At 39.1% G+C, this 115343-nt stretch carries 104 protein-coding genes and 3 pseudogenes; 49 read left to right on the forward strand and 58 right to left on the reverse strand.

The window, feature by feature from the left end; translation table 11 throughout:
- The first annotated feature begins 772 nt into the window (after positions 1–772).
- A pseudogene (locus tag C0V77_RS23355) lies at positions 773–1330 on the forward strand (S41 family peptidase).
- 61 nt (positions 1331–1391) lie between these two features.
- On the opposite strand, the gene C0V77_RS23550 reads toward C0V77_RS23355, so the two are convergent.
- From C0V77_RS23550 to C0V77_RS06390, 10 genes and pseudogenes are all read right to left on the reverse strand, one after another.
- The gene (locus C0V77_RS23550; protein WP_143706037.1) at positions 1392–1538 is read right to left on the reverse strand and encodes a GrpB family protein; all 147 of its coding nucleotides are present in this window, start codon (positions 1536–1538) and stop codon (positions 1392–1394) included.
- Between the two features lie 255 nt (positions 1539–1793).
- Positions 1794–2711 (reverse strand): annotated as a pseudogene (locus tag C0V77_RS06350) (bestrophin family protein).
- Positions 2712–3026: 315 nt separating this feature from the next.
- Complete coding sequence (locus C0V77_RS06355; RefSeq protein WP_101725518.1) at positions 3027–4583, reverse strand: Fic family protein; 1557 nt, start codon at positions 4581–4583, stop codon at positions 3027–3029.
- A gap of 440 nt (positions 4584–5023) precedes the next feature.
- On the reverse strand, positions 5024–5830 hold the full coding sequence (locus C0V77_RS06360; RefSeq protein ID WP_101725519.1) for a PRTRC system ThiF family protein: 807 nt from the start codon (positions 5828–5830) through the stop codon (positions 5024–5026).
- Positions 5827–6552 (reverse strand): PRTRC system protein B, encoded by a 726-nt coding sequence (locus C0V77_RS06365; protein WP_101725520.1) that lies wholly within the window; start codon positions 6550–6552, stop codon positions 5827–5829. Before C0V77_RS06365 ends, C0V77_RS06360 begins: the two co-directional genes overlap by 4 nt.
- Positions 6549–7715 carry a hypothetical protein gene (locus C0V77_RS06370; protein ID WP_101725521.1) on the reverse strand — a complete coding sequence of 389 codons (1167 nt, stop codon included), beginning with the start codon at positions 7713–7715 and terminating at the stop codon, positions 6549–6551. Before C0V77_RS06370 ends, C0V77_RS06365 begins: the two co-directional genes overlap by 4 nt.
- Positions 7716–7726: 11 nt before the next feature.
- The gene (locus C0V77_RS06375) at positions 7727–7945 is read right to left on the reverse strand and encodes a PRTRC system protein C (RefSeq protein ID WP_101725522.1); all 219 of its coding nucleotides are present in this window, start codon (positions 7943–7945) and stop codon (positions 7727–7729) included.
- A gap of 25 nt (positions 7946–7970) precedes the next feature.
- Positions 7971–8594, reverse strand: a complete 624-nt coding sequence (locus C0V77_RS06380; protein ID WP_101725523.1) for a PRTRC system protein E — start codon at positions 8592–8594, stop codon at positions 7971–7973.
- Between the two features lie 121 nt (positions 8595–8715).
- Positions 8716–9162: a hypothetical protein gene (locus C0V77_RS06385; protein WP_101725524.1), complete on the reverse strand. Its 447-nt coding sequence runs from the start codon at positions 9160–9162 to the stop codon at positions 8716–8718.
- Positions 9163–9197: 35 nt separating this feature from the next.
- Positions 9198–9584, reverse strand: a complete 387-nt coding sequence (locus C0V77_RS06390; RefSeq protein ID WP_101725525.1) for a single-stranded DNA-binding protein — start codon at positions 9582–9584, stop codon at positions 9198–9200.
- A 947-nt stretch (positions 9585–10531) separates the two neighbouring features.
- Between C0V77_RS06390 and C0V77_RS06400 the strand changes: the two genes are divergently transcribed.
- Together C0V77_RS06400 and C0V77_RS06405 are read left to right on the forward strand one after the other, a co-directional pair.
- Positions 10532–11800 carry an aminotransferase class I/II-fold pyridoxal phosphate-dependent enzyme gene (locus C0V77_RS06400; protein WP_101725527.1) on the forward strand — a complete coding sequence of 423 codons (1269 nt, stop codon included), beginning with the start codon at positions 10532–10534 and terminating at the stop codon, positions 11798–11800.
- A 5-nt stretch (positions 11801–11805) separates the two neighbouring features.
- Positions 11806–12495 carry a TetR/AcrR family transcriptional regulator gene (locus C0V77_RS06405; protein WP_101725528.1) on the forward strand — a complete coding sequence of 230 codons (690 nt, stop codon included), beginning with the start codon at positions 11806–11808 and terminating at the stop codon, positions 12493–12495.
- Between the two features lie 353 nt (positions 12496–12848).
- Here C0V77_RS06405 and C0V77_RS06410 read toward each other — a convergent pair whose 3' ends face one another.
- Genes C0V77_RS06410 through C0V77_RS06420 form a run of 3 tightly spaced genes read right to left on the reverse strand, consistent with a single transcriptional unit; the run spans position 12849 to position 15719 of the window.
- Positions 12849–14072 carry a hypothetical protein gene (locus C0V77_RS06410; RefSeq protein ID WP_101725529.1) on the reverse strand — a complete coding sequence of 408 codons (1224 nt, stop codon included), beginning with the start codon at positions 14070–14072 and terminating at the stop codon, positions 12849–12851.
- Between the two features lie 7 nt (positions 14073–14079).
- Positions 14080–14523 (reverse strand): ubiquinol-cytochrome c reductase iron-sulfur subunit, encoded by a 444-nt coding sequence (locus tag C0V77_RS06415; RefSeq protein ID WP_101725530.1) that lies wholly within the window; start codon positions 14521–14523, stop codon positions 14080–14082.
- Positions 14524–14525: 2 nt separating this feature from the next.
- On the reverse strand, positions 14526–15719 hold the full coding sequence (locus C0V77_RS06420) for a di-heme oxidoredictase family protein (protein WP_101725531.1): 1194 nt from the start codon (positions 15717–15719) through the stop codon (positions 14526–14528).
- Positions 15720–15913: 194 nt separating this feature from the next.
- Between C0V77_RS06420 and C0V77_RS23555 the strand changes: the two genes are divergently transcribed.
- From C0V77_RS23555 to C0V77_RS06435, 3 genes are all read left to right on the forward strand, one after another.
- Positions 15914–16228 carry a DUF6660 family protein gene (locus C0V77_RS23555; RefSeq protein WP_409012782.1) on the forward strand — a complete coding sequence of 105 codons (315 nt, stop codon included), beginning with the start codon at positions 15914–15916 and terminating at the stop codon, positions 16226–16228.
- A gap of 75 nt (positions 16229–16303) precedes the next feature.
- The gene (locus C0V77_RS06430; protein ID WP_101725533.1) at positions 16304–18475 is read left to right on the forward strand and encodes a TonB-dependent receptor domain-containing protein; all 2172 of its coding nucleotides are present in this window, start codon (positions 16304–16306) and stop codon (positions 18473–18475) included.
- A 120-nt stretch (positions 18476–18595) separates the two neighbouring features.
- Entirely contained in the window at positions 18596–20221 is a 1626-nt protein-coding gene (locus C0V77_RS06435; RefSeq protein ID WP_216824404.1) for an IS1182 family transposase, read from the forward strand.
- Positions 20222–20310: 89 nt separating this feature from the next.
- On the opposite strand, the gene C0V77_RS06440 is transcribed toward C0V77_RS06435, so the two are convergent.
- From C0V77_RS06440 to C0V77_RS23560, 9 genes and pseudogenes are all read right to left on the reverse strand, one after another.
- A complete protein-coding gene (locus C0V77_RS06440; protein ID WP_216824405.1) occupies positions 20311–21015 on the reverse strand; it encodes a DUF1345 domain-containing protein in 705 nt (234 codons plus the stop codon).
- Positions 21016–21129: 114 nt separating this feature from the next.
- A complete protein-coding gene (locus C0V77_RS06445; RefSeq protein WP_101725534.1) occupies positions 21130–21579 on the reverse strand; it encodes an MgtC/SapB family protein in 450 nt (149 codons plus the stop codon).
- A gap of 25 nt (positions 21580–21604) precedes the next feature.
- A pseudogene (locus tag C0V77_RS06450) lies at positions 21605–22489 on the reverse strand (bestrophin family protein); the annotation flags it as partial.
- 140 nt (positions 22490–22629) lie between these two features.
- Positions 22630–22938, reverse strand: a complete 309-nt coding sequence (locus tag C0V77_RS06455; RefSeq protein WP_101725536.1) for a hypothetical protein — start codon at positions 22936–22938, stop codon at positions 22630–22632.
- Positions 22939–22971: 33 nt separating this feature from the next.
- Positions 22972–23523, reverse strand: coding sequence for a hypothetical protein (locus C0V77_RS06460; protein ID WP_101725537.1), 552 nt, complete (start codon positions 23521–23523; stop codon positions 22972–22974).
- A 30-nt stretch (positions 23524–23553) separates the two neighbouring features.
- Entirely contained in the window at positions 23554–25599 is a 2046-nt protein-coding gene (locus C0V77_RS06465) for a heavy metal translocating P-type ATPase (RefSeq protein WP_101725538.1), read from the reverse strand.
- Between the two features lie 10 nt (positions 25600–25609).
- A complete protein-coding gene (locus tag C0V77_RS06470; protein WP_101725539.1) occupies positions 25610–26224 on the reverse strand; it encodes a hypothetical protein in 615 nt (204 codons plus the stop codon).
- Positions 26224–26448 carry a hypothetical protein gene (locus C0V77_RS06475; protein WP_101725540.1) on the reverse strand — a complete coding sequence of 75 codons (225 nt, stop codon included), beginning with the start codon at positions 26446–26448 and terminating at the stop codon, positions 26224–26226. The genes C0V77_RS06470 and C0V77_RS06475 overlap by 1 nt, the downstream gene beginning before the upstream one ends.
- 380 nt (positions 26449–26828) lie before the next feature.
- On the reverse strand, positions 26829–27161 hold the full coding sequence (locus C0V77_RS23560; RefSeq protein WP_409012783.1) for a DUF6660 family protein: 333 nt from the start codon (positions 27159–27161) through the stop codon (positions 26829–26831).
- A 262-nt stretch (positions 27162–27423) separates the two neighbouring features.
- Between C0V77_RS23560 and C0V77_RS23565 the strand changes: the two genes are divergently transcribed.
- From C0V77_RS23565 to C0V77_RS06500, 4 genes are all read left to right on the forward strand, one after another.
- On the forward strand, positions 27424–27756 hold the full coding sequence (locus C0V77_RS23565; RefSeq protein WP_409012784.1) for a DUF6660 family protein: 333 nt from the start codon (positions 27424–27426) through the stop codon (positions 27754–27756).
- A 141-nt stretch (positions 27757–27897) separates the two neighbouring features.
- Complete coding sequence (locus tag C0V77_RS06490; protein WP_101725543.1) at positions 27898–32262, forward strand: CusA/CzcA family heavy metal efflux RND transporter; 4365 nt, start codon at positions 27898–27900, stop codon at positions 32260–32262.
- Positions 32263–32274: 12 nt separating this feature from the next.
- Positions 32275–33549: an efflux RND transporter periplasmic adaptor subunit gene (locus C0V77_RS06495; RefSeq protein ID WP_101725544.1), complete on the forward strand. Its 1275-nt coding sequence runs from the start codon at positions 32275–32277 to the stop codon at positions 33547–33549.
- Between the two features lie 151 nt (positions 33550–33700).
- Entirely contained in the window at positions 33701–34603 is a 903-nt protein-coding gene (locus C0V77_RS06500; RefSeq protein ID WP_101725545.1) for a hypothetical protein, read from the forward strand.
- 14 nt (positions 34604–34617) lie between these two features.
- Here the strand turns inward: C0V77_RS06500 and C0V77_RS06505 are convergent, their stop codons facing one another.
- Both C0V77_RS06505 and C0V77_RS06510 read right to left on the reverse strand, forming a co-directional pair.
- Positions 34618–36126 carry a cytochrome c peroxidase gene (locus C0V77_RS06505; protein ID WP_101725546.1) on the reverse strand — a complete coding sequence of 503 codons (1509 nt, stop codon included), beginning with the start codon at positions 36124–36126 and terminating at the stop codon, positions 34618–34620.
- Positions 36127–36143: 17 nt separating this feature from the next.
- The gene (locus C0V77_RS06510; RefSeq protein WP_143706021.1) at positions 36144–36908 is read right to left on the reverse strand and encodes an MbnP family protein; all 765 of its coding nucleotides are present in this window, start codon (positions 36906–36908) and stop codon (positions 36144–36146) included.
- 234 nt (positions 36909–37142) lie between these two features.
- On the opposite strand from C0V77_RS06510, the gene C0V77_RS06515 reads away from it, so the two are divergent.
- Entirely contained in the window at positions 37143–38177 is a 1035-nt protein-coding gene (locus C0V77_RS06515; RefSeq protein ID WP_101725548.1) for a beta-propeller fold lactonase family protein, read from the forward strand.
- A gap of 320 nt (positions 38178–38497) precedes the next feature.
- On the opposite strand, the gene C0V77_RS06520 is transcribed toward C0V77_RS06515, so the two are convergent.
- The 5 genes from C0V77_RS06520 to C0V77_RS06540 are packed head-to-tail and all read right to left on the reverse strand — an operon-like array spanning position 38498 to position 41933.
- Positions 38498–39274 (reverse strand): metallophosphoesterase, encoded by a 777-nt coding sequence (locus C0V77_RS06520; protein ID WP_101725549.1) that lies wholly within the window; start codon positions 39272–39274, stop codon positions 38498–38500.
- A gap of 11 nt (positions 39275–39285) precedes the next feature.
- On the reverse strand, positions 39286–40356 hold the full coding sequence (gene arsB / locus C0V77_RS06525) for an ACR3 family arsenite efflux transporter (RefSeq protein WP_101725550.1): 1071 nt from the start codon (positions 40354–40356) through the stop codon (positions 39286–39288).
- Positions 40357–40370: 14 nt separating this feature from the next.
- Positions 40371–40844, reverse strand: a complete 474-nt coding sequence (locus C0V77_RS06530; RefSeq protein WP_101725551.1) for a DUF6428 family protein — start codon at positions 40842–40844, stop codon at positions 40371–40373.
- A gap of 18 nt (positions 40845–40862) precedes the next feature.
- Positions 40863–41195 (reverse strand): helix-turn-helix transcriptional regulator, encoded by a 333-nt coding sequence (locus C0V77_RS06535; RefSeq protein ID WP_101725552.1) that lies wholly within the window; start codon positions 41193–41195, stop codon positions 40863–40865.
- Positions 41196–41225: 30 nt separating this feature from the next.
- A complete protein-coding gene (locus tag C0V77_RS06540; RefSeq protein WP_229236217.1) occupies positions 41226–41933 on the reverse strand; it encodes a protein-tyrosine-phosphatase in 708 nt (235 codons plus the stop codon).
- Positions 41934–42073: 140 nt separating this feature from the next.
- On the opposite strand from C0V77_RS06540, the gene C0V77_RS06545 reads away from it, so the two are divergent.
- The 8 genes from C0V77_RS06545 to C0V77_RS23360 all read left to right on the forward strand — a co-directional run bounded on the left by C0V77_RS06545 (position 42074) and on the right by C0V77_RS23360 (position 46460).
- Positions 42074–42652 (forward strand): sigma-70 family RNA polymerase sigma factor, encoded by a 579-nt coding sequence (locus tag C0V77_RS06545; protein WP_158237894.1) that lies wholly within the window; start codon positions 42074–42076, stop codon positions 42650–42652.
- A gap of 66 nt (positions 42653–42718) precedes the next feature.
- On the forward strand, positions 42719–43609 hold the full coding sequence (locus C0V77_RS06550) for a phosphatase PAP2 family protein (protein WP_101725554.1): 891 nt from the start codon (positions 42719–42721) through the stop codon (positions 43607–43609).
- Between the two features lie 223 nt (positions 43610–43832).
- On the forward strand, positions 43833–44207 hold the full coding sequence (locus C0V77_RS06555; RefSeq protein WP_101725555.1) for a hypothetical protein: 375 nt from the start codon (positions 43833–43835) through the stop codon (positions 44205–44207).
- Between the two features lie 148 nt (positions 44208–44355).
- Entirely contained in the window at positions 44356–44580 is a 225-nt protein-coding gene (locus C0V77_RS06560; RefSeq protein WP_143706022.1) for a hypothetical protein, read from the forward strand.
- A 151-nt stretch (positions 44581–44731) separates the two neighbouring features.
- On the forward strand, positions 44732–45142 hold the full coding sequence (locus tag C0V77_RS06565) for a VOC family protein (protein WP_101725557.1): 411 nt from the start codon (positions 44732–44734) through the stop codon (positions 45140–45142).
- A gap of 123 nt (positions 45143–45265) precedes the next feature.
- On the forward strand, positions 45266–45625 hold the full coding sequence (locus C0V77_RS06570; RefSeq protein WP_101725558.1) for a glyoxalase superfamily protein: 360 nt from the start codon (positions 45266–45268) through the stop codon (positions 45623–45625).
- Between the two features lie 5 nt (positions 45626–45630).
- Positions 45631–46248, forward strand: coding sequence for a mercuric transport protein MerTP (merTP, locus tag C0V77_RS06575; protein ID WP_101725559.1), 618 nt, complete (start codon positions 45631–45633; stop codon positions 46246–46248).
- Positions 46248–46460 carry a GDCCVxC domain-containing (seleno)protein gene (locus C0V77_RS23360; protein ID WP_101725560.1) on the forward strand — a complete coding sequence of 71 codons (213 nt, stop codon included), beginning with the start codon at positions 46248–46250 and terminating at the stop codon, positions 46458–46460. The genes merTP and C0V77_RS23360 overlap by 1 nt, the downstream gene beginning before the upstream one ends.
- A 60-nt stretch (positions 46461–46520) precedes the next feature.
- On the opposite strand, the gene C0V77_RS06585 is transcribed toward C0V77_RS23360, so the two are convergent.
- Positions 46521–46931 (reverse strand): MerR family transcriptional regulator, encoded by a 411-nt coding sequence (locus C0V77_RS06585; RefSeq protein ID WP_101725561.1) that lies wholly within the window; start codon positions 46929–46931, stop codon positions 46521–46523.
- Positions 46932–47097: 166 nt separating this feature from the next.
- Here C0V77_RS06585 and C0V77_RS06590 point away from each other — a divergent pair, with 166 nt between their 5' ends.
- The 3 genes from C0V77_RS06590 to C0V77_RS06600 are packed head-to-tail and all read left to right on the forward strand — an operon-like array spanning position 47098 to position 48453.
- Positions 47098–47424 carry a YnfA family protein gene (locus C0V77_RS06590; protein WP_101725562.1) on the forward strand — a complete coding sequence of 109 codons (327 nt, stop codon included), beginning with the start codon at positions 47098–47100 and terminating at the stop codon, positions 47422–47424.
- A 21-nt stretch (positions 47425–47445) separates the two neighbouring features.
- Entirely contained in the window at positions 47446–47847 is a 402-nt protein-coding gene (locus tag C0V77_RS06595) for a hypothetical protein (RefSeq protein WP_101725563.1), read from the forward strand.
- 30 nt (positions 47848–47877) lie between these two features.
- Positions 47878–48453, forward strand: a complete 576-nt coding sequence (locus tag C0V77_RS06600; protein ID WP_101725564.1) for a redoxin domain-containing protein — start codon at positions 47878–47880, stop codon at positions 48451–48453.
- On the opposite strand, the gene mobC is transcribed toward C0V77_RS06600, so the two are convergent.
- The 4 genes from mobC to C0V77_RS06620 all read right to left on the reverse strand — a co-directional run bounded on the left by mobC (position 48454) and on the right by C0V77_RS06620 (position 53253).
- On the reverse strand, positions 48454–50451 hold the full coding sequence (gene mobC / locus C0V77_RS06605) for a conjugal transfer protein MobC (RefSeq protein ID WP_101725565.1): 1998 nt from the start codon (positions 50449–50451) through the stop codon (positions 48454–48456).
- 12 nt (positions 50452–50463) lie between these two features.
- Complete coding sequence (locus tag C0V77_RS06610; RefSeq protein WP_101725566.1) at positions 50464–51771, reverse strand: relaxase/mobilization nuclease domain-containing protein; 1308 nt, start codon at positions 51769–51771, stop codon at positions 50464–50466.
- The gene (locus tag C0V77_RS06615) at positions 51759–52139 is read right to left on the reverse strand and encodes a plasmid mobilization protein (protein WP_229236218.1); all 381 of its coding nucleotides are present in this window, start codon (positions 52137–52139) and stop codon (positions 51759–51761) included. The genes C0V77_RS06610 and C0V77_RS06615 overlap by 13 nt, the downstream gene beginning before the upstream one ends.
- A gap of 214 nt (positions 52140–52353) precedes the next feature.
- Positions 52354–53253 carry a toprim domain-containing protein gene (locus C0V77_RS06620; RefSeq protein ID WP_101725568.1) on the reverse strand — a complete coding sequence of 300 codons (900 nt, stop codon included), beginning with the start codon at positions 53251–53253 and terminating at the stop codon, positions 52354–52356.
- A 155-nt stretch (positions 53254–53408) separates the two neighbouring features.
- On the opposite strand from C0V77_RS06620, the gene C0V77_RS06625 reads away from it, so the two are divergent.
- The 3 genes from C0V77_RS06625 to C0V77_RS06635 all read left to right on the forward strand — a co-directional run bounded on the left by C0V77_RS06625 (position 53409) and on the right by C0V77_RS06635 (position 56654).
- On the forward strand, positions 53409–53699 hold the full coding sequence (locus tag C0V77_RS06625) for a hypothetical protein (protein ID WP_101725569.1): 291 nt from the start codon (positions 53409–53411) through the stop codon (positions 53697–53699).
- Positions 53700–54068: 369 nt separating this feature from the next.
- Complete coding sequence (locus tag C0V77_RS06630) at positions 54069–55031, forward strand: DUF4932 domain-containing protein (RefSeq protein ID WP_101725570.1); 963 nt, start codon at positions 54069–54071, stop codon at positions 55029–55031.
- A 582-nt stretch (positions 55032–55613) separates the two neighbouring features.
- The gene (locus C0V77_RS06635) at positions 55614–56654 is read left to right on the forward strand and encodes a serine hydrolase (RefSeq protein WP_101725571.1); all 1041 of its coding nucleotides are present in this window, start codon (positions 55614–55616) and stop codon (positions 56652–56654) included.
- 151 nt (positions 56655–56805) lie between these two features.
- Here the strand turns inward: C0V77_RS06635 and C0V77_RS06640 are convergent, their stop codons facing one another.
- The 3 genes from C0V77_RS06640 to C0V77_RS06650 are packed head-to-tail and all read right to left on the reverse strand — an operon-like array spanning position 56806 to position 59076.
- Positions 56806–57345 (reverse strand): DapH/DapD/GlmU-related protein, encoded by a 540-nt coding sequence (locus tag C0V77_RS06640; protein WP_229236219.1) that lies wholly within the window; start codon positions 57343–57345, stop codon positions 56806–56808.
- A 48-nt stretch (positions 57346–57393) separates the two neighbouring features.
- Complete coding sequence (locus C0V77_RS06645; protein WP_101725573.1) at positions 57394–57897, reverse strand: cyclophilin-like fold protein; 504 nt, start codon at positions 57895–57897, stop codon at positions 57394–57396.
- Between the two features lie 9 nt (positions 57898–57906).
- Positions 57907–59076: an alpha/beta hydrolase gene (locus C0V77_RS06650; RefSeq protein ID WP_229236220.1), complete on the reverse strand. Its 1170-nt coding sequence runs from the start codon at positions 59074–59076 to the stop codon at positions 57907–57909.
- Positions 59077–59203: 127 nt separating this feature from the next.
- On the opposite strand from C0V77_RS06650, the gene C0V77_RS06655 reads away from it, so the two are divergent.
- A complete protein-coding gene (locus tag C0V77_RS06655) occupies positions 59204–60088 on the forward strand; it encodes an AraC family transcriptional regulator (RefSeq protein ID WP_173830527.1) in 885 nt (294 codons plus the stop codon).
- Between the two features lie 136 nt (positions 60089–60224).
- On the opposite strand, the gene C0V77_RS06660 is transcribed toward C0V77_RS06655, so the two are convergent.
- The 3 genes from C0V77_RS06660 to C0V77_RS06670 all read right to left on the reverse strand — a co-directional run bounded on the left by C0V77_RS06660 (position 60225) and on the right by C0V77_RS06670 (position 66091).
- Positions 60225–62762: a TonB-dependent siderophore receptor gene (locus C0V77_RS06660; protein ID WP_101725574.1), complete on the reverse strand. Its 2538-nt coding sequence runs from the start codon at positions 62760–62762 to the stop codon at positions 60225–60227.
- A gap of 294 nt (positions 62763–63056) precedes the next feature.
- The gene (locus C0V77_RS06665; RefSeq protein ID WP_158237895.1) at positions 63057–65006 is read right to left on the reverse strand and encodes a PQQ-dependent sugar dehydrogenase; all 1950 of its coding nucleotides are present in this window, start codon (positions 65004–65006) and stop codon (positions 63057–63059) included.
- Positions 65007–65185: 179 nt separating this feature from the next.
- Entirely contained in the window at positions 65186–66091 is a 906-nt protein-coding gene (locus C0V77_RS06670; protein ID WP_101725576.1) for an AraC family transcriptional regulator, read from the reverse strand.
- A gap of 237 nt (positions 66092–66328) precedes the next feature.
- Between C0V77_RS06670 and C0V77_RS06675 the strand changes: the two genes are divergently transcribed.
- The 5 genes from C0V77_RS06675 to C0V77_RS06695 all read left to right on the forward strand — a co-directional run bounded on the left by C0V77_RS06675 (position 66329) and on the right by C0V77_RS06695 (position 71235).
- The gene (locus tag C0V77_RS06675; RefSeq protein WP_101725577.1) at positions 66329–67951 is read left to right on the forward strand and encodes a carboxylesterase/lipase family protein; all 1623 of its coding nucleotides are present in this window, start codon (positions 66329–66331) and stop codon (positions 67949–67951) included.
- Between the two features lie 128 nt (positions 67952–68079).
- On the forward strand, positions 68080–68931 hold the full coding sequence (locus C0V77_RS06680; RefSeq protein ID WP_101725578.1) for an aldo/keto reductase: 852 nt from the start codon (positions 68080–68082) through the stop codon (positions 68929–68931).
- Positions 68932–68970: 39 nt separating this feature from the next.
- Positions 68971–69951 (forward strand): aldo/keto reductase, encoded by a 981-nt coding sequence (locus tag C0V77_RS06685; protein ID WP_101725579.1) that lies wholly within the window; start codon positions 68971–68973, stop codon positions 69949–69951.
- A 58-nt stretch (positions 69952–70009) separates the two neighbouring features.
- Positions 70010–70630: a flavodoxin gene (locus C0V77_RS06690; RefSeq protein ID WP_101725580.1), complete on the forward strand. Its 621-nt coding sequence runs from the start codon at positions 70010–70012 to the stop codon at positions 70628–70630.
- A 119-nt stretch (positions 70631–70749) separates the two neighbouring features.
- Complete coding sequence (locus C0V77_RS06695; protein ID WP_101725581.1) at positions 70750–71235, forward strand: cupin domain-containing protein; 486 nt, start codon at positions 70750–70752, stop codon at positions 71233–71235.
- Between the two features lie 160 nt (positions 71236–71395).
- On the opposite strand, the gene C0V77_RS06700 is transcribed toward C0V77_RS06695, so the two are convergent.
- The 4 genes from C0V77_RS06700 to C0V77_RS06715 form a co-directional block, all read right to left on the reverse strand.
- The gene (locus C0V77_RS06700) at positions 71396–73645 is read right to left on the reverse strand and encodes a xanthine dehydrogenase family protein molybdopterin-binding subunit (RefSeq protein ID WP_101725928.1); all 2250 of its coding nucleotides are present in this window, start codon (positions 73643–73645) and stop codon (positions 71396–71398) included.
- Between the two features lie 156 nt (positions 73646–73801).
- The gene (locus tag C0V77_RS06705) at positions 73802–74431 is read right to left on the reverse strand and encodes a hypothetical protein (protein ID WP_101725582.1); all 630 of its coding nucleotides are present in this window, start codon (positions 74429–74431) and stop codon (positions 73802–73804) included.
- Between the two features lie 58 nt (positions 74432–74489).
- Positions 74490–74963: a (2Fe-2S)-binding protein gene (locus tag C0V77_RS06710; RefSeq protein WP_101725583.1), complete on the reverse strand. Its 474-nt coding sequence runs from the start codon at positions 74961–74963 to the stop codon at positions 74490–74492.
- A gap of 121 nt (positions 74964–75084) precedes the next feature.
- Complete coding sequence (locus C0V77_RS06715) at positions 75085–76185, reverse strand: alpha/beta fold hydrolase (RefSeq protein ID WP_229236221.1); 1101 nt, start codon at positions 76183–76185, stop codon at positions 75085–75087.
- Between the two features lie 305 nt (positions 76186–76490).
- Here C0V77_RS06715 and C0V77_RS06720 point away from each other — a divergent pair, with 305 nt between their 5' ends.
- Entirely contained in the window at positions 76491–77390 is a 900-nt protein-coding gene (locus tag C0V77_RS06720; protein ID WP_101725584.1) for an AraC family transcriptional regulator, read from the forward strand.
- A 109-nt stretch (positions 77391–77499) separates the two neighbouring features.
- Here the strand turns inward: C0V77_RS06720 and C0V77_RS06725 are convergent, their stop codons facing one another.
- The 9 genes from C0V77_RS06725 to C0V77_RS06765 all read right to left on the reverse strand — a co-directional run bounded on the left by C0V77_RS06725 (position 77500) and on the right by C0V77_RS06765 (position 87135).
- Positions 77500–79746, reverse strand: coding sequence for a xanthine dehydrogenase family protein molybdopterin-binding subunit (locus C0V77_RS06725; RefSeq protein ID WP_101725585.1), 2247 nt, complete (start codon positions 79744–79746; stop codon positions 77500–77502).
- A complete protein-coding gene (locus C0V77_RS06730; RefSeq protein WP_101725586.1) occupies positions 79743–80213 on the reverse strand; it encodes a (2Fe-2S)-binding protein in 471 nt (156 codons plus the stop codon). The genes C0V77_RS06725 and C0V77_RS06730 overlap by 4 nt, the downstream gene beginning before the upstream one ends.
- Positions 80214–80436: 223 nt before the next feature.
- Entirely contained in the window at positions 80437–80865 is a 429-nt protein-coding gene (locus C0V77_RS06735) for a nuclear transport factor 2 family protein (protein ID WP_409012785.1), read from the reverse strand.
- A 471-nt stretch (positions 80866–81336) separates the two neighbouring features.
- Entirely contained in the window at positions 81337–82371 is a 1035-nt protein-coding gene (locus tag C0V77_RS06740; RefSeq protein ID WP_101725587.1) for a sulfite exporter TauE/SafE family protein, read from the reverse strand.
- Between the two features lie 158 nt (positions 82372–82529).
- Entirely contained in the window at positions 82530–83951 is a 1422-nt protein-coding gene (locus tag C0V77_RS06745; RefSeq protein ID WP_101725588.1) for a hypothetical protein, read from the reverse strand.
- On the reverse strand, positions 83941–84567 hold the full coding sequence (locus tag C0V77_RS06750; protein WP_101725589.1) for an RNA polymerase sigma factor: 627 nt from the start codon (positions 84565–84567) through the stop codon (positions 83941–83943). The genes C0V77_RS06745 and C0V77_RS06750 overlap by 11 nt, the downstream gene beginning before the upstream one ends.
- Before the next feature lie 111 nt (positions 84568–84678).
- Positions 84679–85086 carry a PepSY-like domain-containing protein gene (locus C0V77_RS06755; protein ID WP_101725590.1) on the reverse strand — a complete coding sequence of 136 codons (408 nt, stop codon included), beginning with the start codon at positions 85084–85086 and terminating at the stop codon, positions 84679–84681.
- A gap of 121 nt (positions 85087–85207) precedes the next feature.
- Positions 85208–86461, reverse strand: a complete 1254-nt coding sequence (locus tag C0V77_RS06760; RefSeq protein WP_101725591.1) for a HAMP domain-containing sensor histidine kinase — start codon at positions 86459–86461, stop codon at positions 85208–85210.
- Positions 86458–87135 (reverse strand): response regulator transcription factor, encoded by a 678-nt coding sequence (locus C0V77_RS06765; RefSeq protein WP_101725592.1) that lies wholly within the window; start codon positions 87133–87135, stop codon positions 86458–86460. Before C0V77_RS06765 ends, C0V77_RS06760 begins: the two co-directional genes overlap by 4 nt.
- Positions 87136–87310: 175 nt before the next feature.
- Between C0V77_RS06765 and C0V77_RS06770 the strand changes: the two genes are divergently transcribed.
- The 8 genes from C0V77_RS06770 (at position 87311) to C0V77_RS06805 (ending at position 96081) form a co-directional block, all read left to right on the forward strand.
- A complete protein-coding gene (locus C0V77_RS06770) occupies positions 87311–89818 on the forward strand; it encodes a DUF5686 and carboxypeptidase-like regulatory domain-containing protein (RefSeq protein WP_101725593.1) in 2508 nt (835 codons plus the stop codon).
- An 85-nt stretch (positions 89819–89903) separates the two neighbouring features.
- On the forward strand, positions 89904–90671 hold the full coding sequence (locus C0V77_RS06775) for a hypothetical protein (protein WP_143706023.1): 768 nt from the start codon (positions 89904–89906) through the stop codon (positions 90669–90671).
- Between the two features lie 50 nt (positions 90672–90721).
- Positions 90722–90988, forward strand: coding sequence for a hypothetical protein (locus C0V77_RS06780; RefSeq protein WP_143706024.1), 267 nt, complete (start codon positions 90722–90724; stop codon positions 90986–90988).
- Positions 90966–91415, forward strand: a complete 450-nt coding sequence (locus C0V77_RS06785; protein ID WP_101725596.1) for a DUF2147 domain-containing protein — start codon at positions 90966–90968, stop codon at positions 91413–91415. Before C0V77_RS06780 ends, C0V77_RS06785 begins: the two co-directional genes overlap by 23 nt.
- Positions 91416–91456: 41 nt before the next feature.
- A complete protein-coding gene (locus C0V77_RS06790; RefSeq protein WP_216824406.1) occupies positions 91457–91699 on the forward strand; it encodes an acyl carrier protein in 243 nt (80 codons plus the stop codon).
- Positions 91700–91940: 241 nt separating this feature from the next.
- Positions 91941–92840 (forward strand): sterol desaturase family protein, encoded by a 900-nt coding sequence (locus C0V77_RS06795; RefSeq protein ID WP_158237896.1) that lies wholly within the window; start codon positions 91941–91943, stop codon positions 92838–92840.
- A 4-nt stretch (positions 92841–92844) separates the two neighbouring features.
- Complete coding sequence (locus C0V77_RS06800) at positions 92845–93489, forward strand: START domain-containing protein (RefSeq protein ID WP_158237897.1); 645 nt, start codon at positions 92845–92847, stop codon at positions 93487–93489.
- Positions 93490–93618: 129 nt separating this feature from the next.
- Positions 93619–96081, forward strand: coding sequence for a TonB-dependent receptor domain-containing protein (locus C0V77_RS06805; protein ID WP_158237898.1), 2463 nt, complete (start codon positions 93619–93621; stop codon positions 96079–96081).
- A 94-nt stretch (positions 96082–96175) separates the two neighbouring features.
- Here the strand turns inward: C0V77_RS06805 and C0V77_RS06810 are convergent, their stop codons facing one another.
- Both C0V77_RS06810 and C0V77_RS06815 read right to left on the reverse strand, forming a co-directional pair.
- On the reverse strand, positions 96176–96826 hold the full coding sequence (locus C0V77_RS06810) for a phosphatase PAP2 family protein (protein WP_101725600.1): 651 nt from the start codon (positions 96824–96826) through the stop codon (positions 96176–96178).
- A gap of 135 nt (positions 96827–96961) precedes the next feature.
- Complete coding sequence (locus C0V77_RS06815) at positions 96962–97378, reverse strand: EamA family transporter (protein WP_101725601.1); 417 nt, start codon at positions 97376–97378, stop codon at positions 96962–96964.
- A gap of 342 nt (positions 97379–97720) precedes the next feature.
- Between C0V77_RS06815 and C0V77_RS06820 the strand changes: the two genes are divergently transcribed.
- The 4 genes from C0V77_RS06820 to C0V77_RS06835 all read left to right on the forward strand — a co-directional run bounded on the left by C0V77_RS06820 (position 97721) and on the right by C0V77_RS06835 (position 103972).
- The gene (locus C0V77_RS06820; protein ID WP_101725602.1) at positions 97721–98881 is read left to right on the forward strand and encodes a DUF4856 domain-containing protein; all 1161 of its coding nucleotides are present in this window, start codon (positions 97721–97723) and stop codon (positions 98879–98881) included.
- A gap of 72 nt (positions 98882–98953) precedes the next feature.
- The gene (locus C0V77_RS06825; RefSeq protein ID WP_101725603.1) at positions 98954–100096 is read left to right on the forward strand and encodes an imelysin family protein; all 1143 of its coding nucleotides are present in this window, start codon (positions 98954–98956) and stop codon (positions 100094–100096) included.
- A gap of 125 nt (positions 100097–100221) precedes the next feature.
- Positions 100222–101571, forward strand: a complete 1350-nt coding sequence (locus C0V77_RS06830) for an HTTM domain-containing protein (protein WP_101725932.1) — start codon at positions 100222–100224, stop codon at positions 101569–101571.
- Entirely contained in the window at positions 101549–103972 is a 2424-nt protein-coding gene (locus C0V77_RS06835) for a TonB-dependent receptor domain-containing protein (RefSeq protein ID WP_101725604.1), read from the forward strand. The genes C0V77_RS06830 and C0V77_RS06835 overlap by 23 nt, the downstream gene beginning before the upstream one ends.
- Before the next feature lie 87 nt (positions 103973–104059).
- Here the strand turns inward: C0V77_RS06835 and omp85 are convergent, their stop codons facing one another.
- Entirely contained in the window at positions 104060–105481 is a 1422-nt protein-coding gene (gene omp85, locus C0V77_RS06840) for an Omp85 family outer membrane protein (RefSeq protein WP_101725605.1), read from the reverse strand.
- A gap of 216 nt (positions 105482–105697) precedes the next feature.
- Between omp85 and C0V77_RS06845 the strand changes: the two genes are divergently transcribed.
- The 5 genes from C0V77_RS06845 (at position 105698) to C0V77_RS06865 (ending at position 112745) form a co-directional block, all read left to right on the forward strand.
- Positions 105698–106372: a response regulator transcription factor gene (locus C0V77_RS06845; RefSeq protein WP_101725606.1), complete on the forward strand. Its 675-nt coding sequence runs from the start codon at positions 105698–105700 to the stop codon at positions 106370–106372.
- Positions 106369–107655, forward strand: a complete 1287-nt coding sequence (locus C0V77_RS06850) for a HAMP domain-containing sensor histidine kinase (RefSeq protein ID WP_158237899.1) — start codon at positions 106369–106371, stop codon at positions 107653–107655. The genes C0V77_RS06845 and C0V77_RS06850 overlap by 4 nt, the downstream gene beginning before the upstream one ends.
- Positions 107656–107743: 88 nt before the next feature.
- Positions 107744–110137 (forward strand): TonB-dependent receptor domain-containing protein, encoded by a 2394-nt coding sequence (locus C0V77_RS06855; protein WP_101725608.1) that lies wholly within the window; start codon positions 107744–107746, stop codon positions 110135–110137.
- 647 nt (positions 110138–110784) lie between these two features.
- The gene (locus C0V77_RS06860; RefSeq protein WP_101725609.1) at positions 110785–112050 is read left to right on the forward strand and encodes an aminotransferase class I/II-fold pyridoxal phosphate-dependent enzyme; all 1266 of its coding nucleotides are present in this window, start codon (positions 110785–110787) and stop codon (positions 112048–112050) included.
- Positions 112051–112058: 8 nt separating this feature from the next.
- Entirely contained in the window at positions 112059–112745 is a 687-nt protein-coding gene (locus C0V77_RS06865) for a TetR/AcrR family transcriptional regulator (RefSeq protein ID WP_101725610.1), read from the forward strand.
- Between the two features lie 286 nt (positions 112746–113031).
- Here the strand turns inward: C0V77_RS06865 and C0V77_RS06870 are convergent, their stop codons facing one another.
- The gene (locus tag C0V77_RS06870; protein WP_101725611.1) at positions 113032–114240 is read right to left on the reverse strand and encodes a hypothetical protein; all 1209 of its coding nucleotides are present in this window, start codon (positions 114238–114240) and stop codon (positions 113032–113034) included.
- Between the two features lie 96 nt (positions 114241–114336).
- On the reverse strand, positions 114337–114981 hold the full coding sequence (locus C0V77_RS06875; RefSeq protein WP_101725612.1) for a TetR/AcrR family transcriptional regulator: 645 nt from the start codon (positions 114979–114981) through the stop codon (positions 114337–114339).
- Positions 114982–115343 lie beyond the last annotated feature (362 nt).

A 115343-nucleotide genomic window follows, 5' to 3' on the forward strand; every position in this document is an offset into this window, starting at 1 on the left:
TATGCAGAAATTATGAATTGCTTATGGAAACGGCAGAAGAAATAGTTAAAGTTTCTGCTATAAAACATTTATTGAATAAAATTTAAACAGGCTCTTAGTTGTTTTAGTTATTTATTTTTTTCCTTTTCGATTACAAACAGCCTCTCATAGAGTTAGACAATTTTATCAATTGGATTACAATTAAGTGGCGAATTACATGCTGATGCTATTGCAGTTGAATAATCGTGGCTATTATAAAGTACTTAAAACAACATGTACAGCCGCTTCATTTGAAAATTTTCTATTGCTGCTCTCGAACTTCTTCAAAATACGATGCCGATAATGCCGGAGAAGTGATTAATATTATCACAAAGAAAATGTTGATTGGCTACCACTGCTATTTGAGTGCTAGTACAAGCTCCAATGGCATGTTAAGGAGCAGCACCTCGCTCAAACTTAAATCCTGTAAATTGGGCTTCGCGGGCTTTGTCGCGCTCAAAGGTCCGATCATACCATTGCGGGCAGTAGCTTGATCGAATCGAGACAATCGGAGCTGCCGCATTTAGCAGATGTGAGTGTATAGTGCGCTCGTTTTAACCGAAATATATCGACCTTTGGCAACCTAGAGCTGAGATACTCACCGGACAGCCTGATAACCGGGCAAAAAGAATTCATCTGCAAACTCAATAAGCGCCTGTATGAGCTAACGCGTGACAAGCACTTGTCGATCGAATACAATCCGGGCTATTCCCGATCGCTGGAGAGCGGCAAGGAGGACAGGACGAGTCAGGAGTTGAAAGAAAAGACAGAAAAATACGGCTTTACAAAAACGGAAGTCCTTACAGGAAATATCGGGTATCTCGATCTTGACTATTTCGCCGATACGATGCACGCAAAAAAAACAGCGTTCGAGGCAGTGGAGAAAGTCCGTAACACAAAAGCGCTGATCATCGATCTAAGAGGCAACTCCGGTGGCAGTGGTTCGATGTTACAGTTATTATTATTATGCAGTATGTTTTTCCCTGAGATCAATACTCCGATCCTCAGAATAGCTTAACGGTCTGAAAATACCGTGAACATAGGGACACAACCAGTAACTAACCACTACCGGGATAAAGCGCTCTTCCTGTTAACTGATCAAAAAACTTTTAGCACAGTCGAAGCAATGGCATTTGTCTTGAAAAACAGGAAGCTCGCAAACATCTTTAGCAACAAAACGGCTGGGGCGGGCAATATTTCAGGTCAGTATATGCTCGCAGATAGTTACCTGATAACCATCCCGGTAGGTGTGATTATCTCTCCCGTAACAAAAACGGGCTGGGAAAAAATCGGCGCAAATCCGGATGTGTAAGCCAATCCAGATAAGGCATTGAGCTTGGGCATTACACTGGCAAATAAAATAAAATGATGACTCAGCAACGGCCGTCTTCCTCTTTTGCAATTTCGGTGATGCGATTCACCAACTCACTTTTTGCATTTGTATAGGGTTCTCTGTCAAATTGATGTTTGCTAGCAAGCGAGATTTTCAGTAATTCATATTCCTTTGCGAAAGTCGGAATATTATTTTGACTTTTTCAAATAGTGTTTTTGAATGTCATTAATGCAGATTTGCTTAAACTCTGAATAAATAAATTTGTAATATTTGACAACCGTTTGAATTGCTTTTTTAATTGTTTATCAATAAATTTAGGGATAGATTTTGTTAAAACTCTCCTTTTTTCAGTTAATTCTTAAAATTCTTTCTAAGCCTCTATAATGGTTCAACGCAATAAACTGCACGCAATTACAATTTTATTGCAGCCATTTTTAAACTATTAATCAATAATTTGCTGATTGGGTTCTTGCCGGGTATTTCTGCGAATACCAACCATATCGAACAATGCCGATTCAATCATTTGACTGATACTATTTAAGGCGAGGTCATTGGCCTCTATCCCAAATGGTTCTTCAATCTCATCCGCAATCGCCTCAAAAGCAACAAAAGTATACGCAATAAATACGACAATAAAGGGAGTAATCCATGAAAGACTGTCCACAAAGCCAAAGGATAATAAGAAACAGTAAATCTAAATTGTGCGATGCAGCAAAACCCAATAACTAAAGGGAATAGGTGTAGATACAATTCTTTCACATCCACCTACCACCTCAGCCAGTTTATTAAGGTTGTCCTCAAAGTAACCTTGCTGAATGGCATCAATTCTATTGTCATCTCTCATTTTTTGCACCCATTCCGCAATGAGCCTCAAAAGTATAATGGGTTTAAATTGGGCTTCTAAAACTAGGTTCATCTGCCCTTGGTTCAGCCGTTTCCTTAAATCCTCCTGAGCATCTGTGCCCCGCAGCTGATGTTTCAATGCATAGGCAAAAGAGCTAAGTAAATGAGCCAAATCAATGATGTAAGGGTGACTAGTACTTAAATCAGCTAAAGTGAGGGCTTGTCGGAGTAATGACCGGGTGTGATTCAACAAAGCTCCCCATAGCTTACGCCCTTCCCAAAAACGCTCATAGCTCGAGTTGTTACGAAAGCCAAGAAACAATGCTAATACAAAGCCAAATAAAGCAAGTGGAGTGGGATTAAGAGGTACTTTGAACGAAAAAATGGTTCCATGCAGATAGACAATAAACATGGATAAAATAAATAGTAAACTCAAGCGAAGCAATAATTGAGGCAATACCGAGCCATGCCAGACAAAAAGCATCTTGAACCAGTGCTCTTTCTTACGAATAATCATGAGTCCTATGAATTTACATTATTACCCTGCAAATTTAAGCGTTCATTGCAAAAATAGGAAAACCTACGTAATGTATTTATAGGCAGTCTGCTTAAAGATGGAATTCGCATATTTTATTAAAACTCAACTGGCTTTTAGAAGAATAAAAATTAATATAAACAGCTTTTAATAATTGAAGCATTTCGCTGCCATATTTAATCGGATGTCATAAGCAAAACAATCATCTATAAGCTATTTGATTTAGTCTCGGGAAAATCGTTCGGATAGTATATCATATTGCACCGCGACAAACAGATGTCCAAACCATTATCTATCTTAATTTTGTGGTATGCTAACGACTATCCCCTGCATTCTTTCCTTAACCAGACCGGCAATCATTGAAGAAAAAGCTGATATGTCTTGTTCAGTACTCGCCCTTTCCAATGACTGCATGTACTCATTTCTTTTTTCTACGGGTATGACTGTCCACGGATAACCACCTGAGGCAAGCATCGCATTCATCAGGAATCTGCCCATTCTCCCATTCCCGTCCATATATGGGTGAATAAACACAAAAATAAAATGTCCCAGCACTGCCCGGACAGCCGGTTCCGGTTCCTGTTCCAGCAGCTCAAATAATACAGGCATCGCGTCTCTCATGGCTTCAACGCTCAAGGGAACATGCTTTGAATTACCTATATACACCTGGTGACTCCGGTAACCTGCCAGATCCGATGTTTTCAATATACCGACAGCTATACTGGGGTCAAATAGTTCCCTGTACCATTTTGAGTGGTCCTTATCAACCCGGGCACCTGCATTAGTGTCTTTTAGTATAGCTCTAATTGTTTCTTTTACACTTTGAAATGCCTGATAGTACCCCCTTGCGGCCATGGCATCCTTTTGTTTGCGGTCCTCCGCATTTTCCTGACTATTCCATTCTCCGCTGCTCACTTTGGCTATCAATTCAGGTGTTACCTTATACCGCTCAATGGAGAGTGAATGATAGGCATCCGTTATATACATATCATCTACTTCTTTCATATAAGTCTCATGATTATCCGGGATTCCAGGCGACTGAGGGAAATCTCCGATAATCTTATCACGCATTTGAATCCACATCAATCGAATCCGGTTGATATAAGGAGACCGTTCACGCCCGGAAAGATTGAGTATTAATTTGTCTGAAAAAGGATCCTCCTCCCGTATATCATATCCCGCCTGTTTGATGGTATCGATGATTTGGTCTGCTATTTTCTCACGACCCATATTTCTGAAAGCCCCGGCTAACCTGCCTGCAATCGTGCTGTGTCCGTTCTCTAATAAAATAGGCAGCACTTCTGATGCATCGCGTATCAGCGAAAGGGCAGTCCGGGTATCTATTGCATTGCCGGTATAAATTCCCGGTGAACTATAAATTAATGCTGAGGGCAGATTATACATCCTGATACCATCAGCCGTTAGAATATATTCGGCAGATGGCAAGCTGGTTCGCAAATTAAAAAGAGAGGTCTTATGAGGTAATGGTGTCGGCAGGTTATTACCTTGAGGGGAGCGGACAACCAGTTGTTGCGGTACAGCCCGGTTTCCGGCATGAATCATTAGTGACTGGTCAGCCGTCAGACACCAGTCCTCTCCGAACTTATGGGTAAGGAATTTTGTGCAAAATTCCCAAAAAGCCATATACCATGAGGTACTTTCCCCCTCCCTTTCTGCGGGGTCTGAAGGTATATACCAGCCTTTGGTCACCTCTTTCAGAAAACCGTTCTTGATTAGAATTTCCCTATATGCCCTGCTGGGAATCTCATCCGTATAAATACCAGTGATGCCTTTGTCCTGTAATGTTTTCAGGAATTTCAGGGCTTCAATAAATTTTTCCTGCGGTGTTGCCATAATCCATCATTTTTGACTGGTCTCTCCTATTTAACTGCACACATACTTCCATTTTCCGGGGAGTCCTTATTAAATACCTACGTACTCATCTTATTAAACAATGACGTAACAAAGTTATTAAATATTGTCGTGATAATCTTATTATATTTTGCAGAAAATAAATACTGCACTGAATGAAATACAATTATAGGTCTATTGGTTTTAACATTTGAAATGAACGAGCTGCTTTGTTACTCTCTTTATTTTCCTGATACCCACATGAAATCTTACATTAAAGTCAGTCAGCTGCAACCCTACCAATGCCCACAGCCTTTTGCACCGAAGCGATGAAAAGGAATTGTGTCAGGGTAGGTTCGATGCAAGTGGCTGAACCGCTTTCAGGCAAAAAGACTGCCCCGACCACCGGGAGGGGTTGTCTTTTTGCCGCCCGATTCAGGCTGTCAGGCTACCGGAAGCGGTTGCGACCTGAAATCCTTCAGATTGAGAAAGAAGCCTCTGTACAGGGTTAATCCATTGCGAAACAAGTTCCACAAAAGGCTGCAGCCCATTTGTACCAAAGCAGCATTGATATATAAATCCTGTTTTTCCAATGCTTCAGCCAGAGAACAGCTGGGGGTATTGTCCGTTGTTTCAGACGCTTGCAGCAAATCGCCGAATTCGTCCGTTACGAATGGCAGATTTTCCACCGTTTCGTATTGCTCGGATTCAGGCTGCCTGATATTTCCAATAGTTGACAATATCACCTGTCCGGTATACCTGCTGTTGCCAAAGTCTAACCAGTATTTAGGTTCATTTCTATAGGCGCTGCCCTTGCTCAATGTCCGGAGTATGGCTGCGATTTCAAATCTTGCGGTTACATTATCCACGCATGAAATATAGATACTTGCCCGGGCGTATGCAGGTAAGCGTCCTGAACTATCCTTTCCAAATTTTACAGTTTCGGCTTTCCAGTTGGTACCCGACCAGCGGTTAACCCGATTGATGAGGGCAACGGATTTATACAATCCTGTTTCACAAGCGGCAAACCGCTGTCTGCCTAAATTGGCTTCGGTAACCCTATCATCATCCCATAAGCGAATGGACAAACCTGCATGTCCTAATTCAATTAAACTGTGGTTCATCTCCAGTAAAGCGGTCAATACTTTTGAACCTGTTCCACCTGCGCCAATCAGATTTACTTCAATGGGGTTAGTCGGGGTTAACAGATAGTTATCTGTAAAATGTACTTTGGTTTTTTCAGCATTCATCGAAGTAAGCTTTTAAGTGTTTTTCCATTCTTGAGTAATACCTCTTTTGGAAAGTTTTCACTTGTATGGACCAGTTTTTTCCAAAGATTAACACAATTGCCTTTTACGGGCTGATGGTCAGGCATCAGGTGACTGAAATAGCTGTTGAAGAAACAGCTTTCCCATGCGGCTGTAAACTCCTCCAGTGAAGCTGATTTTCTACTATTGACATTTACCGTTCCCATGCATACATTCCCGTTAGCATAGACGTTCAGGAAAGGTGCATGGTATAAAGGGGTGTGCTCATCGGGTCTTCTGTTGCTGGCCAAGGCATATACAGATAAGCTCCGCTTATCAGCCAGCCAAAGCAAGGCAGGGATAGATACTTTCGCCTCCGGAATCCCCAGACTTTCAACGAAGTACAAATTTTGTTTTCTTGCTTTCGTGTACCACAGTACGCTGCCTTTTTCATTAGGATTGATATGGAGGATATTCACAGAAAATACGCCATGAGGTTTTAAAAATTGAAGAGGCTCTTCTTGCTGTATATTTAATGCTTTCGCCAAAACCCGTGCTTCCCTGATAGTCAGCGGATGCGCATTCATCGGGTTTCCATGGCCGTCCATGTCGAAATGCTCCACGTAGGTATCTACATCAGGTTCTTCTGTCTGGTAAAACACCAATGCTGATGTAGGAAAGTAGAGCGTTCCAAAATCTGCTGTTATGTCTGTTGCCTTGTTCATCTTTCTGCTCTTTTATAGTGATTCAGTAAATAACACAAGTGTTCAATCAGCGTAAAAACCCTGCTTTCAAAATCAAGGTCATGCTCAGTTGTACCATTCCCATCGAAACACTTTTCAATCATCGGTTCCTCTATGGCTCCATATTCGCTCAACTCGTTGTTAATGCTATCGGAAAGGCTTTCATACAAGCAGCCTGTACAATCAGCAAAAAAGGAGATATACTTATCCATCGTTATGGTTTCATTTTCGTCATCGTCATGTGCTTCCCTTCGACTGGCATTCCTGAACAGGGTTTCGTTAGGATACTCCCTGTACAATAAAAAAGCGTCTTTTGCTAACTGATAATAAGCATTATCCGATTCGTTTCGGCAACGAAAACTATTTAAACGCTGTTCAAATACGACCAGATTACTATGGTTAAAGATTTTTTGCTCCATATAGTCGCCAATCCATTCTGCCTGCTGCCATTCCCTTTTGAACAATGCTGTATCTTCGGTTTCTTCCTCCTGTTCTACCCAATCGTGAAGCATTTCATACATCCAGTACAGGTAACTGTTTTCCTGCCTGTAATAAGGCACATCAGCCACTTGATACAGATAGGCACAGACCGATAAAAGCAGCTGGCCTTTCCGTTTGTGTAAGGGGTCTTTCAATAGCTGAAAGAGGGGTACAACCGGAATGTAGTACAGGGTATCCCCTGTGATATATCGCTCCTCGCTGACTAAAAATGTTTTATCTGTTTCCTGCACTAAACGGAGTGTATGCCAATTCCTGCATTTTTGCTTCAGCTTTCTTTGCGTATCCCACAGAGATAAGGCAATGTTATACGGATAAGCAAAATCAATAGTTGCTAAAGGTTCAATACCATAATGCACGCCCAACTCGGCAAGGGAAGTATAAAAATCACTTTCTATCTGCCGGGTTTCTCTCCAGTCTTCTTCTGACGGCAATCCTTTCAGTTTAGGCAGGAAGGATGTTTTCAGAAAACCATGGGCAGCATCGCCATGGGTACGGATTTTTGTTGGTCTTTCCGGATTTCGCCCGCGTCCTTGGGGCGTGCTATCCAGTTGGCGAATCCGCCTAACTGTCGGTGCAGCTGTCTTTGCTGTTGGTTGGCGGGTAAGGAAATCCTCCCCGATATGATTCTTTGCGGCATTGTTCATTGCTTTAATGTTTAACCCTTCGTTCCCATAACCGTTTCAAAACAGTATTGTACCCTATCCTCTCTGATAACAGGACCTGAGATTTTTGCCGTGGTGAGCATCGGATAAGTATTCGCATAAAAGTTTCTTACACTTTCCACTGACCATTTCGGTTCGGGGTCAGTCAATCTGATTTCCTGCCCCTTGTCTTTTAAAAAGAACACCCGTTCTAATTGCGTTGCTACTAACATGATTGTCGTTTTTTAATTTGATGACTTATTCCTCTTCGTTATCATACTCCCCGTTGTCTTCGGAAACATCCTCCTCCTTATCAGGGTTGAAAAGGCTGTTTTCTGTCCTTGTTTCGACAGAGGCTGTTTGGGATGTTCCAAACAAATCAGGAGCGAATTTTGCCGACAAGGATGCTTTTCGCTTGCGGATTACTTCTCCCTGCTCAGGAAATTGCAGGGGATTAGGCACTCTCATCCATGCCTCCCTGTACTTACCCTCTTTTTCCAGTTCCTCTACTTTTTGCATGGACTCTTTATATTTTTTATCCGCTTCTTCCCTTGCCTTTTTCTCTTTATCGGTTTTATCTTTCTCCATCGCCGAATGCTTTTTGGCTTCTTCCAATTGTTTCATAAAGACTTCCATGTTGACTAACAGGCCTGAAGCGGTTTGCATAGGCAAAGTTATTTTTTCGAAAAAACCATTGTCCAGTTCATCTGCTGTTCCTCTTAAATTGAGGGGTGGTATCAGCCTTCCGGCTTCGTCTCCACATGGCTCAGGCTGCAATAGCATGGAAACAACAAGCGTACTATCCGCTCCTTTGGCTATCGTCAGTTGTAAATTTCCAGTGATGTCCAGCCTTGCCAACTGATTGAAAAAATTTGCGTTCATGGTTCTAAAAATTTAAAGTATTATTTATTTGCGTATGGATTGCCTTGTATGTAAACCTCCTCTTGGCTTTTTAAAGGCAGTGAAAATCCGAATAACTTTGGTCTACATACGCTATATTTTCTCATGCGATTTGAATCAGCAATTGTTGCAATGCAAACTCTTCCGTCCAAAATTCTTCATGCGTATGTCTGCCATGGGCTTTATACATTGCATTCCCACCCTTATAGAGTACCAATTCAAACCCTTCCAAACGGCTTTCAGGGGCAATTAAGTCCTCCTGTTCATCCGCCTCCATTTCCACAAATACCCATTCTTTCCCTGTAAGCAGTTCCTCTATGCTGTATACATGTATTTCATTCGTCTGATAAAAATCTGCTGCCGAATCTATAAAGCTGACGGATTGGAAATGACAATCCTCTTCCAGATACTTCAAAGCCTTCAGCCTTTTTGCCTGTGCCTTTTTCCATTCTTCTGAGATAAGAAGGATGGCAAATGCACAGTTATCCCATTCGCTATCGGTTCCTGCTTTGAGCAGTAAACGGGTTGTCGGATGATTTGTCGCTTTCATTGTTCGGCATTTTTAAGGTTTGAAAATGGATTGGATTAAAAAGGCAGGTCTTCCTGACTGTTTATATCTGCCGTCGCTGGGTGTCGGGCTGTATCTAAGGCAGCCTGCTGTTTTTTGCCTCCCTGATGAAGTTTAATGCGTGAGGTATGAAACTTCAATCCTGCCACTGCTTCTCCATCTTTTCTGACCCAGGCTCTGGCACTGACAAATCCTGTAAGTTCTACCAGCGCCCCTTTGGTGAGAATAGCTGCTACGCCCGGTGAAATCCAGTAGGCACAGTCAAAATATTCAGTGCGCTGAATTGACTGCCCCTCTTTGCCGTGATACTGCTCGCTAACTGCAATAGAAAAATTGACAACCTGTCTGCCATTTCCAAGTGTATGGAGCGAAGCATCTTTTGTAAGCCTTCCGATGATGTTCATAAGCATATCATTTAATTGGTTTCATTCAATCTTTTATCGTCTGTCATGCTTCACATATTTTTTTCCCCAAAGAAAAAACGGAAAAAAAGAAAGCAGGTAAACAGGACGGGCAGGGTGTGCCCAGCCAAAAGGAAACGGAATAAGTCCCGACAGGGTGGCTGGGTGAGCCCAGCCATTATGCCGTAGTCTTTTGGCAGGCCCTGTGCTTTGTGCCTGTCCTAACTTAGCTGCCTTTTTGTCCGTTTCATTGGGGAAAGGCCATTATCATTTTACCTAAGCATTCAGGCAAATCGGACTATGAAAATGTGTAGAGTATTTTAGCCAACTAAGAATTAAAACTTCTAAGCTCTGCCGGAGTGTAGCAGAATTGGGGGGGCACTTAATGAATAGATAAGCATTTAATTATAAAAGGAATCCATTCTAATTGTAATGATCCGGCAGCATGGGTCTGTTCATGACCTTTTATGGAACAATTGTACTTGATCCGAAATGTATTTTCGCCCCCTATTTTATCTGCCTATGCGTCAGAAACTATTTGCCTTAAAGGCCAAAAATGCGCCATTGTTTCTCAATCAGGCTATTTTATTTCTCTTATTGATGATATATAAATATATTATATACTGCATATTATATGTTCTGCACTAATTAAATTAGGCAATAATTGCGATAAAATACAGAAAATAGTTGAAATATTGATTTTTAAATAAAATTTCAGAGAAAAATTTGGAAACGGAATTTAATTTTATTTCCTTTGACAGAGAATTATTTACAACAACTTTTATAATCTGTGAGACAGCTGATAATTTTAAATTATCCCGGCGGTGAAAATTTCTACTTCTGTATCTGCCCAAAAACACGTATAAACCAGTGCTTGAATAAAGGTTATTAAAAATCCCTGCAGGTAAAAAAGACGAGTTTTTTTTCTTAATTCTTCAATATTAAAGGGTATGTCAAACTATTTATCCAACAAGAGCTTCAAAGATTTTGAAGACATCCCTCACATGGATATATTCCAGAGGGCTAAATCGCACGCTGAGTACCTGGATTTTCTCAAATCCAGCGGGTACATGAACTATCGCTTACTGGTCACTTCAGGCTGCGGACCTGAAGTAACATTAGCTGCCGACGGACCTATCAAAAAAGGGCAGTATGTCAGCTTTGTATGCAATGATTATCTGGGCTTCACACAGCATCCGGAAATTAAAAGGGCGGCTATGGCAGGGATTGAAAAATACGGTACCGGTGCCGGGGCATCTCCGCTGATTGGCGGCTATCTGGATTATCATCAGGAACTGGAAGATAAACTCTCTGACTTTTTCAAAAGACCCAGGGGTTCTTCCATCGCCTATACTACCGGATACACCTCAAACAGTGCCTCTCTTCAATGTCTGTTAAAAAAGGACGACATAGCCATTGTAGACATGGCCGTGCATGCCAGTGTTTACGAAGGCATACAGGGAACGACCATCAAACGCTTCCTGCATAATAATCTGGATGCCCTTGAACGTATACTGACTAACGTTAAGGATAAATACAGAACTAAAATGGTCATAGTAGACGGGGTTTATTCTCAGGACGGGGATATCGCTCCTTTAAAGGACATCCTGACGCTTACCCATCAGCATGGCGGAATTTTGCTGGTTGATGATGCTCATGGCATCGGTGTAATTGGTGATACAGGACGCGGGGCATTGGAATATTTTGAGGTAATGGATCAGGTAGATATCATTACAGGAACATTTAGCAAGACATTCAGTAATGTGGGAGGATATGTAATAGCTGACCCCGTACTGATTTCATATTTACAGTTCCAATCCAGACAGTATGCTTTTTCAGCCGCCGCCACACCAGCGATTGCGGGGGTAAGCAGGGCCATTGATTTACTGGATGAAGAACCGCATTGGCAGAAAAAATTATGGGAAAATATAGCCTATTACAGAAAGGGATTAAAAGACCTGGGTTTGGATATCGGTACAAGTGCATCAGCTATCATTCCTGTCAAAATCGGAGATGTACAGAAAAACTGTGAGGCAGGAAAACTATTGCTGGAGTGCGGCATTTACACGAATCCCATCATGTATCCGGCTGTATCACTCAAGGATTCACGGATAAGAATGAGTCTGATGGCCACACACACCCAGGAACATCTAGATAAAGCACTCAATGCATTTGATTATGTCAATAAAAAGTTGAACATTGCGAAATCTATGGAATAAAAGCAATGGTCAGAAAAAAAAACGCGGATGTCGAACAAAACGGCGAAAAGCCAAGAAAAATAACGGCCGGCCCCATCCGGGAGAAGGCCAGATCTATGACCAGATTAATCGCAGCGGTGGGAGCGGTTATTCAAAAGAAAGGATATACCGCTCTGACCGGGCCTAATATAGCCAAAGAGGCAGGCTTAGACAAAAAGCTGATCTGGACGTATTTCGGCAGTATCGATAATCTGGTCGAAACTTATATCCTGCAAAGGGACTTCTGGAATATGGCAGACCAGAAAATTATTTCGGAATTATTAAAGCATCCGGAAGCCATCGGTAAAAAAGACATCACCACTTTGCTTCACGGCCAGTTAGACCGGATGATGAAAGACAAAGTGCTTCAAAGGATTATTCATTGGGAAATCGGAGAAAAAAACAAAATGCTTCGTAAAATATCTGACAAAAGAGAAAGAATAGGAGAACAATTATTTGAAATCATTGAACCTGACTTCTCACACACGAGTGTAGATATCAGAACTAAACTGGCCATCCAGATTGCCGGCATTTATTACCTGGTACTGCACGCCAGATACAACGGCAGTTTATTCTGCGGCATAGATATCAATCAACCAGGGGATTTGCAACGTCTGCGACAAGCCATACAGGATAATATAAATGCCATGTATACCGAGGCTAAAGTAGATAAATAAATAACTTACTTAACAATTACCGCTGATTGGTTTGGTAAGTATATTCCTATTTATTAAGTTTTTCGAATAATTGGGGTGTAAATTACTTAGCCTTTCTGGTAAGTCCCTGCTGCTACACCTACAATCCTTATGAACATTTGAGCAGAAACCGGTTTGTATTTATTTCCTTGATCAATATGAACAAGAGTAATCAGCTGCATATGAAACTTTTAGTTATTGCTGAAACAACTCAATTTTCTTGGGAATTTACAAAGTTAGGGTTTGCAGCAAGAATTGGACTTATAATCACTTTCACAACAAAATCAGATTACAGTAATTCAAATGGGCAAAAACCTAATTGCATAAAGAGACCCTCAAAAATAACTCGAAATACCCAGTTGAAGCACTCCTGTGCGTGACGGGGGATTTCCCAATAAATCAAATTGCTTTTGAAAACGATAATTGAACCGAATGACGGTCGAGGCTATAGGTCGCCAACTGATGGCTGGCATTACTGAAAAAACCTCATCATAGATTTTATCTCCTGTTTCTGAAAATACACCTGCATTGAAATCAACATACTCAACACGGCAGGCTAAACTGAAAGTAGAATTAGGAAACCCTAGCAGTGGCTTTTTATAGATAGGTTGTACAATGTCTATAAATCCACCATTTTGCTTACTCCCATATTGTACAGCATAATTTCTGGGCAAATCAACTTTGACCCATGCCCATTCCGTCGTGATAAAAGTCTTTGTTTTTTTTATGGTTGTATTAAAATCCAGGGCGAAAACTTTAACTGCTCTTTTTTCTGCGAGAACAAGTCCGTCATCCTGAAACTTATTATAAATTCCACCCATATAGGAAAGCCCTATCTCTCCTATTTTCCTATTTCTGACAGCTACCTTACCTGTCAAAAGAACTTGTCCATTGCTGCTTTCCTCAAAACGATCTCTATTACGCTTGGCAAAGGGCAGGGAAGTTCGGCTTTGTTCATTATCAATAATACTTTCATCAAAGCCATTGGTCAGATACCCTTCATAAGCAAGCACCCATTGCTTGGAATATTTCTTACCGTAAATGCCCATACCGACATTGCTAAAAGTGGCAGGCAGCATTTCAGTGGCTGAAATGGGTCTGTCGTTAAATTCCCATTTAGGCCCATCATGATTTTGATTAAACGCTCCGATGGGATTCATGATAATTCCACCTCGCAGATTAAATAAATTGGCAAACTGAAAATCAATTGCTGCAAATTCAATATTGATTTCCTTTGTTCCATCTTCAAATTCAATTTCTGAAATAAACTTTATTTTCCGATGCAAACTCCCTCCTAAAAAGAGGGTCATTCTCCGCATTTGAAAAGAGAAACCTTCACTTATCCCATCTGTTTGTGCATAGTTCGTATTTACTTCTGCATATCCCCCAACACCTAAAGGTGTACGTCCTACCTGAAGAAATGGGCGGTTATAAACGGCATCCATATTCAGCTTCGTAGAATCCTGAATTGGCTTTCTTCTAAAGAGTGTTGTATCAATCTGCGCAAAAGAGCTGAATGATAACAAAAAATAAAAAAGTAAAGGAAGTTGTATTTTCATAGTGGATTTAAGCTAGGCTTATATAAATATGATCACCATCCGTTTTTAGGGGGAATACTCTTAACGGTTTTTCCGCCGGGCCTTGGAGCACGTTTCCCTTATTGTCAAACTCACTCCCATGACCTTCACAGACCAGATAATCGCCATGTGGTTGCACTTCATTTCCCTGATGCGTACATTCCAGATAAATGGCCGAATACTGATTATCAGCCAGTCGAAAAACAGCTATTGGAAATCCTAATTTTTCATGCTTGATCACAATGACATTGCGTTCACTTTTCACCTCCTTTTTTATCTCAATGAATTCAGCTTTATTCACTACTAGATTATTCTCATTGAGTGTAACTTGCTTAGCGTAATATGCTGAACTACACCCTTGTAAGGCGATTGCCAAGGCACTGCCACCCATGCAGGCTAAACAGCTTGTGCGGATAAAATCACATCTTTTCATGGTTAAAGGCTTTCTAAAAATGTTATGAGTTTTTCTTTTTCTACTTTATTTAAAGCTGCATAATTTAAGCGGCTTTGCCGGGCTTCTCCGTCGTGTAGCAGGATAGCACCTTCAATGCTTTTTGCCCTACCATCATGCATTAAATGGACTTTGCCGCCTTGTGATTGTTTTGCTAAGCCCAAGCCCCAAAGTGGTGTTGTACGCCATTCATAGGTTTTGGCAGTACCTTCGGTATAATTATCATCTAAGGCTTTGCCCATATCATGCATCAGTAAGTCTGTATAAGCAGAGAAGGTTTTATAGTTTAGTCCTGAAATAGTTGAATAATCGGTTCGCATAGAAGGAACATGACAATTGCCACATTGAATGCTCATAAAAAAATCTTTGCCTGCCTTAACAGCTGCCGCATCTGAATTTCGTTGAATCGGAGCTTTTAAGGTTTGCAGATAATGTACTAAATCGACCACTTCAACATTACTGACTTCCGGGTCTAACTCTTCATTATTATAAGTATCATAGGGTGAATAGGAACTGACAATGCCCATATCCTGAGAGTAGGCATTAATGGTCTGGTTCAGTAAATTATAGGCTCCTGCTTTTCGGCCAAACCGTCCAAGATATTTGCCATTCTTACTGATTGCATTGGCTTTCGGCTTAATAAAGTCCGGCAAGTCTATCCAGTTAGGAACGCCCGAAATCCCATCCTTATCCTTATCGTCAGGGTCAGCTAAGGCTAAAATATCAGCATCTGAAACCGCTTCCAGAAAGCCTAATCCTGTATTGGCAGGAGCAACAAATGTCGATTGAGAAGCACCGGATGGAATACTTTCCGGTATAAAGCCTGCGATGGCTCTATGTTGGAGTTGAGGCCCCCCTTGCGCCAAAAAGAGATTCCCGGTTTCGTCACTTTGTCCAAATCGGGTAAGGCTTGTGCTTGGATGCCCTTTACCATCACCTGCATGACAACTGATACAAGAATTAGAAACGAATAAAGGGCCTAAGCCTGTACTAGCCGTAAAGACCCTTGCAAACGCTGCATCTCCTCTTAAAAACTGTGCAGTCTCTGTGGGCGTAAGGGATTCAATAGGACCATCTAAAACAGTATTTTCTACAGGTGCAACAGGCAGTATCTTTTCACAGGATATACTGAAAAAAGTACTCGTTGAAATTATAAGTAATAGGTATCGTATACTCATTTTAATAGGAATTTACTGTTGTATGAAACAAAAGTAATATTTTTAGATTAATCTAAAAATTAAATTAGATTATTTTATTATTTATTTTTAAAATACGCTAAAATTCAGATTTTAGATTTTTGAAAAATAGTGGCTTACGTTCAATTGAACTGATTTTAATTGTATTTCTTTGAGAGAAGTCATAGTTTTGCGCTATGAAAGTCTTTTGTTTTATATTGTCACTTTACGTTCTTCTGCTAACAGCCGTTCCGTGTTGTTCAGACGATGATTGTAGTAACGATAGTATAACGGAACAATCAGATACGCACCATGACGATCATGAATGTAGCAATTGCTCTCCCTTTATGACCTGTGGTAGCTGTATTGGATTTACCTTTCATGCTTTTGAGTCTATTCTTTTCACTCGCATTGTCAGCATAATCAAGGATTCTGCCATTGTTTTTTTTGTAGTTCCTGATGCTCTCTCTGACTTCTTTTCTAAAATCTGGCAACCTCCACGATTAGCGTGATGATCCTCCGCTTTATGCAGTTTTAAATAACTGTATAGCTAACATGTTATATTCCTTATTCTAATATTATTTACAATGCAAAAGATTATTTTGCCTTTTGTGGCATTGCTATATACCTCTGTGTGTTGGGGCCAAAACACATTTAAAGCCATTCTTAAAGACGCTAGTAGTAAAGAGGTTTTAATCGGAGCCAATGCCAAACTATCCGGCACCTCTATCGGCGCAAGTTCAAATACAGAAGGATTTCTTGAAATAAGAAACATACCTGATGGCAAACAAGTCATTGTGTTTACTTCCATAGGTTATCAGGAACGAACTGATACGCTAGTATTTCCATTTCAACAAACCGAGCCAATGGAAATTCTTCTGACTGCGGCAGAAGAAGAAATGGAAGAAGTGGTGGTTACCGCAACCCGTTCAAGCCGGACAATAGAAGATACTCCGACACGGATTGAGGCTATTTCAGGGGAAGAGCTGGAAGAAAAGGGCAATATGAAGCCCGGCGACATAAGGATGATGCTCAATGAAAGTACAGGGATTCAAACGCAGCAAACTTCTGCAACGTCCTATAATTCAAGCATAAGGATACAAGGATTAGACGGTAAATATACCCAAATCCTAAGAGATGGCTTGCCGCTCTATTCCGGTTTTTCAGGTGGCTTAAGTTTACTACAAATCGTTCCACTTGATCTTAAGCAGGTCGAAGTAGTCAAAGGGGCATCTTCTACCCTCTATGGTGGAGGAGCCATCGCAGGCTTAGTTAATCTGGTTTCTAAAGTCCCTACCGAAAACAGAGAGTTGAATTTAATGGTCAATGGAACATCTGCTTTAGGGCTTGATGTTAGCGGATTTTATGCTCAGAAATTCAATAAAGTTGGTACAACTGTTTTTGCATCTTATAACTTAGGAACGCCTTACGATCCAGCTAAGTTAGGGCTGACAGCTATTCCGAAATTCAACAGAGTCACTATTAATCCAAGGCTGTTTGTGTACATTAGTGATAAAACTACTTTCAATATTGGTTTTAACAGCACCATTGAAAATCGTATTGGTGGAGATATTAAATATATCAAAGGTGAGGGAGATGCAACACATTCCTATTTTGAAGAAAACAATACGAATCGCTTTAGTACACAAATTGGTTTTGAACATAAAATAAATGAGCAATCTAAACTGACATTCAAGAATAGCTTGAGCCATTACAACCGAACAATTAAAATTCCATCGTTTGAATTTTCAGGAGTACAGTTTTCTTCTTTTAGCGAGCTTAGTTATAGTAACAAAAGCTCAAAATCGGAATGGGTTACAGGATTAAATCTTTGGACAGATCAATTTACACAGAAAAAAATAGGCATCATTGAGGTGGTAGACTATTCACATACGACTGTTGGCGGATTTATTCAAAATACGTGGAATGCCAGTGAACAGTTTATTCTTGAAACAGGTTTACGAGGCGATTACCAAAATAAATATGGTTTCTTTGCTTTACCAAGGTTGTCAGCCCTTTATAAAATAAGTCCAAAATTCAGTACACGCCTGGGTGGAGGCTTAGGCTATAAAACACCGACTGTTTTTACTGAGGATGCAGAAAGAATACAATTCAGGAATGTATTGCCAATTGACGTATCTAAAACCAAAGCAGAAGAATCGATAGGCGCAAATTTTGATATTAACTATAAAACGCCTATTTCCGAGGAAGTTTTTCTCACGATCAACGCCCTCCTGTTTTATACAAAGGTCAATAATCCTTTAGTTCTTAGTAGCACAGGGAATGGTTTATACTCCTTTCAACAGCCAAAAGGTAATATTGACACCAAAGGTATTGAAACCAACGTGAAACTGGCATTTGGTGACTTTAAGCTCTTCGTCGGTTATACCTTAGCCGATGTCAATCAACATTATAATGCTACGAAAACAGTTTTTCCACTGGTTGCTAAACATCGATTGAATAACGTTTTGATGTATGAGATTGAAGAGAAGCTAAAAATTGGCTTGGAAGCTTATTATTTCAGCCCACAAAAGTTAAATGATGGACAAACTGGTAAACAATACTGGATATGTGGCCTAATGGCTGAAAAACTGTGGGAGAAATTCTCAATCTTTATCAATTTCGAGAATTTTCTAAACACCAGACAGACAAGATTCGATACGATTTATACAGGCTCTATCTCAAACCCAACCTTCCGGGATATTTATGCTCCGGTAGATGGGTTTGTTACTAATGGCGGTATAAAAATAAAACTTTAGAATTTTGAAGGATGAGGTTGTCTAAAAAGCTCTAATAGAGAATCCCCGGTCAAAAAGACACGGGGATTTTTTTCTTTGTTCCTAAAAGTTTGTAACTTGTAGGTGCAACACAAAGAGAACATGAAGATACATTTTAAATCCTTACCTGCCAACAATCTTAGTTTATTTCCTGAAGATATTTTTTCAAAGATACCTCTTAATCATCCGGTTCGCCTTGTTAATGAGGTAGTTGAAGGGCTGGATATTGATATACTTGTTTCTCAATATAAAGGAGGAGGGACGAGCAGTTATCATCCGCGGATGCTGTTAAAGGTGATATTTTACAGTTACCTTTCTAATATTTATTCATGTCGTAAAATAGAGAAAGCCTTGCATGAGAATATTCATTTGATGTGGTTATCGGGGAATAGTACCCCTGATTACCGGACGATTAACTATTTTCGTGGTAAACGCTTAAAAGGCCATATACACAATTTATTTGCAGCAGTAGTACGAATGCTGCATGATTTACAGTATGTAAGCTTGGATTTACAGTATATTGATGGGACAAAAATAGAGTCCGCATCAGGACGCTACAGTTTTGTGTGGAAAGGTTCAGTAGAGAAGAACAAAGCGAAGCTGGAAGGCAAAATACAATCTGTATTGTCAGCGATAGAATCACAGATTAAGCAAGACCAGCGTGAGTTAAATAAAACAGAGACACCTAAACCCATAGACAGCACCGAACTTAAAAACAAGCTTTCAGAGTTGAATAGCAGGCAAAAGAGTAGTAATAAACAGACTCAAAAGCAATTAAAGCAACTTCAGGACGAGCATCTACCCCGCCTTGAGAAGTATGAACGGCAATTAGAAACCCTGGGAGCCCGAAATAGTTACAGTAAGACCGATGAAGATGCCACCTTCATGCGCCTGAAAGATGACCATATGCAAAACGGTCAGTTGAAACCTGCCTACAATAGTCAGATTAGTACTGAGAATCAGTTTATCACACATTATAGTATTCATCAAACCGCAGGTGATACAACTACACTCACCCAACATCTTGAGGGCTTTCAGGAGCAATATGGCAAACAAAGTGCAGAAGTAGTAGCCGACGCAGGTTATGGTAGTGAAGAAAACTATGAGTTACTTGAAAACAAAGCAATAGAGGCCTATGTAAAGTACAATTACTTCCACAAAGAGCATAAAAGATTACAGAAGAATAATCCATTTCTGGTCCAGAATCTTTATTATAACAAAGAATTGGATTTCTATATATGTCCTATGGGTCAAAGGATGGAGTGTGTGGGACAAGCTAAAAGGGTAAGTGCTAATGGCTACGAATCCCAAGTGAGCTACTATCAAGCCAGGCGATGTGAGGATTGTCCGCTAAGAGGCATGTGTCATAAGAGCAAAGTTAACCGGAGAATAGAAGTTAATCACCGATTGAATGAGCTTAAAGCTCAGGCCAGGTCTTTATTAACTTCTGAAAAAGGAATCAAACACCGAAGTAAAAGGCCAATTGAAGTGGAAGCTGTTTTCGGGCAAATGAAAAGTAACAACAAATTCTCAAGGTTTACTTTAAGAACGCTTGAGAAGGTCAATATTGAGTTTGGGCTCATGGCTATTGGGCATAATCTGAGAAAGTTGGCTGTAAAACGCTATTCTACACAGAAAAATCAACCGAATTCGGCTCTAAAAAGCCAAAATAGTCCACATATATTATTTGTAAAGCCTTACCAACCAAAATATTGTCTCGCAGCTTAAGCTATGGCAAAATCCCCCTTAAGAACTAAGAAAAAAAGACTGCCCTTTTTGGACAGCCTCTTTTTCAATATCTCCATCCGTAATATCTTTTATTTTTGAAAAAGACTTGCAATGATATTAATCGTGAAGGCAACTATGAATGTATTAAAAGCAAAAGATAGCACACCATGCATCCATGCTAGTCTTCGGATTCTTTTTGAAGTAATCTCTACATCTGAAACCTGAAAGGTCATGCCGATAACGAAGGAAAAATAAGTGAAATCCATATAGTCAGGTTCGCTGTCTTCGGGAAAATTCAGACCTTCGGGTTTTACATGTTTAGTACCGTCATGGTCCATATCACAATAAAAAAAATGAGCATACCTCAATGTAAAAACGGTATGTAAAAGCCACCAGGAACCAGCTACGCAGGATAGTGGTACAAGAACATTTACAAAAACCCCTTCATCTGATTTTCCGGCTGTTCCCTTTAAGAGGATAATAATTGCCAGCAGGCTTGCAAAAACCGCTGCCACGACAAAACAAAATACTAAGGTACGGCTCGAATCCTGTGCATGGGCTTCATATTTTACATCTGATGGGTGAGAAGTCAGTATGGTTATCCAAGAAAGTAGAAGGCTGATACTTACAAAGGTTATCCAGGCAATCATTAGCGCCAGCGATGTTCCTACATCAAGTCTAAGTAATACCAAAAACGTTAGTATTAATGCTGCCAGTGAAATATATAGTTTGTGGTGTGCATCCATATGATTGATGCGCTTGGCCAATACCCCCAATGTTTTTCTTATGCTCATATCAGGTATAAAAATTCGCCGTCATGAAGTACTTATAGTGCAGAAAAATAAAATTCTGGATATCTACTAAAAACCGTTTTTAGCTTAGACCGCTATAATTGTTTTACTGTATTCTTATTTTGATTTGTCTTTGAAGAGCTTTTCTACGAATCTTCTATAATGTGCAGACTTATTGATACTAAAAATAAACAGAATGATGGCCGTCGATGAGACTGCAATGACGAACATATTCAGGGCTATGGCTACTCCAACCGCAGAGGTAGCCCATAAGCCCGCAGCGGTTGTAAGTCCTTTAGGCATATTTGTTTCGTCCCTGAAAATAATACCGGCACCTATGAATCCCAGTCCTGTAGCAATGGCAGCCAACATTCGGGCAATGGCAGACTTGTCTTCAGTTAAGTGAGCTGATATGGATACAAAAAGACAGGCGGCTACAGAAATGCAAGCAAATGTACGGATGCCGGTATTCTGTTGCTCACGTTCCCGCTCCATGCCAATAATAGCCCCTAATAACATGGCAAATAATAATTTTGCCGAAAGTAAAAGCTCAAATTCTATGTCCATTTTTTTAACTTAAAGTGCCGAAATATTACATTTCAAAATATAGGTCATTTTTTTTCTTTACCGGAATATCTTCCGCACCTGTCATTTCCAAAAGGTTAATCTCTATAGTCCGCGACAAAGAAGTCATTGGGGTATCTACAGGTGTATTCTCAAAAGGATCCTGCATGATAATGGCCGTTTTTTCAATGGCTATAAAAAGCGTTGGTATAAGTATAGTTATTACAATCTCAACGATAATTTGTGAATCTTCCAGACCAAATGGAAGAATTGTTGCAAAAACATAAATCAACATGTGAATCAGAAGGCTATAAGATTTGGGAAAAACGGTATTCTTGATACGCTCACATTTACCCATACTATCACATAATCTGGCAAGTGTTTCATTCAATTGTACCTGTTTGATATCCGAAATAATTCCCTCAGAGGCTAACCGCTTAATAGTTTCAGAATGTTTATCCAGCAAGGCATTTGGTATATTGACTGCCTTTATCTGATGAGTGCTTAGGTATGTCTGAACTATTGGAGAAAATTCTTGCCTTCGCAGAGACTCACTCAATGCGTAATTCCAGACAATCTGTCTATCCACAAATTCCTTAACCCAATCTCTATCAGATTCCGGCACAAACTGCATAAGCTGCCTTATGAGGGTTCGTGAATCATTGACTATACCGCCCCAAACTGTTCTTGCTTCCCACCATCGCTCATAAGATTGCGCTGTTCTAAAGGCCAATAATAAAGAAACTACTGTCCCAACCATAGCGGTAATGCCTAGCGGCAGAGAAATTGTTTTGAATGTGGGATGCAAATCCAATAATCCTACAGCTATGGCAAAAATGGAGATTAAAAAGACCTGCGTTTTGATTTCTCGAACAAAGTACCAAATTGATATTTTTCGGTTCAATAACATAGATAAATATTTAGGTTTATCAGAATACTACAGTCATTTTGTCTAGCATTTGTAGTTGTAAGTTAATATACCAACAGTAGCTATCAAAGCTTTAATTGGTATATTATCCCGTTCAAATTCAGAAAGAGTGGGAAGAATAATAACTATTCTTCCCACTTCCAACCCCTCAACTGATAGTATCTTTTTCGGGGGGTAGCTTTCCAGGGATTTATCTTATTCTTCTTACACCAATTAAAATGAACAATTATTCCTGGAATCAGTCCTGCAATCGGAAAGATTACTGCCCAATGCCCGATCACGTAATAAAGACCAATCGTGACAGCATCTATTATAAACCATTTGACCAGTTTTTTTAGCAAAGGCGTTTCTATCTCAAACTTGGCAAAAGCAGAGATAAAGACTGTCTGAATAATCAGCAGTACCAATAATTCTAGTTCTATTCCGATTTCCATACCATTACTTGTTTTATTGAAAGCTCATAGTCGTCATAAATAGATACTCTTACCCGAAAGTTTATACATTCCCCACCAAGCCACCGGAGCCAATAAAGTAACACTCACCATTCCAGGAAAGTATCCATACGGTTCTGGTGTGAAGAACGGGAACAAAAAGTGGGCAAGTTCGATTACTCCCATAGAGGTAAAAAACGTCCATGATAGATAATAACCAAAAATATAATGCCGCTTTACCAAATAAGGTATAAGTAACCATGCCCCTGCAAAGGAGTATAACAAATAGACTTGAAGGGAATTTGTTTCAGGAACCGGGACACCTGTAATCTCTGATAACCGAGAAAAAAAATCCATGTATTTTTCTTCAAATTTATGAAGTAAGAAAAAGGTTAACGTCAAATAGAATGGAATTTTAATCGTATCAAAAGACACATTTGTCGGTACAATAATCCAGAGAATAAATCCACCTAAAAACCCAAATGCAAACAGAATCATAGGTAATAATCCGAGCATTACGTAGCCTAATACAAGAACCGCTACGGTAAAGAGCAAGGCAAAAATGATGGTCAGTTTTGGTTTCTTCATCGAGATTGTATTATGGTTTCTGCTAAAGACCTAAAACTTAATCTTCTGAATTCTCACGGCGTTTAATATTGCCAGCAATGCAACGCCTACATCGGCAATAACCGCTTCCCAAAGCGTGGCAAGCCCCCCGGCTCCTAATACAAGGACAATAGCTTTGACACCCATTGAGAGTATGATATTTTGCCATACAATGCGTCTGGTAATTTTACCAATCTTCACAGCAGCGACAATACGGGAAGGTTGGTCATTCTGAATAACCACGTCTGCGGTTTCTATAGTAGCATCGCTACCCAGCCCACCCATCGCAATTCCTGCGTCTGCCAAAGCTACTACAGGTGCATCATTCACTCCATCGCCAACGAAGGCTATATGCATGCCTTTGTCTTTGAGTGCCTGTACTTTTTCAACTTTCCCCTCCGGTAATAAATCGCCATAGGCATCATCTATGCCAATTTGCTTGGCAACATTATCCACTACACTTTGCTTATCCCCCGACAACATGACCGTTTTAATATTGAGGCTATGCATATCTTTGATCGCACTTGCAGCGTCCTCTTTAATTTCATCGGCAATGGTAATATAGCCTGCATATTTATTACCAATAGCCACTGTCACAATTGTATCGACTATTTTCTCAATATCAGCCGGATAAGTGATATTGAATTTCTTTAGCAGCTTTAGGTTTCCTGCCAGGACTTCTTTACCCTCTATTTTGCCTTTTAAACCATGTCCCGGTATTTCCTCCACATGGGCAGCTTTCACCAATTCACCTTTTTCTTTGGCGTAGTCTGTGACAGCTTTTGCAATAGGGTGTGTAGAATTTGCTTCAATAGCAGCCGTGAATTTCAGCAATTCTTCTTCTGAAATATTGTCAGGCTGTACTTTTTGTACTTTGAAAACCCCCTTTGTTAGCGTTCCCGTTTTATCCATCACCACTACATTTATTTTTGTCATGACATCCAGGAAGTTACCGCCTTTAAAGAGAATACCATTTTTTGAAGCAAGTCCTATCCCTCCAAAATAGCCTAACGGAATAGAGACCACCAAGGCACAGGGACAGCTAATGACAAGAAAGACTAAGGCTCTGTAAAACCATGTCTGAAACTCATAATTATCAACAACAAAATAAGGAACAAAACACAATGCAATCGCCAAGAAAAAGACGATTGGTGTATACACCTTGGCAAATTGTGAAATGAATAATTGTGTCTGCGACTTACGGGCAGTCGCATCCTGCACCATCTCCAGAATACGGCTCAACTTGCTATCTTTAAACAAGGCCGTAACTTTTACTTCTGCAATGGTGTTCAGGTTTATCATTCCGGCCAGAATAGTTTCACCTTTGTATTTGGTATCTGGTTTGCTTTCCCCTGTCAGTGCAGCTGTATTAAAAGAAGCGTTTTCAGAAAGCAATTCTCCGTCTAAGGCTACTTTTTCGCCCGGTTTGATTTGAATGGATTCTCCTATTTGTACATCTGACGGTGAAACTTCCTGTGATTTGCCATTCCTTAAAACAGATACTTTATCAGGTCTTACATCCAACAAAGCCTTGATGCTCTTCTTGGCATTGCTGACAGCAGTATCCTGAAACCATTCACCAATGCAATAAAATACCATCACTGCCACGCCTTCGCTGTAGGAGCCAATTACAAAAGCTCCTATCGTGGCAACACTCATAAGAAAGAATTCATTGAAAATATCGCCTCTTTTTAGCTTACGGAAGGCCATATCCAACACACGCCAACCTGCCAATAAATAAGCTACTAAATGAATGGCAAAATCCACCCATTTCGGAGGAACATAATCAAAACCAAAATTAAGTACCATCATCACAGCTAGTATGAACAGCGACAAAAGTAAATCCCAACGGGATTTCCAGCCGACTTCTTCTTCCTCGCCATGATTGTGTCCATCATCCTCGGAATGTTCTTCCTCATCATGATTATGACCGTCATTATCTTTATGAGCTTGTGCCTTCATAATCGTTCTATTAGCCTCCTTGCTATTTATATGGTTTGATTTAGATGATTTTTTCGGGTCTTTTTCATCATCTGTACTGCAACATTCTTTTGCCATAGTTTTACATTTAAAAGATAAAAAAAGATATGATTCCTGTGACCACTAATGTGACACCTGTGATAATTCCGGCATTGTGTTCCAGAGAATGCCAGTTGAGTTTTAATAAGCCTTTATAAACCAACGATACCAGCAATACCATGCCTGTTGTAGTGATGATTATATACATGAGCGCAATTCCTGCAACCAGCCAATTTGACTGTGTTCCTGCCAATAAAAAATAAGCTTCTATTTCCATACAAGGGGAAAAGAACATCGCCATGACTAAAGCCACAATTATATTTCTTTTCGACTGGTTCTTAGGAGGCACCCCTGACAAATGAAAATGTTTGTGTCGATGATGCCTGTAAATGAAAAATAATCCTAAGAGTATAAAAATGACAGGTGCAATCAGATGGGTGAAATGGCTGATTTTATCTGCCATTGTCTTACCCAATATACCTAATAATAACCCAATAAGAATGGTACTGAAACCATGAGCCAACGCTGCAATAATTGTTACATTAAAGACCTCCGCTAACGTCCATTGTTCCTTTTTACCAATAGCTATGATTGGCAACCAATGATTAGGAATAGCTGCATGCAGAATACTCAATAACAAACTACCTATAACAATGCTATACATTACGGTTTCGACTGGTTAAAAGCGTCAATTAATGCGTCCTCAATTTGCTTGGGCAAAGTCTGATGTTCAGAAAGACTGAGTATCAGTAATTCTGCATCTTCACTTATTCTTAAAGTATAATAATCCTCTAGCTTGCCATCAACAAAAAACGCATCGAAAGCAATCTGAATATGAGGTAATTCACGGTTGAAATTTTCTTGCCATTTTTCTGTATACGATTGCATAGGTATCTTGTTTTATGGTTCTGCTTACCGTCTTTAACAAGGGAAAGCGAGGACAGTCAATCATGCTGCCATAACTTTTACTATTTATAAAAACTTATGCGGCAGCCAGTCCTATTTTTTATGCTGAATTTCGTATTTATTATAATGATAAAGCCGTGCCATGATACCCATAGCTAAAACAATTCCCAGAAGTATAACCAGAAATATTTTTAGTATTCTTGTAGCAATTGATTGTCTGGGTTGCTTTTTAGGCTTCAATGGCTTAGTAATAGGCTTTCCAGACTTTTTACTATTGCTCATTTTTGTAAGAAAGAAAATAAATAATAAAAGTGCAACATGCTCCTGATAGGTGAGCTGTTATCTAATCTATTGGAAAATCGCTAAACTAACCTGGGTGGCTGCCAGATATTGGCGTAGAAGTTTGAAAAAGAGAAGTCATTTCTATAAGCAATTTTTGAATTTTGCTCATAAAAGAATATGGGGTTTTCAGTTTCCAAAAAGGGAATGTAAAAATTGAAACTGATATTCGTTCCACAACAAGCACAGATACAAAAAGGAGAACAATATTCTGCATCTTCCTGATGCGATGAATGATCTGTCTGTGAAAATAAAATCTTGTCAATACCTGTTTCTGTACAGTCTTCAATATCTCCACAAGGAAGAAATGAAAGCGTAAGTACATACAAGGCTAATATGACTGAAAATATTTTCATGAAGTAAATGTATGAGAAAAACAAGTGCAACAGGTTTACAAAAAGAAAATATTTATTTTAAAGGCTCTTTTTGCAACAGTTTCAAGTTTGATTCGCTCAATCTTTTTTGGAGAAAACTAATTTTTTGGTGTGAATGTTTTAAATATAAATGATCTTTGTAAAACTAATTTATAAAAAACGTTGTTTGTAGTTGCAAGAACAAAGAAGCAACTCTACAAGACTGCTTCTACTTTTTTCTACTAGAAAATCACTTTAACATCAATTGAGATTATTTGCATTCATATTCTGTTTTTACCTTCTGGCGATTTCACTCATGCCCTGTGGTGATGAATATAATGTATGCAATAATGAAAGACCTGGCAATGAACTTGCTCAAAACCAGAATCACAATCATAAAACTGATCATAATGATATTTGTGGTCCACTCTGTGCCTGTTGTTGTTGTAGCACGCCAGTAAATATTAAAGTAGCAGTCATTAAAATCAAAGTTCCGAGGTTACTCCCGGCTTCAAAAGAAGAATTTCCTAATCGCTCTATCGTTTACGTTTCCGATTTCTTCGGCAACATCTGGCAACCGCCAAAATCTAATGCTTAATACATTTTTGTAATCTTAAGTTGATGTGAATGCTACGCTTTGCACAAGCAATGCTGTACGTTTCTATCACTTCTAACAGCTATCTTTTTCTCTCTGACAAAAGAAGCTTATTCATTAATATTCAGTATTAAGCAAATCATAATGTTAGATAATATCATAAAATTCAGTATCAAAAATAAGCTCATTATAGGAATAATGACATTGATACTTACCATCTGGGGGTTATGGAGTGCCAGCAAACTACCGATTGATGCCGTACCAGACATCACCAACAATCAAGTACAAATCATTACTGTATGTCCGACTTTGGCAGGTCAGGAAGTAGAACAGTTGGTTACATTTCCCATTGAGCAGAGTATTGCCAATATTCCCAATCTGGAAGAGACCAGAAGTATCTCACGCTTTGGGCTATCAGTTATTACCGTTGTTTTTAAGGACGAAGTAGATATTTATTTCGCACGGCAATTAATTAATGAGAAACTCAAACAGGCCGAAGAAAATATACCCAAGGGCATAGGCACACCTGAGCTTGCTCCTGTTAGTACAGGGCTGGGTGAAGTATACCAATATATCATTCACCCTAAAAAAGGAAGTGAACAAAAGTACAATGCAAAAGACTTACGCTCCATGCAAGACTGGATTGTTGCGAGACAATTGAACGGTACGCCCGGAATAGCGGAGGTCAATAGTTTTGGGGGTGAACTTAAGCAATATGAAGTAGCTGTCAATCCTAGCCGTTTAAAAGCAATGGGCATTAGTATACCCGATATTTTTGATGCTTTAGCTCAAAACAACCAGAATACCGGAGGCGCTTATATTGATAAAAAACCTAATGCTTATTTTATCAGAGGGTTGGGTCTGGTTACCTCTTTAGAGGATATCCGAAACATTGCTGTTAAAAATACAGGGGTCGTACCCATTTTTATCAAAGATGTAGCCGAAGTCAGGTTTGGTAGTGCCGTCCGCTATGGAGCTTTAACCTATAATGGTGAAGTAGATGCCGTTGGTGGAGTGGTGATGATGCTTAAAGGGGAAAATAGTAACGAGGTTGTCAAGCGCATCAAACAGAAATTACCGACTATTCAAAAGTCTTTACCGGACGATGTGGTAATAGAACCCTATCTGGATCGTACAGATTTAGTCGGGAGAGCTATTAAAACCGTTGAAAAAAACCTGATAGAAGGTGCTTTGATTGTCATTTTTGTACTGGTTATCTTCTTGGGTAATCTGAGAGCAGGGCTGATTGTTGCTTCGGCTATACCGTTATCATTGTTATTCGCCTTGGGATTGATGAATGTATTTGGTGTCAGTGCAAACCTGATGAGTCTGGGAGCTATTGACTTTGGCTTAATTGTAGATGGTGCTGTGATTATAGTCGAAGCCACTTTGCACCATCTGGGTTTGCGAAAAACCATACAGAAACTGACCCAGCAGGAAATGGATGAAGAGGTTTTTCAGTCAGCATCCAAAATACGGAGCAGCGCTGCCTTTGGTGAAATTATCATTCTGATTGTGTACATTCCTATCCTTACTCTGATTGGCATTGAAGGAAAAATGTTTGGTCCAATGGCCCAAACAGTAGGGTTTGCCATTCTTGGTGCCTTAATCTTATCGCTTACATATATCCCGATGATGTGTGCCTTATTCTTACCTAAAAAGATTAGCCATAAGAAAACATTCAGCGATAAGATGATGGACAAGTTGTACCAACTCTATCATCCCCTGTTACAAAAAGCGATTCAATGGAAATACATGATTGTCGGTTTTACAATTACTTTGTTTGCTGTAAGTCTTTTTTTCTTTTCCAGAATGGGAGGAGAATTTATTCCGAATTTAGCTGAAGGTGATTTTGCTTTTCATTGTATCCTGCCACAAGGTAGTTCGTTAAGCCAGAGTATTGAAACTTCCATGCAGGCTTCACGCATCATCAGGCAGTTTGATGAAGTAAAAATGGTCGTAGGAAAAACAGGGGCAGCAGAAGTTCCCACTGACCCTATGCCCCCGGAGGCGACCGACTTGATTATATTACTTAAGCCACAAAAAGACTGGAAAACTGAAAGAAGCTACGACGCATTAGCCAATGAAATCAGTGAGAAACTGGAAGCCATTCCGGGTGTATTTTTTGAAAAAAACCAACCGATACAAATGCGCTTTAATGAACTCATGACAGGGATTAGACAGGATGTAGCCGTAAAAATCTTCGGAGAAAATATGGATAGCCTTTCGGTGTATGCGAATAGAGTGAGTAGAGTGATACAAAGTGTTGAAGGAGCTACCTCTCCGCAAGTAGAAAGGGTCAGTGGGCTACCACAAATCAATGTAGTTTATGACCGGACTCGCATTTCAAACTATGGTTTATCTATCGAAAATGTAAATGATATTGTAAGTGCCGCTTTTGCAGGTAAAAGTGCAGGGGTTGTATTTGAGAATGAAAGACGCTTTGATTTAGTGGTTCGTTTGGATACAACCTATCGAAACAGTATTGAGGATGTCAACAATCTAATGATTCCGACCAATACAGGTAATCAGATTCCGTTATCGCAAGTAGCTCAGATTAGTTATAAATTAGGCCCCGCTCAGATAAGCCGTGAAGCGAGTAAGAGAAGAATTGTGATTGGGTTTAATGTGGCAGGCAGAGACGTTCAGAGTGTAGTTACGGATATTCAGCAAAAACTAGGTGAGCAAATAAAATTACCATCAGGTTATTATTTCACTTATGGTGGGCAATTTGAGAATTTACAAAAAGCCAGTGAACGCTTACTGATTGCTGTTCCAATTTCGCTCTTGCTAATCTTTGTCTTGCTGTATTTTACTTTTCACTCCTTTAAACAGGCAGGTTTGATATTTACCGCCATCCCTATGAGTGCTATCGGCGGGGTTTTTGCCTTAATGCTGAGAGGAATGCCATTCAGCATTAGTGCAGGAATCGGTTTTATTGCCTTATTTGGGGTAGCCGTACTCAATGGAATTGTCCTGATAGGCACTTTCAATCAACTGGAAAAAGAAGGTTGGAAGAACATAATTAAACGGGTTTATGAAGGCACTCAAATAAGATTACGTCCTGTATTAATGACTGCTACAGTAGCAAGTTTAGGCTTTTTGCCGATGGCTTTAAGCACAAGTGCAGGGGCAGAAGTTCAAAAGCCATTGGCAACAGTCGTGATTGGTGGGTTAGTGACAGCTACCTTTCTGACATTATTTGTATTGCCTTTATTGTATATCATTGTCAATTCAAAGTTTTTGTGGAAACGGAAACCTCGCCTAAAAAATGCGGCAACAATCCTTATTATTTCCTTGCTATTAGGCAGCCAGTATGTGAATGCTCAAACACCAAAGCCACTTACCATAAACGAAGCTATTTCGATTGCTTTGCAGAATAACAACGGGGTAAAGGCCAGAAACCTGAATATATTTTCTACGCAAGCGCTAAAACCTACTGCCAAAGAATTGCCGAAGTTGGGTTTCAACACTCAATTGGGGCAATATAACAGTGTCAATTTTGATCAGGCTTTTCAACTTTCTCAGAATATCCCTTTTCCTACTTTATTCGGAGCAAGGAAGAATCTTATTGATGCTGAATTAAAAAGAAAAGAATGGGACAGAGAAATAACAGTGAATGAACTGAAAGCGCAGGTGCGAAGCTATTACTATCAGACAGAGTATTTTTTATACAATAAATCTAAATTACAGTATTTAGATAGCCTATATAATGAATTCATCAGAATAGCCACTTTGAGGTTTCAAACGGGAGAATCCAAGAAAATAGAAATTAATACCGCAGAAACGAAAAAAGGTGAAATCCGGCTCTTGTTACAACAAAATGAGGTGTTGCTTGATAATGCACATAGAAGTCTTCAAACTTTGCTCAATACAACGGATAGTCTGGCTATTCCTTTGCCGGAACAATATGATCCATTACAAGCCAATACCCTTATCGACCGCAGTGCTATTAACTATCATCCGCTTGTCCAGGCATTGTATCAGGACATGAGTATAGCAGAGCAGAATAAAAAAGTTGAAAAAGCCCAAGGCTTGCCAGACTTTACGCTTGGTTACGTCAATCAATCGTTAATCGGCTATCAGAATATTAATGATACCGAACGATTTTATGGTGCCGGGAAGCGGTTTAATGTCGTGAATATCGGTATTGCTATACCGCTTACTTTTGGTGCGACAAAGGCTAGAATCAGATCATTAGACTATCAAAAACAGGCAGCAGAGGCACAAGCGCAGCAGCAGCAGCAGTTACTTTCAACACAGTTACAGAATGCGATTAACCAGTATTGGCAGGATGTACAGCAATACAATTATTATAAGCAACAGGCTCTGCCTAATGCGACTGAAATCGTGAAGGCCGCCCAATTAGGTTATAGAACAGGTGATATCGTCTACATTGAATATTTATTTGCCCTGCAAACAGCTACGGATGTAGAGTTGAAATACTTGCAATCTATTCAGCAAATCAACCAGACCGTTACCAATATTAATTCATTAATCAATCGATAAATACTTCAGACAATGAAATTCATCATAAAAAATATGCTTTTCTTATTGCTTCCTTTTGCTTTAATCATCAGCAGCTGCAGCAATAAAGAAGAGAAAAGTACCAATCAGGCAAATGCTTCAACTCAAAAAGAAGAGAGTAAAGAAGTACATGAGGAAGAAGCCGCTCCAACAATCGCTTCATTGACACAAGAGCAAATCAAAGCGGTTAGTATTACGTATGGAAGCATAGAAATGAAAGAATTAACGGCTACGATTAAGGCAAATGGCAATTTGAGTGTTCCGAATAATAACAAAGCAAATGCGACTTCATTGTATGGTGGGGTTATTAAAACACTGGGCGTCGAGATAGGAAGTAATGTTCGTAAAGGGCAGGAAATCGCTTCAATTGCCAATCCGCAGTTTATTCAACTTCAAGAAGAATACTTATCTACAAACAGTAAAATAGTTTTTGCAGAACAGGAAGTACAACGACAAAAAGAACTCAATGAGGGCAATGCCGGAGCAAGAAAGAACCTTCAAAATTCAACTGCTGAATTAAATACTTTGACCATAAGAAGAGCTTCTTTATATCAACAGTTAAAATTAATGGGGATTGACCCTGATAAGGTAAATAACAGTAACCTACAATCAGCGTTGATTGTAAGAAGCCCCTTAAATGGAACAATCAGTAATGTTTTTGCCAAAATAGGTAGCTATGTAGATGTATCTTCCCCTGTGGCCGAGATAGTAGATAATGGCTCTTTGCACTTAGACTTAAATGTGTTTGAGAAAGACCTTCCTTTATTGAAGGTAGGGCAGATTATACATTTTACTCTAACCAATAATCCTACAGGAGAATATGATGCTATTGTTTATAGCATTGGTTCCGCTTTTGAAAACAATAGCAAAACAATCCCTGTCCATTGTAAAGTAAAAGGGAATAAAACAGGGTTGATTGATGGGATGAATATCACAGGTATTGTCAGTCTGAATAATGTACTTACACCTGCTGTACCCAATGATGCGATTGTTAATGCCGATGGCAAGGATTATATCTTCATAATCACCGATAAAAAGCCGGAAGAGCACCATGAAGAAGGGGAAGAAACTAAAGAAGAGGGGAATCACAAAGAAGACACGGGCAATCATACCAATTTTGAAAAAATCGAAGTGGTAAAAGGAGTCTCTAACATGGGATATACAGCCATTACACCAATTAATAGTTTCCCCCAAGGCTCAAAGATTGTCACAAAGGGGGCCTTCTTTATCAATGCTAAATTATCAAATACTGGTGACCATGAACATTAATCACCATTCTTAAATTGTGAGATGAGCTGCATCTATTAGTATACAGGGAGTATCGACAGATATTCCCTGTAGCTTTCTGTTCCTTTCAGATTTTCCTGAAGCTTCGAGTAATCTTTTAAAGTCTTAAACCACTCCATAGACTTATTCAATCATGAAATTTATTTTATATATCCTTGTGGGCTACTCATTTTTGAGTTGCCGTCAGGTACAAATTAATAATCAGGCAGAAACTGATTTTGAGGGTGGTATAACCATTGGGAAAGCAAATAACCCCATCCTGAATGAAATTTCAGGCATGGTCGTCAGTAAGCGAAACAAAGGGATGTTCTGGGTACACAATGATAGTGGCGACATTAATAGAATATTTTTAATTGATAGTCTGGCACAGATAAGGACTACCTTTTACCTAAAGGATATAGAGAACAGGGATTGGGAAGATATTGCCATTACTTCAATCAATGGGGAAACGTGGCTCTATCTTGCAGATATAGGCGATAATCAGGCCATTTACGACACTAAATATATTTATCGCTTTAAAGAGCCAAGTATAAACGATATTCCTTTAATAGAAAATATTGAAAAAGTAAGTTTTCAATATCCCGATGGTAACCGGGATGCTGAAGCATTATTAATTGATCATAGTTTACAAAAATTATACATCGTTTCAAAAAGAGAGGAGAAAAAAAGGTTATATGAAATAAGCTTTATTCCAAAAACAATGCAAACAGCCAATTTCCTTGGAGAGTTAGACTTTTCAGTCTCAAATAGTAATATGCCATCTCAATTTATACAGGGTCTCTATATAGTTGCTGGAGATATTTCTCTGGATAATAAAGAAATACTAATTAAAAACTATATGCAGATTTTTTACTGGAAAAGAAGAGAAAATGAAACACTCTTAGAAACTCTGAATCGAACCCCCAAACAAGTTCCTTATATCATAGAGCCGCAAGGTGAGGCTATCGCTTTTCATACGGAAGGTAAGGGGTATTACACAATCAGTGAAGCGAATTCAGATGGTCTAACCAATATTATATATTACAAGAAGAAGTAATGATGTATGAGGGTTCACTCCTTAGATATTGTTGATTTCTGTAGTGCACTTGTACAATTAGTAGTCCAAAAAGAATCTGATGGGGTATAGCTAATCCATTTAGCATCCGACTTAAGGCATTCATTAAAGTATAAGGTCTTTTCGCTTACCTTAAAGGAAGCAAGAATAACGTATAAGTGTTCAGACAGTTCGTCAAAATGGTCAAGTTGCTGTTCAAAAGATTTTTCACCTTCTATGATACGCTTGGCATCTAAAAAGACTTTTTCCTGATAATTTTCAAAGAAGCTTTTAGGTTCAGTCTCTACTATTTGAACCCTGTTAAGTGTTTTTATAAGATTTCTGGCTCCCTCAGCAGCGAGAAGTGTATCCTTATTTTCAATGGCCGTTTTAATTTTAAAATAAACATCAATGCTCTGTATAAGCAGAATTCTTGTGGATATATCGGCAAGTTTGAAATTTTTCAGTTCAGCATCAATGTTCTTTCTCGGAATTTCGCTCACTAATGTGCTTTCTGAAAATGTTGAATTCTTTACAAAATCCTCATCATCCAGTGTTTTCAGAAAAGCAATAATTTTTTGCTTGTCATCTGCACTTAATGAGATGCCTAATTGACCGTCTTTATGAAGAAGAGGATCAAGAAATGGTGTTTTTTCAACCTTAGTCGCATAATGATCTAATACCTCTTCTAAGGTAGAAAACCTGCCATCATGCATATAGGGAGCGGTATAAATTAAATTCCGAAGACTTGGCACTTTAAACTTGAACTGGTCTGTGTCGTTTTGATTTATTTCAAACCGTCCTTTATCATTATCTCTTATAGATAATCCATTATTTCTGAATGAAAAATCTGAAAATAATTCTCCTGAATGACAGGATGCACATTTTTGTTTGAATAAAGCCAAACCTTCCAATTCAATCGTATTTAACTTTACACCTTCGTTACGGACATAGTGGTCATACTTTGAATTGGCAGAAACCATTGTCAACATGAACTGTGAAAGTGCTTTCAAAAACTTTTCTGTATTGATTTCATTACTGCCGAAAGCTCTTTGAAATAAGCCGGGATATAAGGGAGAAGTGCGGAGTTTTTTAAGGATATTGGCAAGAGATTCATCCATTTCAACAGGATTGGTGAGTGGTGAAACAGCAAAGAAATCCAAATCCGATACACCGCCATCCCAACCAAAACTATCAGACCAAGCCAGATTAAATAAAGGCATCGCATTTCGCTTACTTAATCTATCATTAACGCCATGACTCAGCATATGACCATGCTGTGTGAAACCAGCAGATTGTTGGTGGCAACTACCGCAACTGATGGTATTATCTGAGGACAGTAACGCATCATAGAATAACGTTTTTCCTAGTTCCACTCCTGCCGGAGTGAGAGGATTGGCATCAAAACGGTAATTAGGTTTAGGGAAATTAGCAGGGACCGAAAAAAGCACAGGTTCAGGGATGCTCTTAAAAGATAAAAAAGCGACCGTAACCAGTATAATTCCCAATTTTAATTTTACCCTCATTCTTGTTATAGGCTAACTTACTTCAGTTCTATTAATGAAAACATATCTTTATAATTCTCAGCGATTTTAGCCGAAAATGGAGAAGCCATGACGGCCGGATTTCTCGCCATGTCAATGTTTGTTTCGCCATTGAGCAATTTAAGTGCATCTGTCTTGATACTTAACTGCGATAGTTTTTTACTGTCTTTAATTTGAAGGGCTTTCTTACCAAATCCAATAGTGGTGGTACGTATATTATTGAGTGTTTTTTTGTTACCCATTCCGCCAAATAATCCAATATGGTACATAAACAGCTTATTCTCTGTTGTGGCTTGTGGACTTGTCCCTTCCATTTTGACAAATATATAACCTGAGTTCCAAGCCCAATACATATCTTTCGCATCACCTGCAATATCCAGACATCCTTTTCTGGCACTAATGTCAGATGCACTCCGGACGCTGTCAATACCAATCGTAAAACTAATGCTACTGTATTTCCCAACCGGAATATCACTGAGTTTAATGGATTGACTTTCCTTATTGCTTTCACGAATCAAAAAATAGGATTTTTCCTGGGTATAAATATAAACAGAACCATCTTTTCCAGTCAGTTGAATATTGCTTATAAAATATTGAAACAAAGAAACATTGAATTCATTTCCTGCTGCATTCATGTATTTTTTCTCATTCAATACGAGTGGTTCATCTCCTAAAAAGTTGCTGAATTGAAGCTGCAACGCCCCTGTTTTTTGTGCATCTGCTATTGAAACTGTACAAAACAGAATGAGTAGTATTTTTTTCATCATCATTATTGGCTATATCTGAAATGAATGAATCAGATATAATATAAAAACATTTAAGTGCTGAATAACTATGTCGAGTTTCTAAAATTGCATCCTATCCTGACCGACACTTATTATAAACGAAAAGCTTAAAGGATATAGTCAGTCAATAAATGAAAAATTATTGATTATTCTGCCATGAAATTCGTTGTATATACTATTAATGAAAAATAATATAATTCAACTAAAGCATTTATGAACATTCAGAAGTTACTGTACTTCTTTTTATTTTGGGCAATCACTTCATGTAGTCACAAAGGAATAAAATTTAAGGGTAAAATCAATTTTCCGGCGGCCTATGTGGTAAATGGAGGCAGTAACAATATCTCAGTAATAGATTTGAATACATGGGAAGTGCGAAAAACGATTCCATTGAATACCAAAGGAAATTATCCGCACCATATCAGCTTATCGCCAGATAGAAAAAAAATAACGATAGCGCTCCCTGAATTTAATTTCATTCAAACGCATTCCCAATTGCATCAAATGACAGATAAGAAAGGTGGTGTTATTGTGATGAATGCCCGGACAGGTAAAATAGAACGAAATCTTCCTCTGCCAAAAGCCAACTTTAATGCTGTATTCTCTCATGATAACTCTGAAATATGGTCAGCATCAGTTACGCATTCAGGAGAATTGTATGTATTTGATGCCAAGACAGGTGCACAAAAAGCAGTTATCACATTAGGAGCTGACCCTACTGAACTCGTATTTTCTCAAGATGGGACTTATGTATTTGTAGCTTTGGAAGAAAGCAGTTTTATTCTGGCTGTCGATACAAGGAGTAAGCAAATAAAGAAATATATGAAGGTTGACCCGTTCCCAACAAATGTCTGGTCAGGGAAAAATGGTAATATCTATGTTGAAAACAAGAACCTGAAAACGATAAGCATTGTTGACGAAGATAGTTTGAATACCTATGAATTTATAGACCTCAAATTTAAGCCCGGTCAGGTAGCTTATAACAAATCATTGAATGAATTATGGGTCTGTCAGGCAGAAGATAACAAAGTAGCTTATTTCGAAAGAAATAATAATGCCTGGGTTCTAAAATCTTCTATTGTTACAGGGCAGGATGCTCATGCTGTAATATTTTCTAAAGATGAAAAGATAGCTTATATTGTCAATCAAAAAGAAAATACAGTATCTGTTATTGATGTAGAAAAACATCAAAAGGTTAAAGATATTCCTGTTGGGCAATCGCCAAATGGAATTGTATTGAGGGAATAAATTGCCCAAAGAGTAAAACATAAATAAAAATAATAATGTTGCGTAAGTTCAAAAAATAGATACTTTTCATACTAGGGAGAAAATAATGTATAGAATATTTAATACGATTAGGCATATTTTTACATTATAGAAAGTTCAGTCATTTACAAGCTAAGAACCTAATTACACCATTATATTCTTATAAAAACTATTATAAAAAAAATCAGGACAATATCCCGATTTTTTCAGATTTACACCAATATGAATCATTTCTGACCCTATATTATCTTTAATATTTTTAAAGCCCTGATTTTTTCTTTCAATTCTATATTTGGCGGTGTTTAATATCCTTTTCGCAGCATATCCGCATACTCATTAGGCAATGGACTCTCTTCAACCCCTTTAGCCGCTTTCTCAACATCGTATTCAAATCGTATAAACTCTACTTGAATTGAATTTCTATCAAGAACTGAAGTATTACCTTCTATTGTCAGGACTACATAACAGCCTCGTGGATCTCCGTCTTTGGGCTTTCCGACTGAACCAATATTAATGGCATGGCGAAAATGACTGTTACCGCCATCTAATCCTGAGTTTAAAACTCGGTGATAAGGCTTGTGCGTATGGCCAAAGCACATGATGTCAGCGTCTGCATGTTCCATAATACGCAACAGGCTCTTTTCCTCACGGTCTTCAAATAGATATTCATTTATTTTGCGAGGACTGCCATGAACCAATAGTAAGTTCAGCTTATCTTCATTTAACTGATATTCTACCCTGATATGGGCTGGTAACGTTCTGAGATACTGCCGCTCTGTTGGTTTCATGATTTCATTCGTGAATGAAATAGAAACATTGCCATTTGATTTATCATGGTCTGTTTTATAAGCACAGCCACATTCATTGCTCATACGACCAATGCCGAAATCATAATTACCAGCAATTGTCGGAATATTCCGTTTTTTGATTTCATTGACGACTTCATTAGGCCAGATATTATAGCCCACCAGATCGCCAAGGCAGTAAGTCATATCAACATTTCGTTGATCAAGGTCTGCAAAGAAAGCTTCTAAAGCAGGCAGATTTGCATGTATATCACTAAAAAGTGCAATTCTCATTGTATTCGATTTTAAGTGGTAGCAACAAAATATCGTTTCTGAAACCAAAAAGCCAAATTCACTAATGCAATCAGGGCAGGTACTTCTACTAACGGGCCAATAACTCCTGCAAATGCCTGTCCGCTATTGATGCCAAAGACCCCAATCGCAACTGCAATAGCCAGTTCAAAGTTATTCCCTGTGGCTGTGAAAGCGATAGAGGTGCTTTTGGAGTAATCCGCACCAAAGTATTTGCCGATTAAAAAGCTGACGACAAACATCACAGTGAAGTAAATAACCAGAGGGAGTGCAATTCTGAAAACATCCATTGGGATTTGAAGAATCAGTTTTCCTTTCAGGCTGAACATGACAATAATCGTCATTAGCAAGGCAATTAATGTGATGGGTGAAACTTTAGGAATAAATTGCGTTTCAAACCAATGCTGGCCTTTTATGTGGATAAGTGCATAGCGACTTACGATTCCCATCACAAAAGGGATACCTAAATAGATACCAACGCTTTCGGCAATCTGTCCAATACTAATATTGACAGCTAACCCATCCAAACCAAAAAATGGAGGCAGAACCGTTAAAAAAAAATAAGCGTACACACTGTATAAAAGCACCTGAAAAATACTATTGAGGGCAATTAGTCCTGCTGCATATTCTCTGTTTCCTCCGGCAAGATCATTCCATACGACAACCATTGCAATACATCTGGCAAGACCAATAAGGATTAAGCCTGTCATGTATTCGGGGTAGTCTCTCAAAAAGGTGATCGCCAGAATAAACATGAACAGAGGGCCGATAATCCAGTTTAAGAATAAAGAAACCCCCAGAACTTTCGTGTTAGAAAACACTTCTCCCATTTTTTCGTACCGGACTTTTGCCAAAGGCGGATACATCATCAGGATCAGTCCAATGGCCAATGGGACGTTAGTAGTTCCCCATGAAAAGGCATTAATTAAATCCGTGCTGGAAGGGAAAAAGTTACCAATACCCACACCGATAATCATGGCTAGAAATATCCAAAGTGTTAGATACCTGTCCAGAAAACCTAATTTTTTTCTTTCTACAACGGGAGCGCAATGATTAGCTGACATGTAAGATTCTGGTTTTAATTGCAACAGCCACTACCGGGAGCGCAAGCAGCAGCGGCAGTTCCTATTTCGGATAATTTGACTTTTGTTTTTTGTGACGGAATTCCACATTGCTCTTGCGCTAAACAAGCCGTTTGCTTCGAGAAAAGGACGAAGTGAGTTCCATCGAATCCTAAATCATATTTGCCAATGGTATGAGATTGGTATTCAACCTCAACTTCCAGATCTTCCATGCCTAATACTTTTTCAGACAGTCCGATAATGCTTTGCAGTTTTTGTGGCTTTAAACGATGTTCAAAGTCATTGGCATCCCAAAGCTGAAAGTTGGCTAACTTTTCATTGCGAACGGTTCCACCACAGTCAATAAAGTGTTTGGTAATTACACCGACTTCGGTCACATGAAAATGTTCTGGAACGAATGAGCCGTCTTCTAACTGAAAACTCACAGTTTCTACTGTGCCTAAAATTTGTTTTACTTCTGATAGTTTCATGATTTTATCCTTTGATTGTTAACAACATTTGAGATTTTTCTTGTCTAAGGTCGATACCATCGTATCAAAGTAGCCTTTCAGCTTATTGATTGTGTTTTCATCTATGCAATAACAGATGGCATTTCCTTCAATATTCCCCTTAATGATACCTGCGTTTTTGAGTTCTTTTAAGTGTTGAGATACTGTAGGTTGTGCAAGAGGTAGTTCGTTGACAATATCGCCACAAATACAGGCATCCACTTTCAGCAAATAATCGACAATAGCAATTCTGGCAGGGTGGCCGAGGGCTTTAATGATTATTGCTAATTCGTTTTGTTCAGTTGAGAAGTTTTCGGTTTTCGTAAGTCCCATAATAATATCCTTTAATAATAAAATGCCTGATTACAATTTAACTTTGGAAAATACATAGAGTGTCTCCGTTGCAATCTGCTTGCATCGTTCATCATATTTTTCGGTTTCGTTGGGTTGACCATCAAAGTGTTTAGGGTCTTCATAAGGAACAGCAACTCTTAGACTGGCTCCTTTCACGACCGGGCAAGCTTCATCGGCCTGTGTACAGGTCAAGATCGCACAGAAACCATTTTGCGGATTACTGCTATCGCTAAACAGCTTGGAAAATAATCTGATTGGTTCAGCATTAGCAGCGTATTTCACCTCATAAACCGGATTTTTTCCCTGTGTAACGGTTTTTATTTCAAAGCCTACACGCTTACAGGCCGCAACAGCCCTTTCATTAAAAGCTGTCGCTTCTGTTCCACCGGAGAATGTCTTTACATTGGGAATATTATAGTAGGCTGCCGCAGTTGCCCCCCAGAGCTGGCCAAAGTGGCTTCGACGCGAATTATGCGTGCATATATAGGTAAGCTGAACAGGCTCACCTGCTATGGCTTTAGCCTGAATAAAGGAGGCTATTTTTTCTAAATCAGTTTTGCGTTCCTGTGGAATTTGCGAAAAGTCACTTACAGCCTTTTCTACATAGGCTTGCAAAGACTCATTCAATAAGTTGTCATTGGTCATGATAGAATCAGAATTTAAATAAGTATTTGTTAGCATTGCTAAAAAAGATCCAAGGAGAATTGTAAGCTTCATCAGGTTATATCCTATACTGTTTATTATCATATTGCAATATTACGATAAAGATTTTTGTCAGAAAAGAATTTTCCTAAAAATGTTCTTATTTTTGCTTTCCCTATTGAAAAGTAATGATGGAAACTAAAATATTTAAGCAAATGAAGACTTTGTGTGATGTTCCCGTGTTCTGGTTAGCGAATCAGGAGATGGTTTACACCTATATAAAAAGAAGAGTAGATGACCGTGAAATCGCAAGAGACCTGACACAGGAAGTACTTCTTAAAATCTATAAGTTTTGTTTTTCTCAATGTGGCGTAAAAAATACCAGAGCGTGGCTGTTTGATATAGCGCACAACACCATTATTGATTATTACCGGAACCAGAAAGAAGAAATCCAAATAGATACATTTGATATTTCAGAAGAAAAAGAAGTTGATGTTTATCAAAGTATTTCGGAATTTATACGCCCTCTTTTGGTCTGTCTGCCTGAGAAATATGCTACACCACTACAATTAGAATTAGATGGCGTAAACCAGAAAGAAATTGCAGATAGACTTCAACTCAATCTATCTGCAACCAAATCCCGAATTCAACGTTCAAAACAAATGATGAAAGAATTGATGTTTGAATGTTTTGATCTGGAACTGGATAGTGAAGGGCGAGTAGATTCTTATAAAGTAAAAAATGATTGTCAGACCCTGCAAAGGTATCTCGAAGAAAAATATCAACATTCCTGATTTTATTTTGCGTCTTTTTGAAACGCTATTCGTCATGGGGGTATTCATTAAAATAAATATCAAATCATGAAGAATTTCATTTTATTCTCTCTCTTAATTTTTTGCCAAATGGTCAGTGCGCAAACCATTCATTCTCAGGAGCCCGTTTCAGGACATTACAAGACATTACAGGAATTTAGCCCTTTGCCCAATTCTCATTATGCCTGGATGGATACTATCCAATATCCGCCCAAAGAATATGGCAGTTCTTTGACTTATGTGTTAGTGAAACCCTTTTATCTTTCAGAGCAACAAGTAAAAGCTTTAACCAGTAGCGTTCGCCCTCCTGCTAACAGTTCAGATCAAACACGACAGGAATTAGCCTATTTACTAAAATTACAGACTAGTCGGACACCAGAGCAAATTAAAAGGGTCAGCATTTTAGCCAACATCGGCTATTGGCCATCTAACAATTTAGTACCTTCACATCCCGACTATCAGGAAAATCTGGATAATTTGTTTTTTGAGGGAAAAGAAATTAATGGTGATTGGTGCAATGCCAAGAACTTTCCTGCCATTGCCAAAGTATTAGCAGGTGCAATGCAGGATATGCGTGTCATGGAGTTTACAATAAAATATACATATTTCAGACCACGCCCCTATCACTTGGAAAAGACAATGGAGTCCTTAGACAGAATAGGCTCTCCATCCTTTGCAAGTGGTCATACTTTATGGGCGTTTATTCAGGCATATATCTGGAGTGAAATTATACCAGAGAAAAGGAATAAATTTATTTCATTGGCTAATGAAATTCGTCAATCTCGTGAAATTATGGGCATTCACTATCCAAGTGATAACGAAGCTGCCAGATTAATCACTCATAGAATGCTGACTTATTACTCAAAGAATGCAGCTTTTACGAAGGTATTACAAGCTGCGAAAGCTGAATGGAAAGATCAATCAGGAAAATACTTATAATTTCTGACCATACAATATTAGAACTAAAGCCCTGTTATACTAATGGGGCTTTATGTTTGGATTTAATGATATATATTTTGATATTTGAATATAGATAAACAAGTGCCAGACTTTAAAAAGATGGTATCAAATTTGCCATCACTACATTACTATAGAGCAATAATTAAAGTTCAAGATTAATTTGAGGATATTAGCCTTCATATTCGCAACATTTACACTATTCATGACAATACAGCCTGTATTAGTCTATAGTACTTTTTTTGCAAAGAAAAAGAGTTATGGCAGTAAAGGATTTTGTTCAAAAGCCATGTCTTGTCGTGCGGAAAAAGAATTTGTTGCTGAAAACAAGGATTCCGACCTAAAATCTTGCGCCTCAAAAAAAACACCAGTATCAGGTAAAGAAGATTCTGAAAAAGGCTGTACAAAAGCAGATTGTGGTCCATTTACCATTTGTTCTTATTGTTGCATCCTACCTATGGACAGACTCGTTTTTTCATTTTCTGATTTCTTACAGGAAATTGAAAAAGCAAGACTGATAGATGAAAATATTTCAAGTAACTACATTTCTGATTCCTGGCATCCACCTGAGTTTATTTAAAATTCCCACTTAATTTAGTTCTTTAAAATTAACCCCTTTCACAATAAAGTGTCTGAGACTATATGCCCCAGATGGAGGAAAACTGCGGTTAATCTGAAAAGAAAACCAATCAGGATAAATAAATTCAAAACTTAAAATACGCATATAAATGAAAAAAATATTTTTTAGTATCATGTTCTCAATAATGATAGCAAGTGTTGCAGTTTATGCAGATAATGGTGGAAGCAAAAAGGCTACGAAAAAAACTGTAGCCAAAAAAGAGAATGTTAAAGCATGCTGTCCAACCACTCCAGATTGCGCTAAAACAGATTGTCCGGTTACACCTGAGTGTAAGAAATCAAGTTGTGCCAGTACATCAAGTGGCAGCAAGTAAAATATATTAATTGGAAGGCTCATCAATCTTGATGGGCCTTCTCTTGTTTTAGCATTAACAGAAATAGTTTTGGATTCAATAGAAGAAATGAAACAAGAACTATAGATATACAAAATGACAAAGCAGAATATTTTTTAACTAGAGCAGTCAAATGAAAATGAAGAAAACCATTCCGGCCCTTCCTGTTCAAAATATTGAAGAGTCAGTTAAGTTTTATACTGAAAGATTAGGCTTCACAGCCGGTTATTTTGATAGTAGCTTTGCCAAAGTAAACAGAGATACCATCGAAATTCATTTGTGGGCAGCATCGGATGAAAGTTGGAAAGCTAAAGGACAGTATTTAGTTATAGATCCGATTTGCAGTGGTGCTGAAACGTTTCTGGCAGGTACTGCCAGTTGTCGGATTGAAGTTCAAGGTATTGATGAATTGTATGAAGAATATAAAAAGCAAGATGTTATTTACGATATTGATACAGTTGTGGAAGAACAACCGTGGGGTGTTAGGGAGTTTCCGGCATTAGATCATCATCGCAATCTTTTGACTTTTTATGAACCTATGTAATCGGTTTTAAGCTGGCAAAATTATGATGATATTGATTAAAAGTTTATCTTCTAAGCTCAATGCAAAAATTTATAAAGCTTTTGTACCTTTGTACTTTAGTACTAATACCAAAGAAAAACCCGAATGACTTCAGCAATTCCGATATTGCGTATTTTTGACTACGATAAGGCTATTGAATATTACATCAATTGGCTTTCGTTCAAAATTGATTGGGAAAATAAACCTGATAATTCACCTGTCTATTTGCAGGTCTCGTTAGGCGAGGTCGTATTACATCTATCAGAACATTATGGCGATGCCACTCCAGGTTCGGGCGTTTATATTGAAAACTTTAAAGGGCTTAAAGAATATCATTCCAAAATCTTAGCTAAAGAATATAAATATTTTAGGCCAGGCTTAGAAAAACCATTACTTAAATCCAAACCATTGTGTATGGATCTTATTGACCCTTTTGGTAATAGACTCTCATTCAATGAATCATAGTTGATATGACAACGATAATAAAAAATAATAAAGGTTGGATAGCAGGAATCCTGACGGCATTTGCAACTTCTTTGTGTTGCATTACACCCGTTTTAGCATTGTTAGGCGGTGCAAGTGGGCTTGCGTCTTCTTTTTCATGGATTGAACCGTTTCGACCCTATTTAATTGGGCTGACAATTTTAGTTTTTACGGCTGTTTGGTATCAAAAACTAAAACCTCAAAAACAAATGAACTGTGATTGTGAAACAGATAATAAAAAGTCATTCTGGCAATCAAAGCCATTTTTAGGAATTGTCACAATTGTTGCGGCGGTGCTTATTTCTTTTCCGTACTATGCCAAAGCTTTCTATCCTAAACAACAAGAACCTAAAGTGGCATCGGCAGATAAAGCAAATGTGAAGCAAGTAGTTTTTAAAATCAAAGGAATGTCTTGCGAAAGTTGCACCCATCACGTAAACAGCGAAATATCAAAAGTGAAGGGAATTATAGCTTTTCAAACTTCTTATAAAAATGCAAATAGTACCATAAAGTTTGACAATAGTAAAACTTCTGTAGACAGTTTAGCTGCCGCAATTAATAGAACAGGATATAAAGTAGTTTCAAAAACTGTATCAAATAACTAATGCAAAATACAATTATACTTCAATCAATCATTACTTGTCCTGTTTGTAGCTTTAAACAAGAAGAAACAATGCCAACAGATGCTTGCCAGTATTTTTATGAATGCCCAGGTTGTAAGACTATGCTTAAACCACAAGAAGGTGATTGCTGCGTTTATTGCAGTTATGGAACGGTGAAGTGTCCGCCTATCCAAACAGGGAAGTCATGTTGCTAACGGATAAGTATATATAAACAGAGAAAAAAAGCACATGAGAATCCGCATTTTATAAAGTACTTAATTCATAAAGGTATCAGATACTAACATTAAGCAATTATCTGTACTTTCTTCTGTACAACAGTTCTGACACTTACTAACACCACTAAGCATATAGGATTTCATTTCCTTCAATTCTTTTATTTTTTCATCAATCAGGCTTACTTTCTGATATACTTTGTTCGCTACATTTTCGCATGATGCATTATTGTGACTAATTAATTCTAAAAATTCAGATGTTTCGTTTAAGGTAAATCCAAAACTCTTAATCCGTTTAATCGTCAAGAGCTTTTTCAATGTATTAGTTGAATATTCTTTATAATTATTGTCTCTTCTTTCTTTACGACTAACTTCAATCAATCCTAGTTTTTCGTAAAACCGGATTGTATCTTTCGATAATCCCGATATCTTAGATAATTCGCCTATCAACATTTTTTATATTTTTTAAAATTTCTCTTGACAATGGACTATACTCCAATGTTTATATTTGTAAATATAAATACAAAACCTTTTCAAAGAAGAAACAATTTTCAAAATTTTGCTCTCCTTCATCTGATATAGATTGTGAATGCAAAACTGAAATTACCTTAGTGAAATAATGGCAATAATAAAAACCTACTTTATTTTTATATTAGCTGGAGTCTGTGAAATTGGTGGAGGCTACCTTGTATGGCTCTGGCTAAAAGAAGGAAAGTCTTTTTGGTATGGAATAATTGGCGGCTTGATATTAGTACTGTATGGCGTAGTGGCAACTTGGCAAAAAACAAGCTTTGCAAAGGTATATGCAACCTACGGTGGCATATTTATTGTCATGTCCTTACTTTGGGCCTATAAGTTCGACAACTATATTCCTTCCAAATACGAGATAATAGGAGCGCTCATTGCTTTAACAGGAGTAACAATTATTTATTATTCACCCAGATAACAAACAAAATACTTTATAGAGATGAAGAAAAATATAATACTATTGATAACTTGTTTTTTATTTTATGTTTCTGCTATGAGCCAGACGATAACCATTGATAAAAAGATTAAACCTGATAAACAAAATGGTGTTCTTGTATGCAAATTAACATCAAAAGAATTACAAGCACGAAAGGCAACAGTTTTAGAAAGTTTGCGCAAGCAAGTAATTGAGAAAAAGGAATTAGCTAGTGGTTATTCCTACAAGTTTGATAATAGCGATAAAATGCTTGATGAGTTAACGGAGTTTATCAAAACGGAAAGACAATGTTGTGATTTTTTTGACTTTGCTTTATCAATTATAAGCGATGAGGGCACTATCTGGCTAAGTTTGACTGGCCCAAAAAATGCCAAAGAATTTATCAAGACAGAATTAAATTTATAAGTTCAAAATTTTATTTTCAAAACCAATTTTATGAGAACACTATTAATAGCTATCTTAAGCCTTACTTTCTTTTGGGGAGATACTCCTTCTGCCCCGGCAGTTAACTCCAAAGCAATTCCATTTGAACTTAAAAATTCAAAAGGCAAAGTCATTTCACTTGATACCTTTAAAGATTCAAAAGGTATTATTGTAACGTTTCTTACGAATGAATGCCCGTATGCTCAAGTTTATCAGGATCGCGTAAAAGCATTACAAGCAAAATACAGTAAGTTAGGATTTCCAGTCGTAGCAATAGATCCGATGGATTCAATAGAAGACATGAATCAGGAAGCATCAGAAAAAAGTTTCAACTTTGATTATTTGCATGATGCCGAACAAAAGATTTCCTGGGCTTATGGTGCTATTGTCAATACGCATACTTGTATTTTAGTCAAAGAAAAAGACGGTTTTAAGATTGCCTATATTGGAGCAATTGACGACAATAAAAATGAAGAGAAAGTAGTGAATAAATATGTTGAATCGGCACTTACATCTATTCTGGCAAAAGATGAAATTAAAGTTAAAACTACGATAGCTAAGGGTTGCACGATTAGTTATAAGAAATAATTAATCACTGTTCTTTTTGACTATAAGATGTGTCTGTGCGGGATCACTGTAGAGCCTCTCCATTTCAGACTGAATAATATCCTGAATGTCCTGTTTGACTTGCAGATAGTTTCTCTGCACCATTCCCTCGTCAATCTTACGAATAACACCTATCTCCTTATAGCCATCCTCTTCCCATTTGAGAGCCTGGTGGTCGTTAATGATTTCACAATGAAACGCTTTGAGTTCTATTCTGCTATCAGGGTCATCAGCAACCATTCCGACAAATTCACCTGAGCTGAGCGCAGCTATTTTGGAAGGCGGTATGGCGGCTTCCAATTGTTTGGAACGACTGATGGATGTATCACCACTGTTTATCGAGTAACTTTCTCTGTCCTGCATGATTTTTCCGAAGCGTTCAGAGAGCTGTTTGGCCGTATCTCCGGTAACCTGACCGGCAATGATATTGCCGGTTATGTTCATAATCACATCAGCCTGCTCCCGACCGTAATCCTTGCGCAGTTGACTAAAATCCTGAATACCCAGACAGGTAGAAACCTTGTTGCTTCGGGCTGTGGCAATCAGGCTGTCCATGTTGTTCAGATAGATTGTAGGGAACTCGTCAAAAATAAGACTGCTCTTCTGTTTCCCTTTCTTATTAACCTGTTTGACCAGGCGGGTGACATACAGCGAAAGCACTGCTCCATAAGTCTGGATTTTCTGTGGATTATTGCCCATACAGACAATCTTCGGGTCATTAGGATTATTGATGTCCAGCGTGAAATCATTACCTGAAAGAACATAATACAACTGTGGTGAAGAAAGCCGGGCCATCGCCACTTTAGCGGAAGCAATCTGTCCCTCTAACTGTTCCATGACATCGTTCAGATAGGCATTGACAAAGGGATTAATCAATACCTCTATTTCTTTTTCTGTCCGCAGCAGTGTAAACAGGCGGTCATAGTCTACCTGCATTAGTTCAATTACATGTGGTAAAGTACAGAATTCTCCGTCTCTATATTTCTTCAGATACCAGATGACTGCCGTCAGAAAATTAATCGGAGACTCCACAAAAAAATCACCCTGTTTTTTTATCCATTCTCTGTTTAAACCCATCAGGATGGTACGGGCGGATTCTGCCGCATCCGTAATGTCAGTCATAGACTTCGGCTCCAGTGGATTACAGCGATGGCTCCGGGTCAGGTCATCAAAATTGATGACATAGAATGCCGGTGGTTTCGGGTATTTGTGCTTGTGTCTTAACCAGGTATTATAGGCAATTTTCGAGAGGTCGTCAAACTTAAAATCATAAATAAACATGGCAAATCCCTTACGGATATGCTGGGTAATGACATGCCGGATAACAAAATAGGATTTCCCAGAACCAGGTGTACCCAGTACCAGGAGACCCCGGAATGGGTTGATGATGTTTATCCAGCTATCTTTCCTCTTGCTTTTCAGCTGATATCGGGCTGGCAAATTAATTGAATATTCATTCTCAATCAGTCTCTCCTCCTGCGGGAAAGTTTCATTTTCCTTATTGAAAATATCCTTATTGTTCAGGCGATTCTTAATAATCCGTGAGAGTAGTGTACCCCCTGTAAGCACCAATAAAAAACCTATGGTTGTGATGCCTATATAAGCGCATGCCCGGATGGACACAGATAGTTTTCCCAGTAAAGCGAGATAACTTAGCCAATAGAGAAGCAATCCTGTAATTAGGTAGGCAAAGGCATTTTTATAATTCAGTTTTTCATCCTTTCTTCCTTTCGCCCCCAGCAGGGATATCAGCAGAAATCCCAAAGCAATCAGTTTGGACTTCTGAAAATGGCTGAATAGACCGGTTCTGTAAATATTGTTTAAAATATGATCAGTAAATGTACTGCTTAATTCCCACCATTGAAATGCTGTATAACAATAGTAATACAGGTGGATCATTAAGATCAGAATGCTGATGAATCTTGTCATATCCAGAATCTTTCTCAAAGCCTGTTCGTTCTCTCCTGTCTGTATAGCCATATCTCTAAAATTTTACTGATTATTGTTACTCAGATTTCTTTTTTTCCTCTTTTTCCTTCTCTTTTTGAACGGACCTACCACATACGCTCCTCCCCTTTCAGGCTGCATCAGTTCTTCCAGCCAATTGCTTGGTCCTGTAGAAATAGCTATTTCCTGAAGCGAATTGGAAAAAGCTTTGGTTTCTGCCGCAGCTCTAGTTTGCGGCTGTAACCCCACCTCCCCTTTCAGGGCTGGATGTGCCAACCAATCCTGCCCTGAAATTTTTTCCGGCTGGCATCTTTCCTGCATCGCTTTCGCACCATAAAGTTTACCCAATTCGCTTCCATTGAACACACATTTGGTCTGATGGTCGACATAGGTAATCCCATAGAGGAAGCCCTTATTATTTTGCCATAAAAGGGTGTAAATGCCTTGCTTTTCCAGCTTACCGATCAATTCCTGAAGGGATGGTTTTCCGGGCAACAGCGCTGCATCTATCGCATTCTTCACCCGGCTTTTGAATGGTATTCGCTTAAGCGCATTCTCCTTAAACTTTTGTTCCAGAAAGGTCAGCGTTGGTTTATTATAAAACAGACTGGCTTTAATGGGTATTCCTATGGGATTTCCACTGCCATCAAGTACCTGATATACCAGCCCTTTATTCCGATAAATCTCTGAATTTTCGGTTCCGCACGCAGCCATTACATTGTATTGCCTTAATACGGCATTGAGTTCCGGCAAACTGGCATATTTATATTGCGTCAGGACAACACCCAGCACCTTTTGAATAGCCGCTTTTGTTTCAGTCTTCCCATACATAACTTTTGCCGCAGATACAGATTTGATTCTATATGTTTCCTCTTTTTTTTGTGCTTCTGCCACTACCAGTCCATATTCCTGCTCAATCGCTTTTCTTGCCTGTTCTGACTGATTGCGGCCGATATTATTCATATCAATGCGACTCCCGTCTTCCCGCACTTTTATGGAGATGATATGAATATGCGGATGTCCTGCATCGGTGTGCTGATAGACCAGATAAGGCTGCTTTCCAAAGCCGATTTTTCCCATATAATCTACGGCGATGGCCCATAGCTTTTCCTTTTCAAAATGGTTTTCCGAAACATGAAAATTCAGGGAAATATGCACACTGTTCCGCATGACATTTTCATTCAGTTTCAGCTGCTTCAGAAAACGATTCAGCTTCATGCTCCCGCTCATATTTTCAGGATCAACCGGATAATTCCCTGCACCGATACAGGCTGCCACGCCCTGCTTTACCTTGTTCTCATTATAGTTGAAAATGCGGTGAATGGAATGCCCTGTTTTAATTACTGCAACCATTTTTCCGCTATTTTCTGCACCTGTTTTTTGATCTCATCCACCTTATTAAAAAGGGTAATTTTCTCCACCTCATAAGCCATTAGCCAGCTCCTAAATTCGGCAATCTGATTGAGCATGTGCAAGCGTTTCACAGCCTGATTAAAGTTGTTTCCGATATGGTTTAACTCTGTTCGGAGCAGGCTCATTTCTGTTAAACAATCATCGATTGACTGGTTACGAAAAGTTGCTGTCAGCGGCTTATCCAAAAGACTATGACGTACATAATCACTCAGCTTGCGGCAGGTACTCGCCTTCCATCTGGCTTCAATTTTTGCGTACTCCTCAGGTGTTAACCGAAGCCCGATGGTACGTGTTCTGTTTGAATTCATTCTTTGCATCACTAATCATTTTCACGTTTTCAAACTTATTTATGTCTTTTACAACCCCCGCCCACGAGTTCCGAGTGCGGGGCGGCAAGATGCGGTTGTTTAACAACCGGACATCTTGCCGTTTGCAGGAACGCAGCAAACTGCCTGCTTCCACGTCTTAAGAGATTGAAGCTATTCAAAGCAAGGAAAATAGAGTTAACTCCTTTGTTTTTTATTATACTCTTATTTTCATGCGTCTTTTTTGAGGCTTTCCTGCATTCACCAGCCAATCGTTCAGGTCTTTATATCCATTGTAGAGGGCGCTTTGATCGGTATATTTTGAACTCATTAAAAGTGCGCGCTGGGTAAGACTCTGTCCAGTAGCGTCTTTGTCCAGGTATAGCCGGATACTGTTATGTTTTTCCATAAAAGGTCTTGCTCTTTCAAAAAAAGAAACTGAATTGAGGACAACAAAATCGCAACTGTTTTCAGGAAGATCTTTATATAGCGTCTTATAGGATAAAAAATCTATAAAGCCCTCAAATATGATAGCTTCATCAGAACCATTCATAAAAGTCGTGATATCTTTCGGTGAACTGCTTGTTTTGAAATAAGGATTACGTATTTCAAAGCCTCCTGAATCATTTTTAAAACCAATGCCATAATAAGTTTTATCATTCAACTCATACCGTACTTCACGGCAGCATTGATCGGCCACATTGACTGCAATACGTCTTTGCTCCAGATAATGTAAGAGTGAATAGGAAGTAATTGGGAAATCGCTCAGTACCTTGATTTTATGTTCAGGAGTATATTCCACTGGCACAGGCTGCATAGGTGACTGCTGAAAAGAAAAATTGCTGCCCAGTTTTTCAATCAATTCACTAATGGTACATTGATGGTATTCGATGCCAAAATCTACCAGATTACCCCCTCTTCCCATGCCATGATCATACCAACGATTCAGCTTTCTGTTAACCTTAAAGGAAGGAGTCCTTTCCATTCTTAATGGTGATAAATACCAATAGTCGTTATTGCTTATTTTTGACGGCTCAAACCCTAGTTTGAAAAGGTAATCCACCATATCTATTTTCCTGGCTTCATCGATGGAAAGCCTTGATTTACTGAAGTCCATAATCACCTGTTTTCAAATCACAATTCAGTCAATGAGGTAAAGTTAATGATATGATTTTGGATAAACCTATCCTCATTATATTTTGATAAGGATGTAAAAAAGTATTCTCATTAATTTTGTCTAGTAAATTTTCTCTCATTTAAAAGCGCGTAATTATGCTGACGACAAGTGATGTAGCCAAGGTGTATGATACTATTTTAAGTATCCCCGGCATGAACGAAACGGTGAAGATTGAGTTACGAATTGCTCGAAAAAATGTACTTCTGTTAAACCAGGTAATCGAACTTGGTTTAGCAGCTAAGGAAGATGAAAAAAGCCCTGGTCTCTTATCAAGTGTGCCGCCAGATAGTTTGCAGGAATTAAAAGCACTTTCTGAAGATTGTTTGCAAAAAGCAGGCCTGACTGAATTAAGTGAAAAACTCAGTACTTTGGGAAATGCTAAGTAAAAGGAAAAGGTTGGATAGGCACATATTCAACCTTTTCCTTTTATGCTTAATTTCACAGTGAATTCAATAAAACATCATACTCAAATCTCACTGGTAAAAGTAAATCTCTTAACTTTTAATAAATAAACAATGGTTCGCACTTTTAAGGCAATTCTATCATCATTTAATATTCACTGAATAAATATCTCAAGAACTTCAGGGGAATTAAAAAGTATTTCTTTTGTACCCATATAATTCCTTCAAACCCTTATACTTTCATTGTAAAAACCAGAATTTAATATTTTCATAATATCATCTATGCTAATTAAAGTAGTAGTCTCGTATCATTCTTTTCTATCTTTGCATCTCCTATCCACTGAATAATTAATTATGAAAAAAACTATTGCACTCATCTTCTTTGCCATTCTGGCGAATACCCTCTTTGCTAACAATCCTCCGCTTCATAACAAGCTGAAGATTCAGATTAATAAAAATGTGGAGCTTTTGGGTTTGGCATACTTTATTGGTTTTGAGGGAGTAGAAATCGAGACCAAAACCATTGATGTAAAAGGTAAAAAAATACCTAAAAAGGATTGGCACAATTACGGGTATTTCATCAATGAAAAATACAAGAAATTTGCCGCCAGCGAAAGCCTGATGAATAGCTTTACAGTAGCCGACCACCTGTGGTTGGATTACCTTATTGCATTTTTGGTACAAGTTGACGACTTTCCGAATGCTAAATTGAAAGAAACTGTCCCGGAGCCTTATTATATCAATTTTTCTAAAACCAAGAACCTCAAAGAAGCCAAAGAAAATGCTGCTATTTTTTTAAGCGGATTGAATACTTTTTATACGCAAATAGACTTTAACCAATACCTGGTTGATTCAAAAGCTTTTTATGATAAAGCTATAGAAGAAGTAAAAAATGGGCTGCCGGAAAAGGATTTTATCGGTATGATGGAAAGCTTCTACAAACAGAGTTTTGATACCTATAATTTAATTCCGAGCCTTACTATTCCTAAAGGCATGGGTTTTGGTGTGAGATTCACTTCTACAGGTAAGACGCATGTTTTTAACGTATTTGGTGCACGTGATTTTCAGACATTCATAAACACACAGGAATTGAAAATGGGGTTTGCAGATAAGCAGGAACTTCTTGAACTTAGTGTACACGAATTCGGACATTCGTTTGTAAACCCTAGTGTAGATAAATTGCCAGAGAAATTAATAATAGATACAGAGCCATTATTGGAACCTATGCGGGCCGCTATGTCGAAGCAGGGTTATAATACCTGGCGGGCATCTTTGTATGAACACTTTGTGAGAGCAGGCGAGATTGTAATTGCTTAGAAATTGGGAGAAACTGCTAGAGCAAAAAAGCTAATAGATGAGTATATACAGGGAAGACAATTTAATTACATTCCGACAATTTTGATTGAATTAAGGAAATACGACAAGGGTCAACATAAAACTTATGACGAATCTATATTGGCGGCAATGAAAGAAATAGAGAAGACGAATTAGTAATAGAAGGTATGAACAATATAGAAACTGAAGACCTCTTGGGGATTTTGTTATCTATTGAACCAGTACTTTCACTCTGACTAATCACAAATTCCAGAGGTATTTTAGTAAAATTTAATACTCCTCAATTACATTTATTCGTCAATTACTTTGGGGCTTAGCAAAAATAACAACTAAGGACTTCATTCACCGAAGTTTATAGACCTTATTAATAAAAGTATCAGACAATAGCGAATCCTCAAGTGTTAATGGTATAAATATCATTTGCTTTAGACCTCTCTGATATAGAAGAGGTCATAAGTTCAATCCTTGTTAAGCCCACCAATCTTTTCAGATATTTAAATAACTCTTATATTTAAAATATTTTAAACACTCCTTTGTAGTATACCAATAAACGAATGACTTGCAATGAAAAAACTCCTACTTTTTTTCTTCCTCCCATATTTCTCATTTGCCCAGATTGACAGTACTGATATCATCGTCAAAAAGATGATGGAGAAGCAAAAAATTGTTGGTCTTTCGTTGGCTGTCATAAAAAATGGTCAACCAATGGTCAACAAAGGCTATGGACTGGCCAATGTAGAATTAAACGCTCCGGTAACTTCTGAAACCGTCATTCGGCTTGGGTCCGTCAGTAAGCAGTTTTTTACCACAGCTATTATGCATTTAGTGCAGAACGGAAAATTAAGTATTGAAGATCCGGTACATAAATTCTTTCCTGATGCACCGGAAACCTGGCGACCCATTCAACTCAAACACCTGATGTCGCACACTTCAGGCCTGCAGAGAGAAGCGCCCGGCTACGATAATTTCAAAATCCAACCCGACATAGATGTTATCAAGTCTGCTTACAGCTTACCCCTGGTTTTTAAAACCGGAGAAAAATACCAGTATTGTAATTTAGCGTATTTTATGTTAGCCGAAATTATTACACAGGTAAGTGGTATGCCCTGGCAGGATTATATTCAGAAGAACTTATTTATTCCTGCAGGAATGACTCATAGTTATCTGACCGATTTTTATCAGATTATTCCTAATCGTGCAAACGGTTATATGCACAAGCGTGACACCCTGATTAATGCCACAGCCATGTTTGGTATAAGACCCAGCGGTGGGTTTCTTTCCACTTCTTCGGATATAATTAAATGGGAAAAGGTATTAAGCCAAAAGGAAATTATTCTTAAAAAAGACAATTGGGAAAAGCTATGGGAACCGTTCATTAAAACTTCGGAGAGAGTAAATTCAAAGGAATACTATGGTTTTGGGTGGTTAATAGATGAATACAAAGGGCATAAACTAATTATACATGGTGGTTCTAATATTGGGTTCAGGTCTGTGTTTGCACGTTTTGTAAATGATAGGCTTTCAATTATTATTCTAACCAATACAGATGAAGCCAATCCACGTGCTATTGCAAATGCGCTTGCGGATTATTATTTCAGAAGATAATTTTTGATGCTGACATTCTATTATTGCATTTAATACCTGAATGTTTAAAAGGCCTGATTTATCGCATTGGAAAATGAGAAGTTTATTACACTGAAGATATTAGTGCAGGTTCAATCTTTACTAGATTGAGAATGCTTTTCACTCACTATTTTTACTCAATTGTTTTGATTATCTTAGCCGGAATACCCGCCACAACCGTATGGGGTGGCACGTCACGATTGACGATCGCACCTGCTGCCACCACTGCATTTTCACCCACTGTTATGCCGGGCAGGATAGTTGCACCTGCTCCAATCCAGGCATTTCGCTTAATAACAATAGGACCTGGAATAACGGCCTTTCTATCATTCGGTTTCAGTGGATGATTTTCAGAAGTAAGGTTCACTCTTGGCCCGAGCATCACCTCATCTTCAATAATAATGCCGCCCATATCCAGAAACGAACAGGCATGATTGATAAATACATTTTTACCAAGACTAATGTTGCGACCGAAATTGGTATAAAACGGAGGGAAAATAGCCGTTGATTCATCGATTTCCTTTCCGATAATTTCACTCAATTTTTCCCTCACCTGATTCACACTGGTAGCCATAGCATTCATTTCTACACATAACTGAATGGTTTTAGAAACGACTTCCATAAATTGGTCATAGCCTTGGTCGTCTTTGCGGATAGTTTCTCCTCTCTTCATCCGCTCAAAAATGTCAGTATGTTGTTGTACTTTATCCATATAAGCTGCCTATTCCAATGCAATGGTTACTTTTATATCTCCCGTGCCTAACGCTGCAGCCAAGCCGGAAGGGTCATTAATTTTTCCAACTTTGGTATAACTGTAGGAAGTTGAAAATGTTTCGTAGAAAAGCACAAGCGTATTAGACCCATACATCATTAAGTCTCCTGTCTGGATTGATGAAGGAACCGAAGGGTTGATAGGTAAATTCTTTGATAAACGAAAGTATTTTTCATTCCCATTTAATTCTGCCATGGTGATCGACAAAGGCAATAAAGCTTTAAAAGCGACTGCAGTTGGATTATCCGCTATAGTAGCACTAAAAACCATAGACCCAATCTTAATCTTTATCTTATTACTCATAATATTACTATCAGGTATATTTTCATTTGGAGTATCGGTATGAGTGTCATTGAATTTTATAGGTTTTGGTGTTGGAGCCTCTGGGTTACACGAGGCTGAACTTACGATGCCTGTAAAGGTTAAGAAAACGATTAAAATATATCTTGCCATAGCTGTGTTCTAATTAACCTGATTTGATTTCAAATGTTCGTTAAAGAATGATGTTAATTTGTCAAAAGGAATTAGCTCTACTCTATCATACAAATCAATATGTCTTGCCTTTGGAACCATATAAAGTTCTTTTGGTTGAGCCGCTAATTTATAGGCATCTTCACTAAAATAACGTGAATGCGCATTTTCCCCTATAATAAAAAGAACTGGACGTGGCGAAATGGTCTGGATATAACTCAGCAACGGGAAATTCATGAAAGACATATCACTTGTCACACTAAAAGCGCCTATGGAGTTCGGATGAAAACCACGCTTCATCGCATAATATTCAAAAAACTCACTGGAAATGGGGTCTAATCCTTCCGGAACTTTATCTACAGGCGCTGATGGAAAGGGCGGAGTCAATTGCTGTAAGCCATTATCCACATCTTTCCAACGTTGCTCAGCAACTTGTTCAAGATAGTTGTTTCGTTGTTCATTAGTCATGCCATCTTTCCATCCATTGCGTTTCACACGGCTCATATCATACATGCTGGTAGCAGCCACCGCTTTAATTCTGTGATCGACTTGTGCTGCTGCTAAAGCAAAACCTCCGCTGCCACAGATACCGATGGCTCCAATTTTTGCTCTATCCACAAAGGATTGTGCGCCTAAAAAGTCTACTCCTGCACTGAAGTCTTCAACGAAGATGTCCGCAGATGAAACCCTTCGGGGTTCGCCACCACTTTCGCCATTGAAAGATTCATCAAAAGCTACTGCCACAAAACCACGTTCAGCCATATTTTGCGCATAAATTCCGGCTCCCTGTTCTTTTACACCGCCATAAGGTGTACCAATAAGGACAGCCGCATGTTTTTTAGACTTGTCAATATTTTTAGGCATATACAAATCACCGGAAATAGCAATACCATACCGGTTTTTGTAGGTCACGCTTTGTCTTGTAACTTTATGGCTTAATTTAAATGTGTAGTATTCCTCCGCTGATAATTTGTTCATAGCATTCAAATTTTTTGTCTGATTGGTCTGTCCGATTGACTGTATCAGGATAAGTAAACAGGGTACGGTGGTTAAAATTAGTTTTTTCATTGTGCTAAATTGTTTATAGTTTTTTTCATTCGGTTGGTGAGAAAATTCCTCCACTTCCATTAAAGAAAATATCTCTGCTGATTTCTTTTGCAAAGTTCACTACAATAATTAGAAGGTATTTTATACATTTTACGGTATTACTTACCAATTTCACAGGTAACTATTTAGTTATAGAGTAATCTGAATAATTTTGAATGACACTCAAACAAAGATTAGGAATATGCTAACGTTCGATACGATAAAAAAATACAATGAGACTTTTAACAATCAGACCTTGCATCCGCTTATCAGTGTGGTTGATTTGAATAAGTCAAAACCTGTGGAAAGAAATAAATTTACTGTGGGCTTTTATGCCATCATTATAAAAGAGAGCAAATGTGGTGATTTAAGGTACGGCAATCATTATTATGACTATGATCAAGGAACTATCGTATTTTTTGCCCCAGGACAGGTCATTACTAATGAACCTGAAGGTGAATTACACCAACCGTATGGCTTAGCTTTGGTTTTCCACCCGGATATCATCAGAGGTACATCGTTGGGAAAGCAAATTCATGAATATTCTTTTTTCAGTTACCAATCCTATGAGGCATTGCATGTTTCTGAAAAAGAAAGAGCGTTGGTGGATATCTGTCTTGCGAACATTGAAGCAGAAATTAAGCAGAATATTGATAAACACAGCCGGATGCTTATTGTAGCCAATATTGAATTATTATTGAAATACTGTTCAAGATTTTATGACCGTCAATTCATCACCAGAGAACAGGTAAATCGTGGTATTGCTGAACAGTTTGAAAAGCTCCTGAATGATTATCTGTTAAGTGAAAAACTTAAGATTTTAGGCATACCCTCTGTAGCCTATTTCGCTAATGAATTGCATTTATCAGCCAATTACTTTGGAGATTTGATTAAAAGGGAAACAGGTAAAACCGCACTTGAATATATGCAGCTCAAACTCTTAGACTTAGCCAAAGAACGGATATTTGATACTAGTAAGTCGCTCAGTGAAATTGCTTATGAATTAGGTTTTAAATATCCGCAGCATTTTACCCGTTTTTTTAAGCAAAAAGCCGGAGTTACTCCCTATGAATATAGAATGAATTAGGGCTTTTATACAAGAATCCAGCTGCCTTTCACCAAATCTCTACTTTCAAAGTAGAAGATGCCATCAGAATACGCAATTATTACAACGTTCTTTGGAGAATCCTATTTTGAATAATCCATTAAAGTTACAAGCATGATTAATTGTAGGTTATAGCCACATAATAAAATCCACCAATACTTGGCCCTGCCAGGAAATTGTAATAGTAGTGGTTCAGGGTATTGGTTGAAGCCAGTTTAAAACTCAGCTTCGCTTTAGGTACTCTGTAAGACAATTGAAAGTCCAGACTATGAAATGCAGGAACTTCACCGGTCGCTAAAGAGGATTGCCAGATATATTTGTCCTGAAATTTATAACTAACCGAGAAGCCAAAATTTCTGACTATATCAGGGTTTTGTAAAGCAATAATGCTAATCCATTTAGGCGTATTAAAGGCTTCCTCTAATCCATCACCCGCATCTTTTCTTTGTAAGGTAGCATAAGAAACATTTCCTAATAGCTGAAAACTCTTATAAAATCTATACTTTACACTCATGCTTGATCCATACGTATGTACTGTAGCCTTAGAGTTCGTCCAAAGCCTGTAGCGGCTTTGTGTGTTTCGATTATTGAGATAGATAGCTATTGAGTCCGGATTCTGTGATTTCGGAATGTTCACTTCTACCTGAGCCATGAAATTACGATAGCGATTATAATAAAAATCAACATCAACTGAAAGACGCTTTTCTAAAAAGTAGCCTTTGTAACCTGCTTCGAAACTATGTACTTTTTCAGGCTGGATATAGGTATAGTCGTTTTTCTTTAATAAAGATGCATTCAACTTTATAGCTTCGTTGACACTAAGCCCTTGCGTATTCACTGCGGAAGTTACTGCCGCTTGAAAAGCATCCACAGCCGTTTTGAAATAGGAGTTTTCAAATATACCGTTCGACATGATACGAAGCCCTCCCACACGTTTTACGCCACCGCTATTTACATTGGAAAAAGCTTCAAATAAACTGGGGAAACGATAGCCGTTCTGATAAGAAACCCGCAAATTTAATTGTGGCGAATTTGAAAAGACACCTGCCAAACGATAATTAACTTGTGGAATGAAGTATTGATTTTTATCTACCCTGATGGAAGAAACAAGTTTGAGTTTTTCTGACCACATATGCTTGGTTGCCTGAAGAAACATGCCTGTTTTCTTGTATGAAATATTTTTATCCTCATCGGTTGGATTGATAAAATAATTGCCATCCGGATAAACCCAATAATTACGGTAATCAAAACCTGCCAATAGCTGGATATTGGTTTTTTCTCTAAATGTACCAAGTATTTCCTTCGTCAAATCTGCTTGTCCGTCTGTATGGAACATCCAGGTGCGGACTTGTAAAGCAGCCCCTACATCCCAATTATTGATTTTTCTTAGCTTCTCAATGAGGGAGTCAAATTCCTCAGTTTTCGGTTGGGGACGATTTTTATCAGCATCCAGTCTGGCTTGTTTGAGAGCTGCTACTTCACTTGTACCATTGACAACAGAAGTATTAAAGCTCTTGGTAAAATCGGAAAACCAAACATCGTCGGATTTAAAAGCTCCGTCTATATTCTCTGCCATCGAACGGATATTATAGGAATTGCCTGTGTTTTCAGTCGTAAAATAGCTCCTTACCTGAAATGTATTGTCTTTGTATTGAATAGAGTTCTGAGAGATACGATAATCCTCTAATCGAAAACGATTTGTCCGTTGATATAAATTATTTACCAGACCATACCGAAATGTATAAACCAGTTCAGATTTTGCCGTTGGTCTGAAATAAATAGAGGCATCAGCCTTAAAGTTGCTGATTCCGAAATCAGCTATTTCTTTTTCGTAGTATCCGGTTCTGGCTACAGAATACCTTTTCCCATTTAAGGTAAGTGTCCTTCTATTGGAAGATTCGTTACCATAAGAATTAATAGGGTCAATGGCAGGGTTATCTAAACCAAAAAGTTTCAGAGATGAATTGCCATTAGGATTTAAATCAGTCTGATTGTCGGAAATCCAATCATAGCCATTTAAATAAAACAAATTTGCTTTAAAAGCCCATTTCGGATTAATGACCTTAGCATACCTCATTGAGCTTTCATTAAAGAACTTTGGTGTCGCATTCAGACTATTCAGATGATTAAAACCGTTTTTTTGCTCATAACTTAAACCTTCCTTATCAAAAGGGGAAAGAGAATACAGGTTGACCATACCATTCAGCGCATTTAAACCCCATAAGGCAGATGCGGAGCCTAAAATAACTTCTACATGTTCAATATCTAAATCTGTGGGTGTTAAGGTAGACGCAATGGCTGCTCCTATGTGTGGGGCTTGATTATCAATCCCATCTACTAACTGCACAAAACGTACATTAGTCGGGTTAGCAAATCCCCTTGAATTATAGACTTTGAATCCCAGGCTTGAAGTCATTACCTGAAGACCTTTTACATTTTCTAAAGCATCAAAATAAGAGCTTTGTGCGGAATTACGGATAGATTTTTTATCCAGATACTCAATACTGATAGGTGATTTGATAATGTCTTCAGGTATTCTGGAGGCAGAGACTACAATCTCATTCAAAGCTTTTACTGAATCCGTTTTTATTGGTTCTTGTGCAAAAACAGGTGCAAACAGAAAAGACAAAATAAATGCAGCATAAACCTTTTTCATATAATACTTATTTATTGTTCGATAAATGATTTTTGATGCGATATGTTTTTGAAAATATATCGCCAGGCAATTCATTTCTATCGCTATTTAAAACGGCAAACACAACAAGTTCTAATTTGTTTAGTAATGATGCTTGAAGACTCAACCGGAAAACTTCGCCCTTGTTGAAGAAAAAGCCCCTAAATCAAGGGACTTTTTACTTTAATTACAATTTATTTTACTTGAACTAAAATAAATTGGTTCATAATAGGCGAAAATAATTCCTTATTTATACTTAGTAATATTTTAGTTAGGTTATTTAACATTGACAAATATTCGGATCATCCCGTCTCCTTTGGTCAGTGCGTATAACTCTCCGTCCTTATCTTCAGCCAACCGTAAATCGATGCGCCCTGCACCTGCTATAGCACCCCTGCCCGGCAAACCCTCGGCTCTGCCACCGCGCTTCCGGTAAGTTTCTTCAGACAATGCCCTAAGATTAGTACTTAATTCGTGTATGGGAGCCATCGTAAGAGGGTTACCATCGTCGGCGGCCAATATGTCTTTCATGTAAGCGTACCAGATACGGCCTGTTGTGATATCACTGAAGACCATTGTCCCTTTCAGGGCTGGAATCTTTTTTCCGCGATAGACGAAGCCATTGGCAATTGCATCACCGCCGATAGGTGAGTGAGGATAAGCAATAACAGCATAAGCAGGCTTCACCGTACCATGTGTAACCGTGTCAGAGACTTGTATGCGAATCATGTCATCCGTTGGCAGCGGTCCCATAACATTGTTCGTAGACATACTTTGAGAGCCCTCACGCAGCGGATAACCGTAATTGGCTCCCTTCTTGATAATCATCACCGTCTCCCAACTGACAAGGCCGATATTGAAAGCGAGTAATACAGCCTCGCGAGGCTTTGCCGGGTTAATATACCACGTTAGTCGGTGCGGATTGCGCAGCCCTAAAGCCCATATTTCCTTTCTTGCGCCTGCCACCGAAACAAACGGATTGTCGTTAGGAATACGGTAACGGCCATTCTCACTGATAGTACTTGTCGATGTATGCTCACTTAACATCGGAATGATGCGCAGAATCTTGCCTTGGTAAGTATCGAGTCTTTGTGCATACAGCCTATTAGGCCCTTGTCGCTCGCCTGTACCTGCGTCTCCAACACCCAGATAAATCACTCGCCAGTCAGGGTCGCCCGGCTTAGCAGTCGGGTTAAATGTCATTTCGTTAAGTGGATGGAACAGCCCAGGCACTTGCAGACGGAATACTTCACGTGCTGTCCCCTCAAATGTGGTGTTTTTAATATTTCGGTCTGTCCATTCTATGATAACTAACTCACGCGCTACTCTGGCATCAGCAGCCACAATCGGCTTCGCTAGTGCCGTTGTTGTGGTATAATCCCTCAGGTTTAGTCCGGCTAATACACTTGTCTTTGGCATTACGCTCTCTTCAGGTGTGGCGAGATTTTCCATGTGGAGTGTATAAAAGATACCGTTTCGTGCGTAGTCAGGGTCGAACACGAAGTTCATGAGACCCGATGCATAACCCAATTTGGCTGAAAACTTTGGAAATAATCCGGCACCATTTTCTGAACCGTCAAAGTTCAGATAGGGCGTGAGTTGCTTCGTCTGCTTATTAAGCATATAAAGTACACCGGCCAGATCGTTAACGAAAAAACGCTGACCACCCGGTTCGTCAAGCAGGATACTGCCACGTGCCATCATCCCGGTGACACGATCAGCCGAGTTATCGCCAGTAATCGGTAGCTCGACATAATCAGCTAACTCAAGGGTCTGTTGACCTTTCAATGGGGTGGGTAAAGTTGTGGTACGAGCAGCCGCTGTAGCCGATGATTGAGGAGAAGCCAACGAGCGGACATACGCAATCACATTTCGGATTTGTGCATCCGAGAGGCTTCCCTTGAAGGACGGCATCATATTTGAAGGAATGCCGTTCTTAATCACAGTCAAAATCTCGGTATCTTTCGAACCATGATCCCAGACTACATCTGTAAGGTCAGGTGGCTGTTTCCCACCTCGCTCTGTAATAATGGAAATGTCGAAACCTGCTTTGATTGCGCCTTGGGCGGCATTTCCATGACAATTTGCACAATTGACAGCGTACAACCGTTGCCCTTCAGTAACTCGTTGCGATGGTGTTTGCGATTGGACTGATGGCGTTGCTATGGCTATAATTACCAGCGACGTCAGGAATAGGTTAGTGATGTTCAATAGTATTCGTTTCATTGGATTGCTTTTTAAGGCTCGCCTATTGTGAGCAAAATGAATTTTGAAGAAGAACCAAATCAATTGCTTCATCGAGGGTTGATGAAGCTCTTACGATAAATGAATAAAAATTATTCATTCATTGGCCATACGTTTCTGATTTACGGTAAAACACATCCGTCGAAATAAGCACTATTAAATCAATTAAGATGATTTAATGTTCTATATTCATTAGGGGTTTGACCAACATGTTGTTTAAAGAATCGGGTAAAATGTTGTGGGTACTTGAATCCTAATTCGTAAGCGACTTCATTTACAGTTTTCTGAGTATCAAAAATCTTACTTTTGGCTATATCAATTATTTTGTTCTGTATGTATTCTTGTGCAGACTTTCCTGTTTCTTTCTTAATCAGATCACCAAAATAATTAGGTGATAAATTCAGTTCTTCAGCACAAGAGGCAACTGATGGCAAGCCTATGTTTTGCGGTTTCTCTGATGTAAAGTATCCATTTAACAATTCTTCAAATTTCTCCAGAATACCTCTATTGACATTGTCTCTGGTTATAAACTGCCGGTCATAGAAGCGGTCGCAGTAGTTCAGGAATAACTCTATATTAGAAGCAATCAGCTTTTTGCTATGTTTATCAATGGATTGTTGCAGCTCATATTGAATTTTTGAAAAGCAATCTAATACCAGTTGTCTCTCGCGTGTAGATAGATGCAATGATTCATTTGAATTATAACCAAAAAAGCTATAATCCTGAATAGTTTTGGCAAGCGAGGTTCCACGTATCATGTCAGGATGAAAGACCAAACCATGTCCCATCGGCTGATAAATATCTACTTTGTTTTCAACATCTATTACCTGTCCGGGAGCAATAAAAACCAGCGTGCCTTCCTGATAATCATAGGTATGCCGCCCGTATTTCAAATCCCCACACTTCGCTTCTTTCAAAAAGATACAATATAACCCAAAGTTCATCCGGGAACCTGTTCTTGGATGCGCTTTTGAAAAATCCAGTATGCTTACCAGTGGATGCAATGTTTCGTGATTATTGAAATCATTGTATTCATTTACTGTATCAAAATTATATGCCTGTTTCATACGTCTTGTTTTTGCTTATACAAAATTATGCATTCCGATAGTGTTTTAACAATACAATCAACCCAATCAGTAATAATGGTAGAATTATCCGTAATCTGTATACTATTGAGACATATAAGAGAGAATATCTTTGCGTACAACCTAAAGGGATATAAAGGATTAGACCCTAAATGGGCTTCTGATAGTGTTTTAACATTAGTCCATTAAAAGCAATCGTATTTAAACAAACTTATTTCTATGAAAAAAATATTGTTCGGATTGACCTTTCTTATGGTAAATAATTTGAATGCTCAGGATGCAAATCCTACCGTTCGTACGGCATCCGGAATCGTGCGTGGTGTAACAGAGGGTGATGTGTCTATTTTCAGAGCCATTCCTTATGCCGCTCCTCCAGTAGGTGAATTTCGCTGGAGACCGCCGCAACCTGTTAAAAACTGGGAAGGCGAATTGGATGCGACAAAACCTTGTAAAGATTGCGGACAGGCAGGCTTTGGGCCAAATGCCCCTAAAATGAATCCAAACTCGTCTGAAGACTGTCTTTTCCTGAATATCTGGAAACCTGCCAGTAGTACAGCTAAATCGAAATTACCTGTCATGGTCTGGATACATGGGGGTGGATTTACAGGAGGAAGCGGCTCAAGTCCTCAGAACTTCGGCTATGAAATGACAAAGCATGGCGTTATTTTAGTGAATATCAATTACCGTTTGGGGCGTTTGGGCTATTTTGCTCACCCTGCTTTAAGTGCGGAATTTCCTAATGAACCCAAAGGTAATTACGGCTACATGGATCAGATAGCGGCACTGCAATGGATTCAGAAAAACATTGCTGCATTCGGTGGAGACCCTAAAAATGTGACTATTTTCGGTTTCTCAGCAGGTGGTGTTTCCGTACATTCATTACTAACTATGCCCGCTGCCAAAGGGCTGTTTCATAAAGCCATAAGCGAATCAGGTGGAGGAAGGGATGGAGTACTGACAGGCAGACCCATCAGGAAGGAAAATGCCGATGTTTTGTACGCTGTATCGGCAGAAACCATCGGTATAAACTTTGCCCGTAAACAAGGTATCGAGGGTACTGATGCCGCTGCTTTGGCAAAATTACGTGCCTTGGGTGCAGAAAAAATAATTGATGGTGGTCAGGAAACGGATGGCCCGGGTGGTCCTCGTACTTATTCCGGCCCTATCCTCGATGGAAAACTGGTAGTTGAAACAGCAGAGAGTGCTTATATGGCTGGCAGACAGCCTAAAGTGCCATTGATGATTGGAAACTGTAGTGCCGAAATCGGCGGACCTTTTGTCAGTAGCAGCAAAACCAAAGAAGAATTGTTTGCTTCGTTTGGGGATTTGGAAGCGGAAGCAAAAGCGGCTTATGATCCTGATGGGAGCAAAACCTTTAATGAGGTAATTACGAAGTTTAATACAGACTGGGTATGGGGTGAGCCTGCCCGTATGACTGCCAGAGCTTTCCTTGTTAAAGGAGCACCTGCCTATATGTATCAGTTTGGCTATGTGCCTGCCTCTGCTCAACAGCGATCTCCTTACGGTGCCGGGCATGGGTCTGAGGTATCGTTTGTTTTTAACACCCTCGGTGCTCGTTGGGGAGCACCTGCGGAGGCTACTTCTCAGGAAAAAGAACTTGCAAAAACCATGAATAGCTATTGGACTAACTTTGCAAAAACGGGTAACCCGAATGCACAAGGATTACCTAACTGGCCGCTATACAACAACCAAAACCAGAGTATGCTTGATGTAGAAATGGACGGTAAGATAGTGAGTAAACCCGATCCCCGTAAAGCCAGATTTGATGTAGTTGAAAAAGCATTCAAGAACAGAGGGCGTATGCAGTCTCGTGGTATTTAATGAGTAATATTGGTAGTATATACAGTAATTCATATAATAAAATCTTCCTTTTTAGTGCTGAAATTTGTAGTGTAAAAAAGACAGCCACACGACAGTGGCAAAATTGAAAGATTTTAAATGAAAAGTATATGCATACGATTAAATTAAATAATGGAGTAGAAATGCCTGTTTTAGGTTTTGGTGTTTTTCAGGTACCTGATGCAGCCCAATGTGAACAAGCGGTCATAGACGCCATTGAAAGTGGCTATAGATTAATTGATACCGCTGCTTGTTATATGAATGAAACTGCCGTAGGCAAGGCTATTAAGAAAAGTGGTATAGCACGAGAAGAGCTATTTATTACTACAAAATTATGGGTACAGGATACCGGATATGAGAAGACGAAAGCCGCTTTCCAGAAATCATTAGATAAGTTGCAACTCGATTATCTGGATTTATACCTGATTCACCAGCCTTATGGCGATGTCTTTGGTTCATGGAAAGCCATGCAGGAATTATATAAAGATGGAAAAATACAAGCCATTGGGGTATCTAATTTTCATCCGGATAGATTGATAGATTTGATTGTTAATAGTGGTTTTGCGCCTGCCATTAACCAGATAGAAACGCATCCGTTCCATCAACAAATTGAAACCCAAAAGTTTTTACAGGATAATGGTGTGCAAATCGAATCCTGGGGGCCTTTTGCAGAGGGAAAGAATGGCATTTTTCAGAATGAAGTCTTAATGGCTATCGCAAGAATGCACAACAAAACAGTGGCGCAAGTAATCCTTCGCTGGTTAATTCAGAGGGGGGTAGTGGTCATTCCCAAGTCCGTGCGTAAAGAAAGAATGGCAGAGAATATCAATGTTTTCGATTTCGAGCTTTCGGAAGAAGATATGGATTACATCGCGGGTCTGGACACTAAGGAAAGTCTGTTTTTTGACCATCGTGACCCAAACATGGTAAAGTGGTTAAGTGAGAGAAAACTGGAAGCTTAGCATCCAAAACACAATAATCATTAAAATTAATATATCTGAATGAGAAAGAGAATATTAGGAAACAGCGGTTTAGAAGTTTCAGCTTTGGGAATGGGGTGCATGGGTTTGAGTTTTGGTTATGGGCCTGCCCTGGATAAAAAAGCGGGTGTAAATCTAATCAGAGAGGCTTACGATCAAGGTGTTACTTTTTTCGATACTGCAGAAGCCTATGGCAGAGAAAACGAAGAATTAGTAGGAGAAGCGATAGCGCCATTTCGCAAGAAAGTAGTAATTGCTACTAAATTCGGATTCAAGGATGGTGATTCTAAAAAAGGACAGGACAGCCATCCGAAGCGCATCAGAGCAGTAGCCGAAGAATCTTTAAGGCGATTAAATACGGATGTAATTGACTTGTTTTATCAGCACAGGGTAGACACCAATGTACCCATGGAAGATGTGGCCGGAACGGTCAAGGACCTTATTCATGAGGGAAAAGTAAAACATTTTGGGCTTTCTGAAGCAGGCATTCAATCAATTCGTAAAGCACATGCCGTGCAAGCGGTCACGGCTTTACAAAGCGAGTATTCTATCTGGTGGAGAGAACCTGAATTGGAGATTATTCCAACACTTGAAGAACTAGGCATTGGCTTGGTAGCTTTCAGCCCGTTGGGTAAGGGATTTCTAACTGGTGCAATCAATGAAAATACTAAATTTGATACCAATGATTTCCGGAATATTGTACCTCGATTTAGTGAAGAAAACAGAAAGGCAAATCAAAAGCTGGTAGAACTTTTAAGTGCAATTGCTTTCGATAAAAAAGCAACTCCGGCACAAATAGCATTAGGTTGGTTATTAGGACAAAAGCCCTGGATTGTTCCGATTCCTGGTACAACGAAATTACATAGATTGATGGAAAATCTTGGAGGAGCATCCATCGAGTTATCGGTTGATGCTATACAAGAAATAGATGAAGCGTTTGCTAAAACCAATGTTCAGGGAGACCGGTATCCGGCTCATTTGCAACAAAGAGTAGGGAAGTAAATACGTAAGTCCTGAATGATGCCTTGCTAAATTATTCTTTATTGAAAAAATAAAATTTATGAAGATTCATATTCTGCTAATGATAGCAGGCTTTTATATGCTGGTTGGCTGTTCGCATGCACAAAATCCTTCTACTGAAAAAGGGAAAGTGTTAAACGAAAAGAACGTACTTATTGTGTATTTGTCTCGAACAAAGAACACAAAAGCAATTGCACAAATCATTCAAAAAAGTGTAGAAGGAAAACTAGTTGAACTGGAATTGCAAAACCCTTATCCGGAAGATTATAAAGCAATGGTTGCACAGGTGGCGGATGAAAACGCTTCGGGTTTCCTTCCACCACTCAAAACAAAAATTGATAATATTAGCCAGTATGACGTCATATTTATAGGCTTTCCAACCTGGGGTATGGAATTGCCTCCTCCCATGAAAAGCTTTTTAAAGCAATATAAGTTAAATGGGAAGACCGTTATTCCTTTTAATACGAATGCAGGCTATGGAATTGGAAGCAGTTTCGACACAGTGAAGCAATTGTGCACTGATTGTAAAGTTTTAGAAGGCTTCTCAACCAAAGGGGCTATAGAACGAGACGGGATTTTGTTTGTGATGGAAGGGGAAAAAGAAAAGCAGGCACAAGTAGAAGTTCAGAAATGGCTAAAAAAGATTGGTATCTTCAAGTAAAAATCAAAAAAAGGCCGTCAATTAAAAGAAATGATAAATATTTGAAAAAAAGTAGTATATTAAAGTGATACGTATTTAGGTTCTCTGAATTTTTAATATAAAATGTTAATAGCTACTTGATGAACAGAAAAACACCTCTCTTATTAATGGCTTTTTCGGTGATTGGCATTATCTCTTGTCAACGTGCTGTGAAATATCAACAAAACAACAGACTATTTGATAAGGGTAGTAGAGTCACCAACAACAATTTCATAGGTGTATCTTGGCTTAATACTCTGGTAGAAGCTGATACAAGTAATCATATCCAAGTGGGTAGTGTTACTTTTGAACCGGGCGCCAGAACCAACTGGCATTACCATCCGGGAGGGCAAATATTGCTCATTATTGATGGGAAGGGTCTCTATCAGGAAAGAGGTAAACCTGTTGAAATCATCAAGAAAGGGGATGTGAGGAAGTGTCCGCCTAATATCCATCATTGGCATGGTGCCACGCTTACTGATACGCTTGTACAGGTGGCCGTAACTAATAATATCAATGGCAGAGTAGTATGGTTAGAGCCGGTAAGTGAAGATGATTATAAAATGCCCGTTAAAGGAGTGGAATAAATCATTTAAAAATTTAAAAGGTTGAATAGAGTATTTTTAAAGGAGATGGTTTTTAACTATCTCTTTTTTATATCAACTATTCAGGATAAATCATAAAAACAGACAACCCATTGTGTAAGTTGTCTGTTCCTGATTTAGATAAAAAGGAAATCAACATTTCTTAAGACTTCTCAATATCTGTTTGAAAAGGTTGGTCGTAGAAGCGCTTGCCTGTAGCTTTATAAAGTGCACTGGCTAATGCTGCAAAAATCGGGGGATAAGCAGGCTCGCCCATACCTGTCGGGTCAATAGTGTTCTGGACAAAATGTACGTCTATTGCTTCAGGAGCTTCATTCATGCGTATCATGCGATAACTATCAAAGTTGCGTTTATCCGGTACGCCATTCGAAAATGACATTTTACCAAACAAGGCTGTCCCAATACCATCCACTACAGCTCCCTCTATCATATTTTTAGCCGCGTCAGGATTTACAACTATCCCGCAATCTGCCGCAGACCATACTTTCTTTATGATGGGCAGTTCTGCACCCATTTCCAAATCAACCACATGCGCCACATAAGAATCATGGCAGAAATAAGCTGCTACTCCTACGTTGCTCACTTTCTTTTTATCATTCCAGCCTGATTTCTCCCGCACCAACTCCAATACCCCTGCATAGCGTTCAGGTTCGTATTCATTATTTTTACCTACGGGCTTTTCTTTTGCCCGTTTCAGTAATTCCAATCTGAATTCAATCGGGTCTTTTCCTGCTGCTTCAGCCACTTCATCTAAAAAAGATTGTTCTGACGCCCCCATAAAATTCGACCTTGGTGCTCTGAAAGAGCCTACCGTAATATTGGTTTTCAGGGTCCAATCCTCAGCCAGATAATTATCCACTGCTCCCGCAGGAAAACGATTGGCATGTAAAGGAGATTCAGGAATACCCCCGGCTTTCACATGAAATGCAATCAGGTTATTGTCAGCATCCAGCGCTGCTCTGAAAGTTGCCGTATAAGTAGAGCGATAAATACCGGAAGTCATATCATCTTCACGGGTATACATCAGTTTTACCGGAGCTTTGACTTTCTGTGAGATAAGCGCGGCTTCTATCAACCAGTGTGCATAAGAACGACGACCGAACCCTCCACCCAGACGAGCCAGTTTAATATCTATCTTTTCTAAGGGCATTCCCAAACGTGCTGATAAAGCCTGTTCTGTATTTTCAGGTTTTTGGAGTGGTCCGACCAATTCGGCTTTCTCATCTGTTACATGAGCAAAGAAATTCATCGGTTCCATGCAATTATGCGCCAGAAAAGGCCCTGTATAGGTACGCTCAATTACTTTTGCTGCATTTTTAAAGGCTGTTTCAGGGTCACCATCTTTACGTCTTAGGGTTGCCTGTTTGCTTACCATTGCTTTCATGTCATCCATGTGGCCACTGGTATTTTCCAAGCCGGCTGGTACAGTTTCTGTCAATTTTCTACCCTGCATGTTTCTCTCCTGGGTATAGCTGGCAAAAGGTTCCCATTCTACTTTCAATACCTTTTTTGCTTGCCTGACCTCCCAGGTAGAAGTGCCCACAATTGCCACTACTTCGTTAAATGTGGTAGTATCAAAAAATGTTCTTTCATAACCCTCATTGAAGATTTTGACAGGGAAAATATCTTTGATGCCTTTCATTTTTCTGGCAGCTGCATCATCGATAGACTTAATCTTCAGACCGAAGGCAGGTGGATGTGTAATCATGGCGTAAACCATCCCTTCTTTGTAAGTGTCAATTCCAAACAGCGGCTTGCCTGAAACGATATTTTTGAGTTCGACATTCTTTTGCGAATGTCCGATAATCTTAAAATCTTTGACCTGTTTCAACTTTACGTCTTTTGGTACAGGTAATTTAGCAGCGACAGTTGACATGTCGCCATATTTCGCTGTTTTTCCGCTCTTTTTGTGGTAAAGCACACCTAATTCGGTGCTGACCTCTTCTACAGGAACCTGCCATTGCTGAGCTGCTGCTTCCCGAAGCATTTGCCGGGCGGTCGCTCCGGCTGTCCGTAGTGTTTTCCAACCCTGATGAATAGCCTGACTACCACCTATAAACTGCCGGGTAAAATGCTTGGTATCTAAATCAGCTTGTTCTATGACTACCTTTTTCCAGTCAACGTCCAATTCCTCTGCTACAATCATTGGCATGGAGGTCTTTACATTTTGTCCACCTTCAGGATTAGGCGACATAATTTTGATAATATTGTCGGCCGTGATTTTTACAAATCCATTGAGTTCGTTCCAGTCAGGCGGAAGGTTAGCAATATCAGGTAATGCAGCAGCCTTATAACTTGATAGAAAACTGATGCTCAACAAGAATCCGCCTCCTGAAAGGGCTGAGGCTTTCAGAAATGAACGCCTGTTATAGGTTGTTTTTAAATTTTCCATTACCATTTTCGTAGTTTAACAGGTAGATTTTCTCAATGAATAAACTGTCGATATGAGCTTGTCATTCTCTTGAAAAAAGGCTTGCCGCATGGCAGCGAGCTTTTATAACCAAATTTTACTATAATATCTTATCTAACAGATTCTTTTACTGTTTATCTATTTTTCAGAGGGTGCATAAGCCCCTGTTTTTATCCAGCTAACCCATGCTTCTTTAAATTCAGCATGGCTCATGGGCGGTAATGTACGTCCTTCTCCAGGATTCCATCCGGCTTTCACTAAACCATCGTCGGCATGCGCCAACAATTTTTGCATATTCTTTCCGCCGTTTTGCTTAGGGTCTACCAATTGTTTGGCTAACTGATTGGGGGTACGGCCTTGAAAAATCATTTTTGTAGCAGCAGGTGGCAAATGCCAGTCAGGATTGCCCGGTGGCATATGTAGGCCAGCAATATTGGTTGGCTGGTGGCAATTGGCGCATTTCATAGCATAGATGCCTTTACCATCCACGCCTCGTTGAGGCCCCATTGTGTGCAGATGATTATCGTCACCCTGCAAGGGTATATCGCCCGATGGATGACAGTTCATGCACCTGGGAGACATCAATACTTTATATACCTTGGCAAAGGCTCTTACCGAGGCAAGGCTGTCTTTAACAATGAGAGCCGGGTTTATTGCTTTCTCTATGACTACCGGTTTCTCCTGATTCGTCGTATTATTCAATACAGCCCCTGCAAATATGGTCAGTGCAAAGGAAACGGTCAGATAATTGATTGATTTTACAGTCATAACATATAAGATTTTTTGCTTTAAAAAGCTGTATTATTCATGGCAATGTTATCATACTCTACTTACCTGTGTTCTGCTTTAATTTTGCAGCCAGATGAATCGCTTCCCGTATGCGCAGATAGGTGCCACATCGGCAAATATTGCCAGACATAGCGGCATTGATATCCTCATCACTCGGATTAGGGTTTTCCCGCAGTAGCACCGCCGCAGACATAATTTGTCCGCCCTGACAATAGCCACATTGCGGTACATCCACTTCCTGCCAGGCTAATTGTAGCGGATGGTCAGCATTGGCAGATAAGCCTTCAATGGTCACTACTTTTTGCTCATTGGCACGGCTGACTTTTGTGACACAGGAACGCACTGCTTCATCATTTAAGTGAACAGTGCAAGCTCCACATTGAGCTATCCCACAGCCATATTTAGTTCCTGTCAATCCTAATGTGTCTCTGAGTGCCCAAAGTAATGGCATTTCCGGATCGGCTTCAAAAGTCTTCGCCTTACCGTTAATAGTACAATTAATTGTCGCCATAATTGTAATAGTTAGATTGAAAATCAAGTTGTATTTTCACTGTCGTATTCAAAAGTGTGTGATTGACTAAACAAAATGGTTTCTTCAATCAGTACAAAGATTCAATTGTTTCACTCCGATTTTATTTGTCTAATCCTTTCTCCTGTAACCATTTAGAAAGTAAATCGGCAATTTGTATATTGTTTAAATCAGAAAAAGGAAAATGGGTATTACCCTTGATACCGATTTCAGGCAGATGAATAACTGTTACATCACCACCATATTTGTTGACTATATCTCTCCATTTGCGAGCCATTTCCATTCTTGCCCGCCAGCCATCAGCACCGGGGTTAGGGTCGGGTTTTTCGGGGATAAAATCACCATAATAGATAATGATGGGTATTTTAGTGAGTTTCATGAAGTCAGCCATTGGTACGCCAATAGCTGCGACAGGACCGGATGAACTGGCGATAGGTACAGGAACCTCTCCTTCCGGAAAAAGAAAACCACTACCCGGCTCATAAGAGGCTATTGCTTTGATATTCGCGTTTTTTACAGCACTGGCCCAACCAAAACCACCTGAATGTGAATGAGTAACCAAAATACCTGCACCAATTTTATCAAACAATTTGGATGTGGCATTCGTAATCACTTCCGTATTAAATCCACCCAGATTCGGTACCATCTGGCGGAAATACTGATTTAATGTTTCTTCGTCTTTGGCAAACTGTACACCTGGAAAATAGTCAGGCCAAACTCCTACTCTGAAGGTACCAAACCATGTTTGTTCATCAGGTGTAGGATTAATGGTTGCCGTCTCGGTACTTCTGCTGGCATTACCCCGGCGGGGCTGGTCAATCAGATAAACACCGAATCTGCGTTTCAAAAATATATTATTAAAACCCTCTCTGCCATCTGGGGTCGTTTCCCATGTTTTGGAAAATTGCCCGATTCCATGCCAGAATACCAATGGCAATTTTCTGGCATCGGCTGGGATCTGATAATTGATATAGGCGTGGTCTCCATGAAAAGTCTGACCTTCAGGTGTACGTTTAATCGGATCAAATTTCCCGGGATTCGTAATTACTGAACCGCCTACCGCAAAACTCCCTTGTTCCTGAATGAGCAGTAAGTTTTTACCCGTACTTTTTTTACTGGATACACAGGATGTAAAGAGCATTGAAATAGAAATCCAGGCAAATACCCATCTCTGAATTGACCTGTATCGATTGACCATCATCATAAGGTTATAAAAGTTTTAAAAGAGAATTGACTGAGATGCGTGCGCTTCTTGGATGAGAAGGTTTCAAATTCTCAAGCATCTCCTGGCTTGATATCGACCTTTATAACATGAAACAGATTGTTATCCTTTTTGTTATGAACGATAACTACTCAAACCATCTCTTTACAAAGTTCCTGATTATTTTCATTAGTCTTTGTATATATATTACTGCATTTTCTACCAAAATTACTGATTATCAGCCGTGTAATTGGCAAGTCCTTCTTTCTCCTATACATTTGCTTCACATCCTTTTATAGAATAAGCCTATGGATAGTATAATAAGGTTTGATACCATTGCCGGGTACAACGCTTTTAACAATCAGGAAACATTTCATCCGCTCATTAGCGTAGTTGATCTCGACCGTGCAGACCCGAGACAGCATCGACGCCTGAGTTATGATTTTTATGTGGTATTTCTAAAAAAATCGATCTGTGGTGATTTACGCTATGGCTGTAATAACTATGATTATCAGGAAGGAACATTGATTTTTCTGGCACCCGGTCAGGTAATCGGGTCTACTAGAGATGAATATTATCAACCCCAGGGCTATGCATTGGTTTTTCACCCAGACCTGATTCATGGTACTTCATTGAGTCGTCACATGAGCGATTACACATTTTTCTCTTATGAGATACATGAGGCCTTGCACGTATCAGAACCTGAACGGCAAATCATTCTGGATTGCTTTTCAAAAATCGAGTATGAGCTGAAAAACACGGCTGATAAACATAGTAAAAAACTGATAGTAGCCAATATTGAACTCTTTCTTGACTATTGTATACGCTTTTATGAGCGACAGTTCAGTACCCGTAACAATGCCCATCGAAGCATTATAGAAAAATTTGAAGATCTGTTGAATGATTACCTAAGTTCGGAAAAACCACAAGTCCTGGGTTCTCCTACCGTGGCTTATTGTGCGTCTCAATTGCATTTATCAACCAATTACTTTGGCGATTTAATCAAGAAAGAAACGGGTAAATCCGCGCAGGAATATATTCAATTGAAAATAATAGAAGTAGCCAAAAAGAAAATAACCGCTTCTGATAAGTTGGTCAGCGAAATCGCTTACGAATTAGGATTCAGATATTCTCAGCACTTTTCGCGTTTTTTCAAGCAGCATACAGGACAAAGCCCGAATGAATACAGAGCACAAAGCCAATCATAATAAATTGCTTTGATTTCCTGTATTCACTAAAATATAATGCCTACAAGAAAGACAAACCATTAAGAATTGTCTTTTCGTTTCTGTAAAATGATCAATAAACCAACAGTCGTCACGATTTAGTCTTATCTGTTCCGAAAGGCTGGTTATAATATCTCTTACCAGTCGTTTTATACAAAGCATTGGCCACCGCACCAAATACGGGAGGGAATGGCGGCTCGCCTAAACCTGTAGGGTCAATATCATTCTGAACAAAATGCACCTCTATTTTTTTCGGCGCTTCGTTGTGACGGATGATACGATAATTATGGAAGTTGGTTTGTTCAGCTGCACCGGCTTTATGGGTTACGGCACCATAGAAAGCATTACCGATACCATCCACCACTGCTCCCTGAACCATGTTGATAGCCGCATCGGGATTAATCACCACGCCACAGTCAATGGCACTGAATACCTCTTCAACATAAGGTTGTCCGTCTCGCATTACCATGTCTACCACATGCCCGGCATACGAAGCATGGCAGAAATAGGCTGCTACACCTCTTTTTTTGCCACTATGCTCGGGCTTACCCCAACCCGACTTCTCGCGGAGTAACTCCAGGACGCCTGCATATCGTTTGGCATCATACTCATTGTTTTTACCCACAGGGTTTTCTTTAGCCCGTTTCAATAAGTCCAGGCGCAGCTCAAATGGGTCTTTTCCCATTGCTTCAGCTACTTCATCTAAAAATGACTGTTCAGCTGCGGCATTAAAATTAGAACGTGGCGCACGGAATGCCCCAATGGTTATATTAGATGGAATTTCCCAACTTTCAGCCAGATAGTTGTCGATGGCTCCGGCAGGGAAACGATTGGCATGGATAGGGTTTTCGGGAATACCACCGCCTTTTATATGGAAACCAATCAGGTTTTTATTGGCATCTAAAGCCGCGCGATAGGTGGCGGTGTACATGGGGCGATAGATTCCGTAGGTCATATCGTCTTCACGTGTGTATATCAATTTAACAGGAGCTTTTACTTTTTTAGAGATAAGCGCTGCCTCTGCCAGATAATGACCGTACGCTCTGCGGCCAAAGCCTCCGCCCATACGAGTCATCTGAATCTCAATTTTATCAGCAGGCAGATTTAAGAGTTTTGCAAGCGTGGGTTCCGTCCAACCTGGCGCTTGTAAAGGGCCAACCAGTAGTGCCTTTTCATCTGTTACGTGAGCGAAGAAATTCATTGGCTCCATGCAGTTATGTGCCAGAAACGGTGCATTATAGGTTCTTTCTATAACCTGGGCTGCGTTTTTGAAAGCCGCTTCAGGGTCTCCGTCCTTTCTTAAAACCGTGGCAGGTTGTTTGGCGCGTTCCTGCATCATTTCTAATTGAGCAGTGCTGGTTTCAATTCTACCCGGCACAATCACCTCTCTGGCTGCACCTCTTCCTGTGAAAGTATCTTTGGTGTCTCCAGCGGCTTCCCATTCTACTTTTAGTTTCTTGCGGGCATTCATTACTTCCCAGGTTGAGTTTCCTACTACTACCAGCAAATCATTGAAAGTGCGGGTATCAAAACCGCCTTGTGTAAAGCCGTCCGGGTATAATTTTAAACTGAAAACATCTTTTATGCCCGGCATTTTAAGTGTTTGCGAGGCGTCGAAAGATTTCAGTTTCATTCCGAAAGCAGGCGGATGCTGAATCATGGCAATAAACATACCATCGACCCGATAATCCAATCCGAAAAGTGGTTTGCCTGTTACTATTTTTTGCCCTTCCACATTTTTCTTTGAATTTCTTACGACTGAAAAATCTTTCGGGTCTTTCAACTTCATGCCTTTCGGCACAGGGAGCGTAGCGGCTTTAGTGGCCATTTCTCCAAATTTTGCCGTTTTTCCACTTGAATGGCTCAGCACACCTGCTTTAGTGGTAATCTCTTCTACTGGCACACCCCAGGTTTGAGCAGCCGCTTCGCGAAGCATTTGCCGGGCTGCTGCCCCCGCTTCCCGAAGTGGTTTCCAGTACATTCTCACTGAATTGCTTCCGCCAGTAAATTGCGGACCTAATTTCGTATTATCGTGTGGCCCCATTTCTACCACTACATTTTTCCAGTCTACATCCAGTTCCTCCGCTATTATCATAGGCAGAGAAGTCATGACGTTCTGCCCGAATTCGGGATTAGGGCAAATAATCTTAATCACATTGTCCGGGGTGATTTTGATATACGCATTGAGTTCCTGCCAATCAACGGGCAAGTTCATCGTTTCGGATTTATCCAATGCTTTAAAACTCGATAACCAACTAATACTCAAGATTAAGCCACCGCCTGACAACGCAGAAGATTTCAGAAAAGAGCGTCTGTTATAGGTTTTTGGATTTGTCATTTCTTTTGAAGGTTAGATTTTGCTGCTGATTTAATTGCCTCTTTAATACGCAGGTAGGTACCACAGCGGCAAATATTGCCACTCATATACCCGTCAATATCCTCATCGGTCGGATTCGGATTTTCTTTCAATAAAGCACTGGCGCTCATCATTTGTCCGGCCTGGCAATAGCCGCATTGCGCTACATCGTGTTCAATCCAGGTCTTTTGTACCGGATGAGTGGCGTTAGCTGATAAACCCTCAATAGTCGTAATTGTTTGCTTACCGATAGCTGACACAGGTAGCTGGCATGAACGAACGGCAGAACCATTTAAGTGAACTGTACAGGCACCGCACATTCCTACACCACAACCATATTTGGTGCCCTGTAAGTTAAGGTGGTCGCGTAAAACCCACAAAGTAGGCGTTAATGGATCAACGTCTACTTTCTGAACCTTACCATTAATTTTAAGGTTGAATACTGCCATCGTGTACTAGTAGGTTGTTTAGATGCTTTACGAAAATACAAAAAATAAGTACAAAGTAACTTATGATTTCATAATCTTGAGATTGAAAGTGGTCCCATTTTATCAATACCATCCTATCAATAGATTCTTCTGTTGCTATGAAGGGATTAGTCACCACCCGGAGGCCCTGTTCATTGCTCCTGACTATTGTTAAAGTTGATTTTTCATTGGCGAAGTATTTCAATTACTTTTTAATTTGATGTGTATCTCTTACACTGCTGAATGTTAAGGCCAGCATTTTCCAATCACTGCCTTTTTTCTGATAGACTTCTGTTACAGTAAATTCAACCTTCGCATCACTTCCTCTCACGACAGATTCAAGCGTAATTCGGTTCCAGATAATAGCTGTTTCTCCGGATATTTCTATGGCTGAATCGTGCACTGTAGCTTTCTTGTACCAAATACTTCCTGTCCTGATGATTTCAAGTTCTTCGTCCTTTTTCCAGGTGCCGCTCATGTGGACGAATTTTGATTTATCGTCGAAGAGTTTTTCCAGCTTGTCCACATCTTTATCAGCCATCCATTGCCATTTGTCTTTAGACAATTGTAAGAGGATTTGTTCTTCGTTTGATGATTGAGCAATTGAACAGAATGTACTGCAAAGCAAACTCATTAGCAAAACGGCATTTATTACTTTTTTGATCATAGTTTTATCATTATAATTTGTTAAATAAACCTTCATTCCTTTTTAACAAGAACAAATCATCTGCCTGGAAAGGACATCTGTTCAACAAGAAGGAGTGCCATTGATTCAGAGGTCTTTATTCAACCGCACTCAAGAGAAATACTACAATGTTATTTCTGCTCTTTTCCACAATACAAATTTCTAAGGTTTACTTCGATTGTATGGTATATATATTACTGAATCTTCTACCAATTTCACTGTTGATCATCCACTAAAGCTATAAAAATAAAGAAAGCAATACAGTTGTAAGTGAAATATAGCACTTACAAAAAGGGAGAAATAGCGCTGAGATTTCAATTAATCAATATGATTTATTAAGAAAAGCCCAACATAAATATTAGATCCTAACTCTTTTGAATACTCTATGCCTGAATAGCATTGTTCTTACCAGCAATTTGATTATTGAAAAGAGAATTTGTCAATTAATCTATTCTGATTAAAATAGTAGGCTTCATAGGTTTGTTTACCAATACCATATACCGCTTCCAATACAATTTTATCTGCGTGATTGATTCGGGTTCTAACCAAATTTTGTTGACCAGGAGTCAAGTCACTCATAGGAATTACCTGTTCAAATTCAAAACTTTCATCATAGGTAAATTCAAGGGCATAGTTGGCATTCTGCCACCTTAATTTTGCTTCTATTCCATTTGACATTGGATTTGCAGACAAAGCGCCTCGGTTGGTAGTGAACAAATCTGAACCAGACTGTGATAACATGACAAGTCCTGAAACAACCATTGCAAAATAGCCAATTTTTTTAAATAGCAGTTCGCTCAGTTTAGGTAAAACCCATTTCATAGACCAGGTAGAAAGTATGGCAGATATTGCCACAACGACCCCAACATATACTACTTTTAATGAGATTAAGCCAAAAAGTGTATACAAAACAATTTTTACTAAATGAAGGATGACTTCGTTGGCTGCCCTTGTGGCAACAATTTCTTCTTTGATTAAGCCATAACGCAAATAGAATTTATTAAATAGTAATCCTACAGCACCTGTTAGACCCGATAAAAATCCAGCCATGAAGCCTATTAAAACCAACGTAATATTTTTAGGCTTATCAATTACACTTACTTTTTGAGATTTTCTAAATACAAAAGGCAGGTTACTTACCAGAAAAAGCCCCATAGCAATTTCCAGATAGATAGGATTGACGAACTTAAGCAGCCATGCGCCCAGCCAAACTGCTGGCAGTGCAGGCGGGACAAAAAATTTAACAATATCCCATCGGATGTTTTTCTTGAAAATAATAATTCGTGAAGCAGAACTTGTAAAGGTTCCTATCGACAAGGCTGCCGGAACCTGATTAATAGGTAATAGATTTCCTAAGATAGGTATAAGCATTAAACCTGCACCGCCACCGCAAATGGCACTGATGGAAAAAGCTAAAAAACTGCAAGCGAAAATAATAAGCAATGTGATCCACATATCTGAACTATTTTATTCTACATTCTTTAATAATTGGTATTCATTTTAATAAGCTTTAAAATGAACGGGTACTTTTGCTGACAGATATAGGATGTTCTCAAATATGAATAATTGTTAATGTGTTTTGAAAGTAAACTGATAAGACAAATCGCTTATTATTACTTACCTAGATTGACAAAAAAGCGCAGTTTTGCTCCTAGGATAAGCTCATCTCTTTTGTAACTTGTTTCTCTCAGTGAAGTAGATAGGTAAGGATACGCCTGAAAAACCATTCGGTTAAGTTTCTTTTCAAGCCCGGCAGAAAACTCAATATTATTCAAAACATTGATTGAAATTTTATCATGAGCATTGCCTTGGTCAAATTTTCTGCTATCCTCCTTATAATCAAAATTGATCATCTGACGTCCACAAATATTTAAGTCTGTAGTAGTTGAGAACAATAAAGTAAAATCATTCCGCAGCGGATAACGGTAAGTAATCCCCAAAGGAATCTGCAATAGATAATGCTGGAAATCAATATTAAGTATATCATTGCTGAGTGGAACAAATGGGGCATATAATTTCCTGAAATCCTGTTTTGTATCATATTCATATTGTTCCGCTGTAAAATAACTCCCCCCTCCTACATTCAAGACTTTAATTCCTGCATTTATACTCCAATGTTTATTCAGCAGTACTTCACCCAAGAGGCTGCCACCCACTTCTTCACTGCCTGCATTCAGGCTTATTCCTATGCGATAGTTCAGGTGATCTAAAGAAATGGAGGAAAAATTCATTCGTTTGCGTTTCTTTTGAGCGGAGAGGTTTTCGGCAAATGCTGAGCTGTACTTAATTGTAGGGCTTTGCTTATTCCATAAATACATGCGCTGATTGATTGGAATGCTATTTATGGCATATATACCTACCCTATTATCTTTACTTAAACCGATAGGTTCCGTTTGAGTTATGCTATCTATTTTACTACCAATAATAACTTCGCTTATCGTTTGATCTGTTTCAGTTTTTTTAAGCAGTTCAGGGAGGTTATTTTTATCCTGGTTCTCTGGTTCAATACTTTTACTTTCAGATTTTCTTATTTGAGTCATATCCGCCTGTGTCGGTTTACCTGGTTCCTCATTATTCAGTTTAGACGGACGATCTTTTATTTCTTTTTCCGGAACTTTGATAGTCACTGGATTTATATGGTCTGATTGTAAGAACACTACATTTTCATCGGAGGCTTGCTCATCTGCAGGAATCTTAATTGACTGTTTTACAGTAATATATTTTGTCAGATAAACCGTATCGGTTTGGTAGATTCTCTTTGACTCTTGACTGTTAACTCTTTGTAACAAAATTCTATGCGTATCTAGTAAAGAAGTATAATCATACTTTTGCTTCAGATTAAAGAATAAAGAGGTAAGCAGGATTAGCGTTCCTGCCGAATATAAAAACAAACGGCCATGCTGTCCCCAAAATGAAATTTTTGGAGCCTTTAAAGCCATAAAAGATTGCATTTCTGCCCAGTCGCTTTCCTCAAATGTTGGTTCGACGCTCTCCAGTTTCTGCCTGATAGCCTCGTTGTATTTATCAATATTCATTTTGTCGGGCTTTTTCTGTTTCTTGACGGTAGTTTTCGTATAAATGCGGGAATTCCTGCTGAACTAAAAGTTGTAATTTTATTCGTGCTTTCATAAAATTCGAACGGGAAGTACCTTCATTTATGCCCAGTATTTCGCCGATTTCTCTGTGATTATAGCCATCCACTACATGCATGACAAATACAGTCCGATAGGCTGGCGGTAGTTTTTGTACCAAAGCAAGTATCTCTTCGGCTGAAATTTTATTAATAATATCTTCATCATAAATAGGCTCTTCAATATCATCAATCGTCAATTCCTGATTATACTTTTTGTTATCCCGGTAATAATTAATCGCGGTATTCACCATAATGGTCCTTAGCCAGGCCTTAAAAGGATATTTTGGCAGGTAAGTTGCCAGATTGTTGAACACTTTCAGAAAACCTTCGTTCAGAATCTCTTTCGCTTCTTCCTGAGTAGAGGAATACCTCAGGCAAACACTTTTAGAAAATCCAAAATACTGTTTATACAACAAGCTTTGGGCATGAGGATTTTGTTCAATACAAGCCTGGATAATGCTTTCCAACCTGTCTTCTGAAAAGGGTATTTTGGGGTTAAAAAACAAGTTTCTATTCATTTAGTGTCTATCTGTTATTACACCAGCTTTTGATAAACCGCTGCCTATGAAAAAAATAAATAAAAAAGGTAGAGACCATATACAGTCTCTACCTTTTCAAATCAAATCTGTCTATTTGATAGGTTTCCCCTCGCTATCAAACATTAAGTCTTTTCCACCTACCTCTGCTTCATACATGGTTTTACCGCCTTTCATAATAATAGCTGCCTCTTTTACTTTTTTACCTTTCAAGGCTTGCTGGACGGCCGCAGGAAGTTCTGAGAATTTAATCTCTTTTTCAGTCTCCAAAACCTGTCCTTTTTCATCAAAGACCACTGATAGCTCGTCTTCTCCCTGTTCGAATGAGGCTTCATAATCTTTGCCTTCTTTGTCCCACTTAACTGCTTTAGCTGTTGGATAAGCCTTGGCAAAAGCTTGTTTGATAGCTGCAGGAACTTTGTCTGCCGCCAGTCGTTGTGCAAAAACGACTGTGCTGAGGGCAATGGCAAGGGTTGTAAGCGATGCTGTATTACGTTTCATGTTGCTTGTTATTTTAGTTTAACAGCACAACATTACGAGGCAATTTTGTAGAGAATTTGGAGAAGCGGATAGAATGACGAAGTATTTTTTAATTAGGTTGATTTAAGCCGATTGCCAACGATCAGAAGTTTACTGTGACGATGTGCCAGCCATTTTTATACAGATAAGTAACCTCAAAATGATAAGTATCACAAATTTGTTTCACCAGTGCCAGACCCAAGCCCATCGATTCGGCATGAGCACTATCTTTTTTGAAACGCTCGAAAAGTTGTTCAGTGGGTATAGTTGGCCGAACGCCCTTGTTTTTAATCAGGAGAAAATTCCAGGTTAATTCTATGACAATTTCGCCTTCCTGCAGATTATATTTTATCGCATTGCTTAATAGATTATTCAGCAATACATCCGCTAAAAACTCATTGATTTGAAGGGTAACCTGCGGTTGAATGGACGTATTTACCTGCAGGTTTTTGTGCTGAATCCACACATCCAATAAATTGAGTTTATCTTGCAGGCAGGCAGAAAAATCTAAACTTTGGGCTGTATCGAATTGTCTGTTTTCTATTTTAGTTAAGAGTAAAAGTGTTTGGTTAAGTTTAGATAGCTTACCCAGATATTCAATGAGGTAGCCCATCTGCTGCATCTGCGCTTCAGTCAGATTATTATCCTGCAGCAACAATTCCAGATTAGAACCAATAACTGCTAAAGGCGTTTGCAATTCATGAGAAGCGTTTTCAGTAAAAGATTTAAGACTCTGATATTCCCGCCTGACTTGCTCAGTAAGGGCAGATAAATTCTTCTGAAGCGTTTGAAATTCCTGGATATCGGTTGTATGAAAAGCCAAAGATTCCTTTTGCGTAATTTTAAAGGTTTGCAGTAAATTCAGGGTTTCATAAAAGGGTTGCCAGATGCGACGTGAGACCCGATAATTGACAAAAAACAACATACTTACCAATAAAAGCATCACCCCTGTAAATACAATGAATAAGGCTATCATTAATTCGTCTGACTCATATAGTGTTTTTCTGATATTGACTTTGAAATAACCTTTGTCAGTCTGAATGCCAAAAGAAATCTGTCGGCAATCTAATAACTCATGTTCAGCCGAAGCATAAAATGTTGTATCCTTGATCAATTCAGCAATAGGCCGGCTGGCTGGCTGTATCCAGATACTATCTATTAAAGATAAAAAATTATCCGGGAGTTGACCATTACGCAATACCTGCTTTTCGATTTTCATTTTCTGAAGTAATAATTGCTCGGTTACCTCATCATCCAATACTTTTCTGAGAAAAATATAGCATAAAATTCCACCAATCACCGTAGCAATCAGACAGGCAAATAAAAACGAACGGGTAGTTTTATTGATTAATTTCATATGAGACTGAATTTGTAACCCACACCATAAAGCGTCTGGATATAATCGGGACAGGAGGCTTCAAGCATTTTTTTTCTTAGGTTTTTGATGTGTGAATAGAGAAAATCAAAGGTATCTGACTGGTCAATTTCATCGCCATACAAGTGTTCAGAAATTGACGATTTCGTGAGCACCCTATTCTGATTGGCTATCAGATACATCAGCAAGTCATATTCTTTGCGTGTGAGAACAATATTTTTATCAGCGACCCAGACTTCTTTCGAATCAGGGATAATTTTTATCTCCCCAAAAATTATCTCCCGGTTTCCACCAAAATGTCGTCTTCTCAGCACAGATTTCACTCTTGAATTAAGCTCCGATAAGTGAAAGGGCTTTGTCAGGTAATCATCTGCTCCTAAATCCAATCCTTTTATTTTATCGTCCAGGGCATTTTTAGCAGAAATAATAATAATGCCTGCTGGGGATTGCTGTGCTTTGAGCTGCTCGACAATGGATAAACCTGAGCCATTGGGCAGCATAATATCTACCAAAATACAGTCATATTCATACACACCGATTTTGTCTTCCGCCTCTATCAGGTTAGAAACCCATTCACAAATATACCCTTCCCCTATCAGATACTTCTGAATAGTAGTTGCCAAGGCTTTTTCGTCTTCAATCAGTAAAATTTTCATTCAGCAAAATACTTAAAAGATTTTGGATAGATTCTGGATTTTTGGTCGAGTGCAAATATTTTTCCTCCAGAATTTCAATAGAATTGATTCATAGGTTTGTGCAGGATTTACTTATTCGCTAAGGCAACGGTCGCCGTAATTTAGGTGTAATGACTAGTATAGAACCCATTGAGTAATGAAGTATACTATCCTATTATTGATGATTTCCTTTGGAGCCTATGCTCAGTCATCCAAGACTTTAAGCGGAAAGGTAATGGACGGTTCCACGAAAGAACCTATTCCTTTTGCTAATATTCAGATTAAAGGTACAAAATTTGGTACACAAGCCAATTTCGATGGTTTTTTCTCCATAAAAATAACCCAGCCGTCCGACTCAATTACTGTCTCCATGGTAGGCTATCTACCTCAAAGTCAGTTGATTGGTTCACCAGCTACGCAGAACTTTATTTTCCTGCTTACGAGTACATCTGTCAAACTGAATGAAGTAAAAGTCACAGCTTATGCTGATCCCGGTAAAGCCCTCTGGAAAAAGGTTATTGCCCGGAAACCCTATAATAACTTTGATAAATTTAATAATTATCAATACGAGATCTATAACAAGACTGAGATTGATTTAAAGAATGTGAAACACGAAAAAATCAGGAAAGGCTCGATGAAAGAACTGGTTTACTCGGCCTACCAGAACCTTGATTCAAGTAATAAAAGTGTGATGCCGCTGTATTTTTATGAAACACTTTCAGCATTTTATCATTCTAAAAAGCCACCCATTCAGATTCAGAACATCAAAGCTAAAAAGACGATTGGCCTTGAAACAGATAAATTCATCAGGCAGTTCGACAAGTACAATGAGCGAATCAATATCTATGAAAACTGGAACATTCTATACAGCAACAATTTTGTCAGCCCGATTTCAGACGTAGGCGTTCATTATTATAAATATGAAGTGCTGGACACGATTATGACCGACCCATCGCATCGGTATTTCAGAATGAAGTTTACGCCTAAGAGAAGAAACGAAAACACTTTCGTTGGCGAAATGTGGATTGAAGACGATTCCTATGCAGTTCAGAAATTTGATATGTACATCAGTCAGGATGTGAACATGAATTTTATTAAAAGCGTACATTTTTTTCAGGATTTTGTTCCTGTTTTGTCGGATACCATGAAAGCATGGATGCCTAAAAAATCCATTTCAGAAGTAGAGATAGAATCCGGGCCGGAATTAATAGGTTTACCATTTTCTTCAAAAAACAAAAAAAGAGAAAACCTGAGCTTTACCAATACTACTACTTTCGACCAAGTAAAAATCAATGAAGAGATACGCGATTCTGTCCTGTTCGAGTCAAGATATTCAAAAACTGATTCTGCTTACCTGCATAAAACTGAAAGTTTCTGGAAATCAGCTCGGCTGGATAGCCTAAATAAACCTGAAGTAGCCATTTACCAGGCAGTAGATTCACTAAAAGAAAATAAAAGATTTAAGCGTACTGTGAGACTTACCACTTTTCTGGCCAGCGGCTATTGGGACTTTGCCCATCATACCCTGCGCGCTGGACCCTACTCATCCTTTCTCAGTCGTAACCTCACTGAAGGCTGGCGAACAAGATTTGGTTTATGGACACTGGAAGACTTTAATAAGAAAATCAACCTCAATGGATATGTAGCCTACGGCTTCGCTGATAAAAGGCTCAAAGGAGGGCTAGGCATCAAATACCTGCATTCTATTTCGCCTTGGGTTAAAACCGAGTTTTATGCCCACAAGGATTATGATATGGTTACGGTGAATGATGATGAACTAGACAAGGATAATATTTTCAATTTTGCTTTCCGCAAGCCCATTCCTTCCTATCAGATTTTCATCGGCGAACTTAAACTGTTACACGAACGCCAATTGACTGAAAACTGGACTATGAAAACAGCAGTTGCCTATAAGTCGTTCGACCCCGTTTTTCACTTTGTTTATCAGAAAAATGATGGTGATGAAGTACCCACCCCCATAGACAACTTACATCAACTTTATACGACAGAAGCTACTACCGATTTCAGATATGCGCATAATGAACGCACGACGATTCTTAACTATGATAAAATTCATTTAAGTACCCCATTCCCGGTATTACATGTAAAATATACGCTTGGTTTTGAAACAACTGCCAAAACCTTTTTCAATTATAACAAAGTTGACGTAGGTATTATCCAGACTTTCAAATTGCCCCCGAAAGGGACTTTTTATTACAACCTGAGCATGGGTAAGACCTTTGGTACCCTACCCTACATTTTGCTGCATGTGCCCAGAGGTAACGAAGCATATTTCTTAAGTAGTTATGCCTTTAATACCATGAATCCCTATGAATTTGCCGATGACAGATATGCCAGCCTATTGACACGCTATTCACTCGGAGGGTTTATTTTTGATAAAATACCTCTCCTGAATAAACTGGACTGGCGAGAACGCATGTCTGCGAATCTTTACTGGGGCAGTATGTCAGCAGCCAATAAAGCTTACAATAGCCTGAACCAGATAAGAACCGGTACAGGAAATATTCCTTTTGCTGAGGCGGGTGTGGGTATTGAGAATATTTTCCATGTGTTTACAGTAGATGCGATCTGGCGGTTAAATCATAACGATAATCCGGCTATTTCAAGATTTGGCATATTTACAGGCTTACAACTAAAGTTTTAAATTAAAATGTCATTAAAGAGGCAACGGTTTTATACAAAACCCGTGTAAAGCTAAATAGGAAGGAAAATTAATCTAAACACTTAAAATGATGAAATCAAGCAATCTAATAGTCATGCTGTTGGCCATGATGTGCATGGCAGCCAATACTTATGCACAAGACAATAAGGAAACAAAAACCTTGTTAGGCGGAAAAAAAGTGAAGCCATTTAGGAAAATTAATTATCTGGGCTTATATGTGGCACCTGAAATACAGTATGCAGGTTTAGCAGGGGGTTTTACACCTATGGGCGGTGTTTCTGCTATGCTGCAGATTAACAAAAAATGGGGTGTTGGCGGGGTAGCTTATACAAGCTTTGAAGATTATACCCCCACAAAACTGAGTTCAGGAAAAGCCTATACTTTTGATGCGCAATTTGGTGGTTTGAAGTTGGAATATACAGCAAAACCCAACGCATTAGTCCATGTTTCTTTCCCTCTGATTATTGGAGCAGGAATGGCAAAAATTGATTCGGTTAGCAAAAAAGAGGGGAGAGATATGTTTGGAGAGAATGACCAGAAAGGCGAAGGCATGCACTTTGAGGGTAATAAGAGAGGTAGAAGAGATGACGGAGAAGATAATCTCTTCTACGTGATTCAACCAGGTATTCATCTTGAAATGAATGTCATTAAATATGCAAAAGTATATCTGGGGACCAGTTACCGCATAGCAGCCGGAAAAAGCGATGCTGCCAGCACTAATCCATTGTTGATACCCACAAGCAGTCAAATGAATGGTTTTGCAGTACATGCAGGCATAAAAGTAGGTTTATTTGATTTCAATATCCGTAAGAAAAAAGTCACGCCAGAGAATTAACCCTAACTATTGATTGTACATCTGCATGTGAGGCTATCATGAAAATCGATATGTATTTCTTGACATCATACCTGCATACGAATTTCCTGATACCTCCTTCAGAAGTAACGCTTGCCAAAAACTTCAGAACTGATTTCGGTTTGAGTCAGGAAGAAATTGAGCATATGCTTGAATACCTGGAGAATATTTTTGCAATAAAATTCCCCATAAGAAAAGCACCGGACAGATATGAATATGTGCTTGATCTGGTCTTTTATCTGATTTTATATGATGACTTTATAAAAGATACTACGCATGAAGATACTTTTTTTTATTAGTCTTTTGCTCATTTATACACAAATAAGTAAGACAAATTCAGATGAGTCAGCAGCCAATAGAATTGTTGGTACCTGGCTATCGGCAGATAAAGATTTGAAAGTAGAAATCTTTAAGAAAAATGGACAATTTTTTGGCAAAGTTGTCTGGTTTATCTGTGACCCGAAAACGCCTGATATGGAATCTTTCAGAGATACCGAAAATCCAGACCCGAAACTACGTACTAGAAAATGGCTGGGAATGGAGGTAGCTGAGTGTCTTACGTATACACATAGTGGTGAGTGGAACAAAGGCACTATTTATGATCCGAATACAGGTCGTAAATATAGTTCAGTAGTCAGATTAAAAGATTCCGGCACACTCGTGGTAAGAGGGTACTGGGGTATTGAGCTGTTTGGCAAAAGCCTTGTGTTTCACCTCGTAAATTGAATCAAATAAAACCTGAATGCGTATTAATAACCTGAATGAATATGAATGAAATGACAAAAAAACTGTATCGCTGCTTTGAAGATATGGGCGTTTTATCGACTGCCCTTCATGATTCGGCACATCTTACACGGGACTTGGGACTCGACTCATTAGATGTAACTGATTTAATTCTCAGAATTGAATCTACTTTTAATATAGAAATCTCTGATGCAGAAATAAACTCCTTTCAAACTATTCAAGACATAAACACCCACCTTCACCAGAAAATAATGGTTCAACAATAATACACACAGATCATTCTTCAATCCGACTCATTGCATCGAGTATTCCTATTGAGACTCCTATCAATGGCTGGAATTATATTTCCTAAATGAATAAAACCAAAAGAAAATAAGTGTTTTGCCTATTGTAAATACAGGTTTAATTATTCATTTAGGTACGTCAGAAAGGTAGTTTGGTGCTTACCATCTACCTTTTTATTAAATCTTTTTTTGCTATTTTTTTAACACCTAAATGAGTAGAAACATGCATTTTTTAATAGATTATTTCTCCCATGCACCCGATTGGCATCGGGTATTGATACTGACTTCGAGTATCTTCCTTTTCTGGAATATTGAAAATTTCTTTGGTGTAACACGCAATTATCCAAAGTGGAAACATGCCTTACTGAATACTTTTTTTGCCCTTCCCGCTATTCCAGTTCAACTTTTATTGGGCATTATTTTATTGAAAACCATTGATTTCGATACTAAGAATCATTTTGGTTTAATGTTTTGGCTGCCTCTTATCAAAAACCAGTTTTACATCTTCCTGATTACGTTCATAGTACTGGATTTTTGTGAATATACCTACCATATTCTGATGCACCATGTAAAAACGCTTTGGAAATTTCATTTGGTTCATCATAGCGACAGAGTGGTAGATGTATCTACTACACTTAGGGAGCATCCCGGTGAGACTTTCATTCGCCTGTCATTTCTGGTGGTTTGGGTGTTTTTATCAGGTGCTTCATTCTGGGCTTTGATTTTCCGTCAGTTTATCCAGATTATCTCCAATGTTTTTGCGCATGCCAATTTCCGACTATCAGCAAAAGCTGACAAAATAATAGGATGGGTTTTCATCACGCCTAATCTGCACCACGTGCATCATCATTACCAGCAGCCCTATACAGATAGTAACTATGGCGACGTATTAAGCATCTGGGACAGGATTTTCGGAACCTACAGAGAATTAGATGTCCATGAAACAATTTTTGGCGTAGATACCCATATGGCAAGTGAAGAAAATGCGGACATAAAAAATTTGATACTCATGCCCTTAGCTGAGTATCGTAGGCAAAAAAATGCTGTGTATCCTCAGCCTAAATCCCAAGGAACGACTTTTTCAAAGTTACTATTTCAACACTTGTTTAATGTTAAAAAATAAAAGCATGAAAAAGCAGCAATGGCTCATAATTTTATTATTTTTTACTTCGGTCTACACATTTTCACAGGAACGTCCCTGGAAGTTTGTAAAAGAAACGAATGGAGTGAAAGTATATTTCAGAACTATTGAAAACAGCCATTTGCATGAAGTAAAAATCCAGACGACGTTTACCGGCAATCTCAGTACCATTGTTGAGGCTTTAAAAGATGTACAGGCCTATACACAATGGGTTTATAAAGCCGTCAATTCTTATACGGTTAAAGAGTTTAACGCCTATGAAATGGATTACTATAACCGGATTGATTTCCCTTTTCCACTAGATGACAGAGATATAGTTATCCATAGTATTATTCAGCAGAATCGACAGAATAAGATCGTTACTTCCACTTCGAACGCAAAGCCATCACTACTCCCTGAGAATAAAAACATGGTACGAATCAAAGAATTTCATTCAAAATGGACTTTTGTTCCTAAAACCAACCTCGTTTACGGGGAGTATATTTTCAGTTCTGATCCCGGCGGGAATATTCCGGTCTGGTTAGTTAACCTGAGTCTGGATGAAGGTCCGGTAAGAACTATACGCAATTTCAAAAAACAGCTTTTACTGGACAAATACATAAAAGCCAACAGTTTGAATATTATCAATTGATCCGTTGAATATTTTTGGACTTAGGTCTAAGTTGAATCTTTTTCAACAGCCTTTTGCCTAAGATATATTTCAACAAAATGTCTACAGAATTGAGCGCTAAGTTTGCTGCATTACTTTAAAATGCACCTTATGAAATTTATTTATTATTCATTCTCCTTTTTTCTGCTTTTATCGTTTAGCACTTTCGCTCAGTCTAAAACAGGGCTGAAAATTACAGGAAAAGTACTGGATACAGCGACCAACCAGCCTATTGAATATGCCTCTATAGGTGTAACTGACCAGCAAACGAATAAAATGATTACAGGTACTATTACTGATGCAAATGGTGCTTTTGAAATTACAGGTATATTACCCGGAACATTTACTATTAGTATTGATTTTGTCGGATATCAAAAAAAGACGCTGAAAGATATAGCGCTTAAGGCAGGAGATAAACCTCTTGCGTTGAATACCATTTTATTGACAACGTCTGTGAAAGCGTTGGATGAGGTAACTGTAGTTGGACAAGCAGCCATTGTCGAAAATCAGATAGATAAGATTGTCTATAATGCAGCCAACGATATTACTTCCCAGGGTGGTGCTGCCATTGATGTATTGAAGAAAGTACCACAGGTAACCGTAGATATTGACGGCAATGTTGAATTACAGGGAAACCCCAATATCCGTTTTTTAATTAATGGAAAACCTTCAAGTGTATTCGGCAATAGCCTTGCCGACGCCCTGGCTTCTATTCCGGCAAGCCAGATTAAAAGTATCGAGGCTATTACGAGTCCGGGTGCCAAATATGATGCACAAGGTACAGGAGGTATCATTAATATTATCCTGAAAGACAATCGGGTACAAGGGATTAATGGCAGTATCAATCTGACTGCAGGCACGAGATTAGAGAATGGTTCGGCTAATCTGAATTACAGGCGAAACAATTTCGGAGTGAATGCTTTTTTTAGCGGTAATGAGCAATTGAACTCACGTAAACCAAGTACGCAGGATCGTACTTCTACCAATGCCCGCACTGTTACTCGTTTGCTGCAGGATGGTTATCAGGATTTCAGAAGAAGCGGCTATAGAGCAGGCATCGGCTTTGATTGGGATATCAATAAAAAAACAGCACTCATAGGAGCCTTAGGTTATAATGATTTTCGCAATCGCAGTGATGGTTTCACGCAAATTCAACAATCAGTAACTGAGGGAGGGATTCCTATCTCCTCGAGCAATATCGTACGTAATTCCAATAGCAAGGGTGGCATTCTGGATGTGGATTGGAGTTTAAACTATAAAAGGAAATTTAACAAAGAAAAACAGGAACTGGATATCTTATATAGTGCCAGTATTGGTAAACCGGATAATAGTTATAGCCAGGTTCAGACCTATGCTGATGCCGGCCTGCCCTATTCAGGTACTTTAGGTCATACCCCTGGAACGGATAGACAAACGAATATCTCCCTGGATTACGCTCATCCGGTTACTAAGAAATTTTTGGTTGAAACAGGAATAAAAACGGTTATACAGCATATTAATACCGTTGCTGATATAAGCGTTTTTAATGCCTCTTCCGGCAACTATTCATCCGATCCAACCCAATCCTACCAATTGGATTATCAAATGAAGGTTTATGCCGGATATCTTTCAACTACATTTTCATTGTTCAATTATTTAAATATAAAGGCGGGAGCCCGGTATGAACATACATCGGTTTTAATTGATTTTCCCAATACATCGATTCCTGCTTATGATAATTTCTTACCATCATTCGTTGTCTCCCGTGACTTTAAGCATGACCAATCTTTCAAATTAGCATTTACCCGCCGAATTGAAAGAGCCGAATATGATGAAATTAATCCTTTCAAGAACCTGAGTGACCCTTATAATATAACAGCCGGTAACCCGCTCTTAAAACCGGAAATAGGTAATAACTTCGAATTGGGCTATAGCAGGTCTTTTAAAAACGGCGGCAATGTATATGTAGCCTTATTTGAGCGGATTAATACCAATGATATTAAACCCTATACGACATTTTATCCTACCTATCAGATTGGAGACTCAACCTATCAGAATGTATCCGTTACTATACGCCAGAATATCGGTATTGAATATAACTCAGGCTTAAGTATTTCCGGTTCAGTGCCGCTTACAGATCATCTGAATATCAGAGGGAATCTGATGGCTACGCATAAAAGTGTTGTGAACAGCTTATTGGCTGGGAATGTAACCAACGGCATGAATTATCGTTTCAATCTGAATGCTACCTATCAATTGCCTAAAGATTTGATTCTGGAGGGATTTGGTAATTATTCGTCTGCTATCAATACCATTCAGGGTAAAAGACCTCAGCAATTTACTTATAACCTCGCTTTCAGAAAACAATTCTGGCATAAAAAAGCAAGCATTGGTATTACCGCTACCAATCCATTCAACCAATACATCCATCAGGTTATTACAGTGAGAACGGCTAATTACCTTTCGTACAATACGATTCTGGTGCCGTATCGCTCATTCGGAATCAGCTTCACTTACAAATTTGGCAAGCTCGAATTTAAGAAAGGGAAAGAACCTGGTAATGAGTTTATCAATGCTCCAAGTGTAGAAAATTAACTATATCCGTTGTCAGGAAAAAAGCAACCGAAACGGCTTTTTTAGTAGTTGTTTTTAAAGACCGTAGCTTTTAGTTGCGGTCTTTTTGATGGCGTTATGATTCAAACCTTTTCCATTTCTGTATCCAGAAATAGAAAAGTAAATAGGCCAATCCCAGACTAAAGCCACCAGCTACATCACTGGCATAATGGTAACGTAATACGATACGGCTTATCCCGACAGCAAGGGTCATTATAAGAAGAAATAAACTGATGACCCATTTCCAATGCTTGGCCAGCTGCGACTGCCATACCTCATCAATCAATATGCTTACAAAAACAAATGATCCCATTGAGTGTCCACTTGGAAAGCTATAACTATCCAATGTATCAAATAATGGCAGGTCAGGTCTGGGTCTGGCAAAAAATAATTTTGCTGCATAAATGATAATGGTACTTGTGACGGCCAAAATTGCAACATGCAAGGCATCTGTTTTTCGACCCCTATAAAAAAGTAAGAAGGTCAGTAAAATATAGGCCGGAAACAAAAAAGTACCTGACCCAAAAAATGTCAGAACCTTGAAAGTATAAATGAGGCGGTAGGATGAATAGGGTTTAATCAGGTTAAATACCAGACTGTCAAACCAGTCTTCTTTTTCCAGAACGATTTCATGGGCAATGACACTGAACACGCCTAAAGAACCTATAAAGAGGAACAGCGGCACAATTATTCTGTAAGCGAGGTACTTGTTGCGTTTAAGAAGCATATCATCAGTGGATATTGAATAGGAATGGGCGTTTTTTCTTATTCGCAAATAGTTGATGAATCCTGTAGAAAATTTGAATTTTTCTCTCAAATTATTTCAGCAAAATAATAATGAGATTACATGAGCCTAAAGCAATCATTTCCAAATCAAAACAATTGTTCCGGCTATAATTAAAATAGCGCCTATCGCAGTTTTCCAGCTCAAGGCTTCACCTAATATTCCTACAGACAAAATGATGGTTAGTGCCAGACTCAGCTTATCAATAGGTGCGACCTGAGACACATTTCCCATTTGTAAGGCTTTAAAATAAAACAGCCAGGATAAGCCTGTACTTATGCCTGAAATTGTCAGGAATAACAAGCTCTGTCTGGATAAAGTATGGATCTCCCGCCACTCCCCTTTAGCCAAAACAATTCCCCAAGTCATGAACAAAATGATAAGCGTACGAATAGCTGTAGCCAGATTTGAATTAATATGCGTAATACCCAATTTGGCAAAAATAGCCGTTAATGAGGCAAACAAAGCCGATAATAAAGCGTAAAACCACCACATGATATTAGAATTAAAAGATGAGCGAATTAAATACCCAAATCTGAAGAAAATCTGATTTTATCAAGACCGGAGTCCATTTTTTAATCAAAAAAAAATTACATTTTTTCAAAAATTCAGAATTTCTTCAGAATTCAACTTTTGTTTTGTGCTTTTAAACGTACGCCCTATTTATAAGTAGATACTAGAAAAACTAACTAAGTAACATTCGCGTCCATGCGCTGATAAACATAATGTAGACCGATTATCCCTCTATATTATGTTTATTTTTTGGCTCAAATTATTATTTAGAATTAGTCTTAATATAATTCTTAATTATTTTTTATTAAATCCGTAAACATTTTTATGAACTTTTCCAAAACCCACATTATTATTGGCAGCCTTTTCCTGGCAGGTTTTTCTTCATGTACAAGTAAAACTGAAGACGTAACCCCTCTCCGCACAAAAATTGACTATACAAAAGTAACCCCAACAACACCTTATAAAAGCCTTTTTGTAGCGGCTAATGGAGATTCTACCGTAGATTTGAAATCAGGTAATGACCGATACAGAATTTACCAGGCCCTGAATTATTATCTGGGTGGTGCCGTAAGAGACAACAAAGCGCTTGACGCCGCGGTTATGAAAAATATGTATGCCAATTCAGGAAATCCATTTACAGACATTCCTTCTTTAAATATCTCAGGTTCTTCTTTGAATGCATCCGGTGTACAATTACGCAATGTTACGGCTTCGTCAAAGACTGATGGGGAAGCTGTACGCACAAAGATGGATGCCACTTTTGGGGAAATGGCAGAAGTCAGCAAGTCTTTCGGAGCGGTGGCTTCCAAAGGCGTAGCAGGTAAATCGGGCACTTATTTATTAGATGCCAAAGGGATAGAAACTATTCAGGTAATTCAGAAGTCTTTAATCGGTGCTTATCAATTAGATTATATCAGCAATGTTTTGCTGGATAAAGGTTTAAGCGCGGATAACACCACACTGGTATCCGGCAAAAAATACTCTCAATTAGAGCATAACTGGGATGAGGCCTATGGGGCGCTTACTTTGAATCCGGTATTCTTAGCTAACTCCACTGATGCTGTTCGTGGTACCTCTGAATCATTCTTAGGTTCTTATGTCTGGGAGTATAATAAAGCCGCTTATGCTAAAATTCATCCGGCATTTGTCAGAGGTCGTGTGGCTATTGTTAATAATGATATGACTGAACTGAAGACACAGGCCACATTCATCAGAACTGAAATGGAAAAAGCGATTGCGTATTCGGCGGTAGGTTATTTAGGGAAATGGAAAACGGGTACAACCGAAGCCGCTCGAGCCCATGCCATTGGTGAAGCGGTAGGTTTTATTTACTCTTTACGTTTCTGTACCATTAGCGGGGTGGATGCCAAATTCTCTGACGATCTAATCACGAATCTGGTAGGTTCTGCTAACGGTTTCTGGGATTTGACCAATGATAAGGTAAATGCAGCCGTTGATGCCATCAATACCAAATTTAAATTGTAAGAAATCATTCACCTTCCTCATAGGTGGGTGGATAGTGACCACACTATCCACCCACTCCTTTATTTTAAACTTATGAAGTCCTTTGTTTGGAAAAAGCAATCTATACTATTTGTATTGACACTAGTACTTTGGGCCTGTGGTAATTCCGGAAAGACCGTTGACCCTCCTGCGCCTGTGGATCAGGGAAAAGACAGAACGGCTTTGTTGACCCACTTGGCCGATAACATCATTATTCCTGCCTATGCCAATTTCAAAATTAAGTTTGACCAGATGCTAGCAAAGGCAGATGCGTTTACTGCCAAACCTGACCCTACAACTTTGACAGAATTCAGAGCCTCCTGGGCAGATGCCTACATTGAATGGCAAAAAGTAGAATTATTTGATTTTGGCCCGGCAGAACGCCAAACCTTGCGTAACTTTTTCAATATTTACCCTGCCAGCGAAAAAGGCATTAATGATACTATAGGTGATTCAAATGCTAATTTAGAGACCCCTGCCTCTGCGGCACTACAGGGATTTCCTGCTCTGGATTACTTGCTTAATGGTTTAGGCAATACGGATACTACAATTCTTGGTTTTTATACGACTGCTCCGGATGCCGCTAAAAGGTTGGCTTACATCAAGCGTCTGACAAGCCGGATGAATACGCTTTTGACCAAAGTAATGAGTGATTGGGTCAGCTACAGAGAAACCTTTATCACAAAAACCGGACTGGATATCGGTTCTTCCACTTCATTGATGGTCAATGGTTTGGTGCTGCACTATGAGCGCTATATCCGCTCCGGTAAATTCGGCATCCCTTCAGGTGTTATGCTCAATGGTGTGGTCTCTCCGGAAAAGGTAGAAGCGTTCTATAAAAAAGACCTCTCTCTTGCACTGGCCAAGGCTGCGCATCAGGCATATATCGATTTTTTTAATGGCAAAGCCGTTAAAACAGGTGTGGAAGGCCCTGCCTTCAAAATGTATCTTGACGCCTTAGGTGCAAAAGATGCGAGCACCGGAAAATCATTAGCGCAGTTAATTAATGAGCAATTTCAGATAAGTAAAGACAAAATTGAAATGCTGAAGCCGAACTTCTACGAAGAGGTAAAGACCAATAATCAGGCGATGAAAGATGTATACACTGAAATGCAGAAAGGTGTTCGGATGCTGAAAGTGGATATGACTTCTGCCATGAGTATTACAATTACCTATACGGATAATGATGGAGATTGATGGAGATATCAAACTCATTTCACACTGTACACTTGGAATAAAAGTCTTTCCTGCAGGCATGCGGAGAAAAACCTATTAAACTGTTTTAGAGTGGACGATCGCTGACAAATTCAAACCTTTTCATGATGCTCCAATTGAAAAAATACTTTCAGCAAAAAATATCCGCTGCCCCCTTAGCTGTTTTCAGAATGGGCTTGGGGATAATGCTGCTGGGCAGCATTATCCGGTTCTGGAGCAAAGGCTGGATTGAGGATTTATATATACAACCTCAATATTTCTTCTCTTTTTATGGTTTTGAATACATCAGACCTCTTGGTAACTACACCTACTTTCTGTTTCTCGTGTGCGGACTTTGTGCCTTGTTCGTCGCTTTAGGTTTGTTGTATAGAGCAGCAGTTATCGGGCTGTCCCTGAGTTTCACCTATATAGAGCTGATGGATAAATCAACCTATCTTAACCATTACTATTTCATTAGTCTGGTTTGCTTCTTGATGATTTTCCTGCCTGCGCATGTCTGTTTTTCTATCGATGCCTACCGGAACCGACAATTAGCTGCCCGGTATATTCCGCAATGGTGTGTCGACGCACTTAAACTGATGATCACAGTTCTGTATTTGTATGCAGGATTGGCCAAAGTCAATTCTGACTGGCTTTTACATGCGCAGCCCCTGAAAATATGGCTGCCTGCCCGTAATGATATGCCGATTATCGGTCATTTATTCAATAAAGGTTGGATACCTTATGCCTTTAGCTGGTTTGGCTGTTTATATGACCTGAGCATACCTTTTTTATTATGGGGTAAGGCTACCCGCTGGCTGGCTTATACGGCCGTCATCGTGTTTCATGTATTAACGGCCTTGATGTTTCCGATCGGTATGTTTCCGCACATCATGATTGTGGCAGCCTTACTATTTTTCTCACCCCATTTCCATGAAGCCATCATTGGGCGTATCAGCCGCTGGCTGAAAATCTCTTCTGATTTAACCCTGGGAAATAAAAAATTCTACGAAGCACCTTCGTTTATTCTGCCTGTTTTTGCCGTATTTTTCATAGGTCAGCTAGTATTTCCCTTCAGATACTTGTTATACCCTGATGAATTATTCTGGACTGAACAAGGCTATCGGTTTTCCTGGCGGGTGATGCTGATGGAAAAGGCAGGCTATGCGCAGTTTACAATAAAAGATGCCAGCGGCAAACAAATGGTGGTAAATAATCATGATTTTTTGTCGCCACTGCAGGAAAAAATGATGTCGACGCAGCCGGATATGCTCCTGCAATACGCACACCTGCTGCGTGATTATTATACCCTGCATGGTTTCGAGTCTCCACAGGTCTACGTGGATTCGTATGTAAGTCTCAATGGCCGCTTGGGTAAACCTTTGGTAAGTCCGGCAACTGATTTGGCCAGAGAGCAGGATTCTTTTCAACCTAAATTATGGATTTTACCATTCAATGATACGATCAAAGGCTTTTAATACATCTATACTTTGTTTGATTTTTTCAGCCTCCTGGGCACAATTCGAACTGGCAGGCACCATACGTTTCCGTAAAGACAGTACGGCTGCCAAAGATTGTCGAATTGTTCTCAATCATGGCACTCCTTTGACGATAAGTGATGAACAGGGCAACTTCAGGTTCAGAAATCTAAGCAAAGGAACCTACAAAGTACTTATTTCACTGACGGATTTTCAATCGGTTCAGCAAACCATCACGATAGACGACCGAGACATTCATCTCTCGGTTTTTCTGGAGGTATTCAATACGACGCTTGATGAAGTGGTGATAAAAGACAGACAAAGTGATTTTGGTTTTACCCGTCTGCGCGCTGTGGAAAGCATGGGTATTTATGAAGGGAAAAAGACCGAAGTAATTTTACCGGAGCAGCTGGTAGCGAATCTGGCAACTAATAATGCCCGCCAGGTTTATGCACGTGTAGCAGGGTTGAACATCTGGGAAAATGATGGGGCTGGATTGCAACTCAGCATTGGCGGCAGAGGACTTGACCCAAATCGCACAGCTAATTTCAACGTCCGTCAGAATGGCTACGATATCAGTGCGGATGCCTTGGGCTATCCTGAAAGTTATTATACCCCTCCTATTGAAGCCGTAGGAAAAATTCAGATTGTGAGGGGAGCAGCCTCTCTTCAATATGGGACACAGTTTGGCGGGCTTATCAATTTTGTATTAAAAAAACCTGTTACAGATCGCAAAATAGAATTAACGGCCCGTCAGAGTGTCGGCTCTTTCGGCTTTTACAATGCCTTTACAAGTGCCAGTGGTACCCTAGGAAAATTGAGTTACTATACCTTTTTTCAATATAAACGCGGCAATGGCTGGCGGGCTAATTCAGACTTTAACAGCTATAATTATTACGCTGATATGGATTATCAATTCAATGAAAAAACCAGTATCGGCATTGATATTACGCATATGAATTACCTGGCACATCAACCAGGCGGCTTAACAGATGCTATGTTTCTCGAAGACCCCAGACAAACCAACCGGGAACGAAACTGGTTTAAAGTCAACTGGAATCTTATGGCTGCGCACTTTGACCATAAATTCAATGCAAGGAATGAATTTAATTGGCGCGTATTCGGCCTATCTGCTTACAGGTATTCTTTAGGATTTCGCCCTAACCGGGTAGCCAGCCTGGATGACAACAGTGAACGTGATCTAATTAAAGGAGATTTTACCAACTGGGGGACAGAAGCCCGTTTCCTGAAACGATATTTTGTTGGCAATAAGTTATTTGTGCTTTTAGTAGGAAGCCGTTACTACCATGGTTTCAATCACAGTGTGCAGGGGCTAGGCAGTAAGACCCGAGAGGCAGACTTCAATTATCTCCCCACAGAGGAAGCCATTGCCAATGATTACCGGTTCCCTAATAATAATGTATCAATTTTTGCAGAGCATATTTTCTACCTGCATGATAAATTTTCCGTAACGCCAGGTATTCGTTATGAGTATATTCATACTAAAGCAGCCGGTTTTTATGGAAATATCCTGCGGGATTTAGCCGGAAATATCATTGCTTCCAGCCGTACCAACGAAACACGTGTCAATGGAAGGCAGTTTGTTTTGGCAGGCATAGGCTTGAGTTATAAACCAACCGCGCATTTAGATATTTACAGCAATATCTCTCAGAATTATCGCTCTATTACCTTCAGCGATATGAGAATTTCCAATCCCTCCTCTGTCATTGATCCGAATATGAAGGATGAAAAAGGTTATTCGATAGATTTAGGTGTGAGAACACAGCAGACTACACTTTATAATTTTGATGTCAGCGCCTTTTTTCTGAATTATAATAACAGAATTGGTGAAGTACAATTTTATGATGAGAACAACAGGGTTCTACGCCGGAGAGGAAACATAGGCCAGGCTGTGATTATGGGTGTGGAATCCTATATCGAAGGTGATTTAGTGAAACTAGTGAGGCCTTCCCATCAAGCTTTGAGCGGTGTATTGTTTGCCAATATTGCTTTGATTCATTCGACCTATCAAAAGAGTGAAATTGCCGGAGTGGCAGGCAATCAGGTGGAATTTGTGCCGGATGTCAATCTGAAAAGCGGAATCCGCTTAGGCTATAAAAACCTGAAAGCTTCTTTTCAATATACTTATCTGTCAGACCAGTTTTCTGAAGCCACGAATGCTGTAGATGGAGGTGTATCGGCAGTGGTGGGTCTCATTCCGGCCTATGATGTAATGGATTTTAGTATCTCGTATCAACTTAAACAATGGAGGATAGAAGGTACGGTCAATAATGCTGCCAATCGCATGTATTTTACCCGGAGAGCCACGGGTTATCCTGGCCCCGGTATTCTGCCTTCAGACGGACGAAGTTTTTACTTAAGCTTGCAAGTAAAAATATAAGATTCAGGTTTGTAGCTGGGTATTCTCAATAAACGAGAGCCGTAAAAGTCTGATTCTCACTTTACGGCGCTCGTTTATTTCAATTCTCTAAAACACTTGTCCTATGCCAAAGAAAAACAACCTGTCTTCTCTGGAAATCCCATAGTCAAAAGACAACATGGTTGATTGGTTCCAGGCTACCCGAATGCCTCCGCCATAAGAAGTTTTTACTTGTCTGAAATCCAAATCCTGCCAGCGGTCTCTGACGGTACCTGCATCAAAAAATGGAGCTACTCCAAAGGCAAATCGTTGCTTACCCCATTTGGTTTCCGCTAATCTTGCTCTTAACTCAATATTGGCAAACCACATGGATCTTGCCAGAAATCGGTTTGCTCTGAATCCCCGCAAGGATTGCTTCCCTCCCATGGCATTGATACTGCCATCAGGGCTCCATTGATCCTGAAATTCAAAAAATGGAGCATTCTTTCCAAAGATATTCCCGATACCTACACGGCCTGCCAGAACCGTTCTTGAACCAAGGGGCAGTTTCTGGTAATAGCGACCTTGTAAAAAGAGTTTGTTAAAGTCAAACTGTGAGCCAATGGCTTTCCCCGAAAATTCATTCGCTATCTCAATATAAGTACCTTTGGTAGGATCAGGCTCAAAATCTCTGGTATCATAAATCAGTGCGGTTTGGATAATAGAAACCCATCCGCCTTTTAATCCCGATACAAGCCCTTGTTCAAAATCCCGTCTCAATAATGACGTCCCATTGGGTGCATCAGTCATATGTCCGGTTATTGGGTCTATCGCTTCCGCTTCTACGCCCTCAAAAGTTCTGTAGTCCAAGTGCTGAATTTCATAACCACCCATGATACGCCATTTACCATTCCCTAAGGCATAATCAGCTTTCAGATTAAGCATAAATTCAGTTTCTCGGAATCTGTTTGAAAGAGCATCTGTTACCAGCTGCCCTTCATTGACTCCGCCTGGGCGTAGGGTTTTTCTTGCCCTGTCGTAGGCCTTGTAGGTTGAAAAAACAGTATTTTCGTCTGAAGGCAGATGAAGGTACCCCAGTGTTTTCTCGGTTGAGCCAAAATACAAATTGGCTGGATTCTGCTGTGCTTTAAAATCCAGTTTAAAACGCCAGCGCGTACCTTTGAAATAGGGAACATCCAGTGATAAGATCAGCTCTCTTGCATTAGAGGTATAGTAGGCCGCATTCGCTTTTAATTTAACCAGATAAGGCGTATAGGCAAACAAAGGATTATTCCTGTACCCGTTCCAGTAGAGATTCGACCTTACCCCAAAGCCGAAACCTGTTACCGGATCAGAAGAAAAATCAGGTATCCCAGTAATAAATTTCCCCTCCCGCTTCTTAGCTAAATCTGCTTCAGACATGCGTTTTGACTTGATAAATGAAAGGCTGTCCTGAGACACTCCAGCGTTATTTCCAAAACTGGATGTTACCTGAGCGGAGGAATAATGAATCCATGAAAAGAAGAAGAAATTGAAAAATAAGTATTTCATAAAAATGTGTGTTTTGATGGAGCTGCGAAGATTGACAGAGATTTTGAAGAAATTCTGAATGCACAAAAAATGTATATGAAAAGGCAGAAACAGAACAATATTTATGGGATTAGGTGCGTAAAGTAGCTTATGGGGTAGCTTTATCCATTAAAATATCTATCACTTATTTCCTTCAATTCTAAATTAATTCAGAATTGAGAGGTTACTTTTGTCGGTATGAAGATACTGGTTATAGAAGACGAAAAAGAATTGGCGCAGAACATTGCCGATTATCTGGAAACAGAAAAATATCTGTGCGAATTTGCTGCTACGTATGAACAGGCAATCGAAAAAATTCATCTATATGATTATGACTGTGTATTGCTGGATCTGATGCTGCCTGGCGGCAATGGCTTACAAATTCTGCAAGCCCTTAAAGAACAAAATAAACAGGAGGGCGTCATTATCATTTCTGCGAAAAATGCCATCGATGATAAAGTAGCGGGTCTGAAATTGGGTGCAGATGATTACCTTGCCAAGCCATTCCACCTACCTGAGTTATCCGCCCGTATCTATTCACTGATGCGTCGCAGGCAATTCAACAATGCCAATACGATTGATCAAAAAGAATTACAGATTGATGTTTTGGCAAAGACGGTTAAGGTAAATAATGAGGTGGTAAACCTGACCCGCAAAGAGTTTGGTCTCTTGCTATTTTTTGTAGGCAATAAAAATCGCGTCGTATCAAAAAGTGCATTAGCAGAATACCTTTCAGGTGATATAGCCGATATGCTGGACAATCATGATTTTATCTACGCGCATATTAAAAATCTAAAGAAAAAACTGACAGATGCGGGTTGCGGGAACTATTTAAAAACCATTTATGGCACAGGATACAAATGGGAAATATGAGCAAATTATTAAATAAACCCTTACGTGCTTTTACACTCTATGCTTTGATCATACTGGTTCTGAGTATTCCGGCGTATTATTGGGTAGTCGATACAATCTGGTTACATGAGATTGATGTACATAATAAAACCGTTGAAGGCCATATAAAAGATGGTTTTAAGAAAATCAACCTGAGCAGTAAGCAGATTACTGATGCAATCAATATCTGGAGTCAGATTCAGCCGGGTGTAAAAATCAGCCCGGTTCAACCGAATGCCATAAGACAGGACAGCGTATATGAGGTCATCAGACCCAATTTGTATGCACAGGAAGTTTTTGAGCGTTTCAGAGGGCGTTCCACCTATTTTTATATTCAGGGCAACCCTTATCATTTATCAGTAGAAACCAATGTAGAAGAAACCCATGAAACTGTAATAGCTATTGCAGTCGTTACGATTCTATTTTTCTTTCTATTGGTAGTAGGATTTATCTTACTCAATAGAAAAATTGCTACTCAGATATGGCAGCCCTTCAAAAATACCTTGAACCGCTTGAAAAGTTTTGATTTGAATAGCCATAAGACTATCCAATTGGCACCTTCGGAGATTGAAGAGTTTGAAGAGCTCAATCAGGCGCTTGGGAAACTGATAGACAACAATATTGCCGTTTACAATCAACAAAAGCAATTCACTGAAAACGCTTCACACGAATTGCAAACGCCGCTGGCCTTATTAAAAGCAAAAATTGATTTATTGCTGCAGGATAAAAGCCTTAACAAAAAACAATTGGAGTTAATTACCAGCCTGCATACGCCGCTTGCGAGAGTGTCACGTATCAATAAAAACCTTTTATTGCTTGCCAAAATAGAGAACCATCAATATGCCGATGAGCAGACGGTATATTTAAACGAGATACTGGAGGAAAATATAGAAATCCTGGTAGATTATGCTGCCAATCAACAAATCAGCATTGAAAATCCTGTAGAAGAGCCCATCATTGTGAAAGGGAACAGGCATCTTTTAGAGATTATGCTCACAAATTTGCTAGTCAATGCCATACGACACAATATTGAGAATGGGAAAATAGGTATTACCTATCAGGCTCCCGTGCTGAGTATTTATAATTCCGGCACCCATTCATTAAATAAGGATACGCTATTTAAGCGTTTCGCTTCAGCCTCGGTGCAATCACCCAACAGTGGTTTAGGACTGGCCATTGTGAAAGAAATCTGTAATCGGTATAACTGGTCCATCACTTATACTTTCACTGACAATCAGCATTATTTTTCTATCACTTTCCAATAAATTCAAAATTTCTACAAAATGTAACTAGTCATTTGTATGAGCATTCCAAGGTTCATTAGAATCTCATTTAAAAACTACGACTAATCCAATGAAGTATTTAATTATCTTACTTTTCCTGATGCCGCTGGGGAGTTTTGCACAGGTATCAGGCGTGAGCGTCTCAGGTAATGTAAAAGATCAAAGCAAGAAAGAAGTTTTGCCTTACGTGAATGTGGTGCTGAAAAATGAAAAGGACAGTAGCTTTATCAGTGGTACGGTTACCAATGAGGAAGGTCGGTTTACCCTGAGTAATATCAAGCCTGGGAATTATATCGTGGAATTTTCCTTTATAGGGTATATCACCAAGAAACAACCGCTGTTTGTAGGTAACCTGAGTGCATTTTTAGATATATCTACAATTGAACTGACTGAAAAAGTAGCCTTGCTGAACGAAGTAACGGTCACGGCGAAACAAGATGAGGTTGATAATAAAATGGATAAAAAGACCTTTGCCTTGGCGGATAATCTCAGTCAAAGTGGAGGTTCGGTGCTGCAGGCCATGCAGAATCTGCCCGGAGTCACTATTCAGGATGGTAAAGTACAATTGCGTGGAAGCGATAAGATAACCGTATTAATTGATGGCAAACAAACAGCCCTCACAGGCTTTGGCAGCCAGACAAGCCTGGATAATATTCCTGCCTCTGCCATCGAAAAAATCGAAATCATCAATAATCCCTCTGCCAAATATGATGCCAATGGGAATGCCGGAATCATCAATATCGTTTATAAAACCAATAAACAGGAAGGTTTTAATGGGAAGGTAGGTTTAGCCGGAGGCTTAGGAGCGCTTTGGATCAAACAGGAGAACCTTCCCTCTATTCGTCCGCAATATCAGGCAACGCCTAAAATTAATCCTTCTTTGTCGCTCAATTATCGCCGGAACAAAATAAACGCTTTTTTTCAGGGAGATTATTTATATACCAAGACACTCAATAAAAATGAGTTTGTTGAAAGGTATTATAATGATGGTGATGTAGTCAGACAACAAACCAAACGTAACCGACGCACCAGTTTACCTACTGTGAAAGCAGGTATCGACTGGCATATGAATCCCGGCAATATGCTGACAGTATCGGGTTTCTTTAGTAGTGAGAAGATTCTTGATAATGGAGATGAGCCATTTTTCAATGCTGATTTGACTGAAAGACGTCGCCTCTGGCAATTTCTGGAAGATGAATTGAAAACAACTGTCATGGCTTCAGCAGCTTATCAGCACAAATTCAAAGAAGCAGGACATTTGCTGAATATCGGATTCAATTATACCTTTCATCGCGAAGATGAAAAATATTTCTTTACGAACATCATGCCTACTTATACAGGATTGGATGCTTTCAAACTGATTTCAGATGAGCATGTGGGAGATTTGAATATAGATTATATCCGTCCCTTGAAGTATGGCCGTTTTGAAACCGGATTGAAGTTCAGACGCAGGGTGATTCCTACCAATATGCTATTTATTCCGGGGCTGAATTCTCCGCTTGATGTAAATGCCGGAGGGGCAGCTACTTATAAAGAAACAATTCCAGCCATCTATGGAACTTATGTATTTGAGAACCCAAAATATGAACTAGAAGCCGGGTTGCGCATGGAATACGTAGGCGTACGTTATGAAGTGAATCCTAATCATAACACGTATAAAAGTGATGGGTATGATTATACACAGCCCTTTCCGAATGTGCGTTTAGCCTATAAAATAAATCAAACTAATAAGCTGTCATTTTTTTATAACCGTCGGGTAGACCGTCCGAATGAGGTAGATATCCGTATTTTTCCGAAATACGATGATGCTGAAATTATTAAAGTCGGTAATCCTGCCCTTGGGCCACAATTTACCAATTCATTGGAATTGGGTTATAAAACGGGCTGGTCAAAAGGTTATTTATACTCTGCTATTTATCATCGCATAGCAGATGGCACCATTACCCGCATTTCCAGTATTGTTCCCGGCAGCAATCTGATTTACGCCATCTTCCAGAACGCCAGGCGCAGCTACAATTCAGGTGTGGAGTTATTGCTTTCGCAAGAAATAAGCCCTGTTTTTACTGTTAATTTAAATACCAATATTTACAAAAATATTATCAATGCTTTTACCGTTGAAAACAAATATCCGACTCCCCATACATTTTCAGCAGATAAGCAAGAACTGATATCAGGTAATGTAAAATTAAGCGGCACGCTACACCTGTCTAAAAAAGTAGATGCACAGTTCGTAGCTGTCTATCTGGCGCCTGATATTATTCCGCAAGGGAAGATAGGTACGCGCTTCTCCGTTGATGCCGGGATAAAAAAGATCCTTGCCAAAGGAGAAATCTTCCTGAATGCTACTGACTTATTCAATACCATGATCATAAAAAAACAGATTTTGGGGGATGGCTTCAGGTATGTAAGTACGGATTATTATGAAACACAGGTAGTTCGTGCAGGATATAATTATAAATTCTAAATGGCCTGAAATATTCAAGAGAGCACAAAAAACTTGCCTTAAAAAAAAGAAATGAACCACCTTTTATCCGATAGACTATAGATTGCTATGGGCCTATGCTTCAAATCTGTATTTTTTAGTTAGACATATAAGTGTGGCAAACAGAAAAGAGACTCAATCCGCTACGTCAATCCGGGACTATTCAGCTGTCATTGTATGCACATATAAATGGGCCTTAGTCCCCAACTTTTCCCATCTGTTTAGAAGGAATACTGAACATAAAGAAAGACAGGACTTTGTTTAGTTTTACTTAAAGCAATAATATATTTCTCTAATAAATGATATATAATTAACATTTGAGTAAATTTTATCAGTTTCATAGTAGTCAATTATGATCATTAATCCAGATATATTATATAATTATTTGATTTCCGACTAAAAAATTTGGAAAAAACATAAATTATTATTTCATTTGATAGAGAATTATTTAAACAACTTTTATCATCTGCTAAACGGCTGAATCTTTATAGAGTATTCTTATCAACCATTGCTTGTATTGCTATATCTCCGCCAAATCTACGTGAGCCAGTGACTGAATAAAGGGTATTAAAATACTTGCAAGTAAGAAGGACGAGTTTTTTAGTGTTAATTATTCAATATGAAATGGTATGGCAAACAATCTATCCCACAAAAGTTTCAAAGACTTTGAAGACATCCCTGAGATGGATATCTTTCAAAGAGCAAAAGCACACGAAGAGTACCTGGATTATCTCAAAGTCAGCGGGTACATGAATTATCGCTTACTGGTGACCTCCGGCTGCGGACCGGAAGTAACATTGGAGGAATTTGGCACGATCAGAAAGGGCAGTTATGTCAGCTTTGTATGCAATGATTATCTGGGCTTTACCCAACATCCTGAAATTAAAAAGGCAGCGATGGCGGGAATTGAAAAATATGGCACCGGAGCCGGAGCCTCTCCGCTGATAGGTGGCTATTTCGAATACCACCAGGCACTAGAGGATAAGCTTTCCGCCTTTTTCAAAAGACCCAAAGGCTCCGCTATTGTGTATACTACCGGTTATACCTCGAATAGTGCCTCCCTGCAATGCCTGTTAAAAAAAGACGATATAGCGATTGTGGATATGGCAGTTCATGCCAGTGTATACGAAGGCATACAGGGGACCACAGTCAAACGCTTCCTGCATAATAACCTGGAGGCATTGGAACGTATATTGATAAACGTTAGAGATAAATACCGAACGAAAATGGTTATTGTGGATGGGGTGTATTCTCAGGATGGGGATATGGCACCGTTAAAAAACATATTAGATGTCACACATCAGTACGGAGGGGTGCTGTTAGTAGACGATGCGCATGGTATTGGAGTGATCGGCGAGACAGGGCGTGGAGCCATGGAGTATTTTAAAGTGATGAATCAGGTGGATATCATTACCGGAACATTCAGCAAAACATTCAGTAATGTGGGCGGTTATGTGATCGCGGACCCTCAACTCATTGCCTACTTACAGTTTCAATCCAGGCAGTATGCCTTTTCCGCAGCTGCGACTCCGGCCATTTCCGCTGTAAGCCGGGCTATTGACCTGGTTGATGAGGAACCGTTTTGGCAGAAAAAACTATGGGAAAATATTGATTACTACAGAAGCGGTCTGACAAGCCTGGGCTTAGATATCGGCACTACTTCCTCGGCTATCATTCCCGTAAAAATCGGAGATATAGAGAAAAACTGTGAGGCAGGTAAATTGCTGCTGGAATGCGGTATTTATACCAATCCTATCATGTACCCGGCCGTGTCCCTGAAGGATGCCAGAATAAGGATGAGTCTGATGGCTACTCACACAAAAGAACATTTGGATAAAGCACTTAATGCATTTGATTATATCAATAAAAAGTTGAACATTGCGCTATCTATATAGTAAAAGCAATGGGCAAAAAAAATACAGATGTTGAACAGCAGCGTACCAAGCAAAGAAAAGTAACGGCTGGCCCCATCAGGGAGAAAGCCCGAACCATGACGCGATTAATAGCAGCCGTAGGGAGAGTTATCCAAAAGAAAGGATATACTGCGCTGACCGGGCCGAATATAGCCATTGAAGCCGGTTTAGATAAAAAGCTGATTTGGACCTATTTTGGGAGCATTGATAATCTGGTCGAAACCTATATCCTGGAGAGAGACTTCTGGAATATGGCCGATCAGAAAATTATTTCGGAATTACTCAAACATCCGGAAAACATCGGGCGAAAAGACATTACCGTCTTGCTTCATGGCCAGTTAGACAGGATGATGAAAGACAAGGTGCTGCAAAGGATCATTCACTGGGAAATCGGAGAAAAGAACAAAACACTTCGTAAAGTAGCTGACAAAAGAGAAAAAATAGGTGAACATTTGTTTCAGATTATTGAACCTGACTTCGCCAATACCGGTGTTGATATAAGAGCCAAGCTGGCGCTTCAGATTGCAGGCATTTATTATCTGGTACTTCATGCCAAGTACAACGGCAGTTTGTTTTGTGGTATAGACATCAATGAGTCCACTGATCTGGAACGCTTGCAAAAAGCCATACAGGATAATATCAACGCGATGTATGAGGAAGGAAAAGTAAATAAGTAGTTTCCTTTCTGGCACCGGTACGTCTATTTTTGATTAAGCAATTTTGCAGGATGGTTTTTATCTGTTGTTACTTTCCGCCACCTCATTTTTGTTATTCTTATGATATTGAAAAGGAATAACCGGCTATTATGTTACGAGCATTCCTTGTCTTATTGTATATGCTCTTCACAGGTGAAGGTTTTAGCAAAACTATGGCCAGTTTAAGGAGAAATTTATTCTGCTCAATGCAAAGGATTGAAGAAAGTAATGGATTTGTTTACTCAAACAAATACGCTGAATTTAAGTTTTAAAAGGTTTTTATCTTTTTAATAATCGTTTCAAGCATCGCAATGGCTATTTCCTTATCCCGGTCTTCTACATTATAGGTTCTAACCCTCATAGCATTATACGAAAGTTCCTCTTTATGAGGTGTTGACAGATGAGGCACGATGGTTTTGAATACTTCACTCATGGAGTGAGCCACCAGTATTTTTGCCTCATCGGCGGCTCTGAGAATCAAAGCCAGTTGGTCTGAGGACAAATTGCACAGAACTTTTTGCTTCACTTTGGGGAGTGTATCTTGAAGACCCCCGATTGCGGTGGAAGGCGAAACGGGCAGATGCAGCGTTTCTTTCAGATAGGTAATTTCCTGTTCAAACCAGTTGTTAATGATGGTTTGGAGACCGTAATACTGCGGATTAAGAATAATTTTTGGTTTTGGATGAATTTGTTTGAATGCTTTATGAAAAAACTGCAGCCTGCTGATTTTTTCAACAACTGTCCTGCTCTCCCACCCATTCCCTTTAAAATAAGTAATCAGCAGGTTTATATAGGCTTTTGAGTTAAAATTGAGATAAATCAGCAGTTTATCCAGTTCACTGAAATCTTCCGGTTCATTTTTTTTCCATTGCAGTTCTTCCAGTCCCTTCAGCAATGCCTTCTTATAAAAAACAGTCCTATAAGTGACTTTGCCTGGAGGAAGCCTGCCCTCTATAAAACGGTATAACCTTTGGAGAATAACCCTTAATGACGCATCTTTCAAATATTCCGGATCGAGTCGGTTGGTTAAAGCCTGGACACGCACTTTCATTTCTTTCTGTATTGCCTCGTAACAAGTCGCGGAAACCTGCACTTCCGGATCAATAAGGATAAAATAGCGGGTTTCAATAAAGGATAATAATTCTTCTAAACTGGATTGGATGAGGTAAACAGCCTGCTCCATCGCATTCTGCTGAAAGGGATTATCCTTTCTGTAATGCAGCACCTGATTCAATAAGAGCGTCAAGGCAGAATAATACTGACTAATCAATACCTGCTTTTTAAGCTGATTGGTAAGAGAAAAGAGCTGATGCCTGATCAGGGATTTTAACCGGATATTCTCTTGCTGAATTTTTATAGTCAATTCAGCCATTTGTTCTTCACTCAGAATTAAAAAATCCTTTCGATGTGGATCTAAAATTTGCGAAATTAATGAATCAATCCATTCAAAAATATATGAATTTTCATAGGTGTTCATAGTTTCCGGTGTGTATATTTAGCGTATTGGTTTCCATTTGAATAAATCTGTTTATATGGTTCAATAGCAAATCCGGATGTTATTAGAGCGGTACGCTTAGTTTACTTTTTCATAACACAAATTGATAATCTGCTGCAGAGCCCCGTCAATCCTGCCTTTCCCTTCCGGCTCATTGATATCTACCCCGCAAAAGGTAGTTCCATTATTGGCAGCATGCAGGGACAGGTAATAAAGGCCGCTTATCAGAATGGCAAGGATAGCTCTCAGATCCAGATGTGTATGCTGGAAGTCGCCCTCGAAGAGCTCAAACAGTTTTTCTCCCAAATCTTCTCTGTCCTGGGATACTTTCCTGAGAACAGTATTGCTTTCACTGATTTCCCAAAGCAGTATCCTTTGCCGTTCTTTCTTGCTTAATACAGCGGTAAACTGGTTTTGCAGCAGATGGATAATATCAGCCTGATCCAGTTTGCTTTGATTTTCCAGAATATCCTGCAGTTGTTCATTGGTATCCGGTGTCCAGAAGTCCGTTTTCTTAATATAAGCTTCTATCAGCTTATTAACTGAGCCAAAATAATTATAAATCAGGCTGCTGTCCACCTTTGCTTCTTTCGCTATACTAAGTCCATTGATACCTGTATATCCTTTCTTTAACAATAAACTACCCACGGCATCTACCAGCTTATCCATGGTTCTGGACTTTTCCCGAATCGGTCCTCGTGTTGTTTTCCTTTCTTTTTTCATTTCACTCAGGCTTTAAAGATTTAATTTAGCAAAGTAGGTATAGCGCTTCAGAATAGCCCAGGACTATTTTAGGGCAGCTGTTCAGTAAATCATTATTTATAGCAGCTACCTAATCTTTTTGATACCTACGTAACCACTACTTAATAAACTGAACCAGGCTGTTGATACTTCCGGAAAACCGCAGAATCAAAATAGGGTATTTCAGGCTATATCAAGCCATCTGCGTTTGACTATCTCTCTTTCAACCTCCTGTCCATCCATGGCTCCTAAGCATGCTAATTATGGATATTCAGAAATAAATGTAAAAAATTATTTCATACCTATATGAAATAATCTAACTTTTTTTTAATTTGACATTAAAA

It is taken from the genome of Emticicia sp. TH156, from assembly GCF_002855535.1.
GTDB lineage: Bacteria > Bacteroidota > Bacteroidia > Cytophagales > Spirosomataceae > Emticicia > Emticicia fluvialis.

What these genes read in the sequence shown, in the direction of transcription:
- C0V77_RS06795 (WP_158237896.1), top strand. Translation starts at nt 91,941, where the DNA reads ATGCATTTTTTAATAGATTATTTCTCCCATGCACCCGATTGGCATCGG.
- C0V77_RS06805 (WP_158237898.1), top strand. Translation starts at nt 93,619, where the DNA reads ATGAAATTTATTTATTATTCATTCTCCTTTTTTCTGCTTTTATCGTTT.
- C0V77_RS06365 (WP_101725520.1), bottom strand. Translation starts at nt 6,552, where the DNA reads ATGAACAAGGCAACAGACATAACAGCAGATTTTGGAACGCTCTACTTT.
- C0V77_RS06705 (WP_101725582.1), bottom strand. Translation starts at nt 74,431, where the DNA reads ATGACTGTAAAATCAATCAATTATCTGACCGTTTCCTTTGCACTGACC.
- C0V77_RS06490 (WP_101725543.1), top strand. Translation starts at nt 27,898, where the DNA reads ATGTTAGATAATATCATAAAATTCAGTATCAAAAATAAGCTCATTATA.
- C0V77_RS06510 (WP_143706021.1), bottom strand. Translation starts at nt 36,908, where the DNA reads ATGAAAAAAATACTACTCATTCTGTTTTGTACAGTTTCAATAGCAGAT.
- C0V77_RS06420 (WP_101725531.1), bottom strand. Translation starts at nt 15,719, where the DNA reads ATGAGTATACGATACCTATTACTTATAATTTCAACGAGTACTTTTTTC.
- C0V77_RS06855 (WP_101725608.1), top strand. Translation starts at nt 107,744, where the DNA reads ATGAAGTATTTAATTATCTTACTTTTCCTGATGCCGCTGGGGAGTTTT.
- C0V77_RS23360 (WP_101725560.1), top strand. Translation starts at nt 46,248, where the DNA reads ATGCAAAATACAATTATACTTCAATCAATCATTACTTGTCCTGTTTGT.
- C0V77_RS06875 (WP_101725612.1), bottom strand. Translation starts at nt 114,981, where the DNA reads ATGAAAAAAGAAAGGAAAACAACACGAGGACCGATTCGGGAAAAGTCC.
- C0V77_RS06690 (WP_101725580.1), top strand. Translation starts at nt 70,010, where the DNA reads ATGAAGATTCATATTCTGCTAATGATAGCAGGCTTTTATATGCTGGTT.
- C0V77_RS06720 (WP_101725584.1), top strand. Translation starts at nt 76,491, where the DNA reads ATGGATAGTATAATAAGGTTTGATACCATTGCCGGGTACAACGCTTTT.
- arsB (WP_101725550.1), bottom strand. Translation starts at nt 40,356, where the DNA reads ATGTCAGCTAATCATTGCGCTCCCGTTGTAGAAAGAAAAAAATTAGGT.
- C0V77_RS06535 (WP_101725552.1), bottom strand. Translation starts at nt 41,195, where the DNA reads ATGGGACTTACGAAAACCGAAAACTTCTCAACTGAACAAAACGAATTA.
- C0V77_RS06800 (WP_158237897.1), top strand. Translation starts at nt 92,845, where the DNA reads ATGAAAAAGCAGCAATGGCTCATAATTTTATTATTTTTTACTTCGGTC.
- C0V77_RS06430 (WP_101725533.1), top strand. Translation starts at nt 16,304, where the DNA reads ATGCAAAAGATTATTTTGCCTTTTGTGGCATTGCTATATACCTCTGTG.
- C0V77_RS06465 (WP_101725538.1), bottom strand. Translation starts at nt 25,599, where the DNA reads ATGGCAAAAGAATGTTGCAGTACAGATGATGAAAAAGACCCGAAAAAA.
- C0V77_RS06545 (WP_158237894.1), top strand. Translation starts at nt 42,074, where the DNA reads ATGAAGACTTTGTGTGATGTTCCCGTGTTCTGGTTAGCGAATCAGGAG.
- C0V77_RS06760 (WP_101725591.1), bottom strand. Translation starts at nt 86,461, where the DNA reads ATGAAATTAATCAATAAAACTACCCGTTCGTTTTTATTTGCCTGTCTG.
- C0V77_RS06865 (WP_101725610.1), top strand. Translation starts at nt 112,059, where the DNA reads ATGGGCAAAAAAAATACAGATGTTGAACAGCAGCGTACCAAGCAAAGA.
- C0V77_RS06810 (WP_101725600.1), bottom strand. Translation starts at nt 96,826, where the DNA reads ATGCTTCTTAAACGCAACAAGTACCTCGCTTACAGAATAATTGTGCCG.
- C0V77_RS06540 (WP_229236217.1), bottom strand. Translation starts at nt 41,933, where the DNA reads ATGAAGCTTACAATTCTCCTTGGATCTTTTTTAGCAATGCTAACAAAT.
- C0V77_RS06455 (WP_101725536.1), bottom strand. Translation starts at nt 22,938, where the DNA reads ATGGAAATCGGAATAGAACTAGAATTATTGGTACTGCTGATTATTCAG.
- C0V77_RS06590 (WP_101725562.1), top strand. Translation starts at nt 47,098, where the DNA reads ATGGCAATAATAAAAACCTACTTTATTTTTATATTAGCTGGAGTCTGT.
- C0V77_RS06785 (WP_101725596.1), top strand. Translation starts at nt 90,966, where the DNA reads ATGAAGATACTTTTTTTTATTAGTCTTTTGCTCATTTATACACAAATA.
- C0V77_RS06665 (WP_158237895.1), bottom strand. Translation starts at nt 65,006, where the DNA reads ATGAAACGAATACTATTGAACATCACTAACCTATTCCTGACGTCGCTG.
- C0V77_RS06710 (WP_101725583.1), bottom strand. Translation starts at nt 74,963, where the DNA reads ATGGCGACAATTAATTGTACTATTAACGGTAAGGCGAAGACTTTTGAA.
- mobC (WP_101725565.1), bottom strand. Translation starts at nt 50,451, where the DNA reads ATGGCTATACAGACAGGAGAGAACGAACAGGCTTTGAGAAAGATTCTG.
- C0V77_RS06550 (WP_101725554.1), top strand. Translation starts at nt 42,719, where the DNA reads ATGAAGAATTTCATTTTATTCTCTCTCTTAATTTTTTGCCAAATGGTC.
- C0V77_RS06680 (WP_101725578.1), top strand. Translation starts at nt 68,080, where the DNA reads ATGCATACGATTAAATTAAATAATGGAGTAGAAATGCCTGTTTTAGGT.
- C0V77_RS06355 (WP_101725518.1), bottom strand. Translation starts at nt 4,583, where the DNA reads ATGGCAACACCGCAGGAAAAATTTATTGAAGCCCTGAAATTCCTGAAA.
- C0V77_RS06820 (WP_101725602.1), top strand. Translation starts at nt 97,721, where the DNA reads ATGAACTTTTCCAAAACCCACATTATTATTGGCAGCCTTTTCCTGGCA.
- C0V77_RS06730 (WP_101725586.1), bottom strand. Translation starts at nt 80,213, where the DNA reads ATGGCAGTATTCAACCTTAAAATTAATGGTAAGGTTCAGAAAGTAGAC.
- C0V77_RS06700 (WP_101725928.1), bottom strand. Translation starts at nt 73,645, where the DNA reads ATGGAAAATTTAAAAACAACCTATAACAGGCGTTCATTTCTGAAAGCC.
- C0V77_RS23560 (WP_409012783.1), bottom strand. Translation starts at nt 27,161, where the DNA reads ATGAAAATATTTTCAGTCATATTAGCCTTGTATGTACTTACGCTTTCA.
- C0V77_RS06870 (WP_101725611.1), bottom strand. Translation starts at nt 114,240, where the DNA reads ATGAACACCTATGAAAATTCATATATTTTTGAATGGATTGATTCATTA.
- C0V77_RS06390 (WP_101725525.1), bottom strand. Translation starts at nt 9,584, where the DNA reads ATGAACATCATCGGAAGGCTTACAAAAGATGCTTCGCTCCATACACTT.
- C0V77_RS06675 (WP_101725577.1), top strand. Translation starts at nt 66,329, where the DNA reads ATGAAAAAAATATTGTTCGGATTGACCTTTCTTATGGTAAATAATTTG.
- C0V77_RS06850 (WP_158237899.1), top strand. Translation starts at nt 106,369, where the DNA reads ATGAGCAAATTATTAAATAAACCCTTACGTGCTTTTACACTCTATGCT.
- C0V77_RS06635 (WP_101725571.1), top strand. Translation starts at nt 55,614, where the DNA reads ATGAAAAAACTCCTACTTTTTTTCTTCCTCCCATATTTCTCATTTGCC.
- C0V77_RS06620 (WP_101725568.1), bottom strand. Translation starts at nt 53,253, where the DNA reads ATGGACTTCAGTAAATCAAGGCTTTCCATCGATGAAGCCAGGAAAATA.
- C0V77_RS06770 (WP_101725593.1), top strand. Translation starts at nt 87,311, where the DNA reads ATGAAGTATACTATCCTATTATTGATGATTTCCTTTGGAGCCTATGCT.
- C0V77_RS06600 (WP_101725564.1), top strand. Translation starts at nt 47,878, where the DNA reads ATGAGAACACTATTAATAGCTATCTTAAGCCTTACTTTCTTTTGGGGA.
- C0V77_RS06835 (WP_101725604.1), top strand. Translation starts at nt 101,549, where the DNA reads ATGATACGATCAAAGGCTTTTAATACATCTATACTTTGTTTGATTTTT.
- C0V77_RS06670 (WP_101725576.1), bottom strand. Translation starts at nt 66,091, where the DNA reads ATGAAACAGGCATATAATTTTGATACAGTAAATGAATACAATGATTTC.
- C0V77_RS06530 (WP_101725551.1), bottom strand. Translation starts at nt 40,844, where the DNA reads ATGAAACTATCAGAAGTAAAACAAATTTTAGGCACAGTAGAAACTGTG.
- C0V77_RS06660 (WP_101725574.1), bottom strand. Translation starts at nt 62,762, where the DNA reads ATGAAAAAGGTTTATGCTGCATTTATTTTGTCTTTTCTGTTTGCACCT.
- C0V77_RS06370 (WP_101725521.1), bottom strand. Translation starts at nt 7,715, where the DNA reads ATGAACAATGCCGCAAAGAATCATATCGGGGAGGATTTCCTTACCCGC.
- C0V77_RS06475 (WP_101725540.1), bottom strand. Translation starts at nt 26,448, where the DNA reads ATGCAATCGTATACAGAAAAATGGCAAGAAAATTTCAACCGTGAATTA.
- C0V77_RS06860 (WP_101725609.1), top strand. Translation starts at nt 110,785, where the DNA reads ATGGCAAACAATCTATCCCACAAAAGTTTCAAAGACTTTGAAGACATC.
- C0V77_RS06750 (WP_101725589.1), bottom strand. Translation starts at nt 84,567, where the DNA reads ATGAATAGAAACTTGTTTTTTAACCCCAAAATACCCTTTTCAGAAGAC.
- C0V77_RS06725 (WP_101725585.1), bottom strand. Translation starts at nt 79,746, where the DNA reads ATGACAAATCCAAAAACCTATAACAGACGCTCTTTTCTGAAATCTTCT.
- C0V77_RS06400 (WP_101725527.1), top strand. Translation starts at nt 10,532, where the DNA reads ATGTCAAACTATTTATCCAACAAGAGCTTCAAAGATTTTGAAGACATC.
- C0V77_RS06440 (WP_216824405.1), bottom strand. Translation starts at nt 21,015, where the DNA reads ATGAGCATAAGAAAAACATTGGGGGTATTGGCCAAGCGCATCAATCAT.
- C0V77_RS23555 (WP_409012782.1), top strand. Translation starts at nt 15,914, where the DNA reads ATGAAAGTCTTTTGTTTTATATTGTCACTTTACGTTCTTCTGCTAACA.
- C0V77_RS06610 (WP_101725566.1), bottom strand. Translation starts at nt 51,771, where the DNA reads ATGGTTGCAGTAATTAAAACAGGGCATTCCATTCACCGCATTTTCAAC.
- C0V77_RS06495 (WP_101725544.1), top strand. Translation starts at nt 32,275, where the DNA reads ATGAAATTCATCATAAAAAATATGCTTTTCTTATTGCTTCCTTTTGCT.
- C0V77_RS06655 (WP_173830527.1), top strand. Translation starts at nt 59,204, where the DNA reads ATGCTAACGTTCGATACGATAAAAAAATACAATGAGACTTTTAACAAT.
- C0V77_RS06585 (WP_101725561.1), bottom strand. Translation starts at nt 46,931, where the DNA reads ATGTTGATAGGCGAATTATCTAAGATATCGGGATTATCGAAAGATACA.
- C0V77_RS06555 (WP_101725555.1), top strand. Translation starts at nt 43,833, where the DNA reads ATGACAATACAGCCTGTATTAGTCTATAGTACTTTTTTTGCAAAGAAA.
- C0V77_RS06560 (WP_143706022.1), top strand. Translation starts at nt 44,356, where the DNA reads ATGAAAAAAATATTTTTTAGTATCATGTTCTCAATAATGATAGCAAGT.
- C0V77_RS06740 (WP_101725587.1), bottom strand. Translation starts at nt 82,371, where the DNA reads ATGTGGATCACATTGCTTATTATTTTCGCTTGCAGTTTTTTAGCTTTT.
- C0V77_RS06445 (WP_101725534.1), bottom strand. Translation starts at nt 21,579, where the DNA reads ATGGACATAGAATTTGAGCTTTTACTTTCGGCAAAATTATTATTTGCC.
- C0V77_RS06515 (WP_101725548.1), top strand. Translation starts at nt 37,143, where the DNA reads ATGAACATTCAGAAGTTACTGTACTTCTTTTTATTTTGGGCAATCACT.
- C0V77_RS06775 (WP_143706023.1), top strand. Translation starts at nt 89,904, where the DNA reads ATGATGAAATCAAGCAATCTAATAGTCATGCTGTTGGCCATGATGTGC.
- C0V77_RS06825 (WP_101725603.1), top strand. Translation starts at nt 98,954, where the DNA reads ATGAAGTCCTTTGTTTGGAAAAAGCAATCTATACTATTTGTATTGACA.
- C0V77_RS06570 (WP_101725558.1), top strand. Translation starts at nt 45,266, where the DNA reads ATGACTTCAGCAATTCCGATATTGCGTATTTTTGACTACGATAAGGCT.
- C0V77_RS06735 (WP_409012785.1), bottom strand. Translation starts at nt 80,865, where the DNA reads ATGAGTTTGCTTTGCAGTACATTCTGTTCAATTGCTCAATCATCAAAC.
- C0V77_RS06520 (WP_101725549.1), bottom strand. Translation starts at nt 39,274, where the DNA reads ATGAGAATTGCACTTTTTAGTGATATACATGCAAATCTGCCTGCTTTA.
- C0V77_RS06385 (WP_101725524.1), bottom strand. Translation starts at nt 9,162, where the DNA reads ATGAAAGCGACAAATCATCCGACAACCCGTTTACTGCTCAAAGCAGGA.
- C0V77_RS06375 (WP_101725522.1), bottom strand. Translation starts at nt 7,945, where the DNA reads ATGTTAGTAGCAACGCAATTAGAACGGGTGTTCTTTTTAAAAGACAAG.
- C0V77_RS06470 (WP_101725539.1), bottom strand. Translation starts at nt 26,224, where the DNA reads ATGTATAGCATTGTTATAGGTAGTTTGTTATTGAGTATTCTGCATGCA.
- C0V77_RS06360 (WP_101725519.1), bottom strand. Translation starts at nt 5,830, where the DNA reads ATGAATGCTGAAAAAACCAAAGTACATTTTACAGATAACTATCTGTTA.
- C0V77_RS06790 (WP_216824406.1), top strand. Translation starts at nt 91,457, where the DNA reads ATGAATGAAATGACAAAAAAACTGTATCGCTGCTTTGAAGATATGGGC.
- C0V77_RS06830 (WP_101725932.1), top strand. Translation starts at nt 100,222, where the DNA reads ATGCTCCAATTGAAAAAATACTTTCAGCAAAAAATATCCGCTGCCCCC.
- C0V77_RS06460 (WP_101725537.1), bottom strand. Translation starts at nt 23,523, where the DNA reads ATGAAGAAACCAAAACTGACCATCATTTTTGCCTTGCTCTTTACCGTA.
- C0V77_RS06595 (WP_101725563.1), top strand. Translation starts at nt 47,446, where the DNA reads ATGAAGAAAAATATAATACTATTGATAACTTGTTTTTTATTTTATGTT.
- C0V77_RS06415 (WP_101725530.1), bottom strand. Translation starts at nt 14,523, where the DNA reads ATGAAAAGATGTGATTTTATCCGCACAAGCTGTTTAGCCTGCATGGGT.
- C0V77_RS06695 (WP_101725581.1), top strand. Translation starts at nt 70,750, where the DNA reads ATGAACAGAAAAACACCTCTCTTATTAATGGCTTTTTCGGTGATTGGC.
- C0V77_RS06780 (WP_143706024.1), top strand. Translation starts at nt 90,722, where the DNA reads ATGTATTTCTTGACATCATACCTGCATACGAATTTCCTGATACCTCCT.
- C0V77_RS06615 (WP_229236218.1), bottom strand. Translation starts at nt 52,139, where the DNA reads ATGAATTCAAACAGAACACGTACCATCGGGCTTCGGTTAACACCTGAG.
- C0V77_RS06685 (WP_101725579.1), top strand. Translation starts at nt 68,971, where the DNA reads ATGAGAAAGAGAATATTAGGAAACAGCGGTTTAGAAGTTTCAGCTTTG.
- C0V77_RS06405 (WP_101725528.1), top strand. Translation starts at nt 11,806, where the DNA reads ATGGTCAGAAAAAAAAACGCGGATGTCGAACAAAACGGCGAAAAGCCA.
- C0V77_RS06505 (WP_101725546.1), bottom strand. Translation starts at nt 36,126, where the DNA reads ATGAGGGTAAAATTAAAATTGGGAATTATACTGGTTACGGTCGCTTTT.
- C0V77_RS06745 (WP_101725588.1), bottom strand. Translation starts at nt 83,951, where the DNA reads ATGAATATTGATAAATACAACGAGGCTATCAGGCAGAAACTGGAGAGC.
- C0V77_RS06645 (WP_101725573.1), bottom strand. Translation starts at nt 57,897, where the DNA reads ATGGCAAGATATATTTTAATCGTTTTCTTAACCTTTACAGGCATCGTA.
- C0V77_RS06640 (WP_229236219.1), bottom strand. Translation starts at nt 57,345, where the DNA reads ATGAAGAGAGGAGAAACTATCCGCAAAGACGACCAAGGCTATGACCAA.
- C0V77_RS06815 (WP_101725601.1), bottom strand. Translation starts at nt 97,378, where the DNA reads ATGTGGTGGTTTTACGCTTTATTATCGGCTTTGTTTGCCTCATTAACG.
- C0V77_RS06380 (WP_101725523.1), bottom strand. Translation starts at nt 8,594, where the DNA reads ATGAACGCAAATTTTTTCAATCAGTTGGCAAGGCTGGACATCACTGGA.
- C0V77_RS06625 (WP_101725569.1), top strand. Translation starts at nt 53,409, where the DNA reads ATGCTGACGACAAGTGATGTAGCCAAGGTGTATGATACTATTTTAAGT.
- C0V77_RS06500 (WP_101725545.1), top strand. Translation starts at nt 33,701, where the DNA reads ATGAAATTTATTTTATATATCCTTGTGGGCTACTCATTTTTGAGTTGC.
- C0V77_RS06845 (WP_101725606.1), top strand. Translation starts at nt 105,698, where the DNA reads ATGAAGATACTGGTTATAGAAGACGAAAAAGAATTGGCGCAGAACATT.
- C0V77_RS06565 (WP_101725557.1), top strand. Translation starts at nt 44,732, where the DNA reads ATGAAAATGAAGAAAACCATTCCGGCCCTTCCTGTTCAAAATATTGAA.
- omp85 (WP_101725605.1), bottom strand. Translation starts at nt 105,481, where the DNA reads ATGAAATACTTATTTTTCAATTTCTTCTTCTTTTCATGGATTCATTAT.
- C0V77_RS06755 (WP_101725590.1), bottom strand. Translation starts at nt 85,086, where the DNA reads ATGAAACGTAATACAGCATCGCTTACAACCCTTGCCATTGCCCTCAGC.
- merTP (WP_101725559.1), top strand. Translation starts at nt 45,631, where the DNA reads ATGACAACGATAATAAAAAATAATAAAGGTTGGATAGCAGGAATCCTG.
- C0V77_RS06630 (WP_101725570.1), top strand. Translation starts at nt 54,069, where the DNA reads ATGAAAAAAACTATTGCACTCATCTTCTTTGCCATTCTGGCGAATACC.
- C0V77_RS06435 (WP_216824404.1), top strand. Translation starts at nt 18,596, where the DNA reads ATGAAGATACATTTTAAATCCTTACCTGCCAACAATCTTAGTTTATTT.
- C0V77_RS06410 (WP_101725529.1), bottom strand. Translation starts at nt 14,072, where the DNA reads ATGAAAATACAACTTCCTTTACTTTTTTATTTTTTGTTATCATTCAGC.
- C0V77_RS06765 (WP_101725592.1), bottom strand. Translation starts at nt 87,135, where the DNA reads ATGAAAATTTTACTGATTGAAGACGAAAAAGCCTTGGCAACTACTATT.
- C0V77_RS06715 (WP_229236221.1), bottom strand. Translation starts at nt 76,185, where the DNA reads ATGATGATGGTCAATCGATACAGGTCAATTCAGAGATGGGTATTTGCC.